95 protein-coding genes and 2 tRNA genes (1 of these 97 cut by a window edge) are annotated in these 115,343 nt (G+C 52.4%); 67 read left to right on the top strand and 30 right to left on the bottom strand.

Annotated elements, in window-relative coordinates; translation table 11 throughout:
• Nucleotides 1-78 precede the first annotated feature (78 nt).
• The 4 genes from AB1483_09235 to AB1483_09220 all read left to right on the top strand — a co-directional run bounded on the left by AB1483_09235 (nucleotide 79) and on the right by AB1483_09220 (nucleotide 2,566).
• Nucleotides 79-495 carry a response regulator gene (locus tag AB1483_09235; protein MEW6412640.1) on the top strand — a complete coding sequence of 139 codons (417 nt, stop codon included), beginning with the start codon at nucleotides 79-81 and terminating at the stop codon, nucleotides 493-495.
• Nucleotides 496-565: 70 nt separating this feature from the next.
• Complete coding sequence (locus tag AB1483_09230; GenBank protein ID MEW6412639.1) at nucleotides 566-970, top strand: response regulator; 405 nt, start codon at nucleotides 566-568, stop codon at nucleotides 968-970.
• Between the two features lie 12 nt (nucleotides 971-982).
• Nucleotides 983-2,395 (top strand): FapA family protein, encoded by a 1,413-nt coding sequence (locus AB1483_09225; protein ID MEW6412638.1) that lies wholly within the window; start codon nucleotides 983-985, stop codon nucleotides 2,393-2,395.
• 80 nt (nucleotides 2,396-2,475) lie between these two features.
• A tRNA-Ser gene (locus AB1483_09220) sits at nucleotides 2,476-2,566 on the top strand.
• A 188-nt stretch (nucleotides 2,567-2,754) separates the two neighbouring features.
• Here the strand turns inward: AB1483_09220 and AB1483_09215 are convergent.
• The 4 genes from AB1483_09215 to AB1483_09200 all read right to left on the bottom strand — a co-directional run bounded on the left by AB1483_09215 (nucleotide 2,755) and on the right by AB1483_09200 (nucleotide 5,594).
• Nucleotides 2,755-3,057, bottom strand: a complete 303-nt coding sequence (locus AB1483_09215) for a hypothetical protein (protein ID MEW6412637.1) — start codon at nucleotides 3,055-3,057, stop codon at nucleotides 2,755-2,757.
• 241 nt (nucleotides 3,058-3,298) lie between these two features.
• On the bottom strand, nucleotides 3,299-3,820 hold the full coding sequence (locus AB1483_09210; GenBank protein ID MEW6412636.1) for a hypothetical protein: 522 nt from the start codon (nucleotides 3,818-3,820) through the stop codon (nucleotides 3,299-3,301).
• A gap of 4 nt (nucleotides 3,821-3,824) precedes the next feature.
• Nucleotides 3,825-4,556 (bottom strand): hypothetical protein, encoded by a 732-nt coding sequence (locus AB1483_09205; protein ID MEW6412635.1) that lies wholly within the window; start codon nucleotides 4,554-4,556, stop codon nucleotides 3,825-3,827.
• A 15-nt stretch (nucleotides 4,557-4,571) separates the two neighbouring features.
• A complete protein-coding gene (locus AB1483_09200; GenBank protein ID MEW6412634.1) occupies nucleotides 4,572-5,594 on the bottom strand; it encodes a transglutaminase family protein in 1,023 nt (340 codons plus the stop codon).
• Nucleotides 5,595-6,365: 771 nt separating this feature from the next.
• Here AB1483_09200 and AB1483_09195 point away from each other — a divergent pair.
• The 5 genes from AB1483_09195 to AB1483_09175 all read left to right on the top strand — a co-directional run bounded on the left by AB1483_09195 (nucleotide 6,366) and on the right by AB1483_09175 (nucleotide 11,377).
• Entirely contained in the window at nucleotides 6,366-6,800 is a 435-nt protein-coding gene (locus tag AB1483_09195) for a prepilin-type N-terminal cleavage/methylation domain-containing protein (GenBank protein ID MEW6412633.1), read from the top strand.
• Between the two features lie 17 nt (nucleotides 6,801-6,817).
• Complete coding sequence (locus tag AB1483_09190; GenBank protein ID MEW6412632.1) at nucleotides 6,818-7,414, top strand: prepilin-type N-terminal cleavage/methylation domain-containing protein; 597 nt, start codon at nucleotides 6,818-6,820, stop codon at nucleotides 7,412-7,414.
• Between the two features lie 15 nt (nucleotides 7,415-7,429).
• Complete coding sequence (locus tag AB1483_09185; protein MEW6412631.1) at nucleotides 7,430-8,596, top strand: pilus assembly PilX N-terminal domain-containing protein; 1,167 nt, start codon at nucleotides 7,430-7,432, stop codon at nucleotides 8,594-8,596.
• A gap of 230 nt (nucleotides 8,597-8,826) precedes the next feature.
• The gene (locus tag AB1483_09180) at nucleotides 8,827-9,993 is read left to right on the top strand and encodes a pilus assembly PilX N-terminal domain-containing protein (GenBank protein MEW6412630.1); all 1,167 of its coding nucleotides are present in this window, start codon (nucleotides 8,827-8,829) and stop codon (nucleotides 9,991-9,993) included.
• Nucleotides 9,994-10,207: 214 nt separating this feature from the next.
• Nucleotides 10,208-11,377 (top strand): hypothetical protein, encoded by a 1,170-nt coding sequence (locus AB1483_09175; GenBank protein ID MEW6412629.1) that lies wholly within the window; start codon nucleotides 10,208-10,210, stop codon nucleotides 11,375-11,377.
• Nucleotides 11,378-11,400: 23 nt separating this feature from the next.
• Here the strand turns inward: AB1483_09175 and AB1483_09170 are convergent, their stop codons facing one another.
• The 4 genes from AB1483_09170 to AB1483_09155 all read right to left on the bottom strand — a co-directional run bounded on the left by AB1483_09170 (nucleotide 11,401) and on the right by AB1483_09155 (nucleotide 17,366).
• Entirely contained in the window at nucleotides 11,401-13,125 is a 1,725-nt protein-coding gene (locus tag AB1483_09170) for a hypothetical protein (protein MEW6412628.1), read from the bottom strand.
• Between the two features lie 278 nt (nucleotides 13,126-13,403).
• Nucleotides 13,404-15,137 (bottom strand): M6 family metalloprotease domain-containing protein, encoded by a 1,734-nt coding sequence (locus AB1483_09165; protein MEW6412627.1) that lies wholly within the window; start codon nucleotides 15,135-15,137, stop codon nucleotides 13,404-13,406.
• Nucleotides 15,138-15,591: 454 nt separating this feature from the next.
• Nucleotides 15,592-16,029 (bottom strand): hypothetical protein, encoded by a 438-nt coding sequence (locus AB1483_09160; GenBank protein ID MEW6412626.1) that lies wholly within the window; start codon nucleotides 16,027-16,029, stop codon nucleotides 15,592-15,594.
• 179 nt (nucleotides 16,030-16,208) lie between these two features.
• Nucleotides 16,209-17,366, bottom strand: coding sequence for a hypothetical protein (locus tag AB1483_09155; protein MEW6412625.1), 1,158 nt, complete (start codon nucleotides 17,364-17,366; stop codon nucleotides 16,209-16,211).
• 745 nt (nucleotides 17,367-18,111) lie between these two features.
• Here AB1483_09155 and AB1483_09150 point away from each other — a divergent pair.
• Both AB1483_09150 and AB1483_09145 read left to right on the top strand, forming a co-directional pair.
• Nucleotides 18,112-19,668: a VWA domain-containing protein gene (locus AB1483_09150; protein ID MEW6412624.1), complete on the top strand. Its 1,557-nt coding sequence runs from the start codon at nucleotides 18,112-18,114 to the stop codon at nucleotides 19,666-19,668.
• Nucleotides 19,669-19,851: 183 nt separating this feature from the next.
• A complete protein-coding gene (locus tag AB1483_09145) occupies nucleotides 19,852-20,556 on the top strand; it encodes a DUF4328 domain-containing protein (GenBank protein ID MEW6412623.1) in 705 nt (234 codons plus the stop codon).
• A gap of 68 nt (nucleotides 20,557-20,624) precedes the next feature.
• Here the strand turns inward: AB1483_09145 and AB1483_09140 are convergent, their stop codons facing one another.
• Complete coding sequence (locus AB1483_09140; protein MEW6412622.1) at nucleotides 20,625-22,457, bottom strand: C1 family peptidase; 1,833 nt, start codon at nucleotides 22,455-22,457, stop codon at nucleotides 20,625-20,627.
• A 268-nt stretch (nucleotides 22,458-22,725) separates the two neighbouring features.
• On the opposite strand from AB1483_09140, the gene AB1483_09135 reads away from it, so the two are divergent.
• A complete protein-coding gene (locus AB1483_09135) occupies nucleotides 22,726-25,332 on the top strand; it encodes a protein kinase (GenBank protein MEW6412621.1) in 2,607 nt (868 codons plus the stop codon).
• A 19-nt stretch (nucleotides 25,333-25,351) separates the two neighbouring features.
• Here AB1483_09135 and AB1483_09130 read toward each other — a convergent pair whose 3' ends face one another.
• The gene (locus AB1483_09130) at nucleotides 25,352-26,932 is read right to left on the bottom strand and encodes a sigma 54-interacting transcriptional regulator (GenBank protein ID MEW6412620.1); all 1,581 of its coding nucleotides are present in this window, start codon (nucleotides 26,930-26,932) and stop codon (nucleotides 25,352-25,354) included.
• Between the two features lie 294 nt (nucleotides 26,933-27,226).
• Here AB1483_09130 and AB1483_09125 point away from each other — a divergent pair, with 294 nt between their 5' ends.
• A complete protein-coding gene (locus AB1483_09125) occupies nucleotides 27,227-28,525 on the top strand; it encodes a hypothetical protein (protein ID MEW6412619.1) in 1,299 nt (432 codons plus the stop codon).
• Nucleotides 28,526-28,685: 160 nt separating this feature from the next.
• Here AB1483_09125 and AB1483_09120 read toward each other — a convergent pair whose 3' ends face one another.
• The 11 genes from AB1483_09120 to AB1483_09070 all read right to left on the bottom strand — a co-directional run bounded on the left by AB1483_09120 (nucleotide 28,686) and on the right by AB1483_09070 (nucleotide 41,146).
• Nucleotides 28,686-32,201 (bottom strand): CHAT domain-containing tetratricopeptide repeat protein, encoded by a 3,516-nt coding sequence (locus AB1483_09120; GenBank protein MEW6412618.1) that lies wholly within the window; start codon nucleotides 32,199-32,201, stop codon nucleotides 28,686-28,688.
• Between the two features lie 103 nt (nucleotides 32,202-32,304).
• Nucleotides 32,305-32,937 carry a hypothetical protein gene (locus AB1483_09115; protein MEW6412617.1) on the bottom strand — a complete coding sequence of 211 codons (633 nt, stop codon included), beginning with the start codon at nucleotides 32,935-32,937 and terminating at the stop codon, nucleotides 32,305-32,307.
• A 59-nt stretch (nucleotides 32,938-32,996) separates the two neighbouring features.
• Nucleotides 32,997-33,581, bottom strand: coding sequence for an RNA polymerase sigma factor (locus AB1483_09110; protein ID MEW6412616.1), 585 nt, complete (start codon nucleotides 33,579-33,581; stop codon nucleotides 32,997-32,999).
• Nucleotides 33,582-34,184: 603 nt separating this feature from the next.
• Nucleotides 34,185-34,266 (bottom strand) — tRNA-Leu (locus tag AB1483_09105).
• A gap of 27 nt (nucleotides 34,267-34,293) precedes the next feature.
• Nucleotides 34,294-34,713, bottom strand: a complete 420-nt coding sequence (gene secG / locus AB1483_09100; GenBank protein MEW6412615.1) for a preprotein translocase subunit SecG — start codon at nucleotides 34,711-34,713, stop codon at nucleotides 34,294-34,296.
• A gap of 15 nt (nucleotides 34,714-34,728) precedes the next feature.
• Nucleotides 34,729-35,478 (bottom strand): triose-phosphate isomerase, encoded by a 750-nt coding sequence (gene tpiA, locus AB1483_09095; protein MEW6412614.1) that lies wholly within the window; start codon nucleotides 35,476-35,478, stop codon nucleotides 34,729-34,731.
• 14 nt (nucleotides 35,479-35,492) lie between these two features.
• Nucleotides 35,493-36,695, bottom strand: coding sequence for a phosphoglycerate kinase (locus AB1483_09090; protein MEW6412613.1), 1,203 nt, complete (start codon nucleotides 36,693-36,695; stop codon nucleotides 35,493-35,495).
• Nucleotides 36,696-36,718: 23 nt separating this feature from the next.
• The gene (gene gap / locus AB1483_09085; protein MEW6412612.1) at nucleotides 36,719-37,702 is read right to left on the bottom strand and encodes a type I glyceraldehyde-3-phosphate dehydrogenase; all 984 of its coding nucleotides are present in this window, start codon (nucleotides 37,700-37,702) and stop codon (nucleotides 36,719-36,721) included.
• Nucleotides 37,703-37,726: 24 nt separating this feature from the next.
• Complete coding sequence (locus tag AB1483_09080) at nucleotides 37,727-38,416, bottom strand: OmpW family outer membrane protein (protein ID MEW6412611.1); 690 nt, start codon at nucleotides 38,414-38,416, stop codon at nucleotides 37,727-37,729.
• Nucleotides 38,409-39,452: an ATP-dependent 6-phosphofructokinase gene (locus AB1483_09075; GenBank protein ID MEW6412610.1), complete on the bottom strand. Its 1,044-nt coding sequence runs from the start codon at nucleotides 39,450-39,452 to the stop codon at nucleotides 38,409-38,411. Before AB1483_09075 ends, AB1483_09080 begins: the two co-directional genes overlap by 8 nt.
• 131 nt (nucleotides 39,453-39,583) lie before the next feature.
• On the bottom strand, nucleotides 39,584-41,146 hold the full coding sequence (locus tag AB1483_09070) for a retropepsin-like aspartic protease (GenBank protein MEW6412609.1): 1,563 nt from the start codon (nucleotides 41,144-41,146) through the stop codon (nucleotides 39,584-39,586).
• A gap of 139 nt (nucleotides 41,147-41,285) precedes the next feature.
• Between AB1483_09070 and AB1483_09065 the strand changes: the two genes are divergently transcribed.
• A complete protein-coding gene (locus AB1483_09065) occupies nucleotides 41,286-42,803 on the top strand; it encodes a glycosyltransferase family 39 protein (protein MEW6412608.1) in 1,518 nt (505 codons plus the stop codon).
• A gap of 75 nt (nucleotides 42,804-42,878) precedes the next feature.
• On the opposite strand, the gene AB1483_09060 is transcribed toward AB1483_09065, so the two are convergent.
• A complete protein-coding gene (locus AB1483_09060) occupies nucleotides 42,879-43,247 on the bottom strand; it encodes a hypothetical protein (GenBank protein MEW6412607.1) in 369 nt (122 codons plus the stop codon).
• A gap of 442 nt (nucleotides 43,248-43,689) precedes the next feature.
• Between AB1483_09060 and kdsB the strand changes: the two genes are divergently transcribed.
• From kdsB to AB1483_08975, 17 genes are all read left to right on the top strand, one after another.
• Nucleotides 43,690-44,439: a 3-deoxy-manno-octulosonate cytidylyltransferase gene (kdsB, locus tag AB1483_09055; GenBank protein MEW6412606.1), complete on the top strand. Its 750-nt coding sequence runs from the start codon at nucleotides 43,690-43,692 to the stop codon at nucleotides 44,437-44,439.
• A 3-nt stretch (nucleotides 44,440-44,442) separates the two neighbouring features.
• Entirely contained in the window at nucleotides 44,443-46,119 is a 1,677-nt protein-coding gene (locus tag AB1483_09050) for a CTP synthase (protein MEW6412605.1), read from the top strand.
• 70 nt (nucleotides 46,120-46,189) lie between these two features.
• A complete protein-coding gene (locus AB1483_09045) occupies nucleotides 46,190-46,591 on the top strand; it encodes a hypothetical protein (protein MEW6412604.1) in 402 nt (133 codons plus the stop codon).
• 268 nt (nucleotides 46,592-46,859) lie between these two features.
• Nucleotides 46,860-48,191 carry an SLBB domain-containing protein gene (locus tag AB1483_09040; GenBank protein MEW6412603.1) on the top strand — a complete coding sequence of 444 codons (1,332 nt, stop codon included), beginning with the start codon at nucleotides 46,860-46,862 and terminating at the stop codon, nucleotides 48,189-48,191.
• Complete coding sequence (locus AB1483_09035) at nucleotides 48,188-49,420, top strand: Wzz/FepE/Etk N-terminal domain-containing protein (GenBank protein MEW6412602.1); 1,233 nt, start codon at nucleotides 48,188-48,190, stop codon at nucleotides 49,418-49,420. Before AB1483_09040 ends, AB1483_09035 begins: the two co-directional genes overlap by 4 nt.
• Nucleotides 49,421-49,430: 10 nt before the next feature.
• A complete protein-coding gene (locus AB1483_09030; protein MEW6412601.1) occupies nucleotides 49,431-50,189 on the top strand; it encodes a DapH/DapD/GlmU-related protein in 759 nt (252 codons plus the stop codon).
• Nucleotides 50,190-50,201: 12 nt separating this feature from the next.
• Complete coding sequence (locus AB1483_09025) at nucleotides 50,202-51,308, top strand: DegT/DnrJ/EryC1/StrS family aminotransferase (GenBank protein MEW6412600.1); 1,107 nt, start codon at nucleotides 50,202-50,204, stop codon at nucleotides 51,306-51,308.
• A 109-nt stretch (nucleotides 51,309-51,417) separates the two neighbouring features.
• Nucleotides 51,418-53,010 carry a lipid II flippase MurJ gene (locus AB1483_09020; GenBank protein MEW6412599.1) on the top strand — a complete coding sequence of 531 codons (1,593 nt, stop codon included), beginning with the start codon at nucleotides 51,418-51,420 and terminating at the stop codon, nucleotides 53,008-53,010.
• Nucleotides 53,011-53,025: 15 nt separating this feature from the next.
• The gene (locus tag AB1483_09015; GenBank protein ID MEW6412598.1) at nucleotides 53,026-54,000 is read left to right on the top strand and encodes an AAC(3) family N-acetyltransferase; all 975 of its coding nucleotides are present in this window, start codon (nucleotides 53,026-53,028) and stop codon (nucleotides 53,998-54,000) included.
• A gap of 4 nt (nucleotides 54,001-54,004) precedes the next feature.
• Complete coding sequence (locus tag AB1483_09010) at nucleotides 54,005-55,117, top strand: hypothetical protein (GenBank protein ID MEW6412597.1); 1,113 nt, start codon at nucleotides 54,005-54,007, stop codon at nucleotides 55,115-55,117.
• Nucleotides 55,110-56,186 carry a glycosyltransferase gene (locus AB1483_09005; GenBank protein ID MEW6412596.1) on the top strand — a complete coding sequence of 359 codons (1,077 nt, stop codon included), beginning with the start codon at nucleotides 55,110-55,112 and terminating at the stop codon, nucleotides 56,184-56,186. The genes AB1483_09010 and AB1483_09005 overlap by 8 nt, the downstream gene beginning before the upstream one ends.
• The gene (locus tag AB1483_09000; protein MEW6412595.1) at nucleotides 56,164-57,336 is read left to right on the top strand and encodes a DegT/DnrJ/EryC1/StrS family aminotransferase; all 1,173 of its coding nucleotides are present in this window, start codon (nucleotides 56,164-56,166) and stop codon (nucleotides 57,334-57,336) included. The genes AB1483_09005 and AB1483_09000 overlap by 23 nt, the downstream gene beginning before the upstream one ends.
• Before the next feature lie 75 nt (nucleotides 57,337-57,411).
• Nucleotides 57,412-58,407, top strand: coding sequence for a GTPase (locus AB1483_08995; protein MEW6412594.1), 996 nt, complete (start codon nucleotides 57,412-57,414; stop codon nucleotides 58,405-58,407).
• Between the two features lie 63 nt (nucleotides 58,408-58,470).
• Nucleotides 58,471-59,604 (top strand): hypothetical protein, encoded by a 1,134-nt coding sequence (locus AB1483_08990; GenBank protein MEW6412593.1) that lies wholly within the window; start codon nucleotides 58,471-58,473, stop codon nucleotides 59,602-59,604.
• A 67-nt stretch (nucleotides 59,605-59,671) separates the two neighbouring features.
• Nucleotides 59,672-60,655 (top strand): hypothetical protein, encoded by a 984-nt coding sequence (locus AB1483_08985; protein MEW6412592.1) that lies wholly within the window; start codon nucleotides 59,672-59,674, stop codon nucleotides 60,653-60,655.
• A gap of 44 nt (nucleotides 60,656-60,699) precedes the next feature.
• Nucleotides 60,700-61,236: a YcxB family protein gene (locus AB1483_08980; GenBank protein ID MEW6412591.1), complete on the top strand. Its 537-nt coding sequence runs from the start codon at nucleotides 60,700-60,702 to the stop codon at nucleotides 61,234-61,236.
• A 258-nt stretch (nucleotides 61,237-61,494) separates the two neighbouring features.
• A complete protein-coding gene (locus AB1483_08975; protein ID MEW6412590.1) occupies nucleotides 61,495-62,313 on the top strand; it encodes a hypothetical protein in 819 nt (272 codons plus the stop codon).
• A 618-nt stretch (nucleotides 62,314-62,931) separates the two neighbouring features.
• Here the strand turns inward: AB1483_08975 and AB1483_08970 are convergent.
• Both AB1483_08970 and AB1483_08965 read right to left on the bottom strand, forming a co-directional pair.
• Nucleotides 62,932-63,213, bottom strand: a complete 282-nt coding sequence (locus AB1483_08970; GenBank protein ID MEW6412589.1) for a hypothetical protein — start codon at nucleotides 63,211-63,213, stop codon at nucleotides 62,932-62,934.
• A gap of 10 nt (nucleotides 63,214-63,223) precedes the next feature.
• Nucleotides 63,224-63,658, bottom strand: a complete 435-nt coding sequence (locus AB1483_08965) for a hypothetical protein (protein ID MEW6412588.1) — start codon at nucleotides 63,656-63,658, stop codon at nucleotides 63,224-63,226.
• A 578-nt stretch (nucleotides 63,659-64,236) separates the two neighbouring features.
• Here AB1483_08965 and AB1483_08960 point away from each other — a divergent pair.
• The 10 genes from AB1483_08960 to AB1483_08915 all read left to right on the top strand — a co-directional run bounded on the left by AB1483_08960 (nucleotide 64,237) and on the right by AB1483_08915 (nucleotide 77,537).
• Nucleotides 64,237-64,842 carry a hypothetical protein gene (locus tag AB1483_08960; GenBank protein MEW6412587.1) on the top strand — a complete coding sequence of 202 codons (606 nt, stop codon included), beginning with the start codon at nucleotides 64,237-64,239 and terminating at the stop codon, nucleotides 64,840-64,842.
• A complete protein-coding gene (gene panC / locus AB1483_08955) occupies nucleotides 64,824-65,684 on the top strand; it encodes a pantoate--beta-alanine ligase (protein MEW6412586.1) in 861 nt (286 codons plus the stop codon). Before AB1483_08960 ends, panC begins: the two co-directional genes overlap by 19 nt.
• A gap of 108 nt (nucleotides 65,685-65,792) precedes the next feature.
• Nucleotides 65,793-66,269 (top strand): NUDIX domain-containing protein, encoded by a 477-nt coding sequence (locus AB1483_08950; protein MEW6412585.1) that lies wholly within the window; start codon nucleotides 65,793-65,795, stop codon nucleotides 66,267-66,269.
• 180 nt (nucleotides 66,270-66,449) lie between these two features.
• Nucleotides 66,450-66,803: an aspartate 1-decarboxylase gene (panD, locus tag AB1483_08945; GenBank protein ID MEW6412584.1), complete on the top strand. Its 354-nt coding sequence runs from the start codon at nucleotides 66,450-66,452 to the stop codon at nucleotides 66,801-66,803.
• 48 nt (nucleotides 66,804-66,851) lie between these two features.
• The gene (locus AB1483_08940) at nucleotides 66,852-67,595 is read left to right on the top strand and encodes an NTP transferase domain-containing protein (protein ID MEW6412583.1); all 744 of its coding nucleotides are present in this window, start codon (nucleotides 66,852-66,854) and stop codon (nucleotides 67,593-67,595) included.
• 155 nt (nucleotides 67,596-67,750) lie between these two features.
• Nucleotides 67,751-68,221: a hypothetical protein gene (locus tag AB1483_08935; GenBank protein ID MEW6412582.1), complete on the top strand. Its 471-nt coding sequence runs from the start codon at nucleotides 67,751-67,753 to the stop codon at nucleotides 68,219-68,221.
• Between the two features lie 99 nt (nucleotides 68,222-68,320).
• Complete coding sequence (locus AB1483_08930; protein ID MEW6412581.1) at nucleotides 68,321-68,803, top strand: LytR C-terminal domain-containing protein; 483 nt, start codon at nucleotides 68,321-68,323, stop codon at nucleotides 68,801-68,803.
• A complete protein-coding gene (gene rsfS / locus AB1483_08925; protein MEW6412580.1) occupies nucleotides 68,804-69,175 on the top strand; it encodes a ribosome silencing factor in 372 nt (123 codons plus the stop codon). It abuts the gene before it with no gap.
• A 44-nt stretch (nucleotides 69,176-69,219) separates the two neighbouring features.
• Nucleotides 69,220-70,473 carry a transcription termination factor Rho gene (gene rho / locus AB1483_08920; GenBank protein MEW6412579.1) on the top strand — a complete coding sequence of 418 codons (1,254 nt, stop codon included), beginning with the start codon at nucleotides 69,220-69,222 and terminating at the stop codon, nucleotides 70,471-70,473.
• Between the two features lie 518 nt (nucleotides 70,474-70,991).
• Entirely contained in the window at nucleotides 70,992-77,537 is a 6,546-nt protein-coding gene (locus AB1483_08915; protein ID MEW6412578.1) for an RHS repeat-associated core domain-containing protein, read from the top strand.
• Between the two features lie 921 nt (nucleotides 77,538-78,458).
• Here the strand turns inward: AB1483_08915 and AB1483_08910 are convergent.
• Genes AB1483_08910 through AB1483_08890 form a run of 5 tightly spaced genes read right to left on the bottom strand, consistent with a single transcriptional unit; the run spans nucleotide 78,459 to nucleotide 82,944 of the window.
• A complete protein-coding gene (locus AB1483_08910) occupies nucleotides 78,459-79,181 on the bottom strand; it encodes an ABC transporter ATP-binding protein (protein MEW6412577.1) in 723 nt (240 codons plus the stop codon).
• Nucleotides 79,174-79,941: an ABC transporter ATP-binding protein gene (locus tag AB1483_08905; protein MEW6412576.1), complete on the bottom strand. Its 768-nt coding sequence runs from the start codon at nucleotides 79,939-79,941 to the stop codon at nucleotides 79,174-79,176. The genes AB1483_08910 and AB1483_08905 overlap by 8 nt, the downstream gene beginning before the upstream one ends.
• Before the next feature lies 1 nt (nucleotide 79,942).
• Nucleotides 79,943-80,887 carry a branched-chain amino acid ABC transporter permease gene (locus AB1483_08900; protein ID MEW6412575.1) on the bottom strand — a complete coding sequence of 315 codons (945 nt, stop codon included), beginning with the start codon at nucleotides 80,885-80,887 and terminating at the stop codon, nucleotides 79,943-79,945.
• Nucleotides 80,884-81,789, bottom strand: a complete 906-nt coding sequence (locus tag AB1483_08895; GenBank protein ID MEW6412574.1) for a branched-chain amino acid ABC transporter permease — start codon at nucleotides 81,787-81,789, stop codon at nucleotides 80,884-80,886. Before AB1483_08895 ends, AB1483_08900 begins: the two co-directional genes overlap by 4 nt.
• Before the next feature lie 21 nt (nucleotides 81,790-81,810).
• A complete protein-coding gene (locus AB1483_08890) occupies nucleotides 81,811-82,944 on the bottom strand; it encodes an ABC transporter substrate-binding protein (GenBank protein MEW6412573.1) in 1,134 nt (377 codons plus the stop codon).
• 510 nt (nucleotides 82,945-83,454) lie between these two features.
• On the opposite strand from AB1483_08890, the gene AB1483_08885 reads away from it, so the two are divergent.
• The 18 genes from AB1483_08885 (at nucleotide 83,455) to AB1483_08800 (ending at nucleotide 104,105) form a co-directional block, all read left to right on the top strand.
• Nucleotides 83,455-84,120, top strand: a complete 666-nt coding sequence (locus AB1483_08885; protein MEW6412572.1) for an ATP-binding cassette domain-containing protein — start codon at nucleotides 83,455-83,457, stop codon at nucleotides 84,118-84,120.
• Nucleotides 84,117-84,977 carry a permease-like cell division protein FtsX gene (locus AB1483_08880; GenBank protein MEW6412571.1) on the top strand — a complete coding sequence of 287 codons (861 nt, stop codon included), beginning with the start codon at nucleotides 84,117-84,119 and terminating at the stop codon, nucleotides 84,975-84,977. The genes AB1483_08885 and AB1483_08880 overlap by 4 nt, the downstream gene beginning before the upstream one ends.
• Before the next feature lies 1 nt (nucleotide 84,978).
• Nucleotides 84,979-86,151, top strand: coding sequence for a peptidoglycan DD-metalloendopeptidase family protein (locus tag AB1483_08875; GenBank protein MEW6412570.1), 1,173 nt, complete (start codon nucleotides 84,979-84,981; stop codon nucleotides 86,149-86,151).
• On the top strand, nucleotides 86,138-87,274 hold the full coding sequence (locus tag AB1483_08870) for a hypothetical protein (protein ID MEW6412569.1): 1,137 nt from the start codon (nucleotides 86,138-86,140) through the stop codon (nucleotides 87,272-87,274). Before AB1483_08875 ends, AB1483_08870 begins: the two co-directional genes overlap by 14 nt.
• 36 nt (nucleotides 87,275-87,310) lie before the next feature.
• Nucleotides 87,311-88,219, top strand: a complete 909-nt coding sequence (gene ricT, locus AB1483_08865) for a regulatory iron-sulfur-containing complex subunit RicT (GenBank protein MEW6412568.1) — start codon at nucleotides 87,311-87,313, stop codon at nucleotides 88,217-88,219.
• A gap of 20 nt (nucleotides 88,220-88,239) precedes the next feature.
• Nucleotides 88,240-90,162, top strand: a complete 1,923-nt coding sequence (gene metG / locus AB1483_08860) for a methionine--tRNA ligase (protein ID MEW6412567.1) — start codon at nucleotides 88,240-88,242, stop codon at nucleotides 90,160-90,162.
• The gene (locus tag AB1483_08855) at nucleotides 90,162-90,938 is read left to right on the top strand and encodes a TatD family hydrolase (protein MEW6412566.1); all 777 of its coding nucleotides are present in this window, start codon (nucleotides 90,162-90,164) and stop codon (nucleotides 90,936-90,938) included. The genes metG and AB1483_08855 overlap by 1 nt, the downstream gene beginning before the upstream one ends.
• A 2-nt stretch (nucleotides 90,939-90,940) precedes the next feature.
• Nucleotides 90,941-91,744: a 16S rRNA (adenine(1518)-N(6)/adenine(1519)-N(6))-dimethyltransferase RsmA gene (rsmA, locus tag AB1483_08850; GenBank protein ID MEW6412565.1), complete on the top strand. Its 804-nt coding sequence runs from the start codon at nucleotides 90,941-90,943 to the stop codon at nucleotides 91,742-91,744.
• A 29-nt stretch (nucleotides 91,745-91,773) separates the two neighbouring features.
• Entirely contained in the window at nucleotides 91,774-92,505 is a 732-nt protein-coding gene (locus AB1483_08845) for a pyridoxine 5'-phosphate synthase (GenBank protein ID MEW6412564.1), read from the top strand.
• Between the two features lie 8 nt (nucleotides 92,506-92,513).
• Complete coding sequence (locus AB1483_08840) at nucleotides 92,514-93,509, top strand: RluA family pseudouridine synthase (protein ID MEW6412563.1); 996 nt, start codon at nucleotides 92,514-92,516, stop codon at nucleotides 93,507-93,509.
• Between the two features lie 95 nt (nucleotides 93,510-93,604).
• The gene (locus AB1483_08835) at nucleotides 93,605-94,399 is read left to right on the top strand and encodes a SagB/ThcOx family dehydrogenase (GenBank protein MEW6412562.1); all 795 of its coding nucleotides are present in this window, start codon (nucleotides 93,605-93,607) and stop codon (nucleotides 94,397-94,399) included.
• Between the two features lie 62 nt (nucleotides 94,400-94,461).
• Entirely contained in the window at nucleotides 94,462-95,511 is a 1,050-nt protein-coding gene (purM, locus tag AB1483_08830; GenBank protein ID MEW6412561.1) for a phosphoribosylformylglycinamidine cyclo-ligase, read from the top strand.
• A gap of 6 nt (nucleotides 95,512-95,517) precedes the next feature.
• Nucleotides 95,518-97,065 carry a 2,3-bisphosphoglycerate-independent phosphoglycerate mutase gene (gene gpmI, locus AB1483_08825; protein ID MEW6412560.1) on the top strand — a complete coding sequence of 516 codons (1,548 nt, stop codon included), beginning with the start codon at nucleotides 95,518-95,520 and terminating at the stop codon, nucleotides 97,063-97,065.
• A gap of 82 nt (nucleotides 97,066-97,147) precedes the next feature.
• The gene (gene lnt, locus AB1483_08820; GenBank protein ID MEW6412559.1) at nucleotides 97,148-98,650 is read left to right on the top strand and encodes an apolipoprotein N-acyltransferase; all 1,503 of its coding nucleotides are present in this window, start codon (nucleotides 97,148-97,150) and stop codon (nucleotides 98,648-98,650) included.
• Nucleotides 98,623-100,857, top strand: a complete 2,235-nt coding sequence (locus AB1483_08815; protein ID MEW6412558.1) for a two-component regulator propeller domain-containing protein — start codon at nucleotides 98,623-98,625, stop codon at nucleotides 100,855-100,857. The genes lnt and AB1483_08815 overlap by 28 nt, the downstream gene beginning before the upstream one ends.
• Nucleotides 100,857-101,783, top strand: a complete 927-nt coding sequence (locus AB1483_08810; GenBank protein MEW6412557.1) for a GNAT family N-acetyltransferase — start codon at nucleotides 100,857-100,859, stop codon at nucleotides 101,781-101,783. The genes AB1483_08815 and AB1483_08810 overlap by 1 nt, the downstream gene beginning before the upstream one ends.
• Nucleotides 101,780-102,853, top strand: coding sequence for a glycosyltransferase (locus AB1483_08805; protein MEW6412556.1), 1,074 nt, complete (start codon nucleotides 101,780-101,782; stop codon nucleotides 102,851-102,853). The genes AB1483_08810 and AB1483_08805 overlap by 4 nt, the downstream gene beginning before the upstream one ends.
• Nucleotides 102,846-104,105, top strand: coding sequence for a hypothetical protein (locus tag AB1483_08800; GenBank protein MEW6412555.1), 1,260 nt, complete (start codon nucleotides 102,846-102,848; stop codon nucleotides 104,103-104,105). The genes AB1483_08805 and AB1483_08800 overlap by 8 nt, the downstream gene beginning before the upstream one ends.
• On the opposite strand, the gene AB1483_08795 is transcribed toward AB1483_08800, so the two are convergent.
• Nucleotides 104,098-106,413 (bottom strand): C25 family cysteine peptidase, encoded by a 2,316-nt coding sequence (locus AB1483_08795; GenBank protein ID MEW6412554.1) that lies wholly within the window; start codon nucleotides 106,411-106,413, stop codon nucleotides 104,098-104,100. The genes AB1483_08800 and AB1483_08795 overlap by 8 nt on opposite strands.
• 425 nt (nucleotides 106,414-106,838) lie before the next feature.
• On the opposite strand from AB1483_08795, the gene mraZ reads away from it, so the two are divergent.
• The 8 genes in view from mraZ to murD are tightly spaced (at most 28 nt apart) and all read left to right on the top strand, a layout consistent with a single transcriptional unit that may run on beyond the window.
• Nucleotides 106,839-107,312: a division/cell wall cluster transcriptional repressor MraZ gene (mraZ, locus tag AB1483_08790; GenBank protein ID MEW6412553.1), complete on the top strand. Its 474-nt coding sequence runs from the start codon at nucleotides 106,839-106,841 to the stop codon at nucleotides 107,310-107,312.
• Complete coding sequence (gene rsmH / locus AB1483_08785) at nucleotides 107,293-108,243, top strand: 16S rRNA (cytosine(1402)-N(4))-methyltransferase RsmH (GenBank protein MEW6412552.1); 951 nt, start codon at nucleotides 107,293-107,295, stop codon at nucleotides 108,241-108,243. The genes mraZ and rsmH overlap by 20 nt, the downstream gene beginning before the upstream one ends.
• Nucleotides 108,240-108,740, top strand: coding sequence for a hypothetical protein (locus tag AB1483_08780; protein ID MEW6412551.1), 501 nt, complete (start codon nucleotides 108,240-108,242; stop codon nucleotides 108,738-108,740). Before rsmH ends, AB1483_08780 begins: the two co-directional genes overlap by 4 nt.
• The gene (locus AB1483_08775) at nucleotides 108,737-110,884 is read left to right on the top strand and encodes a penicillin-binding transpeptidase domain-containing protein (GenBank protein ID MEW6412550.1); all 2,148 of its coding nucleotides are present in this window, start codon (nucleotides 108,737-108,739) and stop codon (nucleotides 110,882-110,884) included. Before AB1483_08780 ends, AB1483_08775 begins: the two co-directional genes overlap by 4 nt.
• A complete protein-coding gene (locus AB1483_08770) occupies nucleotides 110,781-112,286 on the top strand; it encodes a UDP-N-acetylmuramoyl-L-alanyl-D-glutamate--2,6-diaminopimelate ligase (protein MEW6412549.1) in 1,506 nt (501 codons plus the stop codon). The genes AB1483_08775 and AB1483_08770 overlap by 104 nt, the downstream gene beginning before the upstream one ends.
• A gap of 28 nt (nucleotides 112,287-112,314) precedes the next feature.
• A complete protein-coding gene (gene murF, locus AB1483_08765; protein ID MEW6412548.1) occupies nucleotides 112,315-113,700 on the top strand; it encodes a UDP-N-acetylmuramoyl-tripeptide--D-alanyl-D-alanine ligase in 1,386 nt (461 codons plus the stop codon).
• Nucleotides 113,700-114,788: a phospho-N-acetylmuramoyl-pentapeptide-transferase gene (gene mraY / locus AB1483_08760; protein ID MEW6412547.1), complete on the top strand. Its 1,089-nt coding sequence runs from the start codon at nucleotides 113,700-113,702 to the stop codon at nucleotides 114,786-114,788. Before murF ends, mraY begins: the two co-directional genes overlap by 1 nt.
• Nucleotides 114,785-115,343, top strand: partial view of a UDP-N-acetylmuramoyl-L-alanine--D-glutamate ligase gene (murD, locus tag AB1483_08755; protein ID MEW6412546.1) — the beginning only. 812 nt of this gene lie beyond the right edge of the window; only the first 559 of its 1,371 coding nucleotides appear in the window; the start codon lies at nucleotides 114,785-114,787; its stop codon lies off the right edge, out of view. The genes mraY and murD overlap by 4 nt, the downstream gene beginning before the upstream one ends.

The raw sequence follows: 115,343 nt of genomic DNA, 5'->3' as shown, positions 1-115,343 counted from the left end.
CCGGTCAAGCAATACCCGAAACAGGGAAGTGAGCCGGGTGATCGATGTCATCACAAGCGGAAATAAGGAATTCAAACCATGGCGCAAGAGTACATTAAAAAACTCAACGAGATGGCCGAGCAGCGGGGCGACCCGTTCAGGGTCTTGATTGTCGACGACGAGAAATGGATTCAGGAGGTCTTTCGCGATTTCTGCGAACTGACCAGCGCCTTCACGGTAGAAATGGCCGATAACGGCGCCGATGCTATCGAGAAAGCGCGAAGCAACAACTATGACCTGATCACCCTCGACCTCATAATGCCCGAAATGTCGGGACTCGAGGTCCTGGCTGCCATCAAGCAGGTCTCTCCGCACGTTCCCGTCATGATTATCACGGGAAACGCCACGGAGAAAATAGTCAACGAGGCCGGCGTAATGGGCGCCTGCCGCGTTATGTACAAACCCATCATGCTCGAAAACTTCATCGCTGAGGTGATGGCCACTCTCAACAAATGAGCGGCCGAACATGAATTTTTGAATTAGTGAGTATGTGTGAGTCCCAACTACATAAAGGGGGAATGAGCAGATGAAAAGCTCCGTGTCCGTGTTGATTGTCGATGACGAAGAGATGATGCGTAATCTGCTTGAGAAAATCCTGGCGCGCGAAGGGTATAATATCCTTACCGCTGAAGACGGCGTCGCGGCCCTGGAAATCCTCAACTCCAACCAGATCGATCTCGTCATCTCCGATATGAAAATGCCGCGTATGAACGGATTCGAGCTTCTGAAGCACGTTAAGCAGGAACACCCGCAAACCGGGGTGATTATCATGACGGCATACGGTGATACCTATACTGTCAAGGACGCTCTGCTGCTTGGAGCCGACGAATATATCACCAAACCGTTCAAAAGCTATGAGATCTCGCTCGTCGTTGAACGAGCCTACTGGCGACTCTTATCCTCAAAAGGGAGAGTGTCCCAGGCAACCTGATAGGAATTACTGATGGTCAGTGACGCCGGCCAACTTGCCACCACACCGCGGCGCAGGGTCGCTGTGACGGTTACTAAAGACTCAATGACCGCCTCTATTATTCTGCGCGAACCGCCCGTTGAAGACCCGCCGATTACCGTCGAGGAAATCCTCGAAGAAATCGAAAAGGCGGAAATCACCTATGGCCTGGACAGGTCAGCCATCGAAAAAGCTGTCGAAGAATCCGCCTTCAACGAGCCCATAACGGTGGCAAAGGGAATTCCCCCGAAACGGGGCGAAAACTCCCAATTTGCCTATCACTTCGATACCAGCCACGACCATCGCCCCGATGTCGATCGTGACGGCCGCATCGACTACAAAAACATTCACTTCGTCCAGAACATCGAAAAAGGCGGTCTGCTGGTGAGCAAAACACCGCCAACACCCTGCATCCCCGGATACAATGTCTACGGCAAGCCTATCAAGGGTGTCGATGGCAGGGATATCCCCTTCAAACACGGCATCAACACGGTTGTCTCAGAGGACGGCATGAAACTTCTGGCCGCCGCCAGCGGCGCCATCATCTATCTCTATGGCAAAGTGGCCGTCAATGACGTTATGACTGTAAAAGGCGACGTGGATTTCAATGTCGGAAATATCGATTGCCGCGGCTCGGTTCGGGTTCAGGGAGGCATTAAAACCGGGTTCGAGTTGAAGATCGACGGCGATCTCGAAGTCAACGGCAATGTCGAAGACTGCGATATCGATGTCAAAGGAAATATCATGATCAAAGGCGGCTTCTTCGGAAAAGGCGAAGGGAAAATGCGCGCCGACGGCGACATCTTCCTGAAATATGCCGAAGGGCAGCGTATCGAGGCTGGCGGCGATATCTACGTGGGAGGTGAGGTAATTAACTGCCGGATTATAGCCGGTGGAAATGTCTGGGTGAAAGGTAAAAAAGGAAAGATTGTCGGGGGAGATGTTAAAGCCTACAAGGAAATCAAAGCCAGTTTCCTTGGCTCGAATGTTGGGACCGTCACCCGCCTGGCCGTAGCCTACGATGCCGCTCTTATGCAGAAGTACGAGGAAAACGTCGCCGAGACAAAACGGCTGCAAGAGGATATGGCTAAAGTAAAAGAGGCTCTCTACACCCTTTACCGGCAGCAAATCGACGGCAAACTCAGCCCGCAGCAACAGGAAGCCCTGGGGCAACTCGAAAAACTAAAAGAGGATATCCCGGCCACCCTGGACAAACTGGCCGAAGAAATGACTCAAATCGAAGATACCCTGGCCCAACTCGAGGGTGCGGCCATAATCGCCGAAGATACCCTCTATCCCGGGGTCAGGGCGGCCTTCGGGATTGTCTACAAGGAAATCCTCAAAGACGCCAAAAAATGCCGCCTGAAACTCGAAGGCAAGAGGATCCTCGTGGCCCCTTATGAATAAATATCCGCTCTATCGAGCATTAAATCTCTTGATATTGCTGCCCAAATTCCTATATTTTTTGACGTCCTGACAAAATGAACGGAGAGGTGGCCGAGTTGGCTGAAGGCGGCGGATTGCTAATCCGTTGTAGGGCTAATGGCTCTACCCAGGGTTCGAATCCCTGCCTCTCCGCTTATTAGGTATATTCCGAGCACATCCTTAACAGTTCTTTCCGGGCAGATGGTTTACACATTGGCATCTATTCACTTTGAAAGAGGTATTGTATGCCATAGAAGAAGACCAGCGTGATGGACGAACGGATGAAATTCGTAGTCTTCGTAGGGAAAAACCCGGCAGTGGTTTTGCCGTGAAAAGATTTTTCAATCGAATCGAAGTGTTGTAAGTGTTAATATCGAAGATTGGCAGAACCGCTCACGATTGTATTCTATTGTGGAAGAGGGTTCTGCCCTTGGATCAACCTTGTAAAGCCCTAACTTGCCCGCTTCTTCCGCTGATGGATGACGTTGCTCTGCCATATTATCCAGACCCTCTATGAATCTTTCATAATCAATTGTATCAACAGAAAACTCCTCATAAAAAGCATTCGGATTTAGCAGTAAAACCAGTTTCTTCCCAAATACAATCGTTAGTTCACCATCGGTTTGCAACCACTCCTGATGCATGCTTTCATCAGAGGCCTGCAGCCCTCCTCATACACCGGCATAGGCCGTCCAGAGTCATCTCTCGAGTCCTGACAGTTTGCTGTCATCAGTAGCAGAGAAGATATCGCAACCGCCCAGCGTACTGTCTTAAAAAGTATCAACGAATGCCTGGACATCATTTTGCGTCACCCCCCTTTTTACTTTCTTCCTCTCTTGGAGGGTCCTGTTCACCTTGTTGTCTTTCCAAGGTTGTCCTGCCATCTTACTTGCAGATATTGGCAGTTACGCTGTCGGGATCCGGACTTAGTGAAAACTCGTAACAATCGTGGCGAAACAATTCAACCTTAATTTTCGTCGATGAGGACCATTCAATGAACCTGATTTCAGTGCCTTCCGACTTAAGAAGTGAAGGGTAGTCGATAAAATACGAAGTGTCTATCACACGCTCGTCGTATTCATCATGAGTTCTTATCACGCTAATTTTGTCTACAATAATAGAGCCCCATTCTTTAGCATTCGAAATAAGCACTCGGTAGTAGTAACCGACATACTTGCTTGTATCATAACTCCCCGAGAACTCCAAGCGCGTGCTGTCCTTCAATTCAATTAGTGGCCCAGTATGAATTTCCTCAATGTATGGGTAGGTGTATTCCCAGAAGTCTTGGCAGTCTTTTTGCCTTCCAGCGGAGTGACCTCCCGCCAATAGCAATGTAAACACCACCACAACGGTAATACAAGTCGGCAGGGACACGGTGTTTACTCTCACTAAATTAGCCTTCATCATAGACTCATTCATCGTCAGACACAACAACAGTCACGGGGTATCGCTCAACGATTTCTTCGCTACCGTCTTTGTAGACAGCTTTACGCCACACCCAGCCATGAATTACCTTAAAACCTTTTCCCCTGGTGTTTTTGTTGTGTCCAAACTCAATCGCTTCGAAATCCACATAGGGTTTCTGACATTCCTCACAGCTCGGCGAGGCACTTTCTGGCGGCAATCCAAAGTGATAGTGATTGTGTTCATTTAGAATTTGGGTATAACCGGTCAATCGTGCTGCCTTATATATATCATTCCACGAAATCTCCGGGACCGGTCGTACATCAACTGCTCTGGCACCATTCTCCACAGCGTGAAGTGTCTTCTTATTTCTGGTTACGAATTTCCCGTCAGTACAAGAGTAGGCACCGTCCCCTTCTATATGCCGATCCCCTCCAGTTACCGTAATAGAAATATCACTCGGATCTTTCCCTGTAATACCACCAAGGGTGGCGTTAAATATTACTAAACTCCAGAACACCTGACTATTGCTAATAACATTCCTTTGGTCATTCAGAATGTCTTTTCCATCTGGATCGAGATAGATCAGCGGATTATTCGCCACATAGACGTAAGGAGAAATCGACGGATATTTGAAAGCGTGCGGATCGGTGGCAACAAACCTCCCCGTCGCCTGCATCGGCAAGAGCATTGCCGCCAGCGCTGCCACTACGCCAATCAAAAGGTCAGAATTCTTCATCCAATTGTCTCCCTCTCATTTCGATCCTATAGATTGTGCCGCTCTTATGGTTCTCAGGTAATCCTCCCGCGACCCCGGTGTCTCGGGCTCCCATCCGAGAGTTCGTGCTCTTTCAATATATTTGTCTGACTCCACCTTGTAAAGCCCTAACTTGTCGGCCTCTTCCGCTGATGGATGACGCTGCTGTACCATCAATTGTTCCTGTAACGTGAGGCCCACCCAAGCCAACAGTGCTCCTTTTTGTACCAAACCATTCAATGATCTGGGGTTCAGTTTCAGCATAAGTTCCGCAAAATCCAGCGCTTTTTCGTATTCACGGGCATTTCGATACTTCGAGACTAAGATACCCAGTAGCTCAGCGATAAAGTCCTTCTTGGTAAGGTCACGCATATATGATCCACTGTCAATGGCCAACCTGCTGATTCCAAGGGTTTTAATATACCACTGCTCTCTGGCGGGTTCACCGCCATTAGTCGATTCAACATTCCAAATATTGCCATCCTGGCGATCATGCAATCGGCAAAACAGATGAAGGGGTGCTGAGACACCGTTGAAAGGCACGTCGGGAGCTACTCTCTCCATAAGGGCCAGAAAGAGCGTAGGCATACTAACGCAATTGCCCTTGCGGGTATCCAAATAGGTCGTAAGAAGCCTGGCTCCGGGCTGTTCACCAAAGGGGTCATTCAGATCATACGAAAAAATATTGCCGCTATTCCATTCGCCCGGTTCGAATTGGTACATTTTCGTCATCAGCAGTCGAACCATGTCACCTTCACGGGGTCCGACCATATACTGAATTCGCAATGCCATCGTGTCGAGGGTGTGAAGATATTTGTTTATCTGGACACTGCTGTCGCATTCTTTGGCAATTACAAGAGCCCACAGGCCGATATCAACATCTTGTTCAGGTATCGATGGCAAATCGCAAAGGCTGTAATCAGACCGGCTGCTCTCGGCATAGTCTGCAGTAAAGCTTTGCGTAGAAACGCATCCGATGATAAGGGCTGTGATAAACAGGTATGTGAGTGTCCGCCGCAATGATTTCCTCCGCACTTAATATCTGCTTGAGTTGAATATACTGATGGCTGGCTTGAAAGGCAAATGCGAAATATCTGTTAAAAGCCTGATGAGGAGCAATCGGATTCGTAGCCCGAAGTAATAGGGGAAAGACATCGACTTCGGCGGGCAGCTGACACCAGTCTGACCCATACCTCTTTCTAACAGTTTTCTAGAAGAATTAGCCAAAACAGCAGAAAATAAGGAAAAACACCAGACACTTGGTTTCCCGTAGGTAATTGCTATTACTACAGGTTAGTATCTGGTATTTTCTATTGCTTGGACAACTTAATCGGCTCATAACTCGAAGGCCGGAAGTTCAAACTTTACAGTTCATTCCGGGCAGATGGTTTACACATTGGCATATATTCACCTTGAAAGAAATATTGTATGCTATGCAAGGAGACCAGCGTTAGCCGTTGTGTCAGGTCTTGATTTTGACGAAGCCGGAATTCTGACCTGACACATCCGCCTCCCAGTCCGATGCAGACCGGAATCCCTTGCCCGTTGGGGCCCGTCGTCAGAAAGAACTTTCGGTATTTCCCTGCTTCGCCCCGTACGTAATGAATTGCCGGTTGAATTTACTATCAATCCACCCCCGCCATCAACTAACTCTAATAAAGACAATTTGTTACGCCCGCGCAACCTGTCGCGGCCCCGCTAAAGATTTCCTCCGCAAAGCCGATAACTTCAGAAAAGGGACGGTTCGTCCGGACCACATATTACCGTGCAACCGAAAGGATAATCGAGCATATGTTTAATAAACAAAGAAACCGAATCTCGGAAGACCATGGCCTGAGCCTTCTGGAAGTGCTCATCAGTATGGTCGTGCTTGCAGTGGGAATTCTGGGACTAGCACCTATGGTTGTCCTCTCGATCGAAGGAAACAGCATCTCCCGCGATTTCTCCATCGCCACCGAGCTTGCCAAACAGCAACTCGAACGCTACGAAGCTATGGGTGTCCTGATGCCGGCGGATGTCTCACAACCCGAGACTTTTGAACTGCCGATGGAGACTGTATCCCTCACCGATACGTTGGGATACCAGCGAAGAATTATCCTGACGCCGGCCGATGCTGTCGCGAGCAATCCTCCGTCACTGTGTAAGGTCGATGTAATCATCCAATGGACCGATAAAATGGGTACTCCGCGATCCACCAAACATTCCACGTACATGACCAACGATTGATGAAAGAGGAGCCACCGATGCTTACGGATAGAATCAATTACTCTCGTAAAGAATCCGGTTTCACCCTGATCGAACTGCTAATCGCGGTGCTGATTACCGGCATACTGGCGGCGGCCGCTTTCCAGTTCTATGTTACCATGCATCAGCAGGTCATAACCCAGCAGGAAATATCCGACATGCAGCAGGTCTGCCGCTCAAGCCTTCAGGAAATCGGAAAGACCTTGCGCATGGCGGGATACCTGCTTGACACTCACCCGGACTGGGAGACCAACGGCTGCAGCCTTTCGGTCTATTTCAGTGCCACCGATACTATCGATGACGCCGACACGGTGCTTTACTTCCTTCAGGAGTATTCGGACACCGAGTATGTCGCCATCCCGCACCTGCCCGTGGGAACCAAGCTCTATAAACTGATGAAACAGGAAAACAGCGGCTCACCGCAGGTGTTCTCCGACTTCATTACTTCTATCAATTTCGTACCGATCGGCACCAGCGAGATGGCGGTCACAATTCAGGTGCAGACAACCAAATGGGATGAGTCGTGGGATTCCAATAACGGCTTTAGAATTTTTTCCAATACGGAGCGCGTAAACATGCGAAATGTCTCGATGTGAGGAGGAGACAACTTGATGAAGCAGCTTCAGAGCAGCAACGGTGGGGCGCTACTTATAACATTGGGGCTTATGTTAATTTTGACGATTGCGGCAATTATGGCGGTAAATACGGCACAGACAGATATAGACCTGTCGTTCAACCAGCTGAACGGCGACCTGGCATTCTATGTCGCCGAAGCGGGACTCAAAAGAGCCTTTGTGGACCTCAACGCGGACAATGATCTCGATACGGCCTACTCACAGGTGAGTTTCGAGCGGGGGTTTTACTCCACCATCATTATCCACGGCGATACGGCTCAGCCGATGTATGATACCGTCACCATCAGGTCGGCGGGTTCAGTCGAAGATGCCAACGCGAATATCACCGCCCTCGTTGTACCTGAACTGATTTACCCGTTCCAGTTTGCCATGTTCGGCGAAGATGGTATCAATATGGTCAACAACACGTGCACTGACTCCTACAATTCTGACTCCGGTACCTATGCTACAACCGTTGATACGCTCACGGGCGGCGATATTGCCTCCAACGGCACAATCTTTCTTGATCAGTCGGCCTATGTCGCCGGCGATGCTACCACCTCCGATGCCGGCGGGATTACCGTCTGTGCCACATGCACAGTCATCGGCGTTACCGATGATAGCATTGACCCGTATGTACTCGACAGCATCCCGCAATCCGATTTCGATGATGCCGCGGCCGACAACGATAATATGACCGGTATCACCGGTGACTTTGCCTGGACCGCGCCCATGCCGTCTCTTATACTCGGGACATCTGACACGGCCTACCTCCACACCGGTGTATACTATCTTAAAGATATAACGCTCACCGCGAACTCGTGTCTGATGGTGGCGCCGGGCGAATCTGCCGTGATTTATCTCGATGGGACTCTCACTCTGGAGAATAACACCTCCGTGAATCCGACCGAAGATCCGGCCGACTGTATGATATTCTCCGACGGACAAATCGTGTCGGTAGGTAACGATACGGAACTGTACGTTGCGTTCTACGGCCCCGATGCCGATGTCGACCTGGGACAGAGTTGCGATTGGTACGGCTCGATAATCGCGGAATCGATAGACGCGCTCAACACCGGCAGTATTCACTACGACATGGCATTGGCGGAAGTGCCCTATGGCACAACCGGCAAGATGTTGATGATCGCCTGGCAGGAGAATTAGATAAATCGCCCTGAGCGGCTTTGATAGATAATGAGGGATATTTTTGACAAGAACGCTGGTGGTGACGGGGTTGTCGCTTGGAGTCACCACGCCGAAACCTTCGAAAGAAGACCGGCAGGATAACAAAGACAGTAACATGCGCTGAATCCTGAGCATCAAGGGGGTTGGCTGGTCCAACAGCATCATGCGTGTTACAGCGGTAAACGTTGTATTTAGTGGAGTGAAGTACTTTGGGGAACCTCAGATTAAACGAACAAGGCGGCGCGCTGTTAATCACCCTTTGTTTGCTCGTCATGCTGACAATGGCAGCCATTATGGCGGTGAATACCGCTCAAACAGATATTGAATTGTCCTTTAACCAGCTCCAGTCGGACCAGGCTTTCTATGTGGCTGAAGCCGGGCTCCGAAGGGCTTTCGTGCAGTTAAACGATGACAACGACTGGAACACCGGCTACGCCAACGTCTCCTTCGAAAACGGCCTGTACTGGGTGGCTATTGTCGATAGTTTCACCGATGTCGATCTGGTGGACACAGTCAAGATCAGAGCGACCGCGAAAAAGGATGAAGGCTTCGCCAACCTTGAGGCAGTTGTCGTTCCTACCTATGAATATCCGTTCCAGTGGGCCGTCTACAGCGAACAGAACATCAATCTCGGAAACAACACCTGCACCGACTCATGGGACTCGGAACTGGGCGACTACGACGCCACCGTTGACTCAACCGATGGCGACATCGCCTCCAATGGCACCATCACCCTTGACGAAATCGCCAGTGTCGGCGGAGATGTTTCCACTTCGGTAGATAGTGGCATCTTTGTCGGAATTAACGCCGATGTCTGGGGAACAACAACTGACGATGTTCCCGAATTTCATCTCGATCCAATCACCCAGGAAGATATGGACTGGGCCGCCAGTGTCAGCGCTGCTTCAACAGGTATGTCCGGCGATTATACCTATAATATGGCGGATACATCTCTGACCGTCGGCGCGACCGAAGTTGTCACGCTGCAAAGCGGTGTGTACTATTTTACAGACATCACGCTTGAAAACAGCGCGGTTCTGGAAATCGCCCCCGGAGCCGATGTTATCATCTATATGACGGGAAGCCTCACTCTCGAGGAGGCGGCACAGGTCAACCCGACTCAGCCGCCCCCGAGCTTGCTGATCTTCTCCACCGGTGGAATTTACACTCAGGGTCAGGACACCGAGATAAGCGCGGCGTTCTATGGCCCCGATGCCGAACTGGTCCTGGAAAACAGCTGCGAGGTCTTTGGATCGATTGTAGCCAATACCGTAGATATGACCAATATCGCCTGTGTGCACTATGATAAGGCCCTCTCTGAAGTCAGGGGGAAGAAAACAGGCGAAATGAAAATGGTGGCCTGGAGAGAATTCTAACGTTAAGCAGTCCTCCGGGTCTGTCGATATATTTCTTATTGAGGCGCAAGGGGGTGTCAGGGTAGTTATATATGGCCGCCGGAAACAGCCGGGAGCCTGACGGACGGCCAGGAAGGTAACATGCGCTGAGATGCTATTTGTCAAAGGGGGTTTTGACAACATTTATCAACACCAGGCATGTGTCAACGATAATTGTTGTTCAAGGAGTTCTATCTTGAAAGAAAAAGACGCCGACGAGCGCGGTAGCGCCCTGCTCATTGCCATGGCGGTGATGCTCATGCTCACCCTGGCGGCAATAATGGCAGTCGATACCGCCCAAACCGACATTGAACTGTCGTTTAACGCTCTGCACCACGACCAGGCGTTCTACACAGCCGAAGCCGGCCTGCAGAGAGCTTTTGTCGAACTGAACAATAACCCCGGCTGGAATACCGGGTTCGTTAACGTGACTTTCGAACAGGGAGTCTATTCCGTGGCGGTCGTGGATAGCACCGTCTCGCCCGACTTGGCCGATACGGTTATGCTCAGAGCCACCGGAGCAATTCAGCAGGCTTCGGCCAATCTCGAAGCAACCGTGGTCCCTGAATACCGCTATCCCTTCAGGTACGCCATGTTCGCTGAGGACAGCCTGACTATGGATAATAATACCTGCACCGATTCCTACCGCTCGGACTCCGGCTCCTACGCCGGCACTCTGCGCAACGCCGATGCCGATATCGGATCAAACGGACCACTCAGCCTGACCAACACCGCTCTCGTAAACGGGGGAGCCTCATCCGCTGTTGATGACGGCATAACGATGGAGAATATTGCCGAGGTCACCGGAGACACCGCCACCGGCGTCCCCCGCAACGAACTCGATATTGTCTCAACCTCCGACTACCAGTGGGCCGAAGCCAACAACTCCGCCCCGTACGGCTTTCGCGGTAACGGGTACACATACCGCAACGGGACCGGCGAACTGGAACTCTCTCAAAACGCTACCCTGGAACTGTCCGGCGGTGTCTATCTCTTTTCCGATATAAGAATGGGCAACTCCTCCCAAATAGAAATCGCCCCAGGCGAAGATGTTACCATTTTCCTGACAGGCAACCTCGAGGTCGGCCAGAGTAGCACCGTGAACGCCTCCGGGTCTCCGGCCAATCTGACCATCTTCTCGCAGGGGAATTCGCTGATACTCGGACAATCCACGGAACTGCGGGCCGCGTTTTATGGCCCGAGCACCGAGGTAGTCATCGACAACAATACTGATATCTATGGCTCGGTCGTCGCCGGAAGTGTCAACATGCGAAACCATTCGTGTTTTCACTATGACCGCGCCCTGGCGAAAAAAGCATACGGCACTACGGGACGGATGTTGATGGTTGCGTGGAAAGAATTGTAGGAAGGACCGCTATGGCGTAGAGTTTACGGGCAGACAACAGGCGCCGGGCCGCCTTTCCAGAAAAAGTCAACGAGGTAAATCAAATCCAGAGGATCCATCGCCGTATCACCATTGGCGTCGGCCTCCTCTTCGCATGGCGGCGCCTCCCCGTATTTCCACAGGAAGTTGACGAAGAAGGTCACGTCCAATGGATCCATCAAACCGTCATGATTTATATCGCCGCGAACTTCGCAGCAATGAACAAGCGGTATCAGTGTATTCACGTACAAATACATGCGATCACCGACAATCGAATCCACCCGGACATAAATACCGGAATAACCGTTGTACCCATCACTGCTGGGGTAAGTCTGCGGACCGAACTCGCTCTGCCCATCGACATCATCGGAAAACAACGCCCCCTTCCGCGTCTCGAAAGGAAACCACCACTGGGCGCTGTCGGTTTCATGTCCTTCGGGATTACAATATACGTTGCAGCCAGGATTGTATCCGGCGTCCTCAACCATCACCGTGTAATGCTCGTAACGCGGGGTACAGCTGTTGAGGGTGTACCAGTTCGACGACGATGTCAACGAGTCGAAAATATGAGTTATCAACAAACCCCGGTCGAGAGAATCCGCCCCGTACGCCAGGTCAGGCCAGAAATAGACACTGAAATCGGAGTCGAATTTGTCGAATCTTCCCGTTGATTGAGGATTGCGATACTCAAGCAAGAAATACTCTCGCGCGAAATCATCAATGGTCAGCTTGTACAGAGAACTGTCGTCATGCGTCTCGATATCGTATATGACCAGATCGCTTATTTCACCTTCGATGCTTATCGGCTCGATATAGCCGAGCTGCATCTTCGACCAGCCGCACGGGTGCGATGGAATCCGTGACCCGAGCGAGAGATATCCATAGCCGTAATAACCCATAAGACACCAGTCCACCAATGGGTGGTCGTTGTAGTCATTCGGCGTATAGTAGGTCCATTCCTTCAACTTGTCATCATAATCATAAAGATCCGGCAGGCCCAGGTTGTGGGCCAACTCATGGGCAAAAACTCGAATCCCGTTCAAGGTATCCTCTCCCGAAAACTGCCTCGGGTCGAGTGGGTCACGCAGCGGTCTCGTTTCGGGACAAGTATGAAAATGGTCTACCTTTACGTTATCGAAGCTTCCGAACCCCCATTCGCTGACCGTGGCATATGACCAGATGTCGTTTGGGTCCTGGGAATCTTCCTCGCCATTGCCCGAGCGAAGGAAACAAATCGCGTCAACCTTCCGGTTGCCGTCACCATCGTACTGGGAGAAATCAACAAACGGGTCCACCTCTTCGAGCAGCTCCGCAAAGGCAAATTTGACGTCATAATACCCGGCGTTGTACCAGTCTATCACGTCCCCGTCCAGCACAACTTTCCCGTAAGATACTTCATAGATATAGTCAGCCAGCGACCCATTCGGGTAAACATCGCGCGAAAATATCATGCTGTCGAGCGTCTCTCTCGGCCAGGTCGAAAGACGGTCGATCCATTCCACCGGAATAACCAACAGCTTCAACGTGTCACCCAAAAACTGATACTCGGCCATCAATTCGAGATCTTCCGCCGTCAGCTTCGTGCCCGCGAGCCGGCCCCATCTCGCCATCATCTTCTCCTCGGGCATATCGAAATAAAGCGCGTAGTCCGGCTCCGGGTTATTCGGTTGGGCCAAAACCACCATAGAACCGAGCAAAATGATCAGGAGAATGTACTGCGGCAATCTCATTAAATCCTCGTTTGACCAAAGGCGGCGATATCTAACTCGAAATCAAGCCCCCCGATGTACGTGTTGATACACCGGTACCCTCACTTGGAGCCGGGTGGATGAACATTCTGCTTGTACTGATTCGAAGTTATTATAAAGATACCCTGCCGCGCCCTTTCTGTCAACGCCTTTTTAGTCCATTATCGGCAACCGACTCAATTACAATGAGATTACCCCGCAACAAAGAAGAAGCCGTCTTTAACCGAAGACGGCCTCTATCATTTTATATTTAGCCCGGCTCAGGGGCAGGCAACAGGCGCCGGACCACCCTTCCAGATGTAGTTGACCAGATAAGTCAGATCGAGCGGATCTTCAAAACCGTCATTGTTGATATCAATCTGGTCAAGGCACGATGGCGCCGGACCCAACTTCCACATATATTCCACGAAGCCGGTGAGATCGAGCGGATCAACAAAACCATCGTTGTTGAAGTCGCCGCGAAGTACACAACATCCGCCGCTGCCGCTGTAGTCGGTGTTCACATACAGATACATACGATCGGCGACAATGGAGTCAACCCGAACATATATGTTACTCGGTCCGCCATAACCGTCACTGCTCGGCACCGTGTTCGGCCCGAACTCGGACTGACCCGCAACATCATCGGAGAACAAGGCTCCGCGACGGGTCTCGAATGGATACCACCACTGGGCGCTGTCAGTCGTGTGTCCCTCGGGGTTGTAGGTGTAATCGCGAGCCGGATCATACCCTGCATCCTCGACAGCCACCGAATAGTGCGGATAAGCCGGCGTACCGTTGTTCCAGCGATACCACTCCGATAACGGCACCAGCGAATCATGGCAGTGCGTGATCAGAAGCCCCCGGTCAATCGAATCACAGCCATATGTCAAATCCGGCCACAGATAGGCGCTGAAGTCGGAATCAAACTTGTCAAACTTGGCCGTCGATTGCGGATTGCGGTACTCCAGGAGGAAATACTCACCCTCGGCGTCGTCAATCGGAATCTTGTAAAGCGAGTTGTAATTGGTCGTTTCTATATTGTAAATCACCAAGTCTTCGTACTCACCATCGAGCACCACCGGTTCGATCCATCCCGCCTGCATCTTGTTCCAGCCGCACTGATGAGTCGGAATTTCCAGACCCATCGAAAGTAGCCCGTAACCGCCATATCCCATCAGACACCAATCCACGAGGGGGTGGTCGTTGTAGTCGTTGGGGGTGGAGTAGGTCGAGGTGTCCAGCTTATCATCGTAATCATACAAATCCGGCATGCCCATATTGTGCGAAAGCTCGTGGGCAAAGACCTTGATCCGGTTGAGAGTGTCCACGCCTGAAAACTCAAGCGGGAAGTCAGGGTCCCGCAAAGGCCTGGTTTCCGGCGATGTATTCCAGTGGGTAACCAGCATCCCGTCATATGGTCCCCATCCGGTGACCCACGACACGGCATACGACCAGATATCATCCGGGTCGCCCGAATCCTCCTGTCCATTACCCGAACGGACAAAACAGATCGCGTCAACCTCGCCGTCGTTATTCCCGTCGAACTGCGTGAAATCAATCACCGGGTCGAGTACGGTGAGGATGTTGATGAAGTCATCTGACCCCCAGGTCGGTTTATACTTGCCGGCATTATACCAGTCCGTCACATAACCGGTCAGAGCCACCTGACCATACGATACCTCATCGACATAATCAGCCACCGAACCGGTCGACCAGCAGTCGTGCGAGAACAGCAGGCTGTCCATAGTCTCGCGGCTGTAGGTGTGCAGTCGATCTGTCCACTCAATCAGAATCGCCAGCATTTTCAGGGTGTCCCCGTCGAAAGACTCCGGCGCCAGCGCCACTAGTTCTTCAGTGGTTAACAGTTCGCCGGGGAGCTTACCGAACCTCTCTAAAATCTTCTCCTGTGGCATGTCGCGGATAATGACCCGGTCAATATTGACCTCGGCCGCAAACAGGTTAGCCGTGAACAGAAGGCACATGGCCCCGATTACAAGCGCGGAAAATCTCATACTGTCTCCGATGTATTGTGAGTAAAGTTTCTTCTCATACCGTCGTATGTCGTAACAAGTGAGGTGGTTACGAATAATAGTCGAACAAATAGCCCCAGATAAATGCTTACTGTCGTAACTTGTAGACAGCTATAAATATAGTAAATAAATCCTCTTTGTCAATCTCTCTTGCAGGTGGTTTGCCCCTTGTTTCCCGTGCTTCCTGTCCTGTCAGGTTGGGCCGTGCTGTCGGGTGTCCCCACCTGACGGCAAGAGTAGGGAAGCAAAAGTAGGTCGAAACCCCTGATCGTCAGATTCCGTCGTCAGGCGGAGGTTTCGACAACGTAAAGGGGAGACTTCCGCGCTGTCAGGTGCCTGCCCGCCGATGGAGCGTCCCCACCTGACAGAATCTCACCGTTGTGTCAGGTCTTGATTTCCGCTTGCGGAAATTGTGACCTGACACATAATCCAAGGCCTAAGGACAAGCCGCCGGCGATGGCCCATCTTTCCAGTAAGCATTAACCAGATAGGTCAAATCCAGAGGATCAACGATCCCGCTGCCGTCAACATCGACCTCGAAACTACAGCCCGGCTCGATTGCTCCGTTCCAAAAATAGTCCACCATATAGACTATATCGGCAATATCGACCCAACCGTTGTCATCGATATCCCCGCGCATGAGGCAACAGGTGGTCGGAAGAATCTGCCAGAACCCGGCTGTGATATCAAAGCCCGATGATTCAACCCTTCCTATAAATGGCTGCCCGATAGTGGCATTGATACTATAGCTGGCTGATTGCGAAGATATTGCTCCCGATGAAACCACCTGCCAGTCTATTTCGGCAGCGTGAGTCATGCCCACGCAAAGTGCCGCCAGCAGGCACACAATGAGGGGCTTGCTGAGGTTGACCATATGAATACAATATAGTCTGCCCGCCCCCGAAGTCAATCCCGACAGATTTTGGGGTAAATCCTCTGCCGCAAATACCGACCCCGGCGCGTTCACCTAACATGTGTGTGTCCGCTCCATCCTGTTTCACTGTAGACTACGCAGTACCAGTGGCGACGTATTCATGCCACAATCAGAGTCCCTCAATCTTCGTACGACATTCTGCCCCGAAAGGCCCAGTGGATGTACTGTACCCTGGGGTCGTTGATCAGCAAAGTGCGATCAACAAAGTCATTGTTAGTGACGCGCGCTGTGTACAGATCGCTACCCACTCGGTACCAAACGCTGTCCTCCTGCACCCACAAAACCTCACTTTTGGGCCCGAGGTGAACCGTCAACTGTTGTAACGACGTTGGGTGCACCATCACAACATCCTCTCCCAGAATTGAGGGAAAACCTTTGCGTATTTCATAGTCGGTTTCGGGATCAGTGTTGGCTACTACGCCTATCAGCCAGTCGTTTACGGGCCTCAGAGTTGTCTCGGAGCCCGGTATCATCACTGAACTCCAGGAGTCGGCGTTCCTATTGAAAATGAGGACTTCCCGCTCGGTCAGTCCATGTCGTTCTGGAACAGACATCAGTGCTCTGTAATATGGTTCATTTGCTACAAGGCTCCACCCGAAAGAGTCTTTCATCCGCACTAGATCATGTGGCACAGAAGAACCGTCAAAATCGAAACCGATTCCAACTGCCTCCAGAGCTCCATCCTGCTTCATTCTAACACTAATGACATCGCTTCTGGTGCCACCGCCATATGGCCCCCTGGGACCTGCCAACCTTAGCTCGATTTCGTTTCGCAATGTTTCGTCACCAACCTGTATTTGTTGGTGCTCGTATTGTGGTGGGAACCCTCCATCCCCTTTCTTGCATTGTAGGTCGAACCAACCATGTCCGTTGCCACCCTCCAAATATCGATACCTACTTACTTTGCCGTAGCCGCTCAGATCATATTGAATTGTCTTATCGATACTGTCCACTGGAATCACGTGCAAGCTGATAGGAGACCAGTCACCCTCAGAGATTACAGCTAGTCCCGCACTTGAATATACATCGATATCCCACGCCTTAACATTCTCGCCAAGCCCCCAGACTTCCGTTAGCTGACGCGAAGGTTCGTCGAGCTCCAGAATACTAGTTGGGTACGGTCTCAGGTTCGGCTGGTCCCAGCCCGGCTGCCCTTGAATGAAGTAAATCGACTGTCCTGTGACGTTGGCCGAAGCCAGAAATACAAGGATGGTAAAGCAAGCAGCGAACTCAAATTTGAACGTTGGAAAACCTTTGAAAGACTTTGCGATTCCCATAGCAAATTCAACGCCTCTAATTTATATGTTTTTACCGGAACGCTCACAAGGAGCGTCTTTACGGATATAATTCACAGACGCGCTCCACATAGTTGAATCCGGTAACCCAATGCTTGCGTTGGGATCCTCTCGTCATGATTGGTAACTGTCCAAGGCAATCCCTCCGCGCTGGCATCTTCAATTAAATGACGAAGATAGAAAGCTGATTGTCAACACCAAGATGTCCGTGCGGTCGAATAGCAACTTTCCACAATTTCACTACAACCTTGACGGTAAATACATCTGCCACACCGAAAGTATGAACCAAAATGTTACCAGCGTAGGGCGGGTCCGTCTTCGACCCCGCCATCGCACCACCGTGCCTTGCGCCGGAGGAGCTGATAATTTGTGCATCCAAATGGCTTTACTTAGAGGGGATAATCACATCCCGGAAAACAGGTTAGGAGGAAAAAACGCGTTTCGGGTCCCACTTAAAAATAACGAAACAAACCCAATTCCGGATTACCCGGGGACAAAGTAAGCGTAGGGCAGGAGCCTTCTTAGACTCCTGCCACCTCGCGACTCTGCTGTTAACCTGACCGCGTCCGGGTGGCAGACTCAAAGTCGGTTGGGCCTGACACTCACTTTGTAGGGGTTCAAAATTTTGAACCCCTCCGGGATTGATTTTTCCGGGAAGATTTCTCCGGACCGTCTGTAACTCTCATAGAACACATGAATTAACGCCGGAAAGAAAGAGGTATCCAGAATGCGTAAGCTCCAGAACATCAAACTGTTAGCGTTGGCGGCCAGCCTGCTGCTCGCCACCGGGGCCATCTCGGCCAAGGCTGTGACGCTCAAACCGTCGGTAGAAATCGACTGCCCGGCAATCCTCGCCGACCACACCGGGACGGTCTATGTTGTGGTTCAGTTCGATGTCCCGACTATTGAAATAATCCGCCGCGATGATCGCCCCGACCTGAGCCTGGCGATGGTGATCGACCGTTCCGGCTCTATGGCTGATCACGGCAAGATGGATTACGCCAAGAAATCCGCCATGTTCGTTGTCGACCAGCTCAACCCGGCCGACAAACTCGCCGTAGTCGAATATGATGACCGCATCAATGTCCTCTGGCCGTCCCAGCCGGTCCGCTCTACCCGCCAGATTAAACAACGGATCGCCGATCTGTATCCGCGGGGGGCGACCAATCTCACCGGCGGCATGATGGAGGGTGTGAACGAGGTCTTCTACAGCATGTCCGATGGCGGCATCGACCGCGTGCTGCTTCTGTCCGATGGTCTCGCCAACAGAGGCGTGACTGACCACAACCGGATTATGCGCATGGTTCGCGATGCCCGGCGCAAAGGCATCACCATCTCTACAATTGGACTCGGCCTGGATTACAACGAAGACCTCATGCAGATGATCGCCCAGCACGGCGGCGGCAACTACTACTTCGTCGAACATCCCAACCAGATGCGCGATATCTTCGCGCAGGAGATGGGTACCATTTTCGCCACGGTGGCCTCCGATGTCCGCGCTATTTTCAGGCCTTCCCGCGGTGTGCGCAATGTCGAGGTGTTCGGCTATCTCAACGATCGCCGAGATTCCGATGTTGTCGTTGACCTCGGCAGTGTCTATGGTGGCGAGAAAATGTCGCTCGTGTTGCGCATCGATCTCGACCCGCACGACAGGGGAAGAGCTAACATCGGCACGCTGGAGCTGGAGTACACCGATGTTGCCGAGAAAGCTCCCCGCACATTCTCGAAAGTGATTGATGTCGAGGTTACGCCCGATATCGACAAGGTCCGTAACTCGCAGAAGAGCGATATCACGGTCGAGGCTACCCTGGTCGAGGCTGACAACTTCCACGAAAAGCAGATCCGTCTGTACGAGGCTGGCAAGGTGGAGGAAGCCAAAAAGAATATTGCTGTCCTCAAAGACGAGTTGGTCCAGAAAAACACCGTCCTTGCCGCCCCCATGATCGACAAGAAGCTCGAGGCGCTGGAGATGGAGGCTGACCAGATGGCGATGGCGGAAGTCGACAACGAATTCAAGTCCGGCTACCTCAAGAAGCAGAAATCGCGTCTGGCCGAATCGCAGCAGGGCGGACGTACCCAGTATGTCCAGCAGATGGGCGATAGCGGCTTTGAAGTCAAACAGCTTCAGCAGGCGCTGGCCGATCGCGGCTTCTACAGTGGCCCGGTTGACGGCAACTTCACGAGCGATGTTTCCGATGCCGTCAAGAAATTCCAGTCGGCGTCGAAGCTCAAAGCCGATGGTATCGCCGGCCCGGCTACCCTGAAAGAATTGGGCATCTATTAACCACGTAATATGTGCCCTGAACCACACGGCGGGATTTACACAATCCCGCCGTTTCTACCTTGTCCTCTGTCATTATCAGTGGGCGATAGATGTCTTCATCTGCCGACAGACTATTATTGTTGACGGCCCCTGCAACGGGCTATTCTATTTGGCTAGCATCCATTTAAACACGCGGAGGGAATTATGCCCGAGATAGCCAACAGCGCCTCAATAAACCAACCGGCGGGGCCGACTGCCGCCTTCAAAGACCCGACCAGCCTGACATGGACACTTAAGGCTATGCTCTACGCAGGCATCCTGTTGCTCGTAATCGGTATTTGGTCCGGATGGCTGGAACTACAGCTTCTGGACGACGCAATAAACGGATACGAGATATCTGATGAAGCGGCAGAGATCAATGACCTCAGGCAAGGGCTTATCGGGCTTCTCCAGATTGTTCTCTTTATCGCAACGGCCGTCGTATTTTCGATCTGGACCTACCGGGCCAACTATAACGCCCACGCGCTTGGGGGGAGAGGTATGAAATACACGCCGGGATGGGCGGTGGGCTGGTATTTCGTACCCATAGCCAACATTATCAAGCCGATGTATGTCATGGAGGAAATCTATCGCGTCAGCGAAAACCCATCGGTCAATATCAGCGAGAAGAAATCTGTTCGTTTCGTGCAGCTCTGGTGGGCATTGTGGCTTATCTCCGGTTTTGTTGGGCAACTGGCGTTCCGAAAGTCGATGCGAGCCGAGGCCCTTGAAGACCTGTATGAGTCCTCCGCGTGGATTTTTGCCGGAGACATCATTGAAATCCCTGCCTATATTGTCGCCCTGCTCTTGATAACGAAGATTTGCGAAATGCAAATGTCGAAAGTAAGGCCGGTAACACTGAGCCCCTGAAAGTAGCTTTTGGGATGCGTGGGATTTGCGGGTGGCAGGTGTCCTTGTCAGCCACCCGCATTCATCACTTACTCACAAGAAACAGGCGCGGGTCCGCTCTTCCAGAAGTAGTCCACGAGGTATGTCAGATCCAATGGATCAACCGCGCCGTCGCCATTGACTTCGGCTTCATCCTCGCATGGAAGCTCCGGACTGGACTTCCACATCCAATTGACAAAGTACGTTATGTCAAGACCGTCAAGGCTGCCGCTGTGATCGATATCGCCTCTCAGAGAACAACAGTAGTCGCTAACTATTATGCTCCCGGAGATGGCAGGGACGGTGTAAGTAGCCCAATCGCCTGAATACTGAGGCAGATAAGCGTCATAACCGTCAATGAGGATCGCCGCCGTGTTGCCCTCAATAGCCGTGACCGGAATGGTGAAAAACAGCTTCACGATGGGACCCTCGCCGACGGGTAAGTCAGGTGATGTCTCTGTTTGAGAGGAAATCAGCCTGAGCGTGAACCGCCTTCCAAACCAAATATCGTAGTGAAGATAATCCTGTCTTTCGAAATAATCTGTCCGGCATCCGACAGTCGAAAATGAATCATATCTCAAATTGAAATCATTGGCAAACTCGACCGGTATTTTGAAGTACTCGGTCGGCGCTGAATTGAACGTGGAAAGCGTGAGCACCACCTGCTCGCCGGGTAGGCCCGCTTCACTTGTGGTTTTCAGCGTATCGGCTATGGCTACGATATACATCTCTTTTGTCACGGAATGTAATTCTCCTCCGGAGACAACTTCCAGGGTTACATCAAAAGAGCCTCTCTCGTTGTAAGTGTGTCCGGGCGACTCAACGTTGTCGGTTCCGCCGTCGCCGAAACTCCATGACCACGTATCCACCGGGTCGGGATAATAAGCTTCGAAATTGACAGTGTGTGGTACGTAGCCATAGAGACTGTCGCCCCAGAAATCCATCGAGCTTGGCAGACCACAGTCGACATAACAAGCGCCGTAACCGACACGGGAACAGCCGTATTCAATATACATGTAACCGTTCTCACCCCAGTTGGTCCCCCATGAGTTTCGAAGAATCCAGCAACCGTTTGCCCCCAGAGTGTCATCCCAGCCAACCAGCACGATGGCGTGATTGATTTCTTCGTCGGAGCAGGCGTTAAAGACTCCCCCGGTGTAGTTTTGAAACGCCGCGTTCACATACACACTCACACTGACCGGCCCGTACATCATTATGGCGCGCTTTATATCATCGACCGGCGCGACTATCAACTCTTCTGAGATATAGCCCCAGTCGTTGATACATAGATCGTACTGGTGGGGATAAGGGCAGTCGCACGGATCATCGGATGCGGTGTACGGGAAATCCGCTTCAAAAACCGGAGCGTTGTCGCCACAGTCATCAAATCTTACCTCGGGGTGAGATAGCGGCAGATGATAGTCGTGCGCCCACCAGCCGCCATCACAACCGAAGCCCGAATTGTTGCAGCTCACCAGCCATTGCTCGGAAAGATCAACCGTGATACCATCACGAATTTTCAGATTGCATTCAAGCGCGCCTACAGTAGCGAATGCCCAGCAACTCCCGCAACTTCCCTGGTTCCTGATAGGAGTAACGCCGCCAAGTTCCCGCCAGTCGAAATAAGAAGGGAAATTCATCGCGCTCGAGGTCAGAGCTGGCATCACGCTCGTGCCGGTCGGCAACTGATCCGGCTTCTTCATGCCGCACAACTGTTCCAGCGAATATCGGGAGGCATCGGTCATGCCCACCGTGAAAGTCCATCCTTCCCGCTCGCCGACTTTTCGCAGAGAATCGATTTGTTGAGTCGTCGTCTGCGACAAAGAGAAGGACGGTAATCCAAACATTATCATCGCCAGAAACGAAATTATTCCTCTGTTCATTTGATTATCCTTTTGATTCATGCCAGTTGACGAGCCGTCCAATTGGCCGGCGGCGTGTACCCTCGATAATGGGCTGCTGTTTATGATATTAATCTTAATATAGTCTTTTTGCCCAAACCGTCAAGTCGGATCACCGGGTGGGTTCGTCGAATTACTGGCCCTTCTCCGCGTACAACCGCCTGGACTACTGATATACAAACCCCCTTGACAGAAAGCATAACAACCATACATTACAGGTATAACATCCGAACTCTCGTGAGTGGGAGGTATGATGGTGAGCCCGGACAGTTCTTTCGAGTCGGAATCAACCATCGCCGCCGGTACACGGATCAACCACTACAAAATTCTCAGCAAAATCGGCAGCGGCGCGATGGGTGAGGTCTACCTGGCTCAAGACGCTGGTCTCGAGCGTCAGGTAGCCCTGAAATTCATGAAGACGAGTCTTGCCGCCGACCAGTCGGCGCGCGACAGATTCGTACGCGAGGCACGGGCTGCCGCTGCCCTCAAACACTTCAATATCGTCACCATCTTCGAGGTGTCCGAGTATAACGGCCGCCCTTTCATCGCAATGGAATATATCGGAGGAGGTAGCCTCCGGTCGATGCTGGCCGACGGGGCTTTGCCTCTAAAAACGGCAACAGTCATAGTTGCCGATATCTGCGATGGCTTATCCGAAGCTCACCGCCACGGAATCGTGCACCGTGATATCAAACCGGCAAATATTCTTCTCGATGAAAACGGTCGCGCCAAACTTGTCGATTTCGGACTGGCTCACACCCCGCACCTCTCCGGTGCCTCCGACACGGAATTGACTTCGGGGACACTCGCTTACATGTCTCCGGAGCAGGTGCGCGGCGAAGCGCCATCAGTCTCATCCGACCTGTTCTCACTCGGAGTCACCTGGTATCAGATGCTGACCGGCGAGCTGCCCTTCACCGGCGACTATGAGGCGTCCATCATCTATTCAATTGCCAATGAAGATCCTGTGCCCGTTCGGAATCTATGCCCCGATATTTTACCCGAGGTAGAGAAGCTCGTTGCTGCCCTGCTTGAGAAAGACCCGAAAAAACGACCCCGTGAGGTTTCAGAAGTCCTCGCAAGACTCAGGGAGGTACAGGGGGACCAGGCATCATCATCTCATGGAGTCTCGCGACGACGGCCAACAGTGGCGTGGTATGGCTCTATCATCCTGATTTTAATCGCCGTCGCCGCAATCATTCAACTCCGATTTGACCCGCTTGGAATCACCACACCGGAAAGGGAAACTCTGGCGGTGATGCCGTTTATCAACCTCGGTCCGGCTGAAGATGAATATTTCGCCGATGGTATTACCGATGCTATCACCACCCATCTCGCCAGATCCGGCAATCTGAGTGTCATCTCCCGCGCCAGTTCGATGCTTTACCGGGAGAGCAAAAAGAATCCGCAGGCAATCGGGGCTGAACTCGGAGCCACCTACCTTCTCACCGGTACTATTCTGTGGGAAAAAGGCGCCACCGTAAGCCACGTGCGCATCAATGCCGAACTGGTCAGAGTATCCGATGGCTCGAGTGTCTGGGCCGATTCTTACGTTCGAGTGCTGGAAAAGATTTTCGACCTTCAGTCCGACATCGCCAACAATGTTACCCGCGCTCTTAAAATCGCAGTGCCGGTTACTCAGCAGCAGCGACTCACCCGGATTCCCACGCGAGATCTCGAAGCATACGACCTGTACCTTCGGGGTAACGACTACTTCAACCGGAGCTGGGACCGCCGCGACATCGAAATAGCTACCGACCTGTATCAGCAGGCGATCGAAAGGGACTCCAATTTCGCCGAAGCTTACGCCATGCTTGCGCGCGGGCATGCATCGATGTACTGGGAATATTTCGATCATAATGACACTCGCAGACAGCTGGCGCTCCAGGCGGCGAACAAAGCTCTTGAGCTCCAGCCGGATCTTGTGGAAGGCCACCTCGCCCTCGGTTATTGCTACTATCACTGTGGGCGAGATTATCAGAGCGCGCTCAGAGAGTTTGATCTGGCTCTGGCCAGCCAGCCGAACAACGCGGAGCTTCTCAACGCCATAGCCGCCGTGCAGCGAAGGCAGGGAAACATGTCCGCATCAGTCGAGAATTTCGCCAGGGCGCTGGAACTCGACCCGCGTTCGCATCTGAAGGCGTTCGATGTTGGCCTCACCTATGGTATGCTCAGGCAATACGACCAGGCCGAACAATATCTCCGGCGTACCGTAGCGCTGGCCCCCGATTGGCCCCTGCCTTACATATACCGGGCCTGGCTCCACGTTTTCAAAGACGGCGACACTGCCAGGGCACGGGCGATTCTCCAGCAGTCGGAGGGACGCGCCGACCTGTCACGCTCTAAGTTCTACTGGTGGTTGGCTCGAATTGTCGAGAAAGATCCGCGAAAAATCCTGAGCGAAATTCATAGCGGCTCAGACACAGCCGCTTTCCATCTCCAGCAAGCGCAACTGTATCGCCTGCTCGGCCAACAAAACCTCATGCGAATCTATGCCGATTCGGCCCGAGCGGTTTACGAGCAAAGACTGACCACTCAACCGCTGGATGCCGGTTTTGAAAGTTCACTCGGGCTCGCCTTGGCATACCTGGGGGACAAAGATGCCGCCATGCGGCACTCACAGAAGGCCATCGAACTGTTGCCTACATCAAAAGAGGCTTTCGATGCTCCCTTCCTGGTGTTGAACCTTGCCGAAGTCCTGGTGATATTTGAGCAATTTGATGCCGCTGTGGAGCAATTGCATTTCCTGCTCTCCATACCGGGCTTTGTCTCAGCGCCATACCTTCGGCTCGACCCCCTGTGGGAGCCGCTGCGTCACCGTCCTGATTTTCAGAAATTACTTGCGGAAGCCGCCTGATTGGGTGGTTTGATATAGGTCACTCGGTGTTGTCGACGGTGATCCCGTAGCGCGCCATCTTATCCTTAAGCCCCTTGCGAGTGAGACCGAGCAGCCGTGAACTTTTCAGTATGTTCCCTCGGTTTTCGGTCAACGTCGATTCAATAATATCCCGCTCGATCTTCTCAGTTATGTCGCGAAGATTTCCGGTGTATCCTTTAACATCGGGATTGTCACCCCTGCTGCGAATCAACTCGGGGGAGAGGTCGGCTACATCGATTACACCGTCAGTGTCACACACGACTGCCGCCCGCTCAATCTCGTTTTCAAGCTGCCTTACATTGCCCGGCCACGGACATCCGCTGAGAAAATCGAGAGCTTCGGGCGTTATGCCCAGATTCTCACAGCCGAGTTTGATGCGAAGTTTTTTCAGAAAATGATTTATCAGCAGGGGGATATCGTCGCGGCGTTGCGAGAGCGGAGGAACCTCGATAGTAAAAGTATTCAGCCGGTAGTACAAATCCTGCCTGAATCGCCCGTCTTTTATGAGACTGGCCAGATCCTGGTTGGTGGCTGAGATAATTCGGACATCAACATATTCGGTTTTCGAGGCTCCCACCGGTCGGATCTCACCATTCTCGAGCACCCTCAGGATAGCCGCCTGCGTTGATAGGGGAGCATCTCCAATCTCATCCAGAAAGATCGTCCCGCCGTCGGCCTCGCGAAACAACCCCGGTTTACTGCGATCCGCGCCGGTAAAAGCGCCCCGGGTGTGGCCGAACAATTCCGACTCCAAAAGCGATTCGGTTTTAACGCCGCAATTTTTGATTACGAGCGACTTGTCTTTACGAATACTGTTATAATGTATCGCTCGGGCGATCAATTCCTTACCGGTTCCGGTGTCGCCCAGAATCAGCACCGGAGCCTCGCTGCCGCTTGCTTTCGATGCCAGCGCCAGCGCTTTTTTCATCCGCTCGGACTTACCGATAATGCTCTCAAACGCAAAAGCCGTTCCCACCTCGTGCTTTAACATCAGGTTCTCTTCCTGGAGCTTCTTCTGCGATAATTGCAGAAGCTCATTTTTGCGCGCCAGTTCCCTGAGCAAAAGCGCGTTGCTCAACACCTGTGCGGACTGAGAGGCTATAATCCCCGCCACACGGGCTTGATCATCCGTAAAGGCTCCACTGTCGGCGCTCCTTACCAACGTTGTGAGACCGACTATCTCGCCCCGCGCCATCATCGGACAACAAAGCAGTGACTTATATTTGCCACCGTCCGAAGAAAGCCCCGAAAACCTCCGATCCGAATCCAGATCATCCACCTTGAGTGTCCGGGCCTCCTTAAGCACCCATCCGGAAATCTGGCCACTCACCTTGAAAGGAACCGGCTCGGCATCATCCTGACGCTTTCTCACCACTGTCTCCAAATCCGTTTCGGCGAGGGGAGAGACCAGATTGATAACACCCTCGTCAGCTCTGGTAAGATGTATCAACTCGCCAATAATCAACGACATGATGTGATTAATCTCGTTGATTCGGCTGAGACGTTCGATAAGACGATTTATGGCTGTGACTTCGTCGAAGGCTGCCCGCATCTTGATGATATCAATTTCGTCGGACATAACCAGAACCTGTTGAATGTGGTGTTTTCAATCTAAAATACCTCAGACTCGAAGCTGCGTCAATGGATAATCAGTCGCGCTGATGGTTAGTCGGTAATCATGACCGGCTTCCGACCGCAACCGGGGACGCAGTTATAAGCTATTGAACGGCCATCGCTTACGCCTAACACTAAAAGGGGAATCGGCTCCGGCAAGGTGCATGCTCTTACTCCGGGCAAAAGTCATGTGTTCCGCGCCACCGAGCAAATGGACACAAATGACAAACCAAATCACAAATGTAAAAAGGAGAATGTTATGCAAACGAAAGCAACACTGGTCATACTCGCGGCCCTTATTGTCATTGTCGCGGTAAGCTGTGATAAGCTCGTCGATCCCGGTAACACCGCCGATATCGGGAGCGATATCGTGGACGTAAGCTCCAGCCTGTGGCCGACCGCGGCCTATCCGGCTCCATCCGGGATTGTCTCGGTCGAGTTTCTCGGTCAGACTCTGACCTTCTGGCCTTTTACAGGTGCGGATTTTTCCGGCAACCCTCAGGACCCGGTCAACCTGATTTTCTTCGGCAACGCCGACCCGCGCGATATCCGGGCCGCTCTGCTTTCACTCGATGGTGACCGCACCGCCTTCGGCTACGGCAACGTTCCACCGTTCAATGCTCGGTGGGAAGATGCTATCGGCGATGTTCAGCCCGGCTATGGCGAACCGGGTGGTTGGACCCCCGGTGTGGTGCAGTTGGCCTGCGGCGAATACGGACCAATCCGTTTCCACCTCAGACTCTTCAAAATCGGCGACTGGACCGTTGGCAACGCCCATTTCGAAATGCTGATTCCCGGAACATCAGACCATCAGGTCTTGAACTGGAACGCAGCTGAAGATCTGGTAACGGTCGACATGCTCCGCAGTGGGCTGCTCGATGAATCCGTGCCGATGGGTACCTCCCAGTACATCAACCAGGAACCGTTCAAAACAATCCCGGCCATCCTCTACAATGAACTCCCGGTAGACTTGAGATACTATATCGGCGGCCCGATAGAAGATGTCACCGAGGATGTTCCCATGCCTACCGACGGCATCATTCCCATATTTAATCTGGCTCGCAGCGTCCCACGTGTGGCCGAGGTTCGTACGCAGAGCCTGGTGATCGAATTCGGTCAGTACATACCCAAGCCGTTCTGTGCTTCGAGCCCGTATGACTATGTCTATGTTCAGGGTCCGGTCAATCTGACCCAGACCACCGAGCTGCGTGAGGACGGACAGTACATCATGACTTTCCGCGCCGAAGGCGAGTTGGGTATCACTCCAATCGATATTTCGACCGGTCAGCCTGTTGGTGAAACACTCACGGCTATCGTAAAGGAACACCACGATGCCAATATGAATGACGATGTCGCGGCCGCATGGGCGTTGTTGTCGCAGAAGATTGTGCCTGCTTCGGATCCTAACGCCGGTTCGTTCTACAAGCGCCTTCGGGTCAGTTCGGCCGGGGCCGAGGGTTTCCAGGTGATGGTGAAGTGTCCGGGTGAAGAAGAGTTCCAGGATGTTACCGGTGATCCGGATGCCGCGACATCCGTCACCGAAGCTGTCAAGCGCTGAGAAAAAACTGAATGATGCTGCCGCTCAAAACAGAGAGCGGGCGTCTCAGGGCGGGTTTGGGGGGGCCCGCCTTCTTCATTACCATGGGAATTCTTGCTCTGAGGAACTTTTTGATCCTGAATGAGAAATTGACCGGGGAAACCCCACAGCATTCCAAACATCAGTTCGGATTTCCGGTCAGAATAAACCCGCCCCACAACAGTGGATGACCACAGCCTATCTCCTTTCGACACTTGCGAAGGAGGGACAACTGCGACTGACGAAGCGCCTCTTGCTTGCTTGCTCCGGAGAGCCAGCGTTCGTAAAAACCCTCCATTAGAATCTTCGTCTCTCGATCCGGCACTTTCCAGAGACTCATTATCACACTTTGCGCTCCGGCATGCTGAAAGGCCCGTCGAAGACCATAGAACCCTTCGTTAGAATGCCCTTCGGACCGGCCGCTCTCGCACGCTGACAGAGTTACCAATTCCGTACCGCTCAAATCGAGAGCAGATACCTCGTAGGCCGTCAGGACACCGTCTTCCTCGCCGGTCATTTCATCACCATTAAGGTTTTCTTCGAAGGTGCTGTTGTAGCCGGCCAGAAGCAGCCCGGCACGAAGCATCGGGTTTTCGTATTCTTCCGAAAGACTTCCGGAGTTCGGACAGAAATACCCGTGCGTGGCAAGGTGCAGCACGCTCGGAGAGAAACCCATCCGTTTCAAATTTCCCTCACTGGCGCTGGAACCGTAGAACTCCGTTACCGGCCTTGTCGACAACTTGCGAAAAGAAGCGGCAACACTCTTACCCTCGTTCAAACTGTAACCCAAACGCCCCATGGGGCCCTCAAGGCATCCGCCAGTCCCGCGTAGTATCTGGGCCAGCGATGCCGGCAGTCCGCCTTCGGACGCCGGAAGGGAGAAACCGTTGGCAAAGGCATCGCCACCGTGATTGAAATCGGGATCAGCCATGATCACGACATCCTGCAGTGTCTCTTTGGGTTGCACATGCCGTAGAATATCCCGACCGGTCGAAAGATAAGTTATCCGATAATTCTCCACCAGATAAGAGCTATCCGGCATCGGCAATATCTCCAGCGGCAACTGGTTCAAAATCCCATCCATAGAAACGAGCAAATCCGTCTTGCCATCGAAGTGGCGAATCAGCGGGTCAAACACAATCTCTCTGAACTGCCGTGTAATCTCGTTGAGTTTCGTTTCCGCGACAGCCGCTTTGCCGGAGTACACCATTCCCTGAGCATCATAAATCATACCCTGAGCGGCTTTTATCAGTGTTAGAATCTCAGATGCTGACCCGAGATCGGTGACAGAGGTGTTACCCTGACGGTCAAGGGTGAAAGCGAGAAAATGCGCGTCAACGTTGCCGTCATCATTGCTCAGGTATGTTCCCGAATCGATGTCGTATAGAAAATGCGTGAAAAACTCAATCAAAACAGCACCTTCTGGAAGAGCCCTGGCGACATCTTGCAGAGAAAAGTCTTCGAGGGCCAACTGATCCTGAAATTCCGAGCATCTCCGGCTCAGTTCCGTCTCGACTGAATCCAGCGAAGCATACAGAAACGCCAGGGTGTCCTTGTTGGAATGACCCGACAGAACCATGTTTGACGTTCTGCCGCGGAGTCGTACTAACTCATCAAGCATGTGTTCGACAGATGTATCTCCGCTGCAAAGCGCCCTGCGCTGGGTGGCCATGGAGGCTTCTTCCAGAATGGCCTTTCCGCGGAGAATCATCATTAGCGACAATTCTCGAGACTCCTGAGTCGGGTGTTTCAGCGTCAGAGACAGAAGATCGTAGTAGTGAGGAGAGTAGAAATACAGATACCCCAACCGCTCACGCTCCGAAGCTGCGTCGAAAATGATCCTCATCTGGCGGTGTGCCAACTCAAGAACTTCTCTGTAGCGCTCGAGACTCTCTTCATATTTGCCATGTGCGGCGTAGACCCGAGCGAGTGTTGTCGCCCCCCCGGAATAACTGATATGATACGGCCCGACAATCTTCTTCAAAAGAGGAAGGCCCTTCAGGTACAAGGATTCGGCCTGCTCCAGTTGCCCAAGTTTGAACGATAGCTCCGCAGCCAGCAGCATATTTGAGGCGTAACTGATGTCCGCTTCGTCGAACATATCGCGGGTTAGTTCCATCGCCCGCGAAAGATACAGATTCGCCCGATCAATATCTCCTTCCAGAAAGAAATTTCGCGCCAGGCCGATGAGGGCGAATGCGGCCATCGCGTGCCTTCCGCCATGAAGATTCTCAAGGATGGCCAATACTTTCTCGTAGAATCCCTTAGCCTGCGGTTTGGATTCACGCCCGAAGAATCTCGCGTTTTGAAGGGCTGCCGTAGCGAGGAACGTCGAATCACCAAGCCGTTCCGCTACCATCAGACCTTGCGCCATAGAAGATTCCGCTCGGTCGCGCTGACCTGATTCCACGTACATGGGACCGGCCAGAAGCAATACTCCCGCATACATCATGCTCGTAGAGTCGTCTCGAGCCCTCAAGATGCCGGCCGCGCGATCGAGAAGAGGAATGCTCTCACTTGGCTGATTGACATGTCTTTTGATCTGTGCCAACACCGACAGCGATGTTGCCACCTTTGGATGAATGTCACCGAAAGCCTTCTCAAGCGTGCCCAGAGCTCGGCTGACCATAATCTCGGCTTCACCGTATCTGCCCAATCCAATAGTTGCCGAGGACAAAGATAACTCTGTCATCGCCACGAGCGGGTGGCTCGATCCATACGTCCGGGTCAGAATATCTATTGCGCGAACAAACAGACTCTCTGACTCTGAGCAGAGCCAGAATATCTGATGATAGTAGATGCCCAATGCCTTTAGACTCGCAGCTACCTCGACATGCTCCTTGCCGAAAATACGCTCTCTCATTTCAAGGGAACGCTTGAGTTCGGATTCCGCCTTTACGAATTCGTTCGTGTGTTGGTGACTCGCGCCCAGTTGACAAAGGCACGCCGCCACATCGGCATGTTCAAAACCCAACCGGCCCTCCAGAATTGCCAGAGCCATTGTGAACACTGAATCAGCTCGGGAATACAAACTGCGCCCGAGCATCACACCCCCCATTATCTGCAGACTTCGCGCCACCTCAGGATGTTCATCCCCCAGAATCCGACTGGCAATCCTCTCGGCCCGCCTCGCGATAGAATCGGCCTCGTCGTATCGGGCTAATGTAAGTGTAACGTCACCCAGATCATTAAGAATCTCGGCAACCTCTCCAGATTCTTCTCCGAATGCTCCCTCAGACGCGGACAAGGCCCGGCGAAACACCGACTCTGCTTCCCGGTACTGACCCAGTGTCACCTTTACAGCCCCGAGTTTACGCAGATTCAGTGCCGACTGCACGCTGCTTTCCCCATAGAGCGTCGCCGATATCTCGGCCAACCGGGAATACAGGCTATCCGCCCCGGCGAAACTGCGATAGTAAAGACGATACGATACGCCATCGCGGTAAAACTTGACATCAACCGTTCTGTCCGAACGTCCAAACCGCCTTTCCTCAAATTCGAGTGTGCGTTCGAACACCGTCATTGCCGAATCCCATTCATCCTGTGCAATAAGAGAATCTGTGAGTGAAAGCGTCTGCTGCCACGTCTGGCACGAAACGTTCGAGCCAGGCGCGACAATACAGACGAACAACATTGACAGGTATAACCTGATATTCACCGGAGCCTCCCATTAATATGCGGCGTTAAAACGGCGGACGCATGTCATAGCCGCTACTGTGCAATTACGTGAATGGGGCGGGATCTGTCAAAGGGTTATTTGGCTATTCGGAGTGAGCAATTCTGAAGACGTATTCGAACGTGACTCGTTCATCGACTGGCGCGCCAACGATCCTGACTGTCAACGTGTATGAACCCGGCGAGGCTAGGTTTGAAGGTAACAGAATTCTGCCGACATCATAGCTGTCGGTCGAAGAGAACCGATCGTCTTTGTAGATGATTGTACCGTCCTTATCCCTTAATGACACCGAGTAAACAGTCCCCGGAGCTCCATCGGGACAGAGAAATGATATCACGGCGCTTTGACCTTTGTCCGCCGAGAAGGTCTCTGGAGACCTCGTCTGCATGAGAGCGATCTCTTGAACCGTTGCCACTTCACCGGCCTGACCCTTCCGCAGCCCCAGATAGGCCGGATAAATCATCAACATTAAAGCGGCTGCCAGCACCAACGGCTTGAGCACCAGCGGAACACCTTCCGGCCACAGGACCCTGCGAAGGCGCTGCCAAGTTGAGCCTGGACTATCGGTTTGTGGGTGTAGCTCGTCGAGCAACTGGAGTATCTCCTCTGACCACAGCAGCATTGCCCGGCGCGGCGCAAACTCTACAAACTGTCTGAAACAGTAATCACACTCCAGAAGATGGACCTCGAGAAGATCCTTCTCCTTTTCAAGGAGCATCCCAAACTCGTAGGCGTGGAGCAAAGTCTGGGCATCAGTATTTGTACAGGCCGGTTTCACTAATCGTTTTTCCCATCAAATATACAGTCCCGCAAAAAACCGCGTCCGCGGCTCAGAAGCACGTAAAGATTGTTTCGAGAAATCTTCATCTTCGCGCATATGCTTTCGGTATCATACCCGTATCGTTTCATCTGAAGAGCCCGCGAATACGCCGGAAATGCCTGGGCCAGTTTCTTCAGGCATTTCTTCAAGATCAGCATGGCCTCGAAGTGCTCGGTTCGGTTGGGATGCTTTTCGTACTCTTCGGAAAACTCATCGTCACAAAACAGCCGCTTTTCGGCCGACTGTTTCTTAAGATGGTCGATTATCTTGTTTTTCAGAATCTTTTGTGCCCATGCGCCATATTCATAAGGACTTTCAAGACTCCTGTAGTTTTTCAGAACCGACAAACAGGCATCGTGAGCCAGATCCTTCGCGTCATCCTTACATATACTTAAACTGGCTATGGCCGTAAATCTTTCGACAAGATGTCGAAAAATTCGGTTTTCGGCTTCTTTGTCACCCTGCGCGGCCAGCCGCCAGAGCTGTTTTATCGCATGATCGGCCATATCGTTTGCTGCGTAATCCGGGTCAAAGTGGTGCATCCTTCCCGCCAGTTGAGGTATATATAGCAGATTTGAATGTCCGTGACAAATAGTTAAATCAATCTGTAAGATATTCCGCGGCGGACCGTTATAGGAATTGGAGGGCATACACTCTCATCTTATGCCCCTTGCGTTTTTGATTGTAAGGCTTTTTCGGGGACGGTTGGTAGTCTCCGGTAGCACAAGACACTGTCCCGTAGCACCACGAAAGACATCACACGAAGACTACGGTTTTTTTGATAGCCCTGTCCGGGAATTAGTTCCCGTCCAGGATAGAGAGGCGGACGGTTTCAGATACAGTTAAATGCTCAACATCGTTATCCGGAGCGACTGAAAAAACTGGCCGGGGGAGAGGAACATAAAACCCGGCATACCGGCCGTAGATGGAGAGTCAGGGGAGTTTATTGTCCGATTCGGCGAGAGCGACCGCTTTCGGAGGATCATGGGACGAGTCAGCGGACTCGGCGGGACCGATTGTTGTCGAAAACAGGAGGGGCATCGCCGGAGAGGCAGGACTGATTGCTTCAGGTGCGGTTACGGTGAGTCTGGTAGGGGGACCAAAAAACCCTCGGGCTTTATAGCCCGAGGGCTTTCTTATCTTTATGCGGAAGGCGGGATTTGAACCCGCACGAGTTGCCCCACTACCCCCTCAAGATAGCGTGTCTACCAATTTCACCACTTCCGCAATAACTCTCCCGAGCAAGTATATCTGTTACTGATCGCCCGCGCCAGCGGAATCCGACGACGGCTGTGCCGGTGGCTCAAAAATCAACGATGAATCCGGAGCCACTTGCTGCTGTTGCGCCTGACGCTCCATCTCACGCTGGGCCTCACGAGTCACCACCGATTCACTGGTAGCGCCATCGGGGCTGATCGCACTCACGCGCGTACCGGCCGACATATAAGCCAGCGCGCCGCAATTGAACATAAACAAAATAGCCAGCACCGTGGTAGCCTTCGAAAGAAACGTAGCCGCTCCGCGTCCGCCGAAAACGGCTCCGGCCATACCGCCACCACCGCCGCCAAAAGCCGACCCGGCCAAACCTTCGCCCTTACTCGATTGCAAAAGAACAACCAGAACCAGCGCGATGCAGGTGATCACATGAAAAACCACCCAAACTGTAAACAACAAAATTCAAACCTCCATCTATACCGCGTTGATTATCGCGATAAAATCGTCAGCCTTCAGCGAGGCGCCACCAATGAGGCCGCCATCAATGTCAGACTGCTTTAATAAATTCCCGGCGTTATCCGGTTTCATCGAGCCGCCATATAAAATCGGAAGACTCTCTGAAGCCTCCCGGTCAATAAGAGCTACCCGGTCCCGGATGAACTTATGAACCTCCTGCGCCTGCTCCGGCGTCGCGGTCTTGCCGGTGCCAATCGCCCAGACCGGTTCATACGCAACCACCGACTTCTTAATAAAGTCGGCGGAAAACCCCGAAAGGGTACCATCAACCTGATCTCCAATCACCTGTTCGGTCTGACCGCTCTCGCGTTGCCCAAGCGTTTCACCGACACAAATAATTGGCGTCAGACCCGAGTCTATGGCCAGCCTGGCCTTGGCGTTCACCAACTCATCGGACTCGGCATGGTACTGCCGCCTTTCAGAGTGTCCAAGTATAACAAATCTGACCCCGACTGTCAATAGCATCGATGCCGAGATCTCGGAGGTATAAGCGCCTTTTTCGTGGGCCGACATATCCTGAGCCCCAAGAGCTATGTGGCTGCCGGACAAGATCTTATTGGCGGCATACAAAGATGTAAACGGCGGACAAACCACTACCGTCGCCCGGTCGCTCTTAGAGTTGCTCTCCAATAGCTCCTTGAGTAGCGTTTCGGTCTCGCTGATCGTGCCGTTCATTTTCCAATTGCCGGCGATAATGTTCTGTCTCACCCGATCCTTCCTTACTATTTTGTGGCGTCGGTCAGAGCCTCAACTCCGGGAAGTTTCTTCCCCTCAAGAAACTCCAGCGAGGCGCCGCCGCCGGTGGATACGTGCGTAAGTTTATCATCCAGCCCCGCTTTCGATACCGCCGAAGCCGAATCACCGCCACCCACAACCGTAGTCGCGCCCCTGCCGGTCAAGTCCGCCATCAGGCGCGCCATCGCGAAAGTTCCCTCCGCGAAGGGCTTGCTTTCGAACACGCCCATCGGACCGTTCCAGATCACCGTCTTCGCGGTCGTGAGAGACTCCTTGAACAGCTTAATCGAGGCCGGACCAATGTCCAAACCCTTCATGCCGTCAGGTATCCTGTCGAGAGGCACGACCTTCGTTTCGGCTGTGTCGGATATCTCCGACGCGATCACGACATCAGATGGGAATATCAATTTCGCTTTCGAAGTTTTCACCTTCTCGATAATCTGACCGGCCAGTTGGACCTTGTCTTCTTCGAGCAACGAGTTACCGATAGGGTAACCCATAGCCTTGGAAAACGTGAACACCATGCCGCCGCCAATTATCAGCACATCGACCTTATTCATCAGGTTGGTGATAACATCGATCTTGCCCGATATCTTGGCGCCGCCCAGTATAGCTGCGAACGGTCGTTCCGGATTGGCCAGAGCCTTACCCAGATAGCGCAGCTCCTTCTCCATAAGATATCCGGCGACCGATTGCGGGAAATACTTCGTCACGCCTTCAGTCGACGCATGCGCCCGGTGAGCCGAGCCGAAAGCATCGTTGACGTAAATATCCGCCAGCGACGCCAGCTTCTTGGCGAATTCCGGGTCGTTCTTTTCCTCGGCTGAGTGAAAACGAAGGTTCTCCAGAAGCAGGCAGTCGCCATCCTTCATCTTGCCAACTACATTGGCCGCTTCCGGTCCAACACAGTCCTCCGCGAAAAAAACCTTCTTGCCGAGAAGTTCCGAGAGACGTTTAGCAACCGGCCGAAGCGACATCTCCGGAACCGGCTTACCCTTGGGACGGCCAAGATGCGAACAGGCTATCACCATCCCGCCGTCATCCAGTATCTTCCTGATGGTCGGCAGGGAAGCTTCAATTCGACGGTCATCGGTGATATTCTGTTTCGCGTCCAGCGGGACGTTGAAGTCTACCCTGAGGAGTACCTTCTGTCCGCGAAAATTTATGTTATCGACGGTTACCTTGTTCATTACGATCGCTGAGCTCCTGTCACTTATAACATTATCTTGATCATGTCGATCATCCGGTTGGAGAATCCCCACTCGTTGTCATACCAGCCGAATACCTTGATCATGTTGCCGTGGGTCGCCGTGAGAGCGGAATCGAACACGCAGCCGTGCGGGTTGCCGACTACGTCGATCGATACGATCGGATCCACGCAATACTCCAGCGCCTTCGCCAGCGGGCCCTCGGCGGCCTTCTTCATGGCGGCATTGATTTCTTCCACCGAGGCTTCCTTCTCCAGTATAACCGCCAGGTCGACCATGGAGACATCCGAGGTAGGCACGCGTATCGCTATGCCATCCATCTTGCCCTTCAATTCTGGAATGACCTCCGATATCGCCTTCGCCGCTCCCGTCGTGGTGGGAACCATCGACAACGCCGCGCAGCGGGCGCGCCTGAGATCCGAGTGCGGAGCATCCATGAGCCTCTGATCGGCCGTATACGAGTGGATAGTCGTCATAAAACCTTTTTCGATACCGAAGTTATCCTTCAGCACCTTCGCCATCGGCGCCAGGCAGTTGGTCGTGCAAGATCCTATGGAAATAACCTCATGCTTACTCTTATCGTACTGCTTGCAGTTGATCCCCGGTATGAAAGTACCATCGTGCTTTTTGGCGGGAGCCGAAATGAGAACCTTCTTCGCGCCGGCCTTGATGTGCGCCATAGCGTCTTCCTTGGTTTTGAAGATACCCGTGCACTCCAGCACTATATCCACTCCGAGCGATTTCCACGGAAGCTTGGAAGGATCCCGCTCGGCGGTGATCGGAATTTCCCTGCCGTCGACTACAATCGAATTGTCGGTAGATGTTACTTTCCCCGGATAACGTCCGTGGATCGAGTCGTACTTCAGAAGATGCGCCAGCGTCTTGGCGTTGGTGATGTCGTTGATACCGACTACTTCGATGTCAGTGTTGCGGGCAGCCTTGAATACCAGGCGTCCGATGCGACCAAATCCATTGATTCCAACTTTCATCAAACCCTCCGATAGGTTTTGAGATTATTTTTTACCGCCGTAGAGATATTTTACACCCACCGTCACGACCGTCGCCTTGTAGTCGCGCGCCGTGACAAGTGAATTGGAAAAATCTATGGGCATGTACTTGAAGTTCATTTCAAAAGCCAGTTTGTCGTTGATCAGCCAGTCCAGACCACCTCCCAGCGCGTAATTGATATCGGTTTCGGTGTCCTCGTAGAGGTCATAGTAGTAAAGACTGCTGGTGGTAAACTGTACGTCCTGCCGACCATGATAAATGCCACCGCCACCACTGATATACGGCTGGAATTTGACGCCCTTCGAAGCCAGTGGGTAATATTTCAACTGAAGCAGGATGGGGTAGACTATCAAATTACCTAAATCCTGCTGCGACCCGACCTGAATGTTGACACTCCCGCGGTTGACGATGCCAAGCGAGAGCTCAATCAACGCTTGTGGGAGTATACTGTACGCGTAAAAAAGTTCGGCGTAAAAGGCGCCGCTCTTAATGTCGGTCTCCAAAATGACCAGGTTGACGGTATCCTCGAGATAAGAGGGGATATCCTCACCGGAACTGATCCACGCCCCCAGGCGCGCTCCGGCCTGATGTTTACCGGCCAGAGAAGGAACAGCTTCATCTTCAGACTCCTGAGCGAAGGCCGCACTCGCCGCTAACAGCAACAAAGTGGTAACAACCAGCAGATGCTTAACCAAAAAACACCTCCGCTATCTCGTAATATTCTTTGTCAATCGTCTTTATCTTTTTCATCGCGTCAACCAACGGTGTCCCGATAATCTTGGTACCGCGCAAAGCTACCATGTTTCCAAACTTTCCTTTGGCAACAAGGTCGATGGCGTGAATGCCATATCTGGTGGAAAGCACCCGGTCGTATGCGGTCGGTTTACCGCCACGCTGGATATGTCCCAGGATAGCATTGCGACACTCAAAACCGGTCTTGGCCTCAATTATCTTGGCCAGGATATAGGCGATACCCCCAAGACGCACGTGCCCGAATTCATCCTTTTCCGGTTCCTGAAGAATAAAACCCGACTCTCCCGAATCCTTCTTCAGCCGCGCGCCCTCCGCCACCACTATCATCGAAGACTCTTCTCCACGAGCGTGCCTTTTGACAATGGCGCTCACCAGACTATCAACATCGATCGGATACTCCGGGACCAGAATCATGTGAGCTCCACCCGCGATTCCGGAGTGCAGCGCAATCCAACCGGCGTGACGACCCATAACTTCGACCAGGAAAACGCGGTTGTGCGCCTCGGCGGTCGAACGAAGACGATCAATCGCCTCGGTGGCAATATTCACTGCTGTGTCGAAACCAAAAGTCTGGTCGGTTCCGCTGACATCATTGTCGATTGTCTTCGGCACGCCGATGACTTTGACGCCTTCTTTGTGAAGCTTCGCGGCCACACCGAGCGTATCTTCGCCGCCAATGGCAATTACCACGTCGATTTTGTATTTCTTGATCGTCTTCTTGACTAATTCTATACCCTTGCGATGCTTGAAGGGGTTGGTCCGCGAGGTCTTGAGAATCGTGCCGCCCTCATCGAGAATGCCGTGCACATCCTCCAGCGTGATCGGGGCAATCGGGCCTCCCTCCAGCAGGCCTCGCCAACCCTCATAAATCCCCGTGATATTGTAGTTGTACTGCTTAATCCCCTTGTAGACAATAGCCCTGATAACCGCATTCAATCCGGGGCAGTCGCCGCCGCCGGTCAAAACACCCACATTCATATTCTTAATCATCTCCCGTTGAATAACTTATTAGAAGATATAATTGCTGATTTGTCAAAGTCAACCTATTATCCCGATGTTATCTGTAATAACAGGGACTAACTCTCTTAGGTTCAATAGAGTTTGACCTTTCAGTACCGGTAAAAAACCAGCCGACTGTTCTCGTAGTCAAACAACACCCGGAATTTTTCAAGAACCCGATTCCCGATGTTTCCCGCGATTTCCCGGGAGGCCATCATTCCAACCGCCGTATCCGGCAGGAAAACCAGAAGCGAGCGCAATTCTATATCGCCAATCCTGAAAATACTCGTATACGCGTTGCGCCCAGTAACCATCCCGCCAACCCCGCCAAAGGCCCGGCGAGCGTACAGACTCAGCGAAAGTTTATCTTCAAGTTGATTTTGCTCCACGAAGTACTTGTTAAGCAACACTCCGGAAGGATTCCCAATGTCCACGATAAAATCCCCGGCCACACCATCGACAGAACATCCCACCGTGGGTATCAGCATTGTCCTGTAAAACGGCACCGATATCCCTCCGGACGGCGGATTGACCGAGCCCGGGCTGTAAACCGTAATCTTCGATCGAGCGTAATCGACCAGTATCGTGAAGCGCGACCAGAAATCCTGGCCGAGTACACCGCCGAAAACCTCACCGCCGCTCGATGAAAAGGCTTTGCTCAAATCCATGCTTCCGCCTATTTGATTATACAACACCAGTTCTCCAATTTGCACTGAATCCGTCCGCACCAGCTTGACCTGCTCGGCGCCGCCCAATCCGAGAGCACTCATGGTACCCACCTCGGGCAGTCCCAGGTCGGCAATCGCGCCGCTGTTGAAGACATTCGATGATGACCCGGTGTCAAGCAGCATCCAGACTTTCTTTTTGCCGTTTATCGTGACCGGAATCCGAATGTGGCCGTCCTCATATTTGATCGGCAACGTTACTTCGGCAACCCCCGCCGGGAAACTGAAATCAATGACAGTCTGCTCGGGCTTCGAGAATATGCTCGAATCCACGGGAGAATTGATTAGAAAAGTGTCAACCCAAAACTCCATCTTCGCCAGAGCCTCGGGAACCTCGTTCCAGGTGTGATGCGGAACCATCAACCCAGAAACATCACGGTAATCGTCGAGATACGTGTACGATTGCAGTTGATCCGCGTTGGATATGACCACCTCTCTAAGCCCCGTGAGAGTGTCAAAGAAGGCATATAGGGTATCCGAGCCAAGAGGGTAAAAAGCGACTTTATGCCTGACTTCGCCACCTTGCTCCTCAAGGCCGATATAAGTGGCTATCCGAGCGAGACTGTCGCTGAACAAATACTCAAACGACTCGAGATAGACATTTTCCACGATTTCTTTGCGGGCGTACCCCTCAAGCTCCGACACCCGGCCGTTCAGGTCGGTCTGCCAGGCTACCTCACCGTCAAACGCCTGAACAACGCTGAATTCCGGGAAGGTAAGCTCCGTGTATTGCCTGTTCGGACGAACAAAATACTGAACAAACGTGGCCTGTTGGCCATTGAGCATCGCCCGGCCGTGAACCTCCCATGCCTGAAGGTTGCGAAGAGTCTCGAGCGCCGCCTCACCTCCTGCCGACTGTATCAACAACTCGCTAAGCTCGACCGCCTTCAGCGGGGTCAATGCTGTCATAACAATAATCGCTGAAACTGTATATGAGAGTCTTTTCATTCTGCCTCCCGGTTTTTTAGTGGCATCTCAACACCAACTGCTGTTAATTCACCACTATCATTATCGACCAATACCCGGCCTTGCTAAAAGGATATTATCGATACCGTATCCCGCTGGCAATATAAAGGTTAAGGCTCAGGTGAAAGAGTTCATCCGAAAACACCCCCTGGCTACAGTATTATCCGCGGCAATCGCTTTCAGGCTACTGGCGGTGATCTTCTCCAAGGGATATATGGCTTCCGATGACCACTTCCAGACCGTAACTGTCGCCTACCGGTGGCTTCAGGATGGCTTCTGGGGGCCCGATGGTTACATGAACTGGAAAGGCGCCCCGGCCTGGAAAATCTCGCGCTTCCCACTATATACGGTGATGCTCTGGCTGAACATGAAAATCCTGTTTTGGATGGGGTTTGAGTCACTGGACAAAATCATGTACGGCGTCAGGTTCACTCACGCCCTTTTTTCGTTGATTGGCGTTGTCGCCGTTTACAGGACGGTGGAAGGGGCTACCCGATCAAGAAATTGGGCGACGCTGGCAGGGCTGGTTATGGCAGTCCATTTCGCCATGCCCTTTCTGGCCGTGAGAAATCTGATTGAAATGTTCGGTGGCTCGCTCTGGGCGCTGGCTATATATTTCTATTATCGCTATCGAGCCGACCGCCGGTCGCGATGGCTCATCTGGTCAGCCGTAACCTGCGGACTGGCCTGGATGTTTCGCTTTCAACTGATTTTCGCCTTCTGGATAGTTCCGTTTGTACTGCTGTATGAGTATCGAAAAGTGAAGCCGGCCTTGTATTTCACCCTGTCACTTCTGACCATGCTGCTGATAGCCGGCCTGACGGATTGGATTATGGTCGGAAAATTCATGGGGACAACAATCAACCACGTCCACCAGGGTCTCACTGAGCGACCACCCCTGACCGGCCATCTTTTCATCTATCTTGCCGTCATAGCGGGATATTTTATCCCGCCAATCTCTGTGGTGCTCCTCTATCTTGTGGCCCGGAAACGATTCTGGCAAGACCATCTGATGCTGACTGTCAGTACCCTTTCGTTTATACTAATCCACTCCCTGCTTGCCAACAAGCAGGAACGATTTATGATCCCTGTCCTTCCGGCCGTCGTGATTATCTTTGTCCTTGTCTTGCAGCGACAAAAAATGGTGAACGGATTCCCCTTCAGCAGAAAAATACTCTGGCGGGTTCTTGCCGGCTTTACTGTTATAGTGAACTTCGCACTCCTGACGCCGTTCACCCTCAACTATGGCCACAAGGGGCTGTGCGAACCGCTGGCGGAGATTGAGAGAAGATTCGATGGCGTCCCGATGGTGCTTTTTTTCTCGCCCGACAAATACACCAATTTCCCCCTCCTGTACGGCGGATACCGGACTATCGACAGGCAGTATGTTTACGCTTGGGATCAGCTTGGACAACGATTGCCGGCGGGAGATACGATTCGCTACGATTACTTGCTGCTTTATCCACTCGATAAAGAAGCGCTCCCGCGTTACGTGGATTCACTATCGGCGCACCTGGGACCGATAGAGCCGGCCTTCCATGTCGGTCCCTCGACAATCGACTATATCCTTCACCTGCTGAATCCAAAACACAATCGCACCAATGAAGTCTGGGCCTACCGGCCTGCTTACAGACGATAGCGCTGCCCGAAACCTGACCAAAAAAAAGCGAACCGCCCGGCAGTTCGCTTTTATCTAAAGCTCATTTATGCTTGTTCAATTGTGTATATACTTCCCGAGAATCTGACCCATCCTGGAGGTCATCCTGGAATTGGGCAACACTTCGGTCGCCCCGGCGGTCTTGGCGGCCTTCATCTGGTCCTTCAAAACGTGCGGAGAATAACAGACAATGGGAATTGCTTGGGTGGCGCCGTACGAACGAAGTTTGTTAATCAGTGAGGGAGCTTCAATACCATTAAGGTTCAAATCAATTATAATCAAATCCGGTACAAGTTCCTGGGCCTTCGTAAAGATCTCATCGGAGCGGATTGCCTTGATACCTTCCGCCTCCATTCCGTCAAGGATGGACATTATCTTAGAAGTAAAGATCATATTGTTGGCTGCAATTATTACTTTTTTACTCATGACCTTACTCTTCCCTAAGAATTTACGAATTATACGGTTAAATATTCTCGAGGTTCATGAATGCGACTTAATATAATACATTCTTACGTAAATGGAAAGACTTCGATTGAAAAAATCAACTTCCGTACCTATTCTATTGCCTTATATACAGATACAATCCAAAGTTTATGTCTTGACAGCCTCGCGCGAAACCCGTATCATGGCTTATGCCACGAGGAAATATACAGGTTGAGCGTTTCGCACGGCTTGTTTGCCCCAAATTATCACCGGCTGAAATCCCTGAACTCTTCGATTACCAATCATTCTCCACAGATTATTTTGAGCAAACGGCGCAATCTGACAACAATTCCACGAGCGAGTCCGCCGTAATTGATCAGGTGATTGACAGCTCTGTGCTTCACCGGGGAAGCCACTCGGTTATGCGGCCGAAAGTGATTGGGTGATGGCAACGAATGTGCTTGCCGTGATTCCCGCTCGAATGGGCTCAACGCGCTTTCCCAACAAAGTTATCTACCCCTTCAACGATCAACCGCTGCTCTTTTACGTCCATCGCGAAATAGCCCGTGCGTCGGTTATCGACCGCCTCGTCATAGCCACCGACAGCAAAGAAATCGCAAAAGCTTCCGAAAACTTCGGCGCCGAGGTCGTCATGACCTCGAAAAAACATCGCACCGGCTCGGACCGCGTGGCCGAGGTAGCGCGAAAGTTCGGCGGCGATATCATTCTCAACATTCAGGCCGACAGTTTCGGTCTCACCTCCGCCGCATTGACAAAACTCGTGCAGGCGATGAGAACCGACAGGCGCATTCAGTTCGCAACACTCGCCAGACCGATAGAAAATGACAACGAATTGTTCGACCCCAATAAAGTTAAAGTCGTCACCGACTCGACCGGCGATGCTCTCTGGTTTTCTCGTTTCCCCATACCCTTTCTCCAAAACAGTGTCGAGAAAGACCGCTTCTCACAATTTAAGTTTCTGCTGCACATCGGTGTGTACGGGTTCCGCCGGCAATCGCTCAGCACATTCGCTTCATGGAAAAGAACGGTTCTGGAAAAAGCCGAGTCGCTCGAACAACTGCGAATACTGGGAAACGGCGCGAAAATCAGAGTCATAAAAACCAAAGCCAGGACCGTATCCATTGACAGCCCGGATGATTTGAGTAAATTAAGACGTATTTATAAAGTAGGGTAGCTTATGTCCAAAAAGACTAAATATATATTCGTAACCGGAGGCGTTGTCTCATCCCTGGGAAAGGGAATAGCGGCATCATCTATCGGCCTGTTGCTCAAGCAGCGAGGTCTCAAGGTAGCCAACATCAAATGCGATCCTTACCTCAACGTTGATCCCGGCACCATGAACCCGTTCCAGCACGGCGAGGTTTTCGTCACCGACGACGGCTCCGAGACCGATCTCGACCTAGGCCACTACGAACGTTTTATCGACCGCTCCCTGAACAAAGACAATAATGTAACCACCGGACAAATCTACAATACGGTTATCACCCGCGAACGCCGTGGCGACTATCTCGGCGCCACCGTGCAGGTCATTCCTCACATCACCGAAGAGATAAAAAATCGCATCAAGAAATTCGAAAAGGGAGATGAGAGCCCCGATATTACCGTGGTGGAAATCGGCGGCACGGTCGGCGATATCGAATCGTTGCCGTTTCTGGAAGCTATCCGCCAGATGGGCCAGGAGGAAGGCCCGCAAAATACGATGTTCATCCACGTCACACTCGTTCCATACATCAGAACCGCCGGAGAATTCAAGACCAAACCGACCCAGCACTCCGTCAAAGAACTCCGCGCCATCGGTATTCAGCCCAACATGCTGCTTTGCCGGTCAGCCAAACCGATGTCGGAGCCGCTGCGACAGAAAATCTCGCTGTTTTGCTCGGTTTCACCGCGTGCGGTTATTTCGGCTCAGGATGCTTCGACCATCTACGCCGTGCCGCTGCAATTCCACGCTCAGGGAGCTGATGATATTATATGTGAACACTTTGGATGGGATGTCCCTCAACCCGAGCTCGATGAATGGGAGGCTATGGTCGAGAAAATCAACAACCCGCAGAGAAGTATTAAGATCGGTATCTGCGGCAAATATGTTAATCTCAAAGACGCCTACAAATCCATCATCGAGGCTTTTACCCACGCGGGCGTTTCCTCCGATGCCGAAGTCAACCTCGTCTGGGTATCATCCGAAGACATCAAGCAGGGCGGCGCGGAAAAGTTCCTGCACGATCTCGACGGCCTGCTGATCCCCGGCGGATTCGGCGAGCGCGGGGTAGAGGGCAAGATCGAAGCCATAAGATACGTACGGGACAAGAACATTCCGTTCTTCGGTATCTGCCTCGGCATGCAGTGCGCCGTGATCGAATTCGCCCGTAACGTGTGCGGCATCAAAGAAGCCCATAGTTATGAGTTCTACCGCGAACTGAAACATCCCGTCATTCACCTTATGGCCGACCAGGAAGGTGTCACTGAGCTGGGCGGCACCATGCGGCTCGGCGCCTACCCTTGCGTGGTAACGGAGAATACCCGCACATACGAGGCTTACCGGACGACGGAAATTCAGGAGCGACACCGGCATCGCTATGAACTTAACAACGCCTATCGTGATATTCTGGTCCAGAACGGACTCACCCTGTCAGGGCTGTCCCCCGACGGAAGACTCGTTGAAATGGTTGAGATCAGCAGTCATCGCTGGTTCGTGGGCGTGCAGTTTCATCCGGAGCTCAAGTCGCGTCCCACACGGCCGCACCCGCTTTTCAGGGAATTCGTGAAAGCTTCGGTCGAATACCATCAGGACAAGTCCGAGAAAAACACCACCAAAACGGAAAAGGCCCTGAACTATTCAAAGTCATCTCAGTAAAACAGGCAAAGGCAGTTGGTGCTCGGGCTGCTGTAGCAGGCGTCTGATACTCGGCATATCCCTGCTGGCTTTGATAGCGGGTTGCGGCAAAGATGATCCCGCCGACAGCGAACCCCTGATCGAAACATATACCGGCACCTACATGACAAGAAACACTACCGAAGTCATCGGGTTGGCCAAGAAAGATTCGGTCACCTTCGTTATAACCGACGGCATCTTTTACTCGATGACTTTCCGGGAAGTGAGTTCTACCGATCAACTCGTCGACTTCTGCGACCACGAAGGTACCCTGAATTTGTACACCGGTACAGTGATGGATTTTGTGCCCGAGGTGTTCCTCACCTCCAATTGCGATACCCTGCGCGTGCCGAGAGGACCATTCACGCTCGACTTTCGGACGCACGAACCGGAAATTTATGTCGAAAAATCGGTAGGCGATTCTCTATTCCAAATGGTGCTTTTGCAGCAATAGCCGGGTCCACCGGCAGCCGGAATTCCCCGCCTCTTGTTGTGATGGATAGAAATATCCTGTTTTTAGCCGGCTCTGGTCCGTTCGCTGCCCGATGTGCTCTCGATCTCTCGAATAAAATATTGCCGCAGAATCTCTTAGGATGTATCGCTCGGCACCCGCCGGCCTCGGACCGGCGCTAATACCGGTTGACAACGCCAGAGCATTTACATATCCTTGAAAGTTGATTAGTCGAAATCTGTGGGTATAATAGGATACAATACATAGAGAAATGAAAATTAAAGCGCCTTTCATCGCAGTTTTGCTGAGTCTGGCTGTATCTCTGACCGTTGTTGGCCAGGATCCAATTGTCCTTGAGCTTCCCGAGGAAGATGGGCCGCCATTCGGCCTGCCCGTCGACCCCGATCTGTACCTGATAAGGCCCGGGGACAAACTCAGAATCACCTTTGTGAAATCCGACCTCGACCCTCTGACGCTCCAGGTGGACCCCGAGGGGCTCATTGTGGACAGTAAAATCGGAGTGTTCAACCTCTCTTCGAAGACCCTGACCCAGACGCGCGACATGCTCACCGAGTCATTGGCCACCCTGTTCAACGTCGCCAACCTTTCGATCAATATCACCAACTCACGCCTTATTCCTATCAGCGTTCAGGGCGCTATCGCCCGACCGGGGACATACAACGTTTACAACTCGCAACGTGTCTCGGAAGTCATCGCCGTCGCCGGCGGTATTTTACCGGAAGGTTCCACTCGCTCAATCACCTTATCGGGCGGAGTGAGAGATCTTCACGTGGATCTCGACCGGGCGAAGTTCCTTAGCGATATCGAAGCTGACCCGGCGGTGTACGCCGGAAGAGTAATTCACGTGCCCAATAAGTCGCTAAGCACGGTTCAGGTGGTCGGTGAAGTACTCAGTCAGCGCGAAATCGAGCTCCTCGAAGGTGACGATATCCCAATGCTGCTCAGGCTCGCCGGGGGTGCCAGACGATGGGCGGACACATCTGCGATCGTGATTATGGACGAGGCTGGTAAAATAGTTTCATCTCAACTCGCCGGTGGCGAAGTTATTGTCGTTCCCCCGCGAGAAGAAAACGGCGACAGAACACCAATCGCGGTTTTCGGCGCCGTGAACAACCCCGGTCTTTACTCGTTCACCTCTGGAATGTCCCTCCGAGATGTCATAAACATGGCCGGGGGGTATTTATCCGATGCCAACGCCGGCAACGTTACGGTTTTTCGCAAGCCCAGGTTGGGATATGATGGCCGAACGACCGAACTGCGGTTCCCGGTCTCCATGCTTGGTAAGACCGCTGAGGAGCGAGGCACCGTAATGCTGAAACCGGAAGATTCGGTCTATGTGCCTATCAAGGTAGGTTATGTGACGGTGTCGGGCGAAGTCCTCAACCCGGGATATTATCCGTATATCGAAGGACAGTCGGCTTTGTACTATATTAACACCGCCGGCGGATTCCTCCGTACCGCCGATGAAAACCAGATCGCCGTGTTCAACCCGATATCCCGCATCACCACGATGATCGCGCCCGGTGTGGTTGTCAGCGATGGCAGCATATTGACAGCGCAACTACGCGAGGAATTGAAATGACCGACTCTCAATCCAATAATTTCTGGCTGTTTCTGGAGCTTTTGGCCAAACGCAAACGGCTCATTTTTGTCATTATAATTCTGGCCACGGCCGTATCTGTCGTCGTTTCGTTGGTCCTGCCGAAATGGTACTCCTCCACAGCCCTGCTGCTGCCGCCCAAAAACATGTCGACCCCCATCGGGGAAATGTCCGACTGGAGTCAGGTCGTTTCCGTTACCGGCGGACTTGAACTGCCCATGAGAGCCACCCCCTCCGATGTCTACATCCGCATGTTGAAAAGTCGTACCATCACGTCTCGAATCATGGACAGCTTCAATCTTATGGAACGTTACGGTACCGGCAACTGGGAAGAAACCTATCTGGCGCTGATGGAGCACGCGAATATGCAGGTGTCCGATGAAGGTCTGCTGGTAATATCAGTTGAGGACAAAGATCCCCAAATGGCGGCCGACATTGCCAATGCTTTCGTTAAGGAACTCGAAAATGTCAATACCGAGATAGTCGCCGAGAGAATCAACCAGACACGAGCATTTCTCGAAGACCGGCTGGAACAGGTCAAAAAAGAGATGGACTCAAGCCGTGCCGCTCTTGAAGCCTTTCAGATGAAATACCGGGCAGTGGATTTCGACGAACAGACTCGCCTGGCAATCGACCAAGCCGCCGCCCTGAAAATTATGCTCGCCGAAATCGATCTCGAGATAAGCATGAAAGCCTTCGTTCTCGGCAAGGACAACGTCGAACTGCTGGGCCAGCAGCGAAAGAGGCAGACCATAAAAAAACAACTCGAGGACCTCGAGAACCGTAATCCCGACAGCTCTTTTTTCTCGCTGCCGGTTTCTCTGATCCCTTCGCTGAGGGGCCAGTATGAAATGCTCTATAGCCGGGTCCAGGTCGCCGAAGGGTTGTATCAGGTTCTGCTCGAACAGAGCGAAAAGGCCAAGATCAAAGAATACGAAAAGATGCCCACTATCTCGGTACTCGACCCTGCCAAGCCGGCCACTCTCAAGAGCCGTCCCCAGCGAAGTATCATCGTTGCCGGTACCTTCGGTCTTTCCGTGCTGTTCGCGATTTTCTTCGCGGCCCTGCTCGAATACTTCGCCAAATTACGCCAATCAAGTCCCGAGGATTATGGTCGACTGGTGATGTTTGTCGAAGCGTTCTTCGGCTGGCTGCCCGGCGTCAAAAAAACCAAACGAACCGGTTCTCACAATTCACAGGTTAATACTTAGAAGGGACCCCATGTCTACCTCAGTTATAGCTCCATCCGCAAAGTATGGATCTTCCACCGGTATCGGTGAGTTCTGTCTTATTGGAGAAAATGTCAAAATAGGCAACAACTGCTCCATCGGCCACCGGGTCGTCATCCACGCCGACACTGTTATTGGTGATAATGTGCGGATTGACGATGGCGCGGTGGTGGGAAAACTCCCTATGAAAGCGGCCATTTCAGCGACCACCAAAGATCAAAGTCTGCCGCCATGCAAAATAGCCGACAACTGTCTCATAGGCGCCAACGTTATCATCTATCGCGGCGCCGAAATCGGCGAGAAAGTACTCATTGCCGATCTATCCACCGTCCGGGAAAACGTCTCCATCGGAATATGTACTATCGTGGGCCGAGGTGTCGCGATTGAAAACTTCTGCACTATCGGCAAGTATGTAAAGCTCGAGACTAATGTATACATAACCGCCTACTCCGAAATCGAAGACAGAGTTTTTGTTGCCCCCTGCGTGGCAACATCAAATGACAATTATATCGGCCGCACCGAAGAGCGGTTTAAACATTTCAAAGGAGTCATCATTAAGAAAGGCGCCAGAATCGGTGTCAACGCGACCATCCTGCCGGGCAAAGTCATTCATGAAGATGCCCTGGTGGCGGCTGGCGCGGTGGTGACCAAGGACGCCCCGGCGCGAAAAATCGTGGCGGGCGCCCCGGCCCGGATTTTCAGGGATGTCCCGACGGAACAGTTACTCGAAAACCAGGGCTGGAAAGACTAAAGGAGAATACAAATGGCAGTGCCACTTTTGGATCTGAGCCGGCAATATGCTTACCTGAAACCGGAAATGGATGAAGCCGTAATCAAGGTTCTCACCCACGGCGGTTTTATCCTCGGACCCGAAGTTAAACAACTGGAAACCGAACTCGCGAAACTGTCACAGGTAAAACACGCCGCCGGTGTTGCCTCGGGCACCGACGCTCTTTTGCTGGCTCTGTTTGCCGCCGGCATCAAAGCGGGTGATGAAGTTATCACCACTGACTTTTCATTTTTCGCCACCGCCGGCGTGATTGCCCGCCTGGGTGCCAAACCGGTCCTCGTTGATATCGAACCGGATACCTACAATATCGACCCCAACCTCATCGAGGCCGCCATTACGGCGAAAACAAAAGCTATCATACCCGTCCACCTGTTCGGTCAACTGGCCGACATGGACCCGATAATGGCTGTCGCGAAAAAGCATGGCCTCAAAGTCATCGAAGATGCCGCGCAGGCGATCGGCGCCGAATACAAAGGACACGCCGCCGGATCGTTCGGCGATTATGGCTGTTTCTCGTTTTATCCCTCGAAAAACCTCGGCGCTGGGGGCGATGGCGGACTGATTGTAACTGACAACGATGATAACGCCGACCTGATGCGAATCCTTCGCGTCCACGGCGCTCAACCCAAATACTACAACAAGATCGTCGGCTTCAATTCGCGTCTGGCCACTATTCAGGCCGCGATTCTACTCGCGAAATTGCCATACCTGAGACAATGGTCCGAGAAGCGCATTGAGCACGCGAAGATATATGACGCCGCCTTCAAAGGTGTCAAAGGCATCACCTGCCCCGTGGTGAAGAATTATTCCACCTTCCACATCTACAACCAGTACACCATCGAGGTTGACGATCGCGATGCGGTCATGGCGAAGCTCAAAGAAGCTCAGGTTGGTTTCGAAATCTATTACCCGGTGCCGTTCCATAAACAGGAATGCTTCGGCTACCTCAGACACGATCCCGAGGAGTTCCCAGTTACCAACCGCGCCGCCGATCGTGTGCTTTCCATACCCATTTATCCGGAAATGACCGGGGCGGAGCAGAGTGAAGTAATCGAGACCGTGATTAAAGCCGTATCTTAAACGGCGAACGGAATATGACTACGGGAGCGTCAGTGAAATTACAAAGGCACTATCGCTCCCGTCTTTTGTCTATGGCCCCATCACACGTTAAACGGAAAGACAATCGATAATGCCCCCTCGGACGGCAAAGGCGGTCTTCTCAGTCGCGACCGTTCTGCTGATATCGCGCTTGCTCGGTTTCGTGCGGGAAATCGTCATTGCCGATGTCTTCGGGACCTCCGCTCAGTACGACCTTTACCTGGTCGCCATAATGCTTCCGGCGCTCCTGAGTGCAGTATTGAGTTTTGCCAGTGTCTATCTGCTCGTACCATATTTTTCTCGGAAACTGGAAAATGCAACCGGTAGAGAACAGGCAGCCGATTGGTCAGCGCTGTGGCCCGCCATCAATCTTACGGTGTTGGTGGCGGTCGGTGTGGCGGCGCTGATTGCCCTGTTTGCGCCCCTCATTATGAAAATTTGGGGCGGCGGCTACCTGGAGACCGAATTCGGCGATATCGTATTCTATTGCCGCGTTACTTCGGCCATGGTTATACTTGGAACTACCGAGGCCTGCATGCGAGCCTATCTGAACGTCAGGCGCATCTTCACTTATTCGGCCGCGGGTTACCTCGTGTATAACGCCTTCTGCGTGGCCGCAATCGTTGTTTTTCATCAACAGTTTTCCATCGGGGCCGTAGCAATCGGATTGTTGGGCGGTCTTGCCGTTCAGAATATCTACCTTCTGCTCAAGGTTCTTTCTTTTAAGCCGTTCGAAAAACTGACCGCGAGAGTATTCGACGTCAATAGCAAGGCGATACTGGCAACAGGCGGAGTCATTATTCTCGTGGAATTTATTAACCGTTCATACTTTCTCATCGACAGATACGTTGCCCAGCAATTTGGCGAAGGTATCATCTCCGCGCTCAACTACGGTCAGGTGTTAATCCAACTCCCGGATTCAATCATCGGACTCGCCATTGGGGTGGTCGTGTTCCCGATCTTCTCGGACGCATCGAACAAGCCCGGAAGCTCAAGGTTCGGTGAATTGTATCGAAAGGCCATAACCGGTGTGGTGCTTCTGGCCGTGCCTATAGCAGCCTATTTCATGGTAGCGAGTTCCGATCTGGTTCACCTGCTTCTCCATCGGGGACAGTTCGACAACAACTCGGTCGAATTGACGGCGAATATATTGATGCCCTACGCGCCGTCGATAGTGGCCCTGTTTATCACATCGACCTCAATCAGGGCTTGTTACTCGGGAGGTTGGGGAAAACAGGTTTTGCTGTTTGCGGCTGTCATATTTGCGATCAAATTTGCGGCGACTTTCATCCTGGCGGAAATCGTCGGTTATGGGGGTATCTCAGCCGCCACGTCGCTGTCACATGTCGGGTTCGCCGGCTTGATGCTGATGTTTCTTTCCAAGAGATTAGTTTTTGGCGACAAACCAAGATTCTTATATAATATAATTGTTATGATCCTGTTGGGTGTTCTGATGGTACTGATAGGAAACGCCGTCGGCAATTTTCTGTCGCGCTATTTCGAGTCCTACGGCATTACCGATGTTTTAGCGCGGCTGGCGCTATTGGCGCTTTGTGTGGTTGTTGTGTACTGGCTGGGCCTGTCTCTGCTGGGTTTGAAGAGTCTGTTTTGGTCATATCTGAAATGGCCCGCCGCGAATGCGGAAAAACGTGAAGACAGCGAACCTGATTCCGCCCAACTGTAACCAAGGATAAGGATTATGATATTGTTGTCCGCATTGAAACAGAACCTGAGAATCTGGGCAAAAAAATTTCTACCGACATCGATTATTCAAGCGTTGCGCAGAATCTCGGACCGAGCCGATTCGCAAGCCCGTCGCGCGCGAGTCGAGTCAATGCCGGAAGTCAGTAAAGAGACTTTGTTGAATGACCTGAGCGAAGCCGGTATCTCACCGGGAGATATCATAATGGTCCATTCCTCTCTGTCACGTATTGGCAAAGTCTCCGGCGGAGCAGACGCGGTTATCGACGCTCTGCTTGAAACCATTACCGACGAAGGTACTCTCATCATGCCCTGTTATGGGTCCGCCGACGAGGCGTTCAAATCGTCCAAAAAGGGAGAACCGGTCGACTTGCGTACGGCCAAATCCGCTGTCGGAAAAATAACCGAGGTCTTCCGCGTCCGGAAGGGCGTCCTCCGGAGTTCCCACCCGTTTTCGTCCTCCTGCGCCGTTGGAAAGCACGCCGAGTATATAACCTCGGGACATGACGCCGGGCCCGACGTCTGCCACGCCGACTCGCCGGTGGGACGGCTGGTAGAACTAGAAGGTCGGGTTGTGGGCATTGGCATACCTATCGCACAGGGGCTCGGCGTGGCGCACTTCCTCGAGGATACGTGGGATGACTTTCCTTTTGAAGTTCACTCTGATCGGGCCAGCATTACGTATATTGATGCTGATGGGAAGGAAACTACCCGTGATGTTTCTCGCTACGATCCCAAAATCTCTCGAACCCGTGTCGACTACCCCGACGGCCAGTGGATTTGTAAAACTCTCACCGAACACATGATAAGGGTTGGCCTTATGAAGCAGTTCAAGTTCGGGCAGGCCGACTCATGGCTGATGGAAGCTCGAGCCTTGTATGACGAACTAAAACGACTTGCCCAGAAAGGCGTAACCATGTACCTGACCGAAGACGGGCTTAGCCCGGAAAATCGGGACGTTCTCAATTGGTGACCCTATGCCTGAACCATCAATAAACTGTCTCGTCACTGCCGACTACGAAATATTCCTTGGCAGAAACTTTTTGAGCCATGAAGAGGTGCTGTTTGCGCCGACAAGGCAGCTGATGGATGTTTGTCGAGCGCACGCCGTGCCGGTCACCCTCTTTGCCGACGTCTGCTCCGCTTGGGCGCACCGTGAATACGGTGAGTTTCGAGAATATGTCCACACGTTTGAGTCTCAGCTCAAAGACGCAGTCGAGGTCGGTCACGATGTACAGCTCCATATTCATCCGCACTGGCTGAAATCAACTTACGCCGACGGTGCCTGGCGGCTTTCCACCGACCAGATGTATTTACACGAACTCGGATTCCACGACGGTCTGAACTCAGCCGGTGCTGTGATAAAGGCCGGAATTGAGTACCTTGAGAATCTACTTAAACCTGTCAGGCCGGGCTATCACTGTCACGCTTTCCGTGCCGCGGGGTTGGCTCTGCAGCCAAATGAAAAAGAACTGATAACCGCCCTTTTGCGATACGGGATTTCCATCGATTCCAGCGTCGTCAAAAACGTGCGTTTAAAGATGGACACGATTGAAATCGACTACTCGAATATGCCCAACAAAGCCAACTGGTTTATGAGCCCTGAAACAGGAATCCGTGAACCTACTCCCGGCGGATTACTGGAAGTGCCCGTTGCAACTTTCCGCAGCGGTCTGGCGACTCGCCTCGGATTTCTAATTCGCAGGGCAAAGTCGGTTTCGATGCAGCGTGGTTCCAGCATATCCCGATCACCAAAACAAACACGTCTGGCCAATTTGATGTCGCTCATGCGTTACAATTTGCGCTATGTCACCACCAACCCCTGGTTTCTATTTTCGTGTGACACCAAGGGGGTCAACCTGAAAATGTTGATGGAAGGCCTCGAACAATACGTTTCCGGGCACCGGCAGTCTGAGGACATTTCTCTATCGATGATAAATCATCCCAAGATGATGTTCCGGCAGCAGTTCGACTTGATGAGCAACCTGTTCGACAGTATGCGTCAAAGATATGGCGATAGGCTTAGATTTGTCACCTCCGCCGATATACTTGCACAGGCGCACGAAATAGAAGGCACGAAGAATGGGTAGCAGGCGTATCGTCCTCTTTGGCTGGGCATCGAAAGTCCAGGTGCATCTGACCCGTTGGGCACGCGGCCTGTCCGAACGCGGGTACGAAGTCAAGGTTATTGCTCTCGGCGGTGACCCTATCGAGGGACTGCAAACGTGTAACCTGCCGCGACGCAGCAAGTTCTCTTATATCACCCAGGCCCGTGCCGCAGTCAGACAGACCAGGGATTTCAAGCCGGATCTGGTGCATGCCCATTATGCCACAGGCTACGGATTCTGGGCTAATATGGCAGGCGTGGAACCGACCGTCATTTCTGTCTATGGCTCGGACTTGATAGAATTCCCCACAAGTTTCGTAAGACGACGGCTACTGCGATGGATCATCAACACGGCGACTCATATCACCTCCACCAGTCAGTTTTTGAAAGATATAGCGATTGAAATTGCTCCCCGAACAAAAGACAGGATTTCTGTTATCCCGTTCGGTGTGGACCTGCCGGGCCTGGTAAATCCCGAACCTGCTACGCCTCCCATAAAAGTGTGTTTTATAAAAAATCACAATCACCGGTACGGTCCGGATGTCTTGCTTGAAGCCATGGTGAGGGTGAGGCAAACCAACCCCCGGATAAAATTATCGGTGGCCGGAACGGGGGAGCTGAACGAGTTTCTAAAGGAAATGTCATCCCGGCTTGGATTAAATGACACGGTAGCATTCGTTGGCTTCGTTCCCCATAGCCAGATGCCCTTGTTTATTGAACAACATCACATTATGGTCATGCCTTCGCGAAACGAAGCCTTTGGTGTCGCAGTGCTCGAAACATCGGCCTGCTCAAGACCGGTGATCGCCTCCGATGTCGGGGGGGTGTCTGAAGTTTTAGTTGATGGTGAGACGGGGATTTTAGTACCTAAAGAGGATGTAGACAGGCTGGCCGAAGCCATCATCAGGCTGGCTGAGGACGCCGCCCTCAGAAACAGAATGGGTGCCTCCGGCCGCGTGTTCGTCCAGCAGAATTACACCTGGGAAAAGTCACTCGACCTGATGACCGATCTCTACGAACGGTTGATACATGAAAAAGGCAAAGTCAAATAAGAAGATTCCCCTGTACGACGTTAAGGTTTCGACCAAAGCTATCAAGAACGTCACCGATACGCTGAGGTCCGGCTGGCTTTCACCCGGGCCGAACATTGCCGCCTTCGAAACCGCCATGTCCAAGCTGATGAAGACCCGGCACGCCGCCGCGGTAGCCTCCGCCACCGCCGGGCTCGAACTGGTCCTGACATCAATCGGAAGTGAACCCGGCAAAGAAGTCGTCACCACCCCGTTTACATTCGTAGGTACCATTGAGGCTATTCTCAACACTGGCGCCATTCCGGTCTTTGCCGATATCGATCCGCACAGTCTGAATATCGACCCCGATGAGGTCTTCCGGAAAATAACGCACCGCACAATCGCCGTCATGCCCGTCGACATCGCCGGCTACCCGGCCAATTACCGCATGCTCAAAAAGATCTGCGATACCAAACGCGTACCACTGGTGGCCGATGCCGCTCATTCTGTCGGCGCCCTCTTCCAGAACAAGCCGGTGCCGACTCACACCGATGCCGCCGTTATTTCGTTTCACACCACCAAGAATCTTATCTGCGGCGAAGGTGGTATCGTGCTGTCAAAACACAAAGCGATTGTGGATATCGTCAAACTCATGGCCAGACACGGTCTTACTGCCAACGCTTTCCAGCGCAAGAAAGCGGCCAAATGGGAGTATGATGCCATCTACCCGGGTTTCAAAGCCAACATGTCCGAATTACACGCCGCCGTTGGACTGGGCCAGTTGACTGTCTTTCGCAAAGAACAGGCCAAGCGGGCAAAACTCGCCCGCCGCTATGTCAAGAACCTCAATGCTTTAACCGAATATTTCGAACTCCCTGTCGAGGAAAAGAATTACAAGCACGGTTGGCACCTGTTCATCATCAAACTGCACCTGTCACGCCTGGGAATCACCCGCAACGCCTTCATAAAGAAGATGGCCGAGCGCGGCGTTGAATGCGGCGTCCACTACAAACCGATCTTCGAACTCTCCTACTACCAGGAGCTGCTTGGCCTGACCCCGCAGTACCTGCCCAACACGGCTTATGCCGGACGACGTGTTGTCACTCTGCCCCTTTATCCCGGCCTGAGTTTGCCCGAGATCGACTATATCTGCCAGTGCATCGCCGATATCGTCGCCAACCATGGCCGCTAACCGGTTCTAATCCCTCCCGTTTTACATCCACACCTGCCTCTTGTGTTCTCGAGCAAGATTTATTAACCTTGCAATATGCCGGCTAACCTGCCCCCACAATACTATGAACTCGAACGGGAGTTCAAAAACGAAAAGGACCCCCGCGAGAAGCTGCGCTTGGCCGAGGAACTTCTGGCCATGATGCCCAAGCACAAGGGCACCGACAAGCTCCAGGCCGACATGAAGACCAAAATCTCTAAATTGAAAAAGCAGATTGAAGGCGGCGAGAAAAGCCACGGCGCCCGGCAGGCGACCGCCCAGGACCACATCGAAAAAGAAGGCGCCGGGCAGGCCATCCTCATCGGAGCTCCAAATGCCGGCAAATCCTCCCTGCTCGAAAGCCTCACCGCCGCCAAACCGCTAGTTGCCGATTATCCCTTCACGACCCGCGAACCTCTGACCGGCATGATGGTCTTCGAAACCATCCAGATACAGCTCATCGACACCCCGCCCATCTCCGCCGAATCTTACGAAAACTACCTTTCTGGGCTTATTCGTAACTGCGATGTGGTCGTGCTGGTGGCTGACCTCGAGTCCAAGAATATGATCGCGGACCTCAAGTTTATCATCGAGAAGCTCGACGAAAAACGCATCATCCTGAAACCACAGGTTACCGAAAGACCCGAGGACCCTCGCTACGCCTACAAGAAGACCATTATATGCGCGCACAAAGAATATGAAGACGAGGATGGCTCCAAACGCGCCAAACTGAAAGAGATGTTCCCCGATTTCGCCATGGTGGCTACATCAATCATCGATGATGACAGCCTCAGCGCTTTCAAACGAGCGGTATACGACGCTCTCGGCGTCATTCGCGTCTACACCAAACCGATAGGCCACGACCCAGACTACAAAGACCCCATCATCCTGCGCATCGGCGGAAGCGTTGAAGAAGCGGCCATGACCCTCCACAAAGACTTCGCTCAGAAAATGAAATACGCCAAAGTGTGGGGCGAAGGGAAATTCGATGGTCAACGCGTGCAGAAAGATTTCATCCTCTCCGACGGCGATGTCCTCGAATTCCACGTTTAGGCCGGCCGGTTTCCATATCTTTATTACTTGACATCGCGTACGTCTTTGCTCTTTTTTGATTGTATGGAACAGCCCCCCGATTTCAGCTTTATCGATGTTCTCAAGTCGCCGGCCAGGGCTATGTCCGCCAAGAAGATACTCACCATGACCTTCTTCATCTGCCTCGGCCTGGTGGTCTACGATATCTTTACCTATATCGCGCTGGCTGTCGATGGTGAACCGCTCGGCTATGTCTGGTCGGTCTTTGGCTTCGCGCCGTTTTACAAATTCGCCTACACGACTCTGATCGCGCAGATAATCTTCTCCGCCGGTGTGGTGCTGACCATTCTCGCCCTCATGATGGGCATATTCGGGGTGGCCGCTATCGATATCGAGGCTGTCCGCGGCAACCGCTTCTTCTCGGCCATCGGCGCCATCCGCTTCAGCCTCCGGCGCTTAGGCCAGATCTTCCTGTCCGAACTCGCCATCGTCGTCTTCATGCTCTTTATCGTCCTGCTCTTCGTCATCATCGGACTCATCGGACGCATCCCCTTCATTGGCGACTGGCTCTACGCTCTCACTTTCGTGTTCCCCGGCTTCATGGTCGCCATCTTCACCGTGTTCATCTTCTTCGTCTTCAGTCTTTCGGTGCTGCTGTTGCCGGCAGTGGCCGCCTCCGAGCGTCACGGCGAAGCTTTCACGGCGATTCTGGAAACCTTCTCGACTTTAATCCGCCAGCCCATCCGCTGGGGCATATACACCGCCTATTCTATCGTCGCCGCGAAAATCTTCAGCTTTGTCTATGCCTATTTCTGTTATCGCGCGGTGCAGTTTATCGGATGGTCCGCTCAGATCGGCGGGGGGGAGAGGATGGAGCGCCTGATTCGTTCCGGCCTGTCGCACCTTCCGGTCAAAGCCGACCTCGCCCGCGAGACTTTCAACATTTTCCCCGGTGTGGATTTTGGTGTCTCGCTCACCCGATGGGCGTACGGCGGCACCAGCGAACCGGCCGGGTATCTTATGGCCTTCATGCTGTTTTTGATTTTCGCGTCTATTTTGGGCTACTTCATGGCCACTATCGCGACCGCACAGGCTCGTACTTATGTGGCTATTCGATATATCAAAGATGATTACCGCATCTCCGATGAAAAGCCGCTGTTCTTCGAGGAAGAGCACGTCAATCCCCCGATCGAAAACGCCGCCGACACGGCGGAGTGAGCGTGTGGGGAGGCAAGAAGATTACGTCGCAAGTTTGTAAAACCTAAAGAAAACTGAGGGAGAGGTAATGAAGACTCTAGTTGCATTTCTTACTGTCCTTGTGATTGCCGTTTCGGGCCTCGCGCAAACAGGTGATAGTGATTCCATTCTGCGGTATGAATATTTACGAGAGATTTCACCTGATCTTAAGTACGGTGTCCTTGAAATCAAGAATTGCGGCAAGAGCAGAATGGAACGAAAGAATGCACCGATCATGGAAACCAGGTTGGTAGAGATACTGGATCTCAAGCAATCCGGGTTTCGTAATCTCTGCCAATTGCCGGACAGCATGCTCTATTGCACATTCCATGACAGCGTTACGCTGGCAATTGTTACGGTGCCGAATTTCGACGATTCCCCAGCTCTTTCCGAACTGCTCCTATTCGACCTGCAGCGACAAGGTGCTAGGACAAGCCTTCATTCGGTGGATGTGAAAAGCCCGAATAATGACTGGAAAACAGTGTTGACCTTTGGAATGTTTAAAATGAAAGATTCACTTGTGGTTTACATGGATCCTGTCGACAGCTCCACAGGTGAAATCGCTATGACGCACACAAAAACCGTAGTGAGGTGTATGACATGTTCCGATAGTATGCCCGTGGTAGCTTCGATACCAATGACCCTCGAACCGGTCTTTTCACTAGACGGAAGGAGCGTGCTGGCCAGCCGACTTGACAGGTCCATGGAGAGCGCAGCACTCATTAGATATGACCTTGATCGACACACCGCGACTGAGCTCAAATCAATCCCCTTCTTTTGGCACGCTCCGCAATGTGCGAGTAGTGAATCCCCGATTTATTACTTAGGTCTTGGCGCTCCTTTCAACACCGCCTCTGAAAATATCTGGCGGTACGACCCGGTCACCGATGAAAACTCGGTCCTCACCGATTACTCTGAACCTCAGCAGGTAACGCGATTTTATCTCACTCCGGATTCAATCGTATATGAAGTTGAAACGACTCTATCGAACGAATACACTCTCAGGTGGGAATCACTGTCGATCAGGCCATAGTCTCGACAGAAAATCTGATTCTTGAGAACAGCCAGGCAACAATTATGCACCTAACCTTCAACACAACAGCCGATGATATCCGAGCCTTCGCCGGATACATCTACACCCGGTCAAAAACCCTCCGCCGGTCCCGGCTGAAAAACCTCGCCTTGTTCGCTGTGACATTCACATTACTCTACTTTGCCCTCTTTCGTCACAGGGGTCTCCACGCCACCCTCTCCTGGTGCGTTCTGTCTGTTCTTGCCCTGATCGTCCTGGACTTCCTGGCCCACCGGAGCTATATAAAAAACTGCGTCAAGTTATATCACGAACGCGAAGGAGACCGCGAATCCCGAAGCAGCACCCTGGTTATTACCGAGACAGGTATCAACGCCGCCTCTGAAGAGATCAGTACTGAAATAAAGTGGGCTGGTATCCATCGCATCGATGAACTCGACGATCGGACCTACATCTTCGTGTCACCGATCACGGCCATTATTATCTCCCGCGATGCTGTCACCGATGGCGACTACCGTGCCTTCATCGACGCGGTTAAAAAACACGTATCGGATCTATCCGTGCGCGCCATTACGAAAGGCTGATCCGAAATGACCGACAGGTTTCCGAGCAACCCGCGGTAAACATAGGGCAGTCCCGCCAGAGGCGGGATCAGTCTCCTGCCACCCGGCCGCCGTGCCGCGCAACCCACAGCGACACAAACAAATCCGACGACTTTCCCCAAAGTTCACATTTGAACAAAAATCAAGAAAAATCACACCTTTGTCCTATCAACCCTAATGACAACTATGTCGATAATGATGGTATCGTTTAACAACCTTGCTTAACTGAAAGGCGTTGAGATGCAACACGTGAGACCTCTAACAGCCGCATTCCGGTTTGCCTGTGTTCTGGCAATCTCTTTTGTGATCGTCCTGTCCACTGGTATGTCTGTCTCGGCTCAGATCGATGAAAACCCCGGTGACACTCCCACGATAAAGTCATCATTCGACTCAAAAAAATGGCAGTTCAGTTTCGGTGGCTTGCTCATGAGCGGCAAAGTCAGCACCGCTCTTTTGCCGGTGACCGAAGAATTCGGCGACATGAACCCGATCGAAAGCCCCTACGGTTTCGGTCTGGGCATCGACTACAATTTGAGCCCGTCGATGCGGCTGTTTTTCGACGGCAACTTTTACACCTACCGCAAACAGGTGGGCGTCGCGGGTGAATACAGCGAAAGTTTCTGGGTCTACGAAATGACCGATTACGAAAGCCATTATATCGGCCCGTTCGAAGAAGACGCTTATTTTTATATGCAGACGACCGGCTTAAGAGTCGGCGTCAAATACGGAATTCTCAGTAAGGGCATGCGCCCCTGGGCGGGAGCAGGATTCGGTTTCTACGCCTGGAAAGCCGACTACATGACTGCCGACCGCACCAAGACCTGGGGAGGCGACAGCGGCACAATCGCCGGCCCGACTTTCCTGCTTGGTGTTGACTTCATTCTGGGCCGTGATTCGAAGAGTCCGATTGTGGTCACGCTCTATGGCGATTTTGCGTCGCCGGTCGCCAATGAGACTATCACCGATTTGTTCCAGGATGGGTGGACCTGGGAGAATACAACCGGAAACCACGTCATGGGCCCGTACCGTTTCGGCCTCTCGATCGGATTTATGCACTGAGTACAAGGGCGGGTCCGCATCAGTCCCGATTCAATCGGGATTCGAACCCGCCATATTTTTTCAAATCACCTCCGCGCCTCTAATCACCCCCGCGAAAATTTCCCAATCCGCCGGTGGCGGGCGGGGGTCCAGCAAGACGCGACCCACCTGGTCGCGTGTGACTGGATTCCGTTTTTCAACGGAATGACTCGTCGCACAGTCGTGCCACTTTAAGACATGCATTTCACGGCACGGCGTGAGGCTACGGGGATCGAGGGCTTGATGGTGTGATGCGTTTGATCAATCAAACGCCTACCATCGGCGCTCGCACTTTCTATGCACGTCAGGCCCAAAGCAAGTTTGAGCCTGCCACCCGATGTAGGGGTTCAAAATTTTGAACCCCTACGAAGTGAAGATGTCGGGTTTCTTGGCGTGTGTCCCTCGTAGGACGAGGGTACACCCGGCGGAACGCCGACCTACTATTCTATCTCACGCCGTGGCGTGAGGCTACGAGGATCAAGGGCTTGATGGTGTAATGCGTTTGATAAATCAAACGCCTACCATCATCGCCATGCTTCCTGTAGGGACATTCTTCTTGTAGGGCAGTCCCGCCAGAGGCGGGATTAGTCTCCTGCCTTTCTAAAACACATTCTTCACAAACAACCACGCCCAGATGCACCACCCAAAGACGACCAGGAAAGTGCAATAGGCTGCCATTCTCGGAAACAGACTCGTCCTTTTCAACACACCCGCTTTATAGCCTGCTATAATCGATGCAACCGGTACAATTGTGAAAGCCACGGGGATAATGTAAAGCAATCCCCAGGTCAATAAAGGGCTGACGAGTAGAATAACACCAGCGTTTCCGACAAGGCACACAACCATCATCAGCGCCAACCCGACAACGTGTGTTCTTCTCATGTCTCTCATGCTAATCATGTTCCTTGGCAGTCGTGTCAGAATCGATGTATCCATCAGGCAAGTAAGAGAGAATGAACTCGAACAACTCCGTATCCGTCTTGTAGACCGTGCCATCTACTTCCATCAGTCCCGTGGGACTCAACGCTACCGTGCTCAAAGTCGCTCCATCCTTACCCATCAGGATACAGCAGATGCGGGCGTCAACGCCGTCGAAACCGGGCTTAGGCTCCAGTCTTTCACCAGAGACAAGTGAGACAAACCGTTTTACCTCGTCCTCACCAGACAACACTGCTTCCCCAACCCTCTCAAACAGCGCCACGTCTTCGCATGAGAGGCTGACTTCCGTAAGAATGTTCCAATCAATATAATGAATCGTTACGCTCTTAGCGTTTGACTCGGGATTCTTGCCGCATCCGAAACACAACAAGCTTACAAAGATTGCCACGATTCCTGCAATTGGAAATGCGGCGAGTCCCCGTTTCTCTGTGTTGTAATAACCAGCGGATAGCATTTGATCACCTCCCTCATTTGGTGCCTCGAAAACACCCAATCCCTCTCGCTTTCATCTATTTATACCCATAATAGCCACATCGGTCAACATTTCCCACCAAATTCAATACAAAACCGAGGCAAAAAACTTCCCCAGAAGTAAACGTAGGGCGGGTCCGTCTTCGAACCCGCCACCCCGCGAGCTTAATGACACTCCGACGCAGTGGGTAGCAGCCTCAAACTCGTTTGGGCCTGACAAAGAAGTGCGCATCGGTAGGCGTTTGATTTATCAAACGCGACATCATGCCTCTTTTCCCCTCGCCCTCCGGGAGAGGGACGGGGTGAGGGCATTGTACAAAAATACTGAAACGAACCCAATTTGCTTTAACGGTATGTTTGAGACAAGAGTACGAAGAACTAAGATGGCAGGACCTGCCCCGCGATGCGGGGCACCCTACCGGGCAGGGGTCCTTCCCTACATAAGAAACAAAAAGCATGGAAACGAACCCAAACCCCTGTAACGGTAAACCCAACATGCGATTATGCCAACTTTCCCGCTTTCGCGGTTGCTATAACCGGGCCGCCGCGCTATATTTACCCCACATGGAACACCCCCTTTTTCATTTCAACGAGCGATGCGATGAACTGGACACCGTCTATGGCGTCATCGGTCGCGCCCTTTTCATGGCCACCCGCTTCGAACGGAACTGCCGCGAACTGAGCACGCTGGTCAAGCTCAAAGGCAGCGTCCATCTGATGGTCGATGACCAGACTCTCGGCGAACTGTGCCACCGCATGCAGGGGAGAGTCGTTTTCGAACACGTTAAGCAATTCGCCAACGACCTCGAAAACCCGCACGAACTCGTCCAGACCCTCTTCAAGGCCAAACACTCGCGCAACTATATCGCCCACGATCTCGCGCAGGACTTTGACCATTTGGATAACCTGAGTCCGTCCGATGCCTACCGCGTCATTACCGAAGATATCGAGCCGCACGTCCGCAACCTGGCCATTGGCGACTGCCTCGTTCTCTATGCCGCCTGTCAGATCAGGGGAGATGCTGTGCCGTCGGGGCAGCAGCTCGAGGGTTACGCCGATGCTGTGGTGAAATGGGTGTGCGGATGCAAAGGACAATCATGAAGACCATCCGCACGATCAAAGCCATGCAGAGTATGTCGCGCAAGCTGGCGGCCGATGGCAAAAAAATCGGCCTGGTGCCGACAATGGGGTTTCTGCACGATGGTCACCTGTCGCTCATCAAAAGGGCCAAACGCGACGCTGATATAGTCATCGTGACGATCTTTGTCAATCCCGCTCAGTTCGCGCCCAACGAAGATCTGTCGAAATACCCCCGCGATGAAAAAGGTGACCTCAGAAAAATTAGGTCCGCCGGCGGTGATATTGTTTTCATCCCCAGAGCCGAAGAAATCTACCCCGATGATTTCCAGACCTATGTGACGGTCGAGGAGCTCACCAAGACTCTGGAGGGGGCATCGCGCCCGACCCATTTTCGCGGCGTGACTACGATCGTGGCCAAGCTGTTCAATATTACGCGGCCCGATATCGCCGTCTTTGGAATGAAAGACTACCAGCAGGCTACAGTCCTTCGCCAGATGACCAAAAACCTCGGCTATCCCATCAAGTTTGTCATCGCGCCAACCGTGCGCGAAAAGGATGGGCTGGCGATGTCGTCACGCAATAAATACTTCAGCACGGAGCAGCATCGCGAAGCGCTTTGCCTCTATTTTGCTCTTCGCACCGCCCGAGAGATGGTCAAATCGGGTATATCCGACTGCCGCAAGATAGAGAAAGAGATGCGCGATGCTATCTTGGCCACCTGCCCCACCGCCGAGATCGACTATATCGCTTTTACGAACCTCAACAGTCTCGAAGCCGTCGCGAAAATAAAAACCGACACCATCTGTTCCCTCGCCGTAAGAGTGCACGGTGTTCGCCTTATTGATAACATGAAACTTGCCTGAGACGGAACTTCCGGGAAAATCTCCCGTTTTAAGTCGAAAAGGTGTTGACGATTTGGCTTTGAACTGTTTATTACGCGGGAAATTGAGAACTATTGAGGAATTGACTTAATGAGTGACCATACGAACATAAAGATCGAATCCCCCGGTGTGAATGTTGCGGTAGTGAAGAAAGACTACGATGGCTGGAAATTTCTGATTCTGAAACGGGCCGAAGGTGAATCCTATGGCGGCTACTGGGGTTTTATGACGGGCGGCAAAATGGGCGATGAAACAGTCGCGCAGGTTGTTGTCAGAGAGCTAAAAGAAGAAACCGGGCTGACCCCGGACAGCATGTGGGCCTCCGAATATCTGGTCCAGTTCTACGAGCCGGAATATGACACTATCTGGGTACTGCCTCTGATAGTGGCGGTCGTGTCGGAATCGGCCAAAGTGGAACTCTCGCCGGAAAACTGCGAATTCCGCTGGCTGGCCCCTTACAAGGCCAAAAACCTCGTGAGCTGGAAAAACCTCGTTCGGGCTATCGATGAAATTTCCGAGGAACTGGAGATTTTCCCGGCCCGCAACTGGGTCGAAATCAAGGCTTAAGATATCGCCGGGGCCAAAACAAAACCTGCCGGCATCTTTGGAGGCGGGTGGAACTTTCTGACTCGCAGGAAGTTAATATAACTGGACTAAGGCTGTGGCATTACAAGCCAAAGTGCTTGCCATTTGAGGGAAAAATACTATATTTTGCCCCAGTTAGCAAAAGCCAACGTCTTATTTGATATGCTTATTACAGTATGTAAATCAAAGATTCACCGCGCGACGGTGACCGATGCCAACCTTGACTATGTCGGATCGATCGCTATCGATTTCGACCTGATGAAAAAGGCCGACCTGGTCGAGTACGAAAAAGTCCAGGTGGCCAATATCTCCAACGGCGAGCGGCTTGAGACTTATGTCATAAAAGCCCCGGCCGGAAGCGGTGCTATCACGCTCAACGGCGCCGCCGCCCGCAAAGGCAGCAAAGGCGACCTGGTCATAATCATCGCCTATGGCCATATCGAAAAGGACAAGGCCGCCGATTACAAACCGGCGATTGTGCATGTCGATAAAAACAACAAGCCCACTAACGGCTGAACCAAGAACTCGCTTGTTCGTCATCTTTCCACCTGAGGAGTTTATCTGATGTCCCAGCCCAGAGCGGCAATTGTCCTGGCTGCCGGAAAAGGCAAACGGATGAAATCCGACCTGCCCAAAGTCCTTCACGCTATCCACGGCCGCTCCATGATCAGAATGGTCATGGATACTCTGACCGCGCTTAAGTTCGACAAAATAGTCGTCGTGGTCGGCTTCAAAGGGAAGATGGTTGAAAAGGAAGTCGGGGGCTATGATGCCGAAGTTGTCTGGCAGCACGAACAGCTCGGTACCGGTCACGCCGTCATGATGGCCAAAGAGGCTCTTAAAGATTTCGAGGGAACCACATTGGTCGCTCTCGGTGATGTACCGTTTCTGAGGGGTGAGACAATAGAGAAGCTTTTCGATGTTCACAAGCGGACCAGCGCGAAAGCGACCTGCCTGTCGGCGATACTCGATGATTCCACCGGCTACGGGCGGATTGTCCGCGATGGGGGCAGCGATGTGCTGAAGGAGATAGTCGAGCACAAGGATGCTTCCGAAGAAATCCGGCGCATAAAAGAAATCAACACCGGCACATTCTGCTTCGACAATATGCTGCTATTTGAGACTCTGACCGAAATCAAAAGCGACAACGCCCAGGGTGAATATTACCTGACCGACTGTGTTAAAATTATGTACAATAGGGGCTTGAGGGTGTCCGTGATGGCTGTGGATAACCCCGATGAAGGCCTCGGTGTGAACTCGGCAGACCAGCTCGAGGAATTGGCTAAAAAATTCGAGTCGGCAAGCTGAAGAGCCATAAATTTTTAAACCAAAATTACGTACTATTTGTTATAAGGGTGTATACGCGGGTTTGATGGGTCGATAGGTTAAATAGGATTTTTATATTGACCCCCCGGCCGACAAAGGCTAAATTACAGTAGGAAGGATAGATAGGGAGAATTCTCATGAAAAAGACTCTGACACTGCTTGTCGCTCTTCTTTTTGCCACCAGCGCGTTTGGACAGTTAGTCGATGATGCCAAAGTGGAAAATGTCAGCGCGACCACCGTGATGGGTGTCCAACCGGCCGTGTCATCGTTCTCTCTTATCGACCTGTCGCGCGTCAAATGGTCGCACAGTTACTCGGTCAGCTTCTTCTCGGGTGGTTCTTATTCGGGGACGGCGGGTCTGTGGAACTCCTCGATGTTTTATGACATCTCGTCCAAGTTGTCCCTGACAGTAAATCTTGGAGTAGCCCATGGCGCCGGTTCAATCTACGATAACACCACCGACGCGGTCTTCCTTCCGGGCTTCATGCTCGACTACCATCCATCGGATAATTTCCGCATGGTTATCGGGGTCCAGCGTTACAGCGGCTATGGCGTGCCCTATTATTATTACCGTCCCAGCTACTGGGGCTATCCTTTTGGATATTAAACAGCGAGGGTGATGTAAGAAACTAGAATCAGATTCCCTGCCTCTTGCCTGTGACTAAAATGGCAAACTCCCTCAACAATTTTGCAGTTAACAATTTGAATGTCCGCTCAAACTGGTAATAAAAAAGAGAATGTCATTCGAATTTTGCAGATGGGCCTCGTGCTCGTCTTCTTCGTCGTCGTATTGTTCGTGGGTACGTTCGCCGTTCGGGTGACACGCGGGGTCAGCAAAACGATAGACGCCCCCGCTCACATGATTCGACTCGAGATCCTCAACGGGTGCAGCCAGGCCGGGATCGCCTCGCGGGCAGGCAAGATTCTCACGGAGTACGCCGATCCGAACCTGGAAATAAAAGTTATCGCCACGGGCGATTTCGATATCAGAAAAGTAACCAAGACATTCGTGATAGCGCGCGAAAAAGACAAAACCGCCTCCAAACTGTTGGCAAGGACCCTCGGTCTTGACCAGTCCGAGGTTTTATATAAACCGATGGAAAACAACTACCGGCAAATTTCGACAACACTGGTTCTGGGCGAAGACCACGATTCAGTGATAACCCTGGACTTATTATCCAAGGAGTAAATGGTACAAGCGTTGAAGAAAAAGTTATCATCCCTCGCACTGGCCCGAATGGCGGGTCAACTGGCCCTCTCGAAAAAAGGTTTCGATGTTAAAATCCTCAAACTTGAATCTATATCCTCGGTGTGCGACTATTTCGTTATTGTCTCGGGCGAGGCCGATGTTCACGCCAAGGCGCTCGGCAACGCCATTGTCGACGGACTCTATGACGCCGGGTACAAACCGTATCACGAAGAAGGGATGAGCGAAGGACGCTGGATCCTTCTGGATTATATCGATGTAGTGGTTCACGTTTTTCTCGAACCGACCCGGCGCTTCTACGCGCTCGAGAAACTCTGGGGCGACGCTCCCGTGGAAGAGCTCGCCGACGATTGAAACGACAATAATTACAAAACGCATAAAAATAGAGGTTAAATCAGATGGCCACTGAACTCAGTGATCTGAAAGCAAAAACGATAGCCGATCTGTTAAAGATGGCTGAGGAGCTCGATATTCCCGGCGTGTCCGGGCTTCGCAAATCCGAGCTCATCTACAAAATCATGGAGCACACCTCCTCCAGCGAAGGCAATATCCTCGCTGAAGGCGTGCTCGAAATTCTCGACGAGGGCTACGGATTCCTTCGTTCGCCCGACTACAACTATCTGCCGGGGCAGGATGATATCTATGTCTCCCCATCGCAGATCAAACGCTTCGACCTCAAAACCGGCGATATCATCTCCGGCCAGGTCCGTCCGCCAAAAGACAACGAGCGCTATTTCGCGCTTCTCAAAATCGAAGCGGTCACCTACGAAGACCCCGACCAGGCCAAACACAAAACATTGTTCGACAACCTGACGCCGCTCTATCCTAACGTGCCGTTTCTCACCGAGGTCAATCCCGAGGAGTTGACGACGCGTATTATCGATCTGATGTGCCCGATCGGAAAGGGACAGCGCGCGCTGATCACCTCGCCGCCCAAGGCGGGTAAGACGATCATTCTTCAGAAGATCGCGCAGGCGATTACGGCCAACCATCCCGAAGTGAAATTGATAGTGCTTTTGATCGACGAACGCCCCGAAGAAGTTACCGATATGAAGCGCTCGGTTAAGGGCGAAGTGGTATCGTCGACCTTCGACGAACCGGCCGAACGTCACGTGCAGGTCGCCAATATGGTGCTGGAGAAATCCAAACGTCTGGTAGAGCACGGTCACGATGTTGTCATTCTGCTCGATTCGATTACGCGTCTGGCGCGCGCCCACAACGCGGTCGTGCCGCACTCCGGCAAGATTCTATCGGGCGGTGTCGATTCCAACGCGCTTCACAAACCGAAACGATTTTTCGGCGCGGCCCGTAATATCGAAGAGGGCGGTTCGCTCACGATCGTGGCGACGGCGCTCATTGAGACCGGTTCACGTATGGACGAGGTTATTTTCGAAGAGTTCAAGGGAACGGGTAATATGGAAATGGTGCTCGACAGGCGCCTTTCCGACCGTCGTATCTTCCCGGCTATGGACATCAACCGTTCTTCGACGCGTAAGGAAGAACTTCTGATCGACGCCGAGACCTTGAACAAGATCTGGATTCTTCGCAAGTTCCTTGCGGAGATGAATCCGATCGAGGCTATGGAATTCCTCTTGGATCGTCTTAAAAAGACCAAGAGCAACAAGAAATTCCTCGCCTCCATGAAAGACTGATGTTACGTGGTGTCAGGTGCCTGCCCGCCTATGGAGGGTCCTCGCCTGACACCGATGGATAGCATTGTTGGGAGGGTGCGTCTTCGAACCCGCCTTAGTTTTTGCATCGTGTGCACATTCGCATTTACCGGACCCGAATTGGCTTAGGAGATCGTGAGAGTTTCGCTGCAATTACATCGTACCGTTGTATTTACAGTAATTTGGGTTTGTTTCTTCATTCTTCATAGTAAGTAATCCTGCAGTGCGTTGACACGTTCTATATGTCAAACGCCTACCTAAGCAAGCCAATTATCCACCGGCGCGAGGGGGTCTTTTGTGGGAATGCTGTTGGAAAATTGTGGACGCAACGGTGTGCGATTATTAGGACTAATGCGAGGGAAATTGTCTTGTGTGGTGGAATTGTTGTGGAGGATTTCAGAAAAACAGATTGACAGGTGGGGTAAGAATGCTGTAAAATAGTGTTGACAGCCCACAATACAACTTCTAAACGGTCACTTCCAAATTTTTGGGGAGGTTCCATGAATTTCAGGTTTTTTGCGATTATGACGATCTGTATGATCGCTAGTTTATTCTGTCAGGTGAGCGCTGTGGCTCAGGATGTCACTCAGTTGAGCATCATTGAAGATGCTTCCGGCATGTTCAACGAGAGAGGCTACCTCAAGGCCAATTCGTTTAGCTACGACGGCGAGGAGATAGTAAACGACTTCAACGGTAATCTTATGTGGACGAAGCGGTTGAAGTATGCGCAGGTGTCACAAAACGGTCTCAATTTCGATTTCAAAATAACATACAATGGTTCGGTGGGACACACGGTGCGGGCTGGAGTGAACGCCACAGACCCGACCAACTGCGGACCCAAGTCGCTCAATTTACCCGAATGGATATTGTCGGTGAACGGGATCGCGATTCAGACGTTCAATTTCGAAAACGAAGCTATAAGTTTCAACACGTATGAAAACGATACGATCACCTATGACAAGGACGTGGCAGCTCTTATAAACGGTTATCACTCGTGTTACAGCCGGGGTGAGTCAAACGGCTCCTACTATGGGAACATAAGCATTCTGATGGGCGATGGCAGTGTCAGTCAGTTTGTCAGTATGGCCTACGGCGGCAACGAGACAGGTTTGATTGATGGGGAGTATCGATCATTTTCCAAGGATGATAAAACTAAGTTGTTTGTCGAGCCAAGCGGCGATTTTACGATGTTTTTGGAAAACGGAACCCGTGTGTTTTTTGAGCATTATGTACCCGAGTGGAAACACGATGTGACAACGGGTTCGGTCTATGCGGACCCTCAGGTTTTCTTGCCCAAGAAGTTCTACGATGTAACCGGCTGCGCGATCGGTATTACGTACGTTGATACGGTGGACTTGTGGTGCGGTTATGGCCGGCCACCGGTTGCAACGGTCAACTATGGAAAAATGATAGACTTCGATTGGGTGGGGATGGGAACCGAAGCGATCTATCGCTTGCGGCTCTTTCATGGTTTGACCTGGGACGAGGATTCTGAAGACAGCGAAGCCTGGTACCGGTTCGAACTTACGGACCTGCTGCCGGGCACCAGTCCTTCATTTCTCGGCGACATAAATCGAGCATATGTGAGCTATATTGTGGATCCGGTCTACAGAAGAACCGACTTCTTCCACGGCCCCTATACGCTGATTGGATACGGATTCGGAGATTGCTGGTTTGAGCAAATCCACACCGAAGGTACATTTGTAGCAACGCCCTATCGCCTTGACAGCGTGCGTTATTCCGCGGGCGGGCTCTCGGCTTTCAAGTACTATCCGTTGACTGACAACTCAATTGACTATTGGACTCTCTGCTATGACCCTTATGAGAAGTACCCGTGCAAAAAAACCGCCCATTTTGCAGATATAGGGCGCGACCCGTTCTTTATCAATATGGTCACCTGGCGGGGAACTTACAACGAGTCTCGTGGCCTCGTTACTCAAGACAGTCTCCGTTTTAGTTGGAACGACACTGATGATGATGGCAATATTGACTTGGTGGACAGCTTCTACACACGTCGATACCTGTGGAATTCCGACGCAACTGTTGGGAAAGAAACCTTTCTCCAATATTGTTATTACAACGAGAATGGTCCCTGGAGTACCGCCACGAGGGACCGCGGATGGTTGCTGAAGCTGTTGTCAACGACGGTAAGTGAGTACGGTTCGATCTTTCTGCCTTCTGATGGAGATGAGGTATGGAGGCAGGATAACTATTGGAATCCGCGAACCAAACTGCTTGATTCGGCTGTGACGACAGAGGATGGCGTGACTTCATGTTCGCGCAAAGACTATGAGTTTGATGACGGGTCGAGCGACGTTACGGCGGACACCGTATCGAACGTCAAAAAAGTAACTGAGACCAACGCTTTCGGCGTAAAGACTGAGGCAGTGTACAATGACTCGTGTTTCGACGTTACGGGGGCATTGTCATACTACAATAACACCATGGTTAATTTCGTCCGCGTCATAGATTCGAATGATATCCTGCTATCCCAAACTCAGACACTGTACTACAACGCTGCGTCAACAAACGGTTATCCGGGTCAGATTTCTGAGATGAGACAGTACTTTGTTGAGGACGGCATACCGGGCGATTATATCAGTGAATCGTTTGAGTATTTCAAGGGTATTGAGGAACCGCCCTGTGAGGGAGAAAATGGTGCTCTCCGAAAGAAAATGTCTCCTAATGGAGATTCCACAATATATCACTACTGCGATCTCGTTGAGATTCCGGAGGCTCCGGCCGGTCTGTTCATGGTAGACTCGGATTCTAACCAATACGTGACTAACCCGGTCACATATTATGAAGCGAATGTAGATGGCAGTATTGACACGACAGAGACTCACATCGTAAACCCCTTGGGGCATCAGTGGTATAAAGCCGTTCGATTTCCTGATCAGGATTCACTTTCTACCGATGACACGCTTATCGACCAATCCGATTGCGTTTTTCAATCTAGCGTAGTGGCCTATGACAGTTACCAGATCGCTGTCATGCTTTCGGCTGTTCCGCCGGAGGACGACGGCGACGTGGATACTCTTATTCCCTCCGCCAGTGGACATGTGTTCTGGTCACTTGAAGTCACGGAAATTCAGTACGAGACATACGCGTGGATTCAAATCAATGGCATAAGGTTCTATGCAAGCGACGAGCAATTGGTCAACTCCGGTGTAGCAACAGTTAGTCCTAATGACACTATAATAGTAAAGGCTTGGGTTGACCCGAACGACTTCGAAGGAACAGCCAGAGCCGAAGCGGCGTTTTACACCGACTGTCCGGATCTGGAACCGGACGAGACAAATGCGATGGTTTCTTACCAACAACTGGATGAAGAGTGGAAGCCGCTGAAGGTCGTCGATGCAAACGGCATGCTCTCGACTGCAACCTATGACAGGTTGGGCCGCGTATCGATGGTGACCCTACCGGGAGACTTCGGCTACTCGTACTATAATGAAGATACTACCGATTATGCAAAAACCGAAATACCGTCTTCAGACGGGGAGGTATGCTACTTCTCTAGCCGGTGCTACACCTATTCCGATACTCTCCAGATAGGATGGGATGCTTATTATGATGACAACAAGCACATGTGGTTTTTTACAGAAGCCAGGGATGCCTATCTGTCATTCAGATACGCCGTTCTTCCGGACGTCATTGACAGCGTTTTCCTCAACTATTACTGTCTTCGGGATGATGCGTGGCGGGTCGGTTTGTATCAATGTCCGGTCTATCCCGAATATAACTCAGACCTCACCGGAATTGAAGAATGCCTCATTCCAAATGTCTATCCACAGGTAGGGGCTAACAGACTCAATGTCACAGATATCGTTGACCGTTATTGGTATCCGAAGGCTCTCGTACTTCGGGCAGATACGACGTTTCCTGAAGATGAAGGTCCGCAGTACTCGGTGATTTGCTCATCGGAACATGCGAATTCAAGCTACCATCCATATCTGGAGATACACGGTCGCAACATTTCCAACGAATCCGATAGCTCGTGGACGATCATTTATACCTATGATGATACGCGCGATGATTACGACGGTATCAGTGTCACTCGACAGGTACGCCCGAATATAGGGGAGTACACTCCTACAACGCGCACATGGTTTGACGGGCTAGGCCGGCCGGAGCGAACGGAATATATCGATTCCGACGACTCCTACGACTACACGACCATCGGCTACGATTACGCCGGGCGAGTGGGTCGTACTACCGATCAGCTGGGCTACTCCACAAGAAGCGCCTTCGACGTTCTTGACCGAACTACGGAAACCACCTTCCCCTCATCACTGTCTACAGCACCGCATATCAGCCTGGAGTATGGAGACGACACGGTTTGGCCGTTCTTCCGGGGTCCCGGTTACGATTGTCAAAGGACAATAACGACTGATGAAAACGGCGTCATGCACTACCAGTTCGCCGACAAACTGGGGCAGACCAGGTTGTCGAGCATATCCGATGGCACGCGCTGGATATACACCCATTTCAACTACGATGATTTGGGTAATCTGATCGAAGTGATGCGCCCAGGCAGAGCGGGGGAATCCGGGACAAAGACCTATTTCGACGCGATTCTCTACGAGTACAATTCGCTCGGCCAGTTGACCCGGGAGTGCACCGCCGTGCGAGATACATCGACCGATACCTATGACACCACCGTTGGCGACTACGACGCGATACACTACGTTTACGACAAAAACGGCAACCTGATCGGCAAGCAGGACGGCAACCTGGCAGGTTTAAGCAGTTGGCTCTACACGGCGTACGACGGCATCAACCGGGTCACCCACAGCGGCAGGCTTCAGATCGATGCGACCGGTGATACGGTATATGTCGATACGCTGATGCGGTATTTCTACGATCAGGATAGCTGTGCCAATTCCAAGGGCAGGCTGTCTATCAACCTGGCCACAGTCCGCGGAGACAACTACGGCGAACAGTATGACTATGACGCCAGGGGCCGCCTGATCCGTCAGAAGAACGTCTTTTATCCGTCACTGGTGCACCAAGAGGATCAATACTGGCTTGTTGCCGGTCCGGTTGGCGGGCGCAAACATGTCATAGAATATGGCTACAACCATGCTGACCAGATGACATCGCTGGAGTATCCTGATGGCACGGTTGTCACCTATGCCTATGATGATCGCGGACGTCTGGCGTCGGTCGGGACGGCGCAGGACCCGGACCGCTATGCGTCATTCACCTACACCCCGCGTGACGAGATTGAGACAGTTGTGCTGGGCGACAATATTCAGTCGATGGATTACGCCTACAACGAGCGCGGCTGGTTGACTTCGATAAACGACGGTGCCATCGCGAATGGGGACATGTTCGGCGAAGACCTGTACTACTATTCCCACCCGACACATGCCGAGGCCACCGGCCAGTTGAACGGCAATCTGCTGGGGCAGAAGCTGACGCTTCCGGATGGGGAGACACAGACATACCTGTATGGCTACGATCGTCTGGACCGGCTGATGGATGTGTATTTGGATGAAGCCGCTGCCGAAATTGAGAGTTTCACCTACGACGGCAACGGCAACCGGATGTCGTATTCTCAGTACGATATCGGCGGCCGGACTTACAACTATCTCAGTGGAACCAACAAGCTGACGGGCATAAGCAGCAGCGTGGATTCGCTTGAGAACTCGTATCAGTACGACGCCAACGGCAATATCAGCGGCGATGCAGCACGGGCGGCGACTTTCGCTTACGACCATTTTAACCGATTGGAGAAGGTCTATCTTGATGGCGACTGGGGTGACGATGAGATCACCTTTGCATACAACAACAGTGGTGACCGGGTGGTAAAGAAATACTACTATCACTATCGGGATCTGTGTGTAAACAACGACCCTGACTCAAATATCGATGCCAGCCAGCAACGCGGCTATCAGGAGGCCTATCGTAGCGCCTACGAAGGGGATGATCCGAACACGGTTGAACTTGCCGCGGCAGGCGGTCCGCCAAAAGAATATTGTACCTACAGCGCCGCTGTGGAAACGCATTATGTGCGTGGAGCGGGCGGTAAGGTGCTGGCGGAGTATGAAATCGCCCCGGACGGCGTCTATACTCTGGTTCGCAAGTATGTCTATGCCGGTGATCAGCGGATAGCCATGATTGACGCCCAGGGGGGTGTGTATTTCTATCTGAATGACCATCTCGGGTCGGCCAGGGTGGTGGTTTCTGAGAAGAGCGGCGGCACGGTGAAGGATGTTTACAGCCGATACTGGGCGTTTGGGGCCGATGCCGACCTGACGGTTACCACCGGTCAACCGTTTAAGTACACCGGTAAGCCGTTTGACAATGAAGGGGGGATGGGGTTATATTATTACGGGGCGAGGTATTATGCTCCGGAGCTGGGTCGGTTCACGGCTATTGACCCGCTGGCGAGTAAATATCCGGGCCTCAGCCCGTATGTTTATTGCGCCAATAACCCGATGAAGTTCGTGGACCCGGATGGGAGGACTGTCACAATAACGGGCAATGAAGCACAGCAAGCCGTAGACGCATTGGGTAAACAGTATAATAATCTCACAATAACTCGCGACACGGCGTCGGGTCAGGTATCGGCATCGGGAAATGCTCAGACAGATGCAGAGAAGAAGTTCGTAGAAGCGGTGAACAGCCAGAAGATTAATGTGAACCTGACGACCGTGGAGGCTGGAGCCACGGTACCCGGCACAAATTCATCGGTAGCGGTCGGAAGTTTCAATGGCAGCACCACAGACAAAAACGGGGTGGTTCAGACGTCACAGTACATATGTATGTCACACGCTCAGGTGATAGAAAACATAGACGGTTGGACTCAGGGGCAGACTGTAATGCATGAAGTCCTTGAGTCCTATTTGGGGGGGGTGAATAATCCCGGCCAGGCGCCATCCGCGGCCAGCTACGATGCGGCTCACAGAGGGGCGATGTCCATCGGGCCAGGCCCGGACGGAGTACGTGCAATGGGCACGTGGACAACACCCGCCGGGCGGACGGTTATGCACCTACTCGGACCGCGCGGAAAAGCGGGTGGTCTGCTGATAAGAAAGTAGGATGAAATGCGACTCGTAACAGACAGATGTCTTTCGTGGCTGAATTGTCCAAGGCGCAATTTGCTCGCCTCGATAGTCATTCTTGTGATGTTAGTTTCCTGCGCTGGTAGAACTGATCCTTCGGAAGAACGAGAAACAGCGAAGAGAGACTATACCGTAAGGCTAATAGACGATTTCTTCTTCGAACAACACTACGTATTCCTGTTGTCATCAGGCTCTGACGATTCTCTCTTTTGGGTCATGTCATCAAAGGGTGATTCACTCTCAGGGAATGAGGGCTGTGGCAGAACGGTGAGGCTGGAGGTCGGCCAAAAGTACAGACTCAGACTGATAATGTCACACTCTTACCCAGATTTGGCATTTCACGGGTATAGCGACTATTCTCTAGACAGCAACGTGGCCTACTCGCTGGATGAAGACGGGGATTCTTCGATTATATTTATTCGCAATCGCGAGTGGCAAGTCCCAGTCTACACCTGTCCAAATGTCAGGGGATTGATATTGTGCGTTGACGATACCTAATCCAAGTAGGTCGGCGTTCCGCCGGGCACGCTACGAGCAAGGCGAGGGGACGTGAACCAAGTAACCCGACATCTTGAAAAAGCCGAAATTAAATGTCGAGTTTCTCACAATTGTAGTTTTTATAGAATCCCGCGAAACGCGGGACAGGTCGGATGGGGTACCCGCTACTTGAGTGTCAGGTCACAATTTCTGCAAGCAGAAATCAGAACCTGACACAACAGGGGGAAGGTGTTTCAACAGGCCCCGAATGGTGGGCGACCGGATTCCGGGCAGATGAGGATATCTGCCGGGCACAAGATCAATCGAGAGAGTTCCACAGCAAGCTATGGGTTCCCGGGTTTCGGAAGGCGAGCACCCAACCTGCATCGCAAGTGGTTTGCAGCGGGGGAAAAAGTCAGCTTAGGATTCGCTCAGGTATGTTTTCCTGACCAGCGCGTTGCGGGCCATATCGGAACTCGGTCCCTCGAGAACGATGGCGCCGGTTTCGATGACATAAGCGTAATGAGCGACTTTCAGCGCCATGTGAGCGTTCTGCTCCACCAAAAGAATCGTCATCCCCAGTTCCTTGTTGATTTCGACAATCGTGGCGAAGATGGCCTTCACAAGTATCGGCCCGATGCCGAGCGATGGTTCATCCAGTAGAAGGACGCGCGGACGGGCCATAAGAGCGCGGCCCACCGCCAGCATCTGCTGTTCACCACCGGAAAGAGTGCCGCCCGGCTGATACATGCGCTCCTTGAGACGAGGGAAGAGAGCAAAGACGCGCTCGAAATCACCGGTGATGCCGGCTTTGTCCTTGCGCAGGTATGCCCCCATCTCAAGGTTCTCCTTGACCGTGAGATTGGCGAAGATCATCCGGCCTTCGGGCGCATGGGAGATGCCGGTACCAACAATCCGCTGGGCGGGATGATTGGTGATATCCTGCCGGCTGAAGGTGATCTTTCCCGAGGCCACTGCGACCAGTCCCGAGATAGCCCGCAACAGGGTACTTTTACCCGCTCCATTGGCTCCAATCATCGTGACTATCTGGCCGGGGCTGACGGAGAGTGATATACCCCTCAGGGCGGCTATGGCGCCGTACTTGACTACAAGGTCGGTTATTTCGAGCAGCGGTTTACTCAACGGTTTCTCCCAGGTATGCTTCAATCACCTTCGGGTTTCGCTGAATTTCCCGCGGCGCGCCCTCGGCTATTTTCACCCCGTAATCGAGTACCACCAGCCGCTCGCAAATGCCCATGACAACTTTCATGTCATGCTCGATCAACAACACGGCCAGATGGAAATGCTCGCGCACCATCCGGATAAGATTCATCAGGGCCACTTTCTCGGCGGGGTTCATACCTGCCGCCGGTTCGTCCAGAAGCAGCAATTTCGGTTTAGTGGCGAGCGCCCGCATAATCTCGACTTTCCGCTGCATACCGTACGGAAGCGAGACAGCCATCTCGTCTTTGCACTCGGTCAATCCAAAAAACTCGAGCAATTCGACTATGCCGTTATGAATTGATTTTTCGTCCCGGTGGAATTTGCCGGCCCGGGTGACAGCCTGGGCGAACCCGTAGCCGACATTCTTGTTAAAGGCGGCCTGAATCGTTTCGTAGACGGTCAGAGACCGGAACAGCCTGATATTCTGAAATGTCCGCGCGATGCCCCGCCGAGATATCCGATCCGGTTTCCATCCCGCGATAGCCGTACCATCAAAAATTATCCGGCCATCCTCAGGACAATGAATGCCGGTAATCGTGTTGAATACGGTAGTTTTCCCGGCGCCGTTCGGTCCGATGAGTCCGAGAAGACCGTCCGCCTCCATCGCCATGTCAAGGTTCGAGACGGCGGTCAACCCTCCGAAATTCACGGTGCAGTCTTTTATCGAAAGAATCTCCATCTCAGGCCTTTATCGCTGTTTTGTTTTTTCCGGGGCGCCAACTCACAAACAATCCCTGAGGACGGGCAATCATGATGACAATCAACAGCAGCGAATACAGCACCATCCGGTACTGTGCCACCGTGCGCAGCAATTCCGGAAGGATCGTCAGAAGGATGGCCGCCAGAATGACGCCCACAATGTTCCCCATTCCCCCGATAATCACCATCACCACAATTTCGAATGACTTAAGGAAGCTGAACTGGGCGGGGTTTATGTAAGTCACGAAGTGGGCATAAATGGCCCCGGCAATACCGGCAAAAAAGGCGCCGGTGACGAAGGCGATAACTTTCACCCGGGTCGAGCTTATACCTATCGCTTCAGCCGCCAGCTCGTCGTCTCTCACCGCCAGGAAGGCCTTGCCATAAGTGGAATTGATGAGATTGTTGGTAAGGAAGATCACCACGGCTACGGTCGCGAACACCCAGAAGAAGTTGGACATTTTCGCGATGCCGGTGAAACCGCGAGCCCCTCCGAGAAAGTCGAGATTCTGTACCAGCACCCGAATTATCTCGCCGAAACCGAGCGTCGTGATCGCCAGATAATCACCCTTAAGACGAAGGCTCGGTATGCCCACCAGCAGCCCGAAAACAGCGGCCATGGCACCTGCGCACAATAGGGCCAGCGTAAACACGGCGAGGCCCCACGCGGAACCCCCACTCACCTGGAATTGGGAGGTTATCACCGCCGATGTGTATGCTCCCACTGCCATGAAGCCGGCGTGGCCGAGAGAGAACTGCCCCGCAAAGCCGTTTATGAGATTCAGGCTCGAGGCGAGGATGATGTTTATGCCTATATAAATCAGGATCTGAAAGTAATATGGATTGAACATGTTCTGGAAAAACGTTATGCCCAAACTCACCAATATGGCGACCATGAAAACGACGATCGATCTCTCGAGTCTCACACTTTCTCCCGTTCATGGCGTCCGAAGATACCCGATGGTTTCACGAGCAGGATCAGGATAAGGATCGAGAAAGCGATGGCGTCGCGGAAACTCGATGAAATATAGCCTGCCACGAAAGTCTCCGTGAGACCTATTATGAGGCCTCCGACTGCCGCACCGGCCAGATTCCCGATACCTCCCAGCACGGCCGCCGCGAAAGCTTTCAGACCGGGGAAGATGCCCATCAGTGGAGTTATGCTGGGATAAATGGACGCATACAAGAACGCGGCGGCGCCGGCCAGACTCGACCCCAGCACGAAAACGAAACTGATGACGGTATCTATGTTTATTCCCATCAACGACGCCACCCGGTGGTCGAAGGACACCGCCCTCATGGCGGTCCCCATCCTGGTATTGTAAACGATAAAGCGCAGAAGCATCATCAACACGAAGGCCGTGATTATGACCACCACGGAGTCAGTACCGACGACAACACTTTGAGTGTCGATGATGGAACCGGACGGTATCATTGCCGGGTAGAGTTTCGGGTCGGGCCCGAACGCCAGTTGCCCGCCGTATTCAAGGAAAAAAGAAACACCTATCGCGGTAATCAGCACTGTCAGTTTGGGGCGGGGACGGAGCGGCCGATAGGCGAGTTTCTCTACCGTGAAACCCAGGAGAGAACATCCCAGCATAGTCAGCACAACGACAATAGGAGCGGCAATGGCGAAACTGCCGCCGGTCAGCGCAAGAACCCGCGGAGCAAGGTAATAACCGATAAAAGCCCCAACCATGAAGACATCGCCGTGGGCGAAATTTATGAACCTCAGAATACCATATATCATGGTATATCCGAGGGCGATCAGGGCATAGATACTCCCCAGCGAAATTCCGTTTACAACCTGTTGAAGAAACTCACTCATCGAACAACAAGGATTACTGTGCTACGGTTGGACGGTTTCCTTATAAACGAACCGACCGTCCACAACGCTGATAATGACCAGCGGTTTACGGGCGTTACGCTCTTGGTCGATCGTAATATTGCCGGTAACGCCCGGGAAACTCTCCGTGGCCGCCAGAGCGTCCCGAATCGCCGGACCCTCGGTGCTTCCCGCCCTTCGGATAGCGTCGAAAAGCATCAACCCGGCGTCGTACCCAAGCGCCGCCATAGCGTCGGGCATTTCATTGAAGCGAGAACGATACTTTTCAACAAAGTTCCGTACCAAGGAGCTGGTGTCATCCGCCGAATAGTGGGTGCTAAAATACGTATTATTAAGCGAGAGTCCGCCTACCTCAAGCAACTTCGATGAATCCCAGCCGTCGCCGCCCAGAATGGGAACGGTAATATTCAAGTCTCTGGCCTGTTTAATGATCAGAGCGGCCTCTATATAGTAGCCCGGAACAATGATGGCCTCCGGCTCCGTCGCTTTCAGGGCCGTCAGCTGCGCCTTAAAATCGCTGTCGCCTTCGCTGTAAGCCTGCTCCGCGACCACTGTCCCTCCCAGAATCTCAAACGTCTCCCGAAAGAACTGCGCCAGACCGACACTGTAATCGTTTTTGACGTCCTTAAGAATGGCGGCCTTCCTGATTCCCAGCGAATTATGTGCGAATTTGGCCAGCATCTCACCCTGGAACGGGTCGATATAGCAGACGCGGAAAATGTAGTCGCCCTTGCGCGTGACTTCGGGATTGGTCGAGGCCGGGGTTACCATAGGAACCGCAAATTGCTGGCAGATAGGCGCCGCCGCCAGGCTTCGCGAAGACGCTACCTCGCCGACGATAGCTTTGACCTTATCTCTCGTGATTAGTTTGGTGACCGCGGTGGCCGCTTCTTCCGGCTTGGACTGGTCATCCTCGACGAGCAATCGGACCTTTTTTCCGAGCAACCCGCCCGCGTTGTTCGTTTCCTCTACCGCCAGTTCGAGACCATGATGGGTGGACTGCCCGAAGGTAGCTGTTGTGCCCGTCAGCGAACTAAACTCACCGATGAGGATTTCATTCTGATTTTCCGTTGGCCCGCAACTCAGCAGGTTGACAAGCAGCATTAATGAACACAGAGCGACAATTAGCTTTTTCATGTTTTTCCGTTCTTTTTTTGAGATTCTCACACAATTTATGCGGGACGAATCGTAAATGTCAAATAATAACGGTTTTCGGGTTTAACTGCAATGACTTACCGCGAACAAAGGGCTAAAGCATTTTAGGGCGGGTCCGTCCCTGTCCCGATTCAATCGGGATTTGAACCCGCCAGAATCGGAGATGTCGAAACCTCTGTCTGACGACAGACCCTGACGGGCGGGGGTGTCGACATACAAGATTTCCGGCAGATGAGGACATCTGCCGGGCACAGTTATAGTGTCCCGTCAGAACGATAGAAAGTTGGGGGTCTAAGTGAGACTCCTGCCTTTTCGACCGGGCGTGTCAGCAGGTAGCTGTCAGGTGAGGATACCTGACAGCACAGCGAAATCAAGGCGCGGTTCGGCGCGGGTATCTCTCCCATATTTTAAAATTGAAATCCAGCGTTGAACTTCTTACCATTTTAGATGATAAAGGTATAAAAGAATAAAGTTGTACGCCCGGTTCTAATCATGATTGATGAAACTGTTGTCGAACTGACCAACGTCTATCTCAAATCCGACAGAGGCTTTGAAGTATTTGAAGATCTCAATTTTCAGCTCAAAGCCGAACGCTCAGCAATAATAACCGGCGCGGCCGGCTCAGGTAAAAGCCTGCTGGTAGAACTCCTAATCGGCAAGCGGTTTGCCAACAGCGGTTCGGTTGAGATGTTCGGGCAGATTCTAAAGCCGGGCAAAAAGAGGCTGATAAAGCGCACCCGCCGCAAAATCGGCGGCGTTGGCGGAATCTTCGGCCTGGTGCCATCGTACACTGTCAGCGAAAATATCTGTTTCCCGCTCGTTTTGAACGCCGAGCGCAAGAGTGTCCGCAAAGAACGTCTCCTGAAAATGCTGACCGAGTTCTCGCTTCTCAAACAGGCCAATACCTATCCCAACAAGCTCACGCGAGTCGAACACACGCTGGTACAACTGGCGAGAGCATCGGTGGCGAATCAGCCGCTCATCATAATCGATGAACCCCTCGCGGGACTCGACCAAAAAACATACCAGCGCATCTATGACTACATGGTGAAACTGGCGCTATCGGGGCGGTCGATGATTATCCTCAGCGGTGAAACCCTGCCGACCGATTTCCCCAACACCGACCGCTACCAGATTTTGAACGGAGCGCTGGTATGATCCGGATACAGCACCTCATCAAAGAGTTCTTCCGCAGTGTTTACCGCAATCCGGGCACGATGATCAGCGGGCTTTTGTCTATGGCGCTTTTGTTCCTACTGTTCGATTTGTACTGGATAGCGGCGGGATCATCGAACAAGTTCTACGCCGACCTGATCGCAGACCTCAAGATGGAAGTGTTTGTCGCTGAGAGCGCGACCGATTCCACGTTGTTCTCCGCTCGGGCGAAGATCGCGGAGGTGCCCGGGGTGAGTGATGTCGAATTCATATCCAAAGATGACGCCCGCGAGCAGTTGACAGGTTTGGTGGGGATTGATTTGCTGGTGGGGTATGATTCAATCAACCCGCTGCCGCGGTCGTATATCGTGTCGTTTGCCGGAGACTATCTCACGGCGGAACGTCTCGCCCTGACCGAGCAGGCGTTTTCAAAGATCGAGGGGGTGTCTCACGTTTATTACAGCAAGAACTGGATCGAGAAAGCCGAGCAGACGAAAGGGATCCTGCGCAATATCGGGACTGTGCTCGGATTGGTGATTTTGCTGGCGGTGGTGATAAGTTCCGCCAACAATATGCGTCTGATGACCCGCGCCAGAGCGGTGGGATTCTACCAGATGCGCCTTCAGGGAGCAGGCGGACTGTTCTTGTCGATGCCGTTTATGATCGAAGGACTGGTGCTCGGCGGGCTTTCGGCGGCGGCCGGATGGCTGGTTATTTTCTATTTCAAGGATCAACTGGACTTTACTCAATTTGAGATTGTCTTTCCAAACAGCAATGACATCTTACTCTTCTGCGGTGCGGCGGCGGTTCTGGGCGTGGTGAGCGCGTTTTTCGGAATAAGACGTCACCTGAAATTATAATATGCGGTATTCAACAACTTTCATACTGGCGGCCCTGGTAATCGGGCTGACATCGCTATCCCTTGCTAAGGATACGAAGGATGAAATCCTGATCCAGAAGCAGGAGATGGAGAAAATCAAAAAAGAGGTCGCGGCCAGCCGCGAGAAGCTCGATTCGCTCAAGCAGACGGAGATGGATGTTCAGAAGAAGATTTCCGAGGGTGATCAGAAGCTCAAGACCGATCAGAAAGTGGTGTCGCGTCTGAATTCGCAGCTCAAGCAGCTTCAGGACAAAATCAAAGAGACAACCTCGGAGCTCGACCAAAAGCAGCTTGAGCTTGAGCTTTCTCGACGGCGGTATCTGGGGAATATCCGTCAGTTTTACATGGCTGCCCACAAACCGCCGGAGATATTCTCCGAGGATCCCAACGAAGAGTTGATGCTTCAGAAGCAGATTATTTACCTGACAGCGCTGGCGAATTTCGAGTTGGGCAATGTCGACCAGGCATCGATCGATCTCGAGCAGACTCTTCAGGAGAAAAGTGACCTCGCGGGGGAGACCAAAAAGATATCGGGGCTGAAAAAAAAGCGCGAAACAGCTATCAGTCTGACATCCAGCGCCAAGCAAAAGTATGAGAAGAATCTGGAGCAGATCCGGCGCAAGAAAGCGGAGGAGGCCGACCGGATTCTGACTTTGGAGCAGGCGGCGCGGGAAATGGAGAACATTATCGCGCGACTTCAGCAGGAAGTGGAGCTTCGGCTTGCCGAAGAACGGGGGATCGACCGGGGACCATCGGTGTTTGCCTCGCTCAAGGGGCAGCTTTTGCCCCCCTGCCGCGGCAAGATTACCGTTCCGTTTGGGGATCTGGTTGACCCGGTAACCAAGCTCAAATCGTTTTCATCGGGAATAACAATTCAGACGCGGCCGGGTGATAAAGTGGTGGCGGTAGCCTCGGGGACGGTGGCCTATTCAGGGAGTTTGCGCGGTTACGGTAATTTTATTATAATCAACCATGATGATCATTACTATACGACTTACGCCGGGTTGGGAAAGATTCTCGTAAGTGTGAATGAATATGTTTTAGCTGGTAACCGGGTGGCGGAGGCGGCCGAAGACGGCATGGTGAGGTTTGAGCTTCGCGAGGGTCGCAGTCCCCTCGACCCGGTGACATGGATTAATATTGATTCCTTCTGAAAATATCCTTTACGATACCAGAGCTTGGGCTATTCTCTCGCGCTCGTTTGAGCTGGAGCGAACAGCCGGCACGTATTTGTTTTACGGGCCCGATGGAGTCGGGCGGTGGCTTTTGGCGGTATCGTTCGCGGCGCTGCTCAATTGTGAGAAGCCCGAGCGGTCCGATTCGGAGGCAAAAATGCTCGTCCCTTGCGGGCAATGCCGCAATTGCCGCAATATCTTCGCGCTCAATTTCGAGGGACTTCAGTTCGCGGTTCCGATACCTCCGCATGAAAATAAACCGGAAAAGGCGGTAGAGTTTACTGCCGAGTTTATCCAGCAGAAAAAACAGGAGCCGTTTCGGATTATCTCAGATGTGAAGACTCAGACCATCCCGATTTCTATAGCCCGCATGATAAAGAAGAATCTTTCTTTGAAAGCGGATTCTGAAATCCGTCGGGTAGTGGTTTTTTACCAGATGGAGAAGATGTTGCTGTCATCGGGCGACGCGCTGCTTAAGATGATCGAAGAACCACCGGCTGATACGGTTATTATCATTATCACATCGAATCCTGATTCGCTTCTCAAGACGATTCAATCGCGCTCGCAGAAAATCAAGGTGGACCGCCAGCCGCCCCAGGTGATTGAGAAGTATTTGGCCGGGCATTACAAGGTATCCACGAAGAAAGCGCAGTTGGTTGCGCGCATTTCCGAGGGTTCGGTCGGCAGGGCGCTGGATGCTCTGGGGTCGGATAACGAAGATGACGTATCGAGCCGGGCGGTGGCTTTTCTATTGTTCAAATCGCTGTTTCTGGACCCGGCGCCGGATACCCTGGCGCACATGAATGATGTTCTCAACCTGCGCGACCGGGGAGAGGCGGAGGAGCTTCTCAGGCTCTGGCAACTTCTGATTCGCGACTGCGCCGGAATGGCGGTTACCTCCGATGAAGGCGAGATTACCAATGTCGATTTCGCCGGGGATATCGGCAGGTTGTCGGGGTATTTTGCGGATTCCCGGCTGACTGTCCGGATGACCGAGGATATCAAAAATACGCTTGCTGACCTCAGGCTCAACGTGCATATTCAAGGCGCGCTTATGGCGCTGGCCCTGAAACTCAAAAGAAATATCTCAGCGGTCAACTGATTGAATAATAACGAGTAAGCCATTGAGGAGACTGCTGTGGCCGAACTTTATCTGGTCGAATTCAAAGGCTCCCGCAAGGAGTATTTTTTTAATACATACTACCACAGCCTCAAGCTGTCCGAGCATGTCATAATCCAGGCTGAGCGTGGTGAAGATATCGGCCTTCTGTCGAAGAAGATCGAAATCGAAGTTAATTTCGATGAATCTTCGAAGCCGAGGTCGATTCTAAGACCCGCCAGTGACGAGGACATGCGCCGACTTGCCGATATGCGCAAAAAGGAAGTCGAGCATGAGGACGAGGTGATCACGATGATCGCCAAACACAAGCTCAAGATGAAGGTTGTCGATGTCGAGTGGCAGTATGATGGTAACAAGATGACGGTGTTTTTCACGGCGGATCACCGGGTGGACTTTCGCGAACTGGTCAAGGACCTTGCTGCCCGCTACAAGACCCGTATCGAGTTGAGGCAGATAGGGGTGCGCGACGAAGCGCGCCGTCTCGGCGGCGTGGGAATCTGCGGGCTGGAGCAATGCTGCAACACATTCATCACGGACTTTACACCGATATCCACCCAGCACGCCCGCGAACAGGACCTTCCCTTGAACCCGTCGAAAATATCCGGAAACTGTGGGCGGCTTTTGTGCTGTCTTCGCTATGAAGCCGGGACTTATGAGGCGTGCCGCAGAAAGTTTCCTCCGATCGGCAGCCATGTGAAGACGACCGCCGGCGAAGGTGTTATCGAGAGAATAGATATATTCAATGAGGAAGCGGTCATCCGCGTCGATGAGGCGGTAACCATACGTTCCAGTGCGAAGGATATCTTGAGTGTTGAGTCGAAGCGCCCGGATAAACATCCGGGTAAGGCGGCTCTTGATGAGACTGTTGAGGATGATGCTACCCGCGAGGAGCTTAAGAAACTGGATGATTCCGAGACGATGAACTAGGAAAGTAAGGAGAGAGCAGTTTGGCCAGGCCAGTTTACATAACGACGCCGATTTATTACGTGAACGATAAACCGCATATCGGACACGCCTACACCACTATCGCCGCAGACGTGATGGCGCGCTTTTACCGTCTGGCGGGACGTGAAGCTTTCTTTCTGACCGGTACCGACGAACACGGTACCAAAATTGCCGAGGCAGCGCAGGCGGCCGGGCTTTCGGAGATCGAGTTCTGTGACCGGACGGTGGAAACATTCAAACGCGCGTGGAAAAATCTCGATATAGAAAATGATGATTTTATCCGAACGACCTCCGAACGTCATACCCGAGCGGTGCAAAAAATTCTCGAAGCCATGCGAAGTGCCAAGACGGATGACGGACGGGATGTAGTTTACTCGGATTACTATGAAGGTCTCTATTGTACGGGCTGCGAGAAATTTATCACCGAGAAAGATCTGGTCGATGGTGAGTGTCCGGATCACAAGAAGCCGCCGGAACGCTTGAAAGAGAAGAACTACTTTTTCCGTCTGACGGCTTTCGCGGATAAGATCAAGAAAAAGATTGAATCGAATGAGTTGGTGATTCTGCCCGATGAACGTCGCCGCGAAGTGCTCGGGCTCATCAATCAGGACCTTCCCGATTTCTCCCTTTCGCGCGAGCGTGTCAAGTGGGGCATACCGCTTCCTTTCGACAAGAGTCAAATGGCGTATGTGTGGGTGGACGCGTTGTCGAATTACATTTCGGCTATGGGGTATGCCGATGATCAGGCCAAGTTCGATAAATGGTGGAACGGCGGCGAGATCATTCATCTGATGGCCAAGGAGATTCTCAAGTTTCACTGTTTGTACTGGCCGGCGATGTTGATGGCGGCGGGGGTGAAATTGCCCGATACGATCTTTCTCCACGGGTTTTTTACGGTCGATGGCCGCAAGATGTCCAAGTCACTGGGCAATCAGATTGACCCGAACGTTATGGTTGAAGAATTCGGCGCCGATGCCACGCGATATTTGCTCTTGACGCAGTATCCGTTTGGTGTCGATGGTGATATTCAAGCGAGCCGTTTCGTAACACAATACAATTCCGACCTGGCCAACGACCTTGGCAATCTCGTGTCGCGTGTGGCCAAGATGATTGTCAGCAATTTCGACGGCAAAATGCCGCTTCCGGTCAAGGAGATCGATGGACTTCAGCAGCTCATGGAGCAATCGGAGGCGTTGCCCGGGGCGGCGCATGATCACATCAGAAATTTCCGTCTCGGTAATGCCATCTTGGACGCCATGAATCTTGTCAAGGCTACTAATAAGTTTTTCAATGACAGCGCGCCGTGGCAGTTGGCCAAACAGGGCAAGATCGGCCAGATGGGCGGCATTCTCTACGCGTGCAGCGAGATAATCCGTATTGTCTCGGTGGTGCTTTTCCCGGTTATGCCCAACAAGATGCGCGAAGTGCGCAAGGTGTTCTCACTGGATGACAGCACTCTGACGCTGGAGCATGCTCAGAAATTCTTCGAGATAGAGCCGGGTTCACAAGTAGTCATTGATGAAGGGATATTCCCTCGGTTGAAGCCAAAATCGGATAAGAAAGAGTCTGAACAGCCCCAGAAGCTGGCTGCCGATGAATCCAACCTGATTGATATCGGCGAGTTTGCCCGTGTGGATCTCCGGGTGGCCCAGGTGCTCAGCGCTGAAAGAGTCGAGGGCGCCGACAAGCTGCTCAAACTTCAGGTCGATATCGGTACGGAGAAACGTCAGATTGTAGCCGGCGTGGCGCAGCATTACCCGCCGGAAAAGATCACCGGTATGAAGATAATCGTGATCACGAATCTCAAGCCGGCTGTAATTCGCGGTGTCGAATCGAACGGCATGTTGCTGGCGGCGTCGAAAGGCAAGAAACTCACTCTGCTGACTCCCGATGAAGATCTGCCGCCGGGCGCCAAGATTAGCTAATGATTGATTCTCACTGCCATCTCAATTTCATCGACCACAGTGGCACACCAAAGGAACTCGTCGACGAAGCAACTTCGGTTGGCGTGCACACTATCGTCAACATCGGTACCGATCTCCAAAGCTCAACCGAGTCACTCTCTCTGGCTAAAGAATTCGGTTCGGTTTACGCTACGGTCGGAGTGCACCCGCACGATGCCCGCAAGGTCAACGATACGGAGTATGAAAAGATGCGGGCTATGGCGGATGAAAAAAAGGTGGTCGCCATAGGAGAGATCGGGCTGGATTACTATCGCGATCTTTCGCCCCGGAAGATACAGCGTCAGGTCTTCCAGCGCTTTCTGCAGATGGCGGTGGAAACGAAACTTCCGGTCGTAATTCACACCCGCGAGGCATTCGAAGACACGGTGGCGATTGTCAAAGAATTCGCTCCGGATTTGCGTGGTGGAGTTTTTCACAGTTTCCCCGGAGATATGACCGATGCCGCTGAAGTTCTTGACTTGGGATTTCTTATCGCGGTCAATGGTATTATCACTTTCAAGAATTCCCGTATGTCCGAACTGGCCCGGGTGGTTCCGCTTGAAAAGATTGTTCTCGAAACGGATGCTCCCTATCTGACGCCGGTTCCATTCAGAGGCAAGACCAATCGGCCGGCGCTTGTCAAGCATGTCTATGAAAAGATGGCAGAGTTGAAAAATATGAGCTTCAAAGAGATCGAGAAAACCATAGACCGCACCTGCCAGAAATTGTTCTCGCTCGTGGAAACACTCGGAGAGTAGTCATGGGCGGTTACCGCGCCAAAAAAAGGCTGGGACAGAATTTTCTGACATCCCGCGCTATTATCGATAAAATTCGTGATGTCGTGAATGCCAAGCCGGGTGAGGTAATCATCGAAATCGGCCCGGGGCGCGGGGCGCTCACAGTTGCGCTCGCTGAAACCGGCGCCAAAATTGTTGCGGTGGAGTTTGACCGCGATCTGGCCGGCTATCTGGGCAAACTGGCCGCCCGGTATGAAAACCTTCAAATAATTCAGGCAGATTTCCTGTCGTACGAGCCCGATTATGATTGCTACAAACTGGTTGGAAATCTTCCGTATAATATTACCTCGCCGGTAATAGACTGGGTCGTACGGCATCGTGATAACATCACCGGCGCCGTTTTCATGGTGCAAAAGGAAGTGGGCCGACGTCTGGCATCATCTGCCGGCTCCAAAAACTGGTCGCCCATCGCGATTTTTACCCAGCTCCATTTTGATGTCCAAATCTGTTTCGATGTCTCTCCGATACACTTTGAACCGCCTCCAAAAGTGACATCGTCGGTAATAGAGCTGAAGCCGAAAAAATCGATTCACGTGGACAACTTCGATTTGTTCGAAACGGTGGTTCGGCATGCGTTTAAACAGCGGCGTAAGACTCTGGTCAATAATCTCATGGAAGGTTTGTCCGGCGAGAGGGCGGATGTTGTCGGTGTTTTGACCGAAATGGGGTTGTCCGAAAGGTGCCGCGCCGAGGAACTGTCGATAGCGCGGTTTTTAGAATTGACTAATCATTTGGCCTCCCATACAATATTTCCGTATAAAGACTGATAGCAAACGAAAAAAGCAAGGAGGGATTTGTGTCCGGCCTTACCGTTAATATAGATCTGGTGGCTGTTCTCAGATCGGTTCGCCGCCTGAGTGAACCGGACCCGGCACAGGCGGCGGTACTTGCCGAACTCGCGGGCGCCGATGGAATCGCCGTGCAGGTTCGTCGCGACCGCAAGTACATCCGCGACCGGGATCTATACATTCTCAAAGGAATAGTAAAAACAAAGTTGATAGTCGAGATGCCCCCGGCCGATGAGCTGATCGATCAGGCGTTGGAGATAAAACCGTGGATGGTCATATTCGCGGCGGACCACGCCGACAGCGACAGCCCGGTAACGACCATTGATTTCAACAGCGCGCCGGTGGATTTCGGTGATATTGTCGACCGTTTCAGAGGCGTGGGTATCAACGCCGGGTTCTATGTTGAGCCCGAAAGTGACGATATAAAAGGGGCCTCGAAGGCCGGCGCGGCCGCCGTGCTGGTAAACTGCAAAGGATTTACGGAAGCTCGTACGGTGGAGGACGCGCAAACCGAGCTGGACCGCATCGATAAAGCGGTCAACTCGGCTTCAAAGCAGAATCTCGGTGTTTACTGCGGTCGCGGCGTTACCTACAAGAATATCCAGCCGCTGGCGGAGCTTGGTTATATCGATGAGTTCATAATCGGTCACGCTATTGGCTCGCGGGCGCTACTGGTCGGCTACGAGAGAGCCGTTTCTGAAATGCTCGCGGCAATAAGAAGCACCCGGCAACCCGGATAGGTCATAATATGGCGGCAACATCGCCTGAAGAACCCAAGCGTGTGCGGATAACGGTCGAAGCGGGGGTAAGCCGGCAGCGTATCGATAGTTACCTTGGCGGCCACCCTGACGCGAAACTGACGCGAAGCCGGGCGCAGAAGCTTATCGAGGACGGTTATGTTCTTCTGAACGGCGAAAAGGTCTCCAAGAAATCACAGGTCGAATCGGGTGACATAATCTCTTTAACGATTTTCGCGCCGCCGCCAACCGATGTAAAACCGCAGGACATTGCCATCGATATCGTTTTTGAAGATGACTATCTGGCGGTTGTCAATAAACCGGCCGGTATGGTTACTCACCCGGGAGCGGGAAACTATTCGGGTACGCTGGTCAACGCGCTGATGTTTCATTTTAAGAAGCTCTCATCCGGTTCCGCCCCTGACCGTCCGGGAATAGTGCATCGTCTTGATAAAGAAACCTCCGGGCTTTTGCTTGTAGCGAAAACTGATGAGGTTTATCAGAAACTTCAAAAGGCTCTTCAACAGCGTGACATCAAGCGCACCTATCTGGCGCTTATCTGCGGTCATGTGAAAAAGGAGGAAGGGGAGATTGATTTGCCGGTCGGCCGATCTTCGCGCGACCGCAAAAAAATGGCCGTTACCGAAACATCCGGCCGTCAGGCCATTACCCGGTACAAACTTCTCAAGAGGTATCGGTCGTATGATCTTCTGGAAGTCAACCTGATGACCGGTCGGACGCACCAGATAAGAGTTCATTTTTCTCACGAGGGGCACCCGGTGTTCGGCGATCCGGAGTATGGCGGTCGGGATAAGTGGCACCGGGGCATTTTCGCTCCGGAACGTCAGTTGGCCAGGGAGCTTCTGGCCCTTATCAGACGACAGGCGCTTCACGCAAAGAAGCTGGAGTTTGCGCATCCGGTGAGCGGGGAGAGTATCGCGCTCGAATCCGACTTGCCGGAAGACTTTGCGGGGCTGCTGACGAAACTGGACAGATCGGGTGTATAAATACCACGGCTGTATGGCGAATATGATTCGTCTGCTAATAAGTGTTCTTTCAGATTTGGACTGAAACCACAATTTCTGGAGACTCTGATATGAATATGAAACTTCCAGCGATCCTGCTGGCAGCCAGTATAGCCGGTTTCGGTATCGGTCATGCTCAAGGGGATTCTCTCTCTATCAGTCAGAGATTCCACCACGAGACCAGTTACGGCGATGAGGGCAGCAAGGCCGAAACCCCGCACTGGGGTAAAGAAGTCCCGCTGTACAAGTCTTATGAAGGGGCGAAGAAAATCAAACTTGAGCCGCTTGCGGGGACGGGGGTAACTTTGGAAAAGGCGCTCGATGAAAGGAAATCGACCCGGTCGTTTGCCGAAAAACACGTCAGCCTGGACCTGGTGGCGAGGGTGCTACTGGCGGCCGATGGCATCACGCACTCGTCGCGCGGTTACCAGATGCGAACCGCACCATCGGGCGGGGCGCTCTATCCGATCGATATATACATAGCGGCCGCCGATGTGGAATCACTCGAAGATGGGCTTTACCATTTCCACGTGGCTGACAGCAGCCTTGATCTCGTCAAAGAGGGGGACTTCAGCAGCCAGCTTCACAAAGCTTCCAACGGCCAGGCTGCAGTCGGCTTTTCACCCCTGACGGTCATTCTGGCCGCCCGCTGGGACCGGTCGACTGTCAAATACTCCGACCGGGGCTACCGGTATTGTTATATCGAGGCGGGCTGTATCAGCCAGAACATAAGTCTTCAGTGCGCCGCGCTGGGGCTGGGGACGGTAGTCGTTGGGGCATTTAACGATGACCGGCTCAACGAATTTCTCGGAGTTGACCCGAAACAGGAAGCGGCTATTCTGATGATGCCGATAGGTTGGCCGTCGCAATAGCCCGGACTTTTTAGTCGGCAAGGTTAGTTGACAATCGAGCCCCCTAAGTGTATATATTTCCAATGAATAACAAGGATAAAAAAGCACGTCTCACCTATGCCGACAGCGGCGTAGATGTTAAAGCCGGGGAGCAGGCGGTTGAAAGAATCAAGCAACTCGCTGCGTCGACTTTCAACCCACAGGTTCTCACCGGCTTAGGGTCGTTCGGCGGTTTTTTCAAGCCGGATATGACCAATATCAAACAACCCGTTCTGATATCATCCACCGACAGCGTCGGAACCAAAGTCAAGCTGGCCTTCATGACCGGTATTCATACGACTGTCGGCGAAGATCTTGCCAATCACTGCATCAACGACATCCTGGTGCACGGCGCCAAAGGGCTTTTCTTTCTGGACTATATCGGGGTGGGAAAACTCGAGCAGGATGTTGTTGCGGCTCTGCTCGAAGGTCTGGCGCGCGGCTGCCGCAATGCCGGAGTGGCTCTCGTTGGAGGAGAAATGGCCGAACTGCCGGGATTTTACCAGCCGGGGGAATACGATCTGGTCGGTTTTGTCGTGGGCGTGGTTGATCAGGATAAGATTATCAACGGCTCCACAATCGAACAGGGTGATGTTTGTATCGGCCTGAAATCAAGCGGCCTTCACACCAATGGCTACACGCTGGCAAGGAAGGTGGCTTTCGAGATAGCCGGGCACAAGCCGGACGACTATGTCGATGAGCTTGGGATGACTATCGCCGAGGCGTTGATGAAAGTCCACCGATGCTATGCGCCCGTGATTCATCCTCTGTTGGAAAAATACAAAATTCACGGCATGGCCCACATCACCGGCGGCGGTATCCCGGGCAACTTGAAAAGAATCCTGCCCGATGGGATCGGAGCCGAGATCGATAAATCATCGTGGGAAGTATTGCCGATATTCGAGTATTTGCGCAAGGTTGGAGATATTGACCCCGATGATGTTTATTCGGCCTTTAACATGGGTATCGGGTATATACTCGTAGTGCCGCCATCTCAAGTTGACGCGATCGTGAAAGACTTAGCAGGTCACTCGGAGAAGGCGTATATAATTGGTTCAATCACAAAAGGGGACAAATCAGTAAAGCTGATATAACGCGATATGGTTCTTCTTTGTGTTCTTGACGGATTCGGGCTTCGCGAAGCTACAGCAGACAACGCTGTTGCGGCCGCTCATAAGCCGAATTTTGAGTGGCTGGTCGCAAATTTTCCAAACACGAAAATCGATGGCTCCGGTCTCTCAGTAGGCCTTCCCAGGGGGCAGATGGGCAACAGCGAGGTGGGTCATCTCAATCTCGGCGCCGGACGGGTGGTGTATCAGGATGTAACCCGTATTGACAAAGCCATCGAGGATGGTGATTTCTTTGAAAATAAAGCCTTCACCTCCGCTATGGAGCGGGTGGCGGCAGAAAGTAAGGCGGTACACCTGTTCGGATTGGTTTCCGATGGTCTGGTGCACTCGTCGATGGATCATCTTTTCGCCCTGACCGAACTGGCGAAGAAAAAGGGTGTAAAAGAGCTGTATCTTCACGCTTTCATGGATGGACGCGACACGTCTCCCACAGCCGGCAAGGACTACATGGCCGAGGTGCTACGCAAGTTCAAAGAGATTGGACTTGGCAGAGTGTCCACTGTCGGTGGACGCTATTATGGTATGGATCGTGACAAACGATGGGAAAGAGTGGATAAGGCATATCGCGCGATAGTGTATGGTGAAGGTGAGAGATTTTCAGATCCGATTGAGGCGATAAAAGCGTCGTATGCAAAGAATGTAACCGATGAGTTCATAGTGCCGGTGGTGATGGACCTCGGTGATGATTCTATCGGCCGCCTCAAAGATGGCGACGCGGCGATATTTTTCAATTTCAGGGCGGACCGGGTGCGCCAGCTGTGCTCTATGCTCCTCGGAGATGATATTCCGGTGTATAATCACGAAGATAATCCGAAGATCGAATTGGTCACCATGACCAATTATCATGCGAATATGACCGCGGCAAACGTCGCGTTTCATCCGGTACACCTGAATAATATTCTCGGGGAGATTCTGTCGGAAAGAGGTCTGAAGCAGCTTCGAACGGCAGAGACCGAAAAATACGCTCACGTAACTTTCTTTTTCAATGGCGGGACAGAGAAGCCGTTTGATGGGGAAGACCGGGATCTTATCCCGTCACCGAAGGTAGCCACTTATGACCTCCAGCCTGAGATGTCGTCGGTCGAAGTAACCGACAACGCGGTCAGGAAAATTGAGTCGGGGAAGTATGATTTTATACTGATAAATTACGCCAACTGCGACATGGTTGGTCACAGTGGCATTTTTGAGGCGGCCAAGAGGGCGGTTGAGGCGGTCGATATAGCCCTCGGCAGGTTAATTGAGGCTGTCAAGAAAGTCAGCGGCGTGGCACTTATCACCGCCGACCATGGCAACGCCGAGATGATGATCGATCCCGACAACGGCGGCCCATTCACCGCGCACACAACAAGTCTGGTACCCTTCGTCGTGTTTGACCCATCCAAAAAGCTCGGTGAACCTGCCCGGATTGAAATGCGAGAGGGCGGGATCCTTGCCGATGTCGCTCCGACTGTGCTCGATATAATGGGAATTCCGCAGCCCGAGGAAATGACGGGCCAATCCCTGATAATACGAGGGTGATCTCCTGGCTAATGTTCTTACGAAAATCGGCAGATTTTTTGTTCCGGCGGATATAGACCTTCGCAAACGTCGGCTGGAACTGATGGTCTGGTCGTTCTTGCTGTCGTTGTCGTTTTATCCGGGCTTCTTTGGCTTTCTGGCGTGGCTCGCGCTGGTGAGGCCATTTATGATCATAGCCTCGCTGCGGGGACGTGAAGCCTTTAACGCCTCTTATTTCTTCTCCTTTTTCTTCCTCCTCTTCGCACTGTATTGGGTCGCTCTGGTTACCCTGCCGGGAATGTTGGCAGCAGTTGTGATCGTTGCGTTTTATTATGCTGCCATGCTGATGATTTTCAATCGAGTTTATCACATCAAACCGCTACTCGGCATGGTCGCCCTGCCGTTTTTTTGGGTGGGTGTTGAATATTTCAGAACGTTGTCGCAGTTTGCTTTCCCGTGGAACGACCTCGGCTACAGCCAATCATACTACCTGTATGTCATCCAGATTGTCTCGGTCTTATCGGTGCACGGGTTGTCTTTCATAATAGTCGCGGTAAACGTGCTTCTATGGCAGGTCTTTCGAAAATCGCTTTCACCGGAACGAAGATTGACATCGGCCCTCATCTCCGGCGCTGTCGTGCTTTTGCTGGTGGCTTATGGATGGATAATAGTGCCCAAATATCCGACGCCGGGGTCAATCGATGTCGCCCTGCTTCAAGGTTCGGTACCGATCAATGTCAAGTGGGCGGAGGGGAACGCCGGGCACAGTTTCAATTTATATGACTCGCTCGCCCGTTCGGTCAAGGACGATTCAGTCATGCTCTGCATCTGGCCGGAAACATCGGCACCGTGCTATCTCTCGGATGACCAGGGATGTGTCAGGTGGGTGAGCAGTATTGTCCGGAGGTCGGGGACATATCATTTGATTGGCGCTTTGGGGACGAATATGGTCGAGGGGAGACGTCGATACACCAACTCCTGTTACCAATTCAATCCCGCGGGGGAGATTACCGGTAGACATGACAAGGTCAAGCTGGTGCCGTTCTCGGAACAGGTGCCTTATCAGGACAAGCTGCCGTTCATGAAGAAAGAGTTCCTTCGCAAGTATCTCACGTTCATTGATCGCTATGATGTTCAGTGGTGGTCGGATTTCCTTCCGGGTGACTCTCTGGTGCTGTTCGAAATCGATGACTACAAATACGGGGTCCTGATATGTTTCGAATCAACCTTCCCGGAGTTTTCGCGCAGAGCTATTCGGAAGGGAGCCAATTTCCTGGTCGGTATTACCAATGACACCTGGTTCGGGAGCTCGGTGGGCATTCACATGCACTCACGTATTTTCATCACGCGGGCTATCGAGAATCGCTCGTGGTGCGCCAGAGTGGCCAACAGCGGGTTAACATATATCGTTGATGATTACGGAAGAGTACGTGAAAAGTTGAACTTGTTCGAGGTTGCCGCGCTAATCGGGAAGGTAGAACCCCTTTATGAGTATTCGTTTTTCACCAGATACGGTGATGTGATCGGTCTTTGGTCGCTGTTGATAACGCTGTCTACAATTTGTATATTGTTTGTGTTATGGCTGCTGAGAAAAATAATCGCATAAAGAGTATTTTGCTACTCGGTGTGATCGCTTCGCTGGTGTTGGCGACAAGCGCCGCGGGGCGTAACACCGATTGGACAAATTATACTTCTTTCAAATCTATCCGCAAAATGGTCCCGATTGATGACACGCTGTACGTTGCCACTTCGGGCGGCATTCTCGCTATCACGGACGTCCAAACAGCGGGACAGGAGTATACCAATCTCGAAGGCCTGGGAACGAATGATATTACGGATATAATCAAGGATGCTTCGGGGCAAAAGTGGGTCGCCGGATTCGGGAGGCTGATAAAATTCAGCGATGAAAGCAGCCGACAATATCTGTTTTTCGATATCGATGATAACCTGTTCAGGCTTCGCCGGGTGGTGGACGATGGCGATAATCTGTGGGTCGGGACCGACCTGGGACTGGTGTTGTTTTCCAAGACGATTGATGACGGGCAGATACAGGACAGTTATCAATTGTTCGATGATCTGAATCCCTCGCCGGCTGTGTTCGATATTTTGCTTGTCGGTGACTCTATCTGGGTGGCGACTTCGGCAGGTCTGGCAGTGGCTGACAGAAGTAATCCGTCGCTTCTAAAATCTCCCTCAAGCTGGACCGGTTTCGATATCTCCGGCTACCCCGAACTCCGTTCGGACTCGATTATCAACGTGGTGCGGTATGAATCCGGCATGTATGTGGCTACCCCGCGCGGAGTCCATCAGCTTCAGGCCGATGTGGACACATCCTTCGCGTCGGTGGCATTGGGTGATGCGGTCACGGTTTATGGCATAAAACTCGAGCGCGACAGTCTGTTTATTTATTACCGCAATTCCGCCGGCGGACACATTGACTACTATTCAGGCGGAAGCGGTCTGGTGAATCTTTCCACCGCCGGCCTTCCCTCGCCGGCTATCACCGGTGTTGCCAACGGCGCCACCCGGTGGGTGGCTGTTTCGGATGGTATCTACGAGAATCATACCGGCGTCTATCTGGAGTATCCTTACACAGGCATTCCGGCGAATGAAATCAGCGATATCACTGTCAACAGAGATGGGATCGTATCGGCCGGATTCAGGGTTGTCAGTTTCGCGAGCTATATCGATAGCGTTTGGGATGAATACGGTATTTGGGTGCGCGGCGGTACCACTCTGCTTATGACGGACTCGTCGGATTATCTTTGGATGGGGACTATCGGCAACGGTTTGTGGTTCTATGACGGTGACACACTCAAGAATTATGACGAAAACAACTCTACCATGCGGGGCAATATCGACAATCCGCCGAACGGCCAAACATACGTGATTATCACCGGTCTGGTGACCGACGGCAATTTCCTGTATGCTTCCTGCTATCGCGCTCTCAATGATTATCCGGTGGTGTTCTGCGATATCGACGATGTGGACAATCCGTCTGCCTGGGATTCAATTGGCGTCGGAAACGGGCTGAACGATATATACGTAGGTTCGTTGGATTTGTACAACGGGCGGCTCGCCGTGGCCACCGAGGGAAACGGAGTTTATATCTGCGATGTCGGTGATGATCCTTCGGGCGCTAACATTACGTGTCAGCACCTCACGCGCGAGAACTCGCTGCTTATTTCCAACAGCACGCAGACCTTGAAATACTCCCCCGATGGAGTGCTGTGGGTGGGGACGACTTTCGGTTTGTCCCGATACGATGCGGGAATTGACCGTTTTGTTGATGTTACCCTTCCGGCTGAAGTAAGCTCCAATATTACCAGCCTCGAGTTCGACGGACGGGGCAATCTGTGGGTGGGGACTATAGATGGTTTGGTGACGCTTGACGCCATAACAGGCGAGTTCGAGGTGTACAACACCCTCAACAGCGAGATTGTGGCGGATGTAATCAACAGCATCACCTACGACTGGTTTACCGGTGATATCTATATCGCGACCAGTTCCGGGTTCTCCTATGTGCCTTCAGATATCGGCCAGCCTGTTTTCGATGTTGAGCAGGTTCTTGCATTTCCCAATCCTTTCGTGATAGATGATGCCGCGGACCGGCTGAATTTCAATTATGGCGCTGATGGTCGCGTGCGCATCTTCAATGCGGCGGGTGAACTCGTCCGGCAGACATCCGTCAATCTACCGTGGGACGGCAAAAATGACAGGGGGAAGGATGTCGCTTCGGGGGTTTATGTCTTCGTCATAACCGATGACGAAGGTAAGGTGGGGAAGGGTAAATTTCTACTGGTTCGCAAGTAATGAAAATTTCTCGTGTACAACCGGCAAAGCTTTCGGCCGACAAGGTTCAGGGGCTTACCGGAGACTCGTTTTTCGCTTCACCGGGATTTATGGAACTCTGGCGGCCCATGGGAGGCGAACCGGTTTTCTGGGTGGCACGCCATGATGAAGACATTGTTGCCCTCATGCCCGGAGTGGAGTTCGGACACCGCCCGTTAAAACGGTTTCAGTCGATGCCTGACGGTTGTTACGGCTGCATTTTCTTTTCGTACCATCACCCGGCTGATAACCGGGCGACCAGCCGTTTGCTTGCCCACGAATTGGCGAAGGCGGGTTATGCCAAAACATTCATTCACGATTATGATGGTTGTTTCGATGGTGTGGTCGGCTACCGCAAACGAGAATGCATGACGCTCGTGGCAGATATACGCTCAGCGGATTGGGTCCCTCCGGACAAAAAAATACAGTCGGAAATTCGCAAGGCGGAACGTGAGGAGGTATCTTACTGCGCGTTCGATGCCGAACGGCATATGGAAAAATTTCTCTCACTGATGACGGCGACCGAGAAACGCCACAGCCGGCGCCCCAGGTACAGCAGGGAGTTTTTTGAGGCGCTGGCGATACTGGCCGAAAAGGATGATAGGGTAATATGGTGGTGGTGCGAACGAGATGAACAGCCGGTCACATCGCATATAAATTTTATCGAGCGCGATATGGTGCTCAACTGGCAGGTATACTACGATAAAGCTTTCTCGCATCTTAAGGCCAATCAGTATCTGCTCTGTCGACTGGCTCAAGAGTCGGCGAAGCGCGGGATAAAGAAGCTCAACCTGGGAGGCAGTCCTTTCGACGCCGGGGGATTGACCGAATATAAAGAAAAGTGGGGTAGCAAGCCGCATCACTACAAGTGCTACTTTCTCAAGTCAGGTCTGGGTAAGCTGCTGTGAACGATAGCGGGTTTAGAGTGATGATGCTGGCCGATGCCGGCACGTTCCATGCTGAAAGGTTTGCCGGGGAACTGAAACGACAGGGCGTGGAAGTTCTGGTCGTATCTCTCGAGCAAGGTTCGGCTCTCGATGAGTTGCTGAACAGGATCGGCCCTTTTCGCACACTTCATTATGCCCTGTCCGTTCCGCAGGTAAAGCGCACTATCACGAGATTCCGACCTGATGTTATCAACGCGCACTATGCTTCCGGCTATGGTTTTGTCGCGGCAGCGGCCGCCGGGAGAACACCGGTCGCATTGAATCTTTGGGGTTCCGATATACTGATAGTCCCGTACAAATCCCGGCTGCATCGATGGAAGACCAAGTATGCCCTCAGGAGGGCTGATTTCGTTTTCGGCGACTCCGAGTATTTGATTCAGTCGGCCGTCAGAATTGCCCCTCTGTCGAATGCGACGGTAATACCCTGGGGGATCGAGGCGAAATTTCTTGAGTTGCACAAGGATTCGTACGAGTTGAATCGACCGGTTAGAGTCATAATTCCCCGGGCGCACGAGGAGATTTACAACAACCGTTTTATTGTCGAGGCGCTGGCGCCGCTGGTGATGGAAGGCAAAGTAACACTGACTTTTCCGAATTTCGGCTCGCAGGTGAACGACTTCAAAAAGTATGCCCACGAACATGTCGGTGACCGGCTGTCGCTTTATGAGAAGAAGCCCCGTGACCGATTTATCGAATTTCTTGCCGAGCATGATATCTATCTGTCGGCGGCGTTCTCTGATTCCTCGCCTGTTACTCTTATAGAATCGATGGCTCTCGGGCTCATTCCGATATGCGCCGACATATCCGGCGTGCGCGAATGGCTGACGCCGCAGTCAGGTTTCCTTTTCCGGCAGAACGATGGTGATCAATTGACCGAAATTATTCTTCGAATTATGCAAGACCCGGCTGCTCTGGATGATGCGCGGCTCAACAATCTGGCGCGCGTTAAAGAAAAGGCCGTGTTCGAAAAAAATGTGGCGGAGCAAATCTCCATCATGAAGAAGCTGGCGGAAGGCGCGCGGTATGGCTGACGGTCGCGTCCTGTTAATCTGCTATTACTTTCCTCCTCTGGGAGGAGCCGGTGTGGGACGGCCACTGACTCTTTTTAGACGACTTTCGGATTTTGGCTATACGTGCGATGTTCTCACCGTAAAGCCCGTGGCATATCGATTTTACGAGAAAGAACTCCTGGCCGATCTTGATAAAGCACGCATATACCGCTCAGGCTCGCGCGACCCGCAGAGGATCATGTATCTTCTGGGGATGAGAAAAATCAAGGATTCCACCATCAGCAGAGGGAAGAAGGTATCGGATCGCTTTTTCCCCGACCCGAAAATCGGCTGGGTGAAACCCGCCATCAACCTCGGCCGGGTGTTAATTGAGAATAAAAATTACAGCTGTATTGTCTCCACCTCGCCGCCGATTTCGACGCATCTAATCGGAATGAAACTCGCCGGCGAGTTCAATCTGCCATGGATTGCCGATTTCAGGGATTTCTGGACCGGGTATAAGGCCGAAGATTGGTTCGTGTCCCGGTCGCAAATCGAAAAAGCGCAGTCTTTGTTGAAGACTATCACCGACGCCGCTTCGGCTGTAACGGTCACGAATCCGGCCATAGCGGATTACCTCGGGAGAGGCGAGGTGATCCATAACAGTTTCGATGAAGACCGGGCCAGATTGTGGGGACGCCCTCAAAGAGAACATTTCGTGATCGGGGTTTTGGGGACCATAGATGAACTCAGACCTGTAGAGCCATTACTGAAACTGGTCGCGGCGCTGAAAGCGAAAGCCCCTCACGCGTATGAACGGGTGAGAATAATGCAGGTGGGGCATGTTAACCTGGACAGCTTAGACTCACTGCTGGAGCAGTACGACCTGAAAGAGAGATGCGACCGGCGGGGCTTTCTTCCGAGAGAGGAGACCGTAAGGTGCCTTTCCGCTTCCTCGATGTTGTATATCGGTCTGGACTCCACTTTTGGCAAAGGGATCGTTCCGGGAAGGCTATTTGACATGATTGCTTCCGGTCGGCCGATTCTGGCCGCTGTTGACAGAGATGGCGAGGTTGCCCGTCTCGTGAAAGAAACCGGCAACGGCATCGGGTTTGACGATGACAATTTCGATGAATGTGTGGAATATCTCGTTAGCGCTATTGATAGCCATGCTCGGGAAGAATCCAACTGCCGGCCAGGTCCGCCTTATGCCGCGAAATATTCGAGTTCCGCGATGACCAAGCGATTCGCGGATCTTATTACAAGAATCTCAGAAAAATCCCCTGCTACTTAGCCAGTATCATCTTTCTAACAGCCGAGTCGGTTTCCGTAGTCAGCCTGTAGAAATACACGCCGCTGGCCACCGCGGCGCCGTTTTTATCATTGCCGTTCCAATTCACCGAGTGGCTACCCGCGCTCAACGACTCGTTCAACAGTGTTCTGACATTCTGTCCAAGAATGTTGATCACCTCAAGGGTGACCGCGGATCTTGTCGGTAAGGCGAATTCAATCGTGGTAGATGGATTAAACGGATTCGGGTAATTCTGAGTGAGCGCGAAACCCGTTGGTATTTGAATTTCATCTTCCACATCAGTGGTGAGCGTGGGTGTGAAAGTCACCCGACCGATAGCGTAGCCGGTCGCTATGGCGGCGACGACATATTCTTTGTCCCTAACAAAATCATAATCTACCGTAAGCGTCCCATTGTCGTCGGTGATACCGCTGAAAACGACACTGCCATCCTCGCTGACCAGAACCTGGCAGTTTTGGATTTTACCATGGCTGGATGCGACCGTGACCGCAAGAGAGCCGTCCGCGAGCGCCGTCGTAACGGATAATAGACTCGGGGCGTCGGTGTAAATCTTTAGCGTCGGGTCACCGAAATAGTTGAGCCCGTAAACCTGGTCGTAGTAATATGGCAGGGCTAATTTGGCATCGTAAAGGGCATGTACCGCCGGGTTCTCCGGATTTGCGAAGAGAGATTCAAAATACGCTTTCTGCAGCAAGTAACTGCTGGAAACCCAACCCCATCGGGAGTTAGCCACGAACGCGATAGCTCCTGCGTCGGGCAGGCCAAGCAGTGTCTGAACGATATTGGGAAGAGTTTGATTGAACGGAGGCTGATCCATGTCAAAACCACCATTGTCGCAGGCGAGGGAGTAGTACAGCGATGTCATGTTATTCGGCGTCAGACGGCGCAGATCTCCCTGAGCGCTGCCGTCGGCATCGGCCATGAAATACGACTTGGGCCATTCGTTATAATAGGCGGTCTTGACGCCGAACGCGTCGTTTCGTCCGTGGGCCACGATATTGATAATTCCGTATCCATCGGAAAGCACCCCCTCGAGCTGGTCGGCTGGAGTGTTTGTCGGACTGGGATCATCACCGCGAGAGAGTTCGACACCGTTGATCGTATCTATAACGAAATAATCGGGGTACGCCAGTGCGATCTGATGGTGCTGACCGCCATCGGTGTAATCGCGCATCTGGTCCGAAGAGAAAAAGAAAGTCTTTTCAAGATAAGAAGTGTTGCCGCCGCCGGGATTGGTTTCATAGCCAATCAGCTTGTCGATATACGCGCCGGCTTCCTCGCTGGTGTTGAACGGAAGCCTGCCGACCATCAACTCCGGCGTTATGTCGGCCTGGTCGACATATCTCTCGCCCCAGACACCATCGTTGTCAACATCCCAATTGCCCGTCAGGTCGGCGAAATAAAGATCACATATCTGCAGTTGGTCCAGCGTGGGCGTCGTGGGGACATTGTACGGGTAGGCGTATCTAACGGGCAATTGTGTCTCGTCCCCCAGCAGTAGAACATATCGACCGCCCTCGGCGTAGAAAACCTTCATGTACTCCCGTAATCGTTCCGCATCATCTCGGGCGGAGACAGCGACGAGGATGTCGTCAATAACCTCAACTCTCGAGGTGATTCCAATGGAGTTTTTGTATGCCGCGAGAACCTCGGCTGACTGACGCAGGTCGCTCGATGTTACGATCAGATAGTCCGTCTGCGTTTGAAGACTACCTGTAAGCGCGCTTGAAAGTCTGTCGGCAGGCTCATAAGAGAAATCGTCTTGTTCGATGAGCTGCGCGGGTGCTACCGGGGTAGTGTCGATGAAAATGGTCAGGCTCTTATTCAGATAGACCAGGCCGTCATCATCGATCGTAATCGGGAAAACGCATAGGTGGGCGATTGTCTTGTCGCCCGATTTTGTCACAGCTACGGGCAGCACCGGTACCGAGGCAAGATTTTGAGTGTTTCGGTAAGCCATAGCAGAGGCATAGCTGCTGTAGCTCTCAGCGGTGGGGATATCAAACAACTCCTCGCCAGAGGCAACACTCCCAAGACAGACACGATCGTGGATTTTCCAAGAGATGTCAGACAGAGCCACTTCACTGGCGACTTCAATGATATACCTCTTTGCCGGTACTGTCGTGTTCAGGCCGAGTACTACAAGACTATTCAGTTCGTCAGACTTGCCGCGCTGCGAAAGTTCAAATTCGGCGTAAGAGTCGTCGAGCGTGATGGTCGGGGCCTGGTCGGCGAAAGACAATCCGCAGATGAGAAGTATGGTCGCGATGATAATTGTGGTCAGTTTCATGGTAGTTCCTCTGTTTCAGCCTGAACTGGCTATTAGAAGTGCAACCTGCCCGCCATCGTCCGAATTTGAAAGTTGCTTTGGAGTGTTTGGTTAAGGGATTGAATCGTAAGCGCTTGCGCAGCGGAATCTGGAAAGCGCATGAGTTGCCCGTTTGTCCGCTTCAAAAAAGTGTAGATATAAATCGATATTCTAACGGGATTTGCGCAGTTGACTGAAATTGTCAAGGGAAAATAGTTCCGAGTTGATTGTATCAGCCGCAATGGTTTAAAAAATTCGTAAAAATGTCCGCTTGTTATTCATTGATTGGTTGAGGTTTAGCGACCTTCTTTTTTTAATTTTTGCCCAAAAAACATCTTGACTTGAGTGGTAAAAATGTGAATAATGGGGTTGCTTTTGGTAGGAAGTGGTGCAAAGTGGAGGATATTTTGAGCGGCTTCTACGGCCAATATCAGACAACCATGGATGACAAGGGGCGTTTTGCTCTTCCCGCAAAGCTTCGGAGTGTCATCGGGGCTGACAAGAAACCTCTCCTTGAAGGGAATTTGATAATCACGAAGGGGTTGGAGGGTTGTCTTTCACTTTATCCCGAGATGGAGTGGGCTGAAATTCAGAATCGTCTTTCTTCCTTAAACTTCACCAAAAGAGATTTTCGGTATTTTGGCCGGCGGTTTTATTCGTCGGCTCAAGTGGTGTCGCCCGACCGTAACGGCCGGATTTTGATCCCATCCCACTTAGTCGAAGAAGCTTCACTCAAGAGGGAGTTGCAGGTTATCGGCGTTAACCGCTGGATCGAGATCTGGAACCCTGAACGCTACCAGTACTACCTGGAGCAGTTCGCCGGTACTTACGAGGAAGTCGCCGAAAGACTCTTTTCCGCGGATGGGCACGAAGGGGAGTAATAGCGGGCATGAACCTGTCTTGGCAGAGCAGGTGGTTCGCTACCTCGCGACAGAACCGAATGGAGCCTATTTAGACTTAACCGTCGGTCCGGGCGGACATCTCAAAGCTTTAAGCCAGGCCGTGGCGCGTGAAGCCCGGTTATATGGATTGGACAGAGATGCATCGGCGATTGAGTTGGCAAAGAAAAACCTGCAACGGTGTCCCCAGCTTAGAGCTATCGTTTGTTCCTCCTACAGCGGAATCGATTCTGTTGTGGAAGATTTCGATGACAGGATGTTCGATGGAATCCTTCTGGATCTCGGGATTTCATCGCTGCAATTGGATGACCCGGCTCGCGGGTTTTCTTTCAGGTTCGATGGGCCGCTGGATATGCGTTTTGATGCTGAATCCGGCGGAGAGACCGCTGCGGACCTGATAAACAGTCTGAGCGAAATCAGACTGGCCGAAATTATCAGTGAGTTCGGCGAGGAGAAAGGCGCCGGACGCATTGCCAGGGCAATAGTCAGGGAAAGACAAAGGAACATGGTCCTCACCACCGCTCAGTTAAAAGACATCGTTCTCTCGGTAGTAAAAAAACCACACCAGACAAAATCACTGGCCAGGGTTTTTCAGGCGTTTCGCATCGCGGTCAATCGCGAGCTGGGGCACCTGACCGACGTACTCCCCAAAACCGTTGCGCATCTGAAGCCCGGCGGAAGACTGGCGGTTATATCCTACCACTCCCTTGAAGACCGCGCGATCAAACACTTTTTCCAGCAGCAAGCCAAGGGCTGCATTTGTCCGGATAATTTTGATATTTGTGTCTGCGGCGTGAAACCGTCGCTGAAGATACTGACGCGTAAAGCAGTGACAGCAACAGAGCAGGAAGAGAAAAGAAACCCCCGTTCCCGATCGGCGCGACTGAGAGTTGCCGAGAAAATCGCAGCATGAAAGAGACTATCCGCAAGTTCAAAGAGACGGTAGAAATCAGATCGTCAATATTCAACCGGATCCGATCTCATCGATATTTCCCTGTGGCGCTTTTGCTGACGGTTTCGTTGTCGGCCGCCTGTGTCCACATCTGGCAACGCGTTAAAGTCGTTGAACTGGTCAAGCAAGTGGGAGCGCTCAAGAATGAAAACGCCGAACTCATTGACCTCAAGAAAAAAGTATATGCCGATATAGCTGTTCTCTCCACCGCCGCTCGTATCGAGAAATATGCCTCCGACACCCTTGGGCTCAAACGAGTGGACCCGGAGCGACTGTTCACACTCGTCCCCGAAAAGGCGAAGAAGATGGATATCGAAAGGGACGACCTGGATCTCATGCTGTACGCGATCAATCGCGTCACAGAGTATGTCCCCCGGGTAACCGAAAACAGCGCTATGGCGGGTGGCGTTGATGACCTGAATCTCGACTCGTTAAACATCGAAGGGGCTGATCGATGACGCGTACACGCCAGGAGAGACTAAGACTCGGACTTCTCTTTGTGCTGGTGTGTCTGTTTTTCGGCGTCGTCGTGACGCGACTGGTGCACCTTCAGGTTCTTTTGTCTCCGAAGTACAGTGAGATCGTGAACCGTCAGTCATCCGGCAAGGTACCTATCCCGGGTTCCCGGGGCATTATCTACGACCGCAACGGCCGGGTGGTGGCCAACAATGTCACCAAGTCATCACTCTATGCTTATCCACGGGACAAGGCCGAGATGAGGCACGTGGCGGCGTATGTTGAGCGGGTACTCGATCTGCAGAAAGGTACCGCCGTTAAAAGATTCGGTCTTGAGCCAAAGCGATTCCGGTGGATCAAAAGAATGCTTGATGATGACTTGGCCGCAAGGATCGCGGCAGATGCTCCCGGCGGGCTTTTCCTTCGCAGCGAAACACAAAGAGACTACCCGTTCGGACTCATTGGCAAGCAGATACTCGGTTTCGCTGATGTCGATAACTGCGGGAAGGCGGGGGTCGAGTTGAGCTTTGATTCGGTGCTGGCGGGTAAGAATGGTTTTGCGGATATACGCCGTGACGGTCTTCGCAACACCTTCCGTATCGAAGAGCAGGCGCTGGTCAAGCCGGAGCCGGGCGAGTCGATGGTGCTTACGGTTGACTGGAGTCTTCAGGAGATTGTCGAAGAAGAATTGCGCTTCGGCGTCGAAAAATACAAAGCCAAATCGGGCGTAGCGGTCTTTCTCAATTGCAACAGCGGCGAAGTGCTGGCAATGGCTCATTTTGACCCGTCCGAAAAAAACCCCGACAAACCGGTAAAACTGCGGGCGGTGTCCGACCAGTTTGAGCCCGGTTCGATTCTCAAAGCGTTCACGGCTGTCGGCGTCATTGAAGACACCATCTTGAACTACGACGACAGCATTTATTGTGAAGACGGTGCGTGGAAGATCGGGCGGAGAACACTCCACGACGACAAAAAGCATGGATGGCTCAAATTCCGGCAGGTTCTGGAGCTTTCGAGCAATATCGGTATAGCCAAGTATGCGATTATGCAGGGTGGAGAACGTCTTCTGGAGACTCTTCAAAGTTTCGGACTCGGCCAGAAGGCCGGCGTCAGTCTCCCCGGTGAAACCTCGGGCCGGCTGTACAAACCGTCGCGTTGGTCGGATTACAACATAGCTGCCCTGGCTATGGGGCATTCGGTGACTGTTAACGCCCTGCAAATGGCCAACGGGTTTGCGGCTATTGCCAACGGGGGGTATCTGTATCAACCGCATCTGGTGAAGGGCTATGTCGACAAGGAAGGTAATCTCGTGAATAAATCCGAGCCGCTGGTCGTGAATCGCGTACTTCAGCAGACAACCGCCGATACACTCGCATCTATTCTCAGAGGGGTGGTAGAGCGCGGAACCGCCGAGGTGCTGAATTCCTCGGTGGTGACAATGGCGGGCAAGACCGGCACGGCACAGATTCCTGACCCCGTCAACCGTTGTTACTCCAATAGCAGATACATGGCCAGCTTCGCGGGTTTCTTCCCTTTTGAGCAACCTCTCGTCGCGGGAATTATAGTATATGAAGAGCCGCAGCCGGTTCACTATGGCGGGCTGACGGCCGGTCCCAGTTTCAAACGAATTGCTGAAAGCTATAGCATCATGTATCCCGACCTGTTTTCCGCGCCTGACCGGATGCTGGCGGAGACCTCGGACAAGTTCAACAATACTGTCGAGGTTCCCAATCTGATTGGCCGGCAACTCGCGCAGGCGAAAGTGATGGCCGAGGATCACCAACTGCAGTTGCGTTGCCAGGAGTCCGAAGGCTCTGTGGTATGGCAATTTCCCGCCGCAGACAGACTGGCGTTCGAGGGCGATGAGGTACTCGTGCTGGTGTCATCGGACAGTGAAGCTGGTAAGAAAATGACTGATCTGCGAGGCCTTTCCATACGGCAGGTATCGGCCTTTCTGAAAGAGCTCGGTATAAATTTTACAATTAGTGGTAACGGCCGGGTAGTGAAACAGTCTATCAATCCCGGCGAAATTCTGAAGGAAAATCCGGTTTGCAGGCTGGAGTGTCGTCCTGCCGCAGGAGGTAAACATCAAGCTCAGAGAGCTGATAGAGCGAGTACCGGGCGCCGCGATAAAGGGCAATCCTGACCTGAAAATCGAGAGTGTCGAATATGACTCGCGTCTGGTCAAACCAAATGGGTTGTTCGTTGCTGTCAAAGGATACAAACTTGACGGATACGATTTTGTGCCTCAGGCGAAAGAAGCGGGAGCCGTGGCGGTGATGGGTGAACGTGAAAGTTGCAGCCTCGTGGAAACACATGTAACCGTGCCCGATGTGAGAAAGGCGATGTCGGATGTTGGCGCCGCCTTTTATGGCTACCCCGGTCTTAAACTCAAAAACTGCGGTGTTACCGGCACGAATGGTAAAACGACAACGTGTTATTTGATTCGAGGAATTCTTGAAGCTTACGCCCGGAAGACTGGAATGATAACGACGCAGATATATAACAACGGCAAAGAGATTATTCGCGCCCGGCGCACGACACCAGAGTCGCTGGATCTTCAGCGGCTGCTGTCGCAGATGGTCGGCAACGGCTGTATTAACGCTGTCATCGAAGTCTCGTCGCACGCTCTTGTTCTCAGACGGGTCGAGAATATCGACTTTAGTGTCGCCGTGTATACCAATCTCACCCGCGACCATCTCGATTTTCACGAGACAATGGAAAATTATCTTCAGGCCAAGGCGCTTCTGGCCCGCAAGCTTGACAACGAGGATGACCGCGTTGTCATAAATTTTGATGTTCCCGAGTTCAGGTCGCTACCGGACAATCTTGCCACTCCGTTTATCGGCTACTCGCTGAGTGACAGTAAGGCGGATGTATACTGCGATGGTTACGACATCGAGCCGCACGGCACGACTTTTAATCTCGTCACTCCCAAAGGAAGCGCGAAAGTCAGGTTTGCCCTTCCCGGCAGGTTCAATCTCATAAATGCAGTTGCAGCGGCCGCGGGAGCGGTAGCCTGTGGCGCGGATTTGAACAGTATAGTGAAAGGTCTTGAAGCGGCCACGCCGGTTCCGGGCAGGTTCAACTATGTTGATGCCGGGCAGCCGTTCGCGATCTATATCGATTATGCTCACACGCCGGATGCTATCGAACGGTTGTGTCAATCGGCTCGCGAAATAAGCCAGGGGAAACTGCTCCTTCTGTTTGGCTGCGGCGGTGACCGCGACAGGGGTAAGCGCCCGATGATGGGCAAATCAGCCACCACGAGCGCCGACTACGTCGTGGTGACATCGGACAATCCCCGCACTGAAGACCCATTGGCGATTATAGAAGACATCAAGCCCGGGCTGCAGGGGGGTAACTATGTGATCCTCCCCGATCGCACCAAGGCGATAAAGTCAATTTTGGAAATGGCTAAACCGGGCGATGTGGTTCTTCTGGCCGGCAAAGGTGATGAAAATTATCAGGAGATACACGGCGTGCGGCATCATTTCAGTGACGCCGAACAGGCCAAGACCGTTTTGCGGGAAATGCGATTCAAATAGCGGAAGTTGAACGGGAGAATTGATAAGTTTGCGTTTCAAAGAATTGGCCGATCTGACCGGCGGCAGGCTTTACGGCGACGACAAGGGCGATATCGCTTTTGAAGGCATCGCTATCGACAGTCGTATGGTCAAGCCCGGTGAACTTTTTATCGCCATCAGCGGCGACACCAACGACGGTCATAATTACATAGAGCAGGCAATCGGTAACGGGGCGGTGGGTGTCGTGTCGGAAATGTCCAAGCCGATCACTGAGAAGATGGCCAGTCGGACGGCGGTTGTCGGAGTGGTCAACAGTCACGAGGCGATGATAAAACTGGCCAGGGCCTATCGCGACTCGCTCACGGCAAAGTTCATCGGCATCACCGGCTCCAACGGCAAGACGACTACTAAAGAGTTAACATATCAGCTAATAAAAGCCGTCGAATCGCGCGCCTATCGGTCACCGGGCAATTTCAACAATCTTTTCGGCGTTCCCCTGGCTCTGTTCGCGATCTCAAAAGACGCCAGGGTAGTAGTCGTTGAAATGGGAATTTCGACCGATGTCGAGATGCCGACACTGGCGGATATTGTTCATCCGGACGTGATTGTAATCACTAATGTCGGCGCAACGCATTTAGAATTCTTAAAGACAATCGAGGCCGTTGCGCAGGCAAAACTTCAGCTCGTGCGCAAAGCGAAGGCAGAAGTTCCGGTTATCATAAATGCGGATGATGCTTTACTCGTACGGGAGACCAAGAAAATACGTGAAAATTTCATAACTTTCGCGCTCGACAGCAGGGCTGATTTCACGGTCGATGATGTGGTAACCCGTGAAGACGGAACGAGTATAGTTGCTATCGATGGCTATTCGTTCAATTTGCCGCTCGTAGGCTCGCACCAGATCTACAATCTTCTTGCGGCTTACGCTACTTTCAAAACACTCGGCTTTTCTTTCGAAGGTATGGATACTCTCGATATTCCGCTCAACACCGCACCGATGCGCGGCCAGAAAACGGTCCTGAGCAACATCACTTTCGTGGCCGACTGCTACAATGCCAATCCGGAATCAGTCAGGGCCGGGCTGAAGGCGTTTTTCGAATCGAAGATGCCCGGTCGAAGAGTCGTGATCCTGGGCGATATGCTTGAACTCGGGGAGAAGGCGATCGAATATCACCGCGCCGCCGGCAAGCAACTGGCGTCGGGATATTTCGAAAAGGCGGTACTTGTCGGGGAGTTGTCAAAATATGTTATGGATGGAGCGCTCAAGGCAGGTGTTCCCAAAGGCGCCCTCGTTCATTTTGATAATGCCAAAGACGCGGCGAAGGCAATGAAGGACTTTTTGCGTGAGGGGGACTTTGTGTATATCAAAGGCTCGCGAGGGATAGGACTTGAAGCGATTCTCAACTCGTTCGGGAAGCCGGGAGGGACGCGCTGATGTTGTACCATTTGCTGTATCCATTGACGAAGTATATCAGCGGTCTGAATCTCTTCCGCTATATTACCTTCCGCACTGCCGGCGCGACGGTCACCGCCATCTTCATCTGTCTGATTCTCGGTCCCATGTTTATTCGCCTTCTGAAGAAATACCAGGTGAGCGAAAAGATTCGCGCCGAGGGTCCTGAGAGCCACAAGAAGAAAGCCGGCACACCTACGATGGGCGGGTTGATCATCCTGTGCGGAATCGTTATACCGACTCTGCTCTGGGCCGATCTGACGAATTTCAAGGTCCTGATGGTGGTGCTTGTCACGGTCTGGCTCGGCCTGATCGGATATATGGACGACTACCTGAAGGTTATCAAAAACCAGCCGCGCGGAATGATCGGCAGAAAGAAACTGGCCGGACAAATTGTGCTCGGGCTCCTGTTCGGATTTCTGCTTTTATACCTAGAGCCGGCCGGCCTGTACGATAGCGCTACCGACATACCATTTTTCAAAAACTATGTCCTATATCTTGGCATACTGTATATCCCCTTCATTGCGCTTGTGATCACCAGCTCGTCGAATGCCGTGAATCTCACCGATGGGCTGGATGGTCTGGCGATCGGGTTGTGCGGTATCTGCTTTTTGGCTTTCGCGGTTTTTGCTTACGTGAGCGGCCGTCTCGATTATTCGACTTATCTCCAGATAGAGTATCTCCCCGGCGCGGGCGAGCTTGCCGTTTACTGCGGAGCGGCCGTTGGCGCCGCCCTCGGCTTTTTGTGGTTCAATGCTCATCCGGCCGAGGTCTTCATGGGTGATACCGGTTCTCTGGCTCTCGGCGGCGCGCTGGGTGCGATCGCAATCTTGCTTAAGAAAGAATTGCTGCTGGTGATTATCGGCGGCGTGTTTGTAATGGAAGCATTGTCGGTCATCCTTCAGGTAGGATCGTACCGGCTCAGAAACAAAAAACGGATTTTCAAAATGGCTCCCATACATCACCACTTTGAACTGAGTGGCTGGCCGGAGCCGAAAGTGGTTGTCAGATTCTGGATCCTCGGGGCGTTGTGTGCCCTTTTAACCCTGGCAACTCTGAAAGTAAGATGACGACGGAAGAAAGAATCAACGGGCGAAAGATCGGCGTGATCGGCATGGCGCGCTCCGGCGTGGCGGCGGCCCTGCTGGCATATGACTTCGGCGGACAACCCTTCGTTTCGGACTCCAAGGACGCGAAAATACTCGCCCCTCAGCTTGAACGCCTCAATGCTGTTCACATCCCCTATGAAACCGGCGGACACACCGATAAGCTTCTCGGCTGTGATTATCTGATTGTCTCGCCGGGTGTGCCTCTGAATATAGACATTCTCAATCGCGCTCGAAGACAGGGTATCCCGATTTTTTCCGAGGTGGAGTTCGCTTTCTGGACCTGCCGCGGCAAGGTTGTGGCGATTACCGGTTCCAACGGTAAGACCACTACGACTACTCTGATAGGAGAGATATTCTCGACAGCCGGGTTCGATGCCTTTGTCGGCGGCAATATAGGTCTGCCGTTCAGCGAGATCGCTCCGAAAGTTCGCGAGGATGGAGTCGCGATTATCGAGGTTTCCAACTTCCAGCTTCAGACCATAGCGGATTTCACGCCGGACACGGCTCTGATTTTGA

It is taken from the genome of Candidatus Zixiibacteriota bacterium (assembly GCA_040756055.1).
Lineage (GTDB): Bacteria > Zixibacteria > MSB-5A5 > GN15 > FEB-12.
The sequence above is the reverse complement of the archived record's forward strand: the minus strand, read 5'-3'. Positions and strand labels throughout refer to the sequence as shown.

Coding starts and splice junctions, on each gene's coding strand:
- AB1483_09235 (MEW6412640.1), top strand. CDS start 79: ATGGCGCAAGAGTACATTAAAAAACTCAACGAGATGGCCGAGCAGCGG.
- AB1483_09230 (MEW6412639.1), top strand. CDS start 566: ATGAAAAGCTCCGTGTCCGTGTTGATTGTCGATGACGAAGAGATGATG.
- AB1483_09225 (MEW6412638.1), top strand. CDS start 983: ATGGTCAGTGACGCCGGCCAACTTGCCACCACACCGCGGCGCAGGGTC.
- AB1483_09215 (MEW6412637.1), bottom strand. CDS start 3,057: ATGCATCAGGAGTGGTTGCAAACCGATGGTGAACTAACGATTGTATTT.
- AB1483_09210 (MEW6412636.1), bottom strand. CDS start 3,820: ATGATGAAGGCTAATTTAGTGAGAGTAAACACCGTGTCCCTGCCGACT.
- AB1483_09205 (MEW6412635.1), bottom strand. CDS start 4,556: ATGAAGAATTCTGACCTTTTGATTGGCGTAGTGGCAGCGCTGGCGGCA.
- AB1483_09195 (MEW6412633.1), top strand. CDS start 6,366: ATGTTTAATAAACAAAGAAACCGAATCTCGGAAGACCATGGCCTGAGC.
- AB1483_09190 (MEW6412632.1), top strand. CDS start 6,818: ATGCTTACGGATAGAATCAATTACTCTCGTAAAGAATCCGGTTTCACC.
- AB1483_09185 (MEW6412631.1), top strand. CDS start 7,430: ATGAAGCAGCTTCAGAGCAGCAACGGTGGGGCGCTACTTATAACATTG.
- AB1483_09170 (MEW6412628.1), bottom strand. CDS start 13,125: ATGAGATTGCCGCAGTACATTCTCCTGATCATTTTGCTCGGTTCTATG.
- AB1483_09165 (MEW6412627.1), bottom strand. CDS start 15,137: ATGAGATTTTCCGCGCTTGTAATCGGGGCCATGTGCCTTCTGTTCACG.
- AB1483_09160 (MEW6412626.1), bottom strand. CDS start 16,029: ATGGTCAACCTCAGCAAGCCCCTCATTGTGTGCCTGCTGGCGGCACTT.
- AB1483_09155 (MEW6412625.1), bottom strand. CDS start 17,366: ATGGGAATCGCAAAGTCTTTCAAAGGTTTTCCAACGTTCAAATTTGAG.
- AB1483_09150 (MEW6412624.1), top strand. CDS start 18,112: ATGCGTAAGCTCCAGAACATCAAACTGTTAGCGTTGGCGGCCAGCCTG.
- AB1483_09145 (MEW6412623.1), top strand. CDS start 19,852: ATGCCCGAGATAGCCAACAGCGCCTCAATAAACCAACCGGCGGGGCCG.
- AB1483_09140 (MEW6412622.1), bottom strand. CDS start 22,457: ATGAACAGAGGAATAATTTCGTTTCTGGCGATGATAATGTTTGGATTA.
- AB1483_09135 (MEW6412621.1), top strand. CDS start 22,726: ATGATGGTGAGCCCGGACAGTTCTTTCGAGTCGGAATCAACCATCGCC.
- AB1483_09130 (MEW6412620.1), bottom strand. CDS start 26,932: ATGTCCGACGAAATTGATATCATCAAGATGCGGGCAGCCTTCGACGAA.
- AB1483_09125 (MEW6412619.1), top strand. CDS start 27,227: ATGCAAACGAAAGCAACACTGGTCATACTCGCGGCCCTTATTGTCATT.
- AB1483_09115 (MEW6412617.1), bottom strand. CDS start 32,937: ATGCTCCTTGAAAAGGAGAAGGATCTTCTCGAGGTCCATCTTCTGGAG.
- AB1483_09110 (MEW6412616.1), bottom strand. CDS start 33,581: ATGCACCACTTTGACCCGGATTACGCAGCAAACGATATGGCCGATCAT.
- AB1483_09090 (MEW6412613.1), bottom strand. CDS start 36,695: ATGAACAAGGTAACCGTCGATAACATAAATTTTCGCGGACAGAAGGTA.
- gap (MEW6412612.1), bottom strand. CDS start 37,702: ATGAAAGTTGGAATCAATGGATTTGGTCGCATCGGACGCCTGGTATTC.
- AB1483_09075 (MEW6412610.1), bottom strand. CDS start 39,452: ATGAATGTGGGTGTTTTGACCGGCGGCGGCGACTGCCCCGGATTGAAT.
- AB1483_09070 (MEW6412609.1), bottom strand. CDS start 41,146: ATGAAAAGACTCTCATATACAGTTTCAGCGATTATTGTTATGACAGCA.
- AB1483_09060 (MEW6412607.1), bottom strand. CDS start 43,247: ATGAGTAAAAAAGTAATAATTGCAGCCAACAATATGATCTTTACTTCT.
- kdsB (MEW6412606.1), top strand. CDS start 43,690: ATGGCAACGAATGTGCTTGCCGTGATTCCCGCTCGAATGGGCTCAACG.
- AB1483_09050 (MEW6412605.1), top strand. CDS start 44,443: ATGTCCAAAAAGACTAAATATATATTCGTAACCGGAGGCGTTGTCTCA.
- AB1483_09040 (MEW6412603.1), top strand. CDS start 46,860: ATGAAAATTAAAGCGCCTTTCATCGCAGTTTTGCTGAGTCTGGCTGTA.
- AB1483_09035 (MEW6412602.1), top strand. CDS start 48,188: ATGACCGACTCTCAATCCAATAATTTCTGGCTGTTTCTGGAGCTTTTG.
- AB1483_09030 (MEW6412601.1), top strand. CDS start 49,431: ATGTCTACCTCAGTTATAGCTCCATCCGCAAAGTATGGATCTTCCACC.
- AB1483_09025 (MEW6412600.1), top strand. CDS start 50,202: ATGGCAGTGCCACTTTTGGATCTGAGCCGGCAATATGCTTACCTGAAA.
- AB1483_09020 (MEW6412599.1), top strand. CDS start 51,418: ATGCCCCCTCGGACGGCAAAGGCGGTCTTCTCAGTCGCGACCGTTCTG.
- AB1483_09015 (MEW6412598.1), top strand. CDS start 53,026: ATGATATTGTTGTCCGCATTGAAACAGAACCTGAGAATCTGGGCAAAA.
- AB1483_09010 (MEW6412597.1), top strand. CDS start 54,005: ATGCCTGAACCATCAATAAACTGTCTCGTCACTGCCGACTACGAAATA.
- AB1483_09005 (MEW6412596.1), top strand. CDS start 55,110: ATGGGTAGCAGGCGTATCGTCCTCTTTGGCTGGGCATCGAAAGTCCAG.
- AB1483_09000 (MEW6412595.1), top strand. CDS start 56,164: ATGAAAAAGGCAAAGTCAAATAAGAAGATTCCCCTGTACGACGTTAAG.
- AB1483_08995 (MEW6412594.1), top strand. CDS start 57,412: ATGCCGGCTAACCTGCCCCCACAATACTATGAACTCGAACGGGAGTTC.
- AB1483_08990 (MEW6412593.1), top strand. CDS start 58,471: ATGGAACAGCCCCCCGATTTCAGCTTTATCGATGTTCTCAAGTCGCCG.
- AB1483_08985 (MEW6412592.1), top strand. CDS start 59,672: ATGAAGACTCTAGTTGCATTTCTTACTGTCCTTGTGATTGCCGTTTCG.
- AB1483_08980 (MEW6412591.1), top strand. CDS start 60,700: ATGCACCTAACCTTCAACACAACAGCCGATGATATCCGAGCCTTCGCC.
- AB1483_08975 (MEW6412590.1), top strand. CDS start 61,495: ATGCAACACGTGAGACCTCTAACAGCCGCATTCCGGTTTGCCTGTGTT.
- AB1483_08970 (MEW6412589.1), bottom strand. CDS start 63,213: ATGAGAAGAACACACGTTGTCGGGTTGGCGCTGATGATGGTTGTGTGC.
- AB1483_08960 (MEW6412587.1), top strand. CDS start 64,237: ATGCGATTATGCCAACTTTCCCGCTTTCGCGGTTGCTATAACCGGGCC.
- panC (MEW6412586.1), top strand. CDS start 64,824: ATGCAAAGGACAATCATGAAGACCATCCGCACGATCAAAGCCATGCAG.
- AB1483_08950 (MEW6412585.1), top strand. CDS start 65,793: ATGAGTGACCATACGAACATAAAGATCGAATCCCCCGGTGTGAATGTT.
- panD (MEW6412584.1), top strand. CDS start 66,450: ATGCTTATTACAGTATGTAAATCAAAGATTCACCGCGCGACGGTGACC.
- AB1483_08940 (MEW6412583.1), top strand. CDS start 66,852: ATGTCCCAGCCCAGAGCGGCAATTGTCCTGGCTGCCGGAAAAGGCAAA.
- AB1483_08935 (MEW6412582.1), top strand. CDS start 67,751: ATGAAAAAGACTCTGACACTGCTTGTCGCTCTTCTTTTTGCCACCAGC.
- AB1483_08930 (MEW6412581.1), top strand. CDS start 68,321: ATGTCCGCTCAAACTGGTAATAAAAAAGAGAATGTCATTCGAATTTTG.
- rsfS (MEW6412580.1), top strand. CDS start 68,804: ATGGTACAAGCGTTGAAGAAAAAGTTATCATCCCTCGCACTGGCCCGA.
- rho (MEW6412579.1), top strand. CDS start 69,220: ATGGCCACTGAACTCAGTGATCTGAAAGCAAAAACGATAGCCGATCTG.
- AB1483_08915 (MEW6412578.1), top strand. CDS start 70,992: ATGAATTTCAGGTTTTTTGCGATTATGACGATCTGTATGATCGCTAGT.
- AB1483_08905 (MEW6412576.1), bottom strand. CDS start 79,941: ATGGAGATTCTTTCGATAAAAGACTGCACCGTGAATTTCGGAGGGTTG.
- AB1483_08895 (MEW6412574.1), bottom strand. CDS start 81,789: ATGAGTGAGTTTCTTCAACAGGTTGTAAACGGAATTTCGCTGGGGAGT.
- AB1483_08890 (MEW6412573.1), bottom strand. CDS start 82,944: ATGAAAAAGCTAATTGTCGCTCTGTGTTCATTAATGCTGCTTGTCAAC.
- AB1483_08885 (MEW6412572.1), top strand. CDS start 83,455: ATGATTGATGAAACTGTTGTCGAACTGACCAACGTCTATCTCAAATCC.
- AB1483_08880 (MEW6412571.1), top strand. CDS start 84,117: ATGATCCGGATACAGCACCTCATCAAAGAGTTCTTCCGCAGTGTTTAC.
- AB1483_08875 (MEW6412570.1), top strand. CDS start 84,979: ATGCGGTATTCAACAACTTTCATACTGGCGGCCCTGGTAATCGGGCTG.
- AB1483_08855 (MEW6412566.1), top strand. CDS start 90,162: ATGATTGATTCTCACTGCCATCTCAATTTCATCGACCACAGTGGCACA.
- rsmA (MEW6412565.1), top strand. CDS start 90,941: ATGGGCGGTTACCGCGCCAAAAAAAGGCTGGGACAGAATTTTCTGACA.
- AB1483_08840 (MEW6412563.1), top strand. CDS start 92,514: ATGGCGGCAACATCGCCTGAAGAACCCAAGCGTGTGCGGATAACGGTC.
- AB1483_08835 (MEW6412562.1), top strand. CDS start 93,605: ATGAAACTTCCAGCGATCCTGCTGGCAGCCAGTATAGCCGGTTTCGGT.
- purM (MEW6412561.1), top strand. CDS start 94,462: ATGAATAACAAGGATAAAAAAGCACGTCTCACCTATGCCGACAGCGGC.
- gpmI (MEW6412560.1), top strand. CDS start 95,518: ATGGTTCTTCTTTGTGTTCTTGACGGATTCGGGCTTCGCGAAGCTACA.
- lnt (MEW6412559.1), top strand. CDS start 97,148: ATGGTCTGGTCGTTCTTGCTGTCGTTGTCGTTTTATCCGGGCTTCTTT.
- AB1483_08815 (MEW6412558.1), top strand. CDS start 98,623: ATGGCTGCTGAGAAAAATAATCGCATAAAGAGTATTTTGCTACTCGGT.
- AB1483_08810 (MEW6412557.1), top strand. CDS start 100,857: ATGAAAATTTCTCGTGTACAACCGGCAAAGCTTTCGGCCGACAAGGTT.
- AB1483_08800 (MEW6412555.1), top strand. CDS start 102,846: ATGGCTGACGGTCGCGTCCTGTTAATCTGCTATTACTTTCCTCCTCTG.
- AB1483_08795 (MEW6412554.1), bottom strand. CDS start 106,413: ATGAAACTGACCACAATTATCATCGCGACCATACTTCTCATCTGCGGA.
- rsmH (MEW6412552.1), top strand. CDS start 107,293: ATGGGCACGAAGGGGAGTAATAGCGGGCATGAACCTGTCTTGGCAGAG.
- AB1483_08780 (MEW6412551.1), top strand. CDS start 108,240: ATGAAAGAGACTATCCGCAAGTTCAAAGAGACGGTAGAAATCAGATCG.
- AB1483_08775 (MEW6412550.1), top strand. CDS start 108,737: ATGACGCGTACACGCCAGGAGAGACTAAGACTCGGACTTCTCTTTGTG.
- mraY (MEW6412547.1), top strand. CDS start 113,700: ATGTTGTACCATTTGCTGTATCCATTGACGAAGTATATCAGCGGTCTG.